At 27.2% G+C, this 115,343-nt stretch carries 102 protein-coding genes, 2 other RNA genes, 1 riboswitch and 1 other annotated feature (1 of these 106 running past the window's edge); of the genes, 85 read left to right on the top strand and 19 right to left on the bottom strand.

Annotated elements, in window-relative coordinates:
- The 4 genes from yjeM to ytvI form a co-directional block, all read right to left on the bottom strand.
- On the bottom strand, positions 1 to 1,089 hold the 5' portion of the coding sequence (yjeM, locus tag BUA90_RS02685; RefSeq protein ID WP_072965855.1) for a glutamate/gamma-aminobutyrate family transporter YjeM. 441 nt of this gene lie to the left of the window's left edge; the window shows 1,089 of its 1,530 coding nt (coding positions 1-1,089); it begins with the start codon at positions 1,087 to 1,089; its stop codon lies beyond the left edge, outside the window.
- Between the two features lie 256 nt (positions 1,090 to 1,345).
- A riboswitch (cobalamin riboswitch) is annotated at positions 1,346 to 1,530 on the top strand.
- A gap of 199 nt (positions 1,531 to 1,729) precedes the next feature.
- A complete protein-coding gene (locus tag BUA90_RS02680) occupies positions 1,730 to 2,599 on the bottom strand; it encodes a mechanosensitive ion channel family protein (protein ID WP_072965854.1) in 870 nt (289 codons plus the stop codon).
- Between the two features lie 152 nt (positions 2,600 to 2,751).
- Positions 2,752 to 4,662: a type I glutamate--ammonia ligase gene (locus BUA90_RS02675; RefSeq protein ID WP_072965853.1), complete on the bottom strand. Its 1,911-nt coding sequence runs from the start codon at positions 4,660 to 4,662 to the stop codon at positions 2,752 to 2,754.
- 216 nt (positions 4,663 to 4,878) lie between these two features.
- Positions 4,879 to 5,955: a sporulation integral membrane protein YtvI gene (ytvI, locus tag BUA90_RS02670; RefSeq protein ID WP_072965852.1), complete on the bottom strand. Its 1,077-nt coding sequence runs from the start codon at positions 5,953 to 5,955 to the stop codon at positions 4,879 to 4,881.
- 175 nt (positions 5,956 to 6,130) lie between these two features.
- Between ytvI and ltaE the strand changes: the two genes are divergently transcribed.
- Positions 6,131 to 7,159, top strand: a complete 1,029-nt coding sequence (ltaE, locus tag BUA90_RS02665; protein ID WP_072965851.1) for a low-specificity L-threonine aldolase — start codon at positions 6,131 to 6,133, stop codon at positions 7,157 to 7,159.
- 83 nt (positions 7,160 to 7,242) lie between these two features.
- On the top strand, positions 7,243 to 8,016 hold the full coding sequence (fabI, locus tag BUA90_RS02660; protein WP_072965850.1) for an enoyl-ACP reductase FabI: 774 nt from the start codon (positions 7,243 to 7,245) through the stop codon (positions 8,014 to 8,016).
- 63 nt (positions 8,017 to 8,079) lie between these two features.
- On the opposite strand, the gene BUA90_RS02655 is transcribed toward fabI, so the two are convergent.
- Positions 8,080 to 9,216 (bottom strand): MGDG synthase family glycosyltransferase, encoded by a 1,137-nt coding sequence (locus tag BUA90_RS02655; protein WP_072965849.1) that lies wholly within the window; start codon positions 9,214 to 9,216, stop codon positions 8,080 to 8,082.
- A gap of 82 nt (positions 9,217 to 9,298) precedes the next feature.
- Entirely contained in the window at positions 9,299 to 9,802 is a 504-nt protein-coding gene (locus BUA90_RS02650; RefSeq protein ID WP_072965848.1) for a D-glycero-alpha-D-manno-heptose-1,7-bisphosphate 7-phosphatase, read from the bottom strand.
- Between the two features lie 382 nt (positions 9,803 to 10,184).
- Between BUA90_RS02650 and BUA90_RS02645 the strand changes: the two genes are divergently transcribed.
- A complete protein-coding gene (locus tag BUA90_RS02645) occupies positions 10,185 to 10,757 on the top strand; it encodes a hypothetical protein (RefSeq protein WP_072965847.1) in 573 nt (190 codons plus the stop codon).
- A gap of 50 nt (positions 10,758 to 10,807) precedes the next feature.
- On the opposite strand, the gene BUA90_RS02640 is transcribed toward BUA90_RS02645, so the two are convergent.
- A complete protein-coding gene (locus tag BUA90_RS02640) occupies positions 10,808 to 11,617 on the bottom strand; it encodes an NAD(+)/NADH kinase (RefSeq protein WP_072965846.1) in 810 nt (269 codons plus the stop codon).
- A 102-nt stretch (positions 11,618 to 11,719) separates the two neighbouring features.
- On the opposite strand from BUA90_RS02640, the gene BUA90_RS02635 reads away from it, so the two are divergent.
- Positions 11,720 to 12,634, top strand: coding sequence for an RluA family pseudouridine synthase (locus BUA90_RS02635; RefSeq protein ID WP_072965845.1), 915 nt, complete (start codon positions 11,720 to 11,722; stop codon positions 12,632 to 12,634).
- Between the two features lie 13 nt (positions 12,635 to 12,647).
- Here BUA90_RS02635 and BUA90_RS02630 read toward each other — a convergent pair whose 3' ends face one another.
- A complete protein-coding gene (locus BUA90_RS02630) occupies positions 12,648 to 13,103 on the bottom strand; it encodes a YaaR family protein (RefSeq protein ID WP_072965844.1) in 456 nt (151 codons plus the stop codon).
- Between the two features lie 115 nt (positions 13,104 to 13,218).
- On the opposite strand from BUA90_RS02630, the gene BUA90_RS02625 reads away from it, so the two are divergent.
- Positions 13,219 to 14,256 (top strand): nucleoid-associated protein, encoded by a 1,038-nt coding sequence (locus BUA90_RS02625; protein WP_072965843.1) that lies wholly within the window; start codon positions 13,219 to 13,221, stop codon positions 14,254 to 14,256.
- 42 nt (positions 14,257 to 14,298) lie between these two features.
- Positions 14,299 to 14,486: non-coding RNA, 6S RNA (gene ssrS, locus BUA90_RS02620), on the top strand.
- 16 nt (positions 14,487 to 14,502) lie between these two features.
- On the opposite strand, the gene BUA90_RS02615 is transcribed toward ssrS, so the two are convergent.
- The gene (locus tag BUA90_RS02615; protein WP_072965842.1) at positions 14,503 to 16,047 is read right to left on the bottom strand and encodes a putative polysaccharide biosynthesis protein; all 1,545 of its coding nucleotides are present in this window, start codon (positions 16,045 to 16,047) and stop codon (positions 14,503 to 14,505) included.
- A 202-nt stretch (positions 16,048 to 16,249) separates the two neighbouring features.
- On the opposite strand from BUA90_RS02615, the gene BUA90_RS02610 reads away from it, so the two are divergent.
- The 3 genes from BUA90_RS02610 (at position 16,250) to pdxR (ending at position 20,360) form a co-directional block, all read left to right on the top strand.
- The gene (locus BUA90_RS02610; protein WP_094756694.1) at positions 16,250 to 17,974 is read left to right on the top strand and encodes a sensor histidine kinase; all 1,725 of its coding nucleotides are present in this window, start codon (positions 16,250 to 16,252) and stop codon (positions 17,972 to 17,974) included.
- Positions 17,971 to 18,738 (top strand): LytR/AlgR family response regulator transcription factor, encoded by a 768-nt coding sequence (locus BUA90_RS02605; RefSeq protein ID WP_072965841.1) that lies wholly within the window; start codon positions 17,971 to 17,973, stop codon positions 18,736 to 18,738. Before BUA90_RS02610 ends, BUA90_RS02605 begins: the two co-directional genes overlap by 4 nt.
- Positions 18,739 to 18,857: 119 nt before the next feature.
- Positions 18,858 to 20,360, top strand: a complete 1,503-nt coding sequence (pdxR, locus tag BUA90_RS02600) for a MocR-like pyridoxine biosynthesis transcription factor PdxR (RefSeq protein WP_072965840.1) — start codon at positions 18,858 to 18,860, stop codon at positions 20,358 to 20,360.
- Between the two features lie 90 nt (positions 20,361 to 20,450).
- On the opposite strand, the gene BUA90_RS02595 is transcribed toward pdxR, so the two are convergent.
- On the bottom strand, positions 20,451 to 20,846 hold the full coding sequence (locus BUA90_RS02595) for a bactofilin family protein (RefSeq protein WP_072965839.1): 396 nt from the start codon (positions 20,844 to 20,846) through the stop codon (positions 20,451 to 20,453).
- An 18-nt stretch (positions 20,847 to 20,864) separates the two neighbouring features.
- Complete coding sequence (locus BUA90_RS02590) at positions 20,865 to 21,803, bottom strand: M23 family metallopeptidase (protein WP_072965838.1); 939 nt, start codon at positions 21,801 to 21,803, stop codon at positions 20,865 to 20,867.
- A gap of 345 nt (positions 21,804 to 22,148) precedes the next feature.
- Here BUA90_RS02590 and BUA90_RS02585 point away from each other — a divergent pair, with 345 nt between their 5' ends.
- From BUA90_RS02585 to BUA90_RS02545, 9 genes are all read left to right on the top strand, one after another.
- On the top strand, positions 22,149 to 23,156 hold the full coding sequence (locus BUA90_RS02585; RefSeq protein WP_072965837.1) for a LacI family DNA-binding transcriptional regulator: 1,008 nt from the start codon (positions 22,149 to 22,151) through the stop codon (positions 23,154 to 23,156).
- A 63-nt stretch (positions 23,157 to 23,219) separates the two neighbouring features.
- Complete coding sequence (locus BUA90_RS02580) at positions 23,220 to 23,465, top strand: YkuS family protein (protein WP_278301796.1); 246 nt, start codon at positions 23,220 to 23,222, stop codon at positions 23,463 to 23,465.
- A gap of 185 nt (positions 23,466 to 23,650) precedes the next feature.
- A complete protein-coding gene (locus BUA90_RS02575) occupies positions 23,651 to 25,531 on the top strand; it encodes a YgiQ family radical SAM protein (RefSeq protein ID WP_072965836.1) in 1,881 nt (626 codons plus the stop codon).
- Positions 25,532 to 25,695: 164 nt separating this feature from the next.
- Positions 25,696 to 27,222 (top strand): histidine ammonia-lyase, encoded by a 1,527-nt coding sequence (gene hutH / locus BUA90_RS02570; RefSeq protein ID WP_072965835.1) that lies wholly within the window; start codon positions 25,696 to 25,698, stop codon positions 27,220 to 27,222.
- A gap of 67 nt (positions 27,223 to 27,289) precedes the next feature.
- Positions 27,290 to 27,463 carry a DUF896 domain-containing protein gene (locus BUA90_RS02565; RefSeq protein ID WP_072965834.1) on the top strand — a complete coding sequence of 58 codons (174 nt, stop codon included), beginning with the start codon at positions 27,290 to 27,292 and terminating at the stop codon, positions 27,461 to 27,463.
- 23 nt (positions 27,464 to 27,486) lie between these two features.
- Positions 27,487 to 27,939 carry a chemotaxis protein CheW gene (locus BUA90_RS02560; protein WP_072965833.1) on the top strand — a complete coding sequence of 151 codons (453 nt, stop codon included), beginning with the start codon at positions 27,487 to 27,489 and terminating at the stop codon, positions 27,937 to 27,939.
- A gap of 113 nt (positions 27,940 to 28,052) precedes the next feature.
- Complete coding sequence (locus BUA90_RS02555; protein ID WP_072965832.1) at positions 28,053 to 28,550, top strand: hypothetical protein; 498 nt, start codon at positions 28,053 to 28,055, stop codon at positions 28,548 to 28,550.
- A gap of 214 nt (positions 28,551 to 28,764) precedes the next feature.
- Positions 28,765 to 29,922, top strand: coding sequence for a sensor histidine kinase (locus BUA90_RS02550; protein ID WP_072965831.1), 1,158 nt, complete (start codon positions 28,765 to 28,767; stop codon positions 29,920 to 29,922).
- A gap of 3 nt (positions 29,923 to 29,925) precedes the next feature.
- On the top strand, positions 29,926 to 30,594 hold the full coding sequence (locus BUA90_RS02545) for a response regulator (RefSeq protein WP_072965830.1): 669 nt from the start codon (positions 29,926 to 29,928) through the stop codon (positions 30,592 to 30,594).
- A 35-nt stretch (positions 30,595 to 30,629) separates the two neighbouring features.
- Here the strand turns inward: BUA90_RS02545 and BUA90_RS02540 are convergent, their stop codons facing one another.
- Positions 30,630 to 31,514, bottom strand: a complete 885-nt coding sequence (locus tag BUA90_RS02540; RefSeq protein WP_072965829.1) for a selenium metabolism-associated LysR family transcriptional regulator — start codon at positions 31,512 to 31,514, stop codon at positions 30,630 to 30,632.
- A 126-nt stretch (positions 31,515 to 31,640) separates the two neighbouring features.
- Between BUA90_RS02540 and BUA90_RS02535 the strand changes: the two genes are divergently transcribed.
- On the top strand, positions 31,641 to 32,831 hold the full coding sequence (locus tag BUA90_RS02535) for an AlbA family DNA-binding domain-containing protein (protein ID WP_072965828.1): 1,191 nt from the start codon (positions 31,641 to 31,643) through the stop codon (positions 32,829 to 32,831).
- A 17-nt stretch (positions 32,832 to 32,848) separates the two neighbouring features.
- On the opposite strand, the gene BUA90_RS02530 is transcribed toward BUA90_RS02535, so the two are convergent.
- Positions 32,849 to 33,343, bottom strand: a complete 495-nt coding sequence (locus tag BUA90_RS02530) for a hypothetical protein (protein WP_072965827.1) — start codon at positions 33,341 to 33,343, stop codon at positions 32,849 to 32,851.
- 224 nt (positions 33,344 to 33,567) lie between these two features.
- On the opposite strand from BUA90_RS02530, the gene BUA90_RS02525 reads away from it, so the two are divergent.
- On the top strand, positions 33,568 to 33,852 hold the full coding sequence (locus BUA90_RS02525; protein WP_072965826.1) for a putative Se/S carrier protein: 285 nt from the start codon (positions 33,568 to 33,570) through the stop codon (positions 33,850 to 33,852).
- Positions 33,853 to 33,893: 41 nt separating this feature from the next.
- Here BUA90_RS02525 and BUA90_RS02520 read toward each other — a convergent pair whose 3' ends face one another.
- Positions 33,894 to 34,946, bottom strand: coding sequence for a hypothetical protein (locus tag BUA90_RS02520; RefSeq protein ID WP_072965825.1), 1,053 nt, complete (start codon positions 34,944 to 34,946; stop codon positions 33,894 to 33,896).
- Between the two features lie 189 nt (positions 34,947 to 35,135).
- Between BUA90_RS02520 and BUA90_RS02515 the strand changes: the two genes are divergently transcribed.
- A complete protein-coding gene (locus tag BUA90_RS02515; protein WP_072965824.1) occupies positions 35,136 to 36,002 on the top strand; it encodes a hypothetical protein in 867 nt (288 codons plus the stop codon).
- Positions 36,003 to 36,024: 22 nt separating this feature from the next.
- Here the strand turns inward: BUA90_RS02515 and BUA90_RS02510 are convergent, their stop codons facing one another.
- On the bottom strand, positions 36,025 to 36,912 hold the full coding sequence (locus tag BUA90_RS02510; protein WP_072965823.1) for a CAP domain-containing protein: 888 nt from the start codon (positions 36,910 to 36,912) through the stop codon (positions 36,025 to 36,027).
- Between the two features lie 218 nt (positions 36,913 to 37,130).
- Between BUA90_RS02510 and BUA90_RS02505 the strand changes: the two genes are divergently transcribed.
- A complete protein-coding gene (locus BUA90_RS02505) occupies positions 37,131 to 38,645 on the top strand; it encodes a hypothetical protein (RefSeq protein ID WP_072965822.1) in 1,515 nt (504 codons plus the stop codon).
- Positions 38,646 to 38,658: 13 nt separating this feature from the next.
- Here the strand turns inward: BUA90_RS02505 and BUA90_RS02500 are convergent, their stop codons facing one another.
- The gene (locus BUA90_RS02500) at positions 38,659 to 39,390 is read right to left on the bottom strand and encodes a glycosyltransferase (protein ID WP_072965821.1); all 732 of its coding nucleotides are present in this window, start codon (positions 39,388 to 39,390) and stop codon (positions 38,659 to 38,661) included.
- A gap of 166 nt (positions 39,391 to 39,556) precedes the next feature.
- On the opposite strand from BUA90_RS02500, the gene BUA90_RS02495 reads away from it, so the two are divergent.
- The 12 genes from BUA90_RS02495 to holA all read left to right on the top strand — a co-directional run bounded on the left by BUA90_RS02495 (position 39,557) and on the right by holA (position 53,406).
- Positions 39,557 to 40,717, top strand: coding sequence for a hypothetical protein (locus BUA90_RS02495; protein ID WP_072965820.1), 1,161 nt, complete (start codon positions 39,557 to 39,559; stop codon positions 40,715 to 40,717).
- A 186-nt stretch (positions 40,718 to 40,903) separates the two neighbouring features.
- Positions 40,904 to 41,473, top strand: coding sequence for a hypothetical protein (locus BUA90_RS02490; RefSeq protein WP_072965819.1), 570 nt, complete (start codon positions 40,904 to 40,906; stop codon positions 41,471 to 41,473).
- Between the two features lie 76 nt (positions 41,474 to 41,549).
- Positions 41,550 to 42,506, top strand: a complete 957-nt coding sequence (locus BUA90_RS02485; RefSeq protein ID WP_072965818.1) for a hypothetical protein — start codon at positions 41,550 to 41,552, stop codon at positions 42,504 to 42,506.
- 46 nt (positions 42,507 to 42,552) lie between these two features.
- Positions 42,553 to 42,738, top strand: a complete 186-nt coding sequence (locus BUA90_RS02480; protein ID WP_072965817.1) for a DUF4177 domain-containing protein — start codon at positions 42,553 to 42,555, stop codon at positions 42,736 to 42,738.
- An 89-nt stretch (positions 42,739 to 42,827) separates the two neighbouring features.
- Positions 42,828 to 43,265, top strand: coding sequence for a hypothetical protein (locus tag BUA90_RS02475; RefSeq protein ID WP_072965816.1), 438 nt, complete (start codon positions 42,828 to 42,830; stop codon positions 43,263 to 43,265).
- 98 nt (positions 43,266 to 43,363) lie between these two features.
- On the top strand, positions 43,364 to 45,595 hold the full coding sequence (locus BUA90_RS02470; RefSeq protein ID WP_072965815.1) for an Eco57I restriction-modification methylase domain-containing protein: 2,232 nt from the start codon (positions 43,364 to 43,366) through the stop codon (positions 45,593 to 45,595).
- A gap of 34 nt (positions 45,596 to 45,629) precedes the next feature.
- The gene (locus BUA90_RS02465) at positions 45,630 to 47,105 is read left to right on the top strand and encodes a hypothetical protein (protein ID WP_072965814.1); all 1,476 of its coding nucleotides are present in this window, start codon (positions 45,630 to 45,632) and stop codon (positions 47,103 to 47,105) included.
- Positions 47,106 to 47,235: 130 nt separating this feature from the next.
- Positions 47,236 to 47,757: an ECF transporter S component gene (locus tag BUA90_RS02460; RefSeq protein ID WP_072965813.1), complete on the top strand. Its 522-nt coding sequence runs from the start codon at positions 47,236 to 47,238 to the stop codon at positions 47,755 to 47,757.
- Positions 47,758 to 47,886: 129 nt separating this feature from the next.
- Positions 47,887 to 48,624: an MBL fold metallo-hydrolase gene (locus BUA90_RS02455; RefSeq protein WP_072965812.1), complete on the top strand. Its 738-nt coding sequence runs from the start codon at positions 47,887 to 47,889 to the stop codon at positions 48,622 to 48,624.
- Positions 48,625 to 48,823: 199 nt separating this feature from the next.
- A complete protein-coding gene (locus BUA90_RS02450) occupies positions 48,824 to 49,909 on the top strand; it encodes a YibE/F family protein (protein WP_072965811.1) in 1,086 nt (361 codons plus the stop codon).
- Between the two features lie 116 nt (positions 49,910 to 50,025).
- Positions 50,026 to 52,359 carry a DNA internalization-related competence protein ComEC/Rec2 gene (locus BUA90_RS02445; protein ID WP_072965810.1) on the top strand — a complete coding sequence of 778 codons (2,334 nt, stop codon included), beginning with the start codon at positions 50,026 to 50,028 and terminating at the stop codon, positions 52,357 to 52,359.
- A gap of 12 nt (positions 52,360 to 52,371) precedes the next feature.
- Entirely contained in the window at positions 52,372 to 53,406 is a 1,035-nt protein-coding gene (gene holA, locus BUA90_RS02440) for a DNA polymerase III subunit delta (protein ID WP_072965809.1), read from the top strand.
- Between the two features lie 95 nt (positions 53,407 to 53,501).
- Here the strand turns inward: holA and rpsT are convergent, their stop codons facing one another.
- Positions 53,502 to 53,777, bottom strand: coding sequence for a 30S ribosomal protein S20 (gene rpsT, locus BUA90_RS02435; RefSeq protein ID WP_072965808.1), 276 nt, complete (start codon positions 53,775 to 53,777; stop codon positions 53,502 to 53,504).
- Positions 53,778 to 53,961: 184 nt separating this feature from the next.
- On the opposite strand from rpsT, the gene gpr reads away from it, so the two are divergent.
- From gpr to rpoD, 41 genes are all read left to right on the top strand, one after another.
- Positions 53,962 to 54,939, top strand: coding sequence for a GPR endopeptidase (gpr, locus tag BUA90_RS02430; protein ID WP_072965807.1), 978 nt, complete (start codon positions 53,962 to 53,964; stop codon positions 54,937 to 54,939).
- Positions 54,940 to 55,016: 77 nt separating this feature from the next.
- Positions 55,017 to 56,324 carry a stage II sporulation protein P gene (spoIIP, locus tag BUA90_RS02425; protein ID WP_072965806.1) on the top strand — a complete coding sequence of 436 codons (1,308 nt, stop codon included), beginning with the start codon at positions 55,017 to 55,019 and terminating at the stop codon, positions 56,322 to 56,324.
- 18 nt (positions 56,325 to 56,342) lie between these two features.
- Entirely contained in the window at positions 56,343 to 56,684 is a 342-nt protein-coding gene (locus BUA90_RS02420; RefSeq protein ID WP_072965805.1) for a hypothetical protein, read from the top strand.
- 98 nt (positions 56,685 to 56,782) lie between these two features.
- Positions 56,783 to 58,594, top strand: coding sequence for a translation elongation factor 4 (gene lepA / locus BUA90_RS02415; protein WP_072965804.1), 1,812 nt, complete (start codon positions 56,783 to 56,785; stop codon positions 58,592 to 58,594).
- 47 nt (positions 58,595 to 58,641) lie between these two features.
- Positions 58,642 to 59,778 carry a radical SAM family heme chaperone HemW gene (gene hemW / locus BUA90_RS02410; protein WP_094756691.1) on the top strand — a complete coding sequence of 379 codons (1,137 nt, stop codon included), beginning with the start codon at positions 58,642 to 58,644 and terminating at the stop codon, positions 59,776 to 59,778.
- Between the two features lie 156 nt (positions 59,779 to 59,934).
- Positions 59,935 to 62,646 (top strand): sigma-54-dependent transcriptional regulator, encoded by a 2,712-nt coding sequence (locus tag BUA90_RS02405; protein ID WP_072965802.1) that lies wholly within the window; start codon positions 59,935 to 59,937, stop codon positions 62,644 to 62,646.
- 466 nt (positions 62,647 to 63,112) lie between these two features.
- Positions 63,113 to 63,415 carry a PTS sugar transporter subunit IIB gene (locus BUA90_RS02400; RefSeq protein WP_072965801.1) on the top strand — a complete coding sequence of 101 codons (303 nt, stop codon included), beginning with the start codon at positions 63,113 to 63,115 and terminating at the stop codon, positions 63,413 to 63,415.
- 70 nt (positions 63,416 to 63,485) lie between these two features.
- Positions 63,486 to 64,772, top strand: a complete 1,287-nt coding sequence (locus tag BUA90_RS02395) for a PTS sugar transporter subunit IIC (protein WP_072965800.1) — start codon at positions 63,486 to 63,488, stop codon at positions 64,770 to 64,772.
- A 120-nt stretch (positions 64,773 to 64,892) separates the two neighbouring features.
- Positions 64,893 to 66,203: a 6-phospho-beta-glucosidase gene (locus BUA90_RS02390; RefSeq protein ID WP_200793468.1), complete on the top strand. Its 1,311-nt coding sequence runs from the start codon at positions 64,893 to 64,895 to the stop codon at positions 66,201 to 66,203.
- Positions 66,204 to 66,223: 20 nt separating this feature from the next.
- Complete coding sequence (locus BUA90_RS02385; protein ID WP_072965798.1) at positions 66,224 to 66,535, top strand: PTS sugar transporter subunit IIA; 312 nt, start codon at positions 66,224 to 66,226, stop codon at positions 66,533 to 66,535.
- 33 nt (positions 66,536 to 66,568) lie between these two features.
- Positions 66,569 to 67,660, top strand: coding sequence for a DUF871 domain-containing protein (locus BUA90_RS02380; protein WP_072965797.1), 1,092 nt, complete (start codon positions 66,569 to 66,571; stop codon positions 67,658 to 67,660).
- Between the two features lie 181 nt (positions 67,661 to 67,841).
- A complete protein-coding gene (hrcA, locus tag BUA90_RS02375; RefSeq protein WP_242945021.1) occupies positions 67,842 to 68,882 on the top strand; it encodes a heat-inducible transcriptional repressor HrcA in 1,041 nt (346 codons plus the stop codon).
- Between the two features lie 75 nt (positions 68,883 to 68,957).
- Positions 68,958 to 69,575, top strand: a complete 618-nt coding sequence (gene grpE / locus BUA90_RS02370) for a nucleotide exchange factor GrpE (RefSeq protein WP_200793467.1) — start codon at positions 68,958 to 68,960, stop codon at positions 69,573 to 69,575.
- Between the two features lie 99 nt (positions 69,576 to 69,674).
- Positions 69,675 to 71,519 (top strand): molecular chaperone DnaK, encoded by a 1,845-nt coding sequence (gene dnaK / locus BUA90_RS02365; protein ID WP_072965796.1) that lies wholly within the window; start codon positions 69,675 to 69,677, stop codon positions 71,517 to 71,519.
- A 77-nt stretch (positions 71,520 to 71,596) separates the two neighbouring features.
- A complete protein-coding gene (gene dnaJ / locus BUA90_RS02360) occupies positions 71,597 to 72,745 on the top strand; it encodes a molecular chaperone DnaJ (protein ID WP_072965795.1) in 1,149 nt (382 codons plus the stop codon).
- A gap of 156 nt (positions 72,746 to 72,901) precedes the next feature.
- Positions 72,902 to 73,858 carry a 50S ribosomal protein L11 methyltransferase gene (gene prmA, locus BUA90_RS02355; protein ID WP_072965794.1) on the top strand — a complete coding sequence of 319 codons (957 nt, stop codon included), beginning with the start codon at positions 72,902 to 72,904 and terminating at the stop codon, positions 73,856 to 73,858.
- Positions 73,851 to 74,609, top strand: coding sequence for a 16S rRNA (uracil(1498)-N(3))-methyltransferase (locus BUA90_RS02350; protein ID WP_072965909.1), 759 nt, complete (start codon positions 73,851 to 73,853; stop codon positions 74,607 to 74,609). Before prmA ends, BUA90_RS02350 begins: the two co-directional genes overlap by 8 nt.
- Entirely contained in the window at positions 74,610 to 75,914 is a 1,305-nt protein-coding gene (gene mtaB, locus BUA90_RS02345; protein ID WP_072965793.1) for a tRNA (N(6)-L-threonylcarbamoyladenosine(37)-C(2))-methylthiotransferase MtaB, read from the top strand.
- Between the two features lie 59 nt (positions 75,915 to 75,973).
- Positions 75,974 to 76,318, top strand: a complete 345-nt coding sequence (locus BUA90_RS02340) for a histidine triad nucleotide-binding protein (protein ID WP_072965792.1) — start codon at positions 75,974 to 75,976, stop codon at positions 76,316 to 76,318.
- A gap of 131 nt (positions 76,319 to 76,449) precedes the next feature.
- Positions 76,450 to 76,629, top strand: coding sequence for a 30S ribosomal protein S21 (gene rpsU / locus BUA90_RS02335; protein WP_072965791.1), 180 nt, complete (start codon positions 76,450 to 76,452; stop codon positions 76,627 to 76,629).
- Positions 76,630 to 76,647: 18 nt separating this feature from the next.
- Entirely contained in the window at positions 76,648 to 77,091 is a 444-nt protein-coding gene (locus BUA90_RS02330; protein ID WP_072965790.1) for a GatB/YqeY domain-containing protein, read from the top strand.
- Positions 77,092 to 77,242: 151 nt separating this feature from the next.
- A complete protein-coding gene (locus tag BUA90_RS02325; protein WP_072965789.1) occupies positions 77,243 to 78,355 on the top strand; it encodes an amidase domain-containing protein in 1,113 nt (370 codons plus the stop codon).
- 94 nt (positions 78,356 to 78,449) lie between these two features.
- On the top strand, positions 78,450 to 78,737 hold the full coding sequence (yqfC, locus tag BUA90_RS02320; RefSeq protein ID WP_072965788.1) for a sporulation protein YqfC: 288 nt from the start codon (positions 78,450 to 78,452) through the stop codon (positions 78,735 to 78,737).
- 1 nt (position 78,738) lies between these two features.
- Positions 78,739 to 79,935, top strand: a complete 1,197-nt coding sequence (gene yqfD, locus BUA90_RS02315; protein WP_072965787.1) for a sporulation protein YqfD — start codon at positions 78,739 to 78,741, stop codon at positions 79,933 to 79,935.
- Positions 79,935 to 80,909 carry a PhoH family protein gene (locus tag BUA90_RS02310; RefSeq protein ID WP_072965786.1) on the top strand — a complete coding sequence of 325 codons (975 nt, stop codon included), beginning with the start codon at positions 79,935 to 79,937 and terminating at the stop codon, positions 80,907 to 80,909. Before yqfD ends, BUA90_RS02310 begins: the two co-directional genes overlap by 1 nt.
- 147 nt (positions 80,910 to 81,056) lie before the next feature.
- Positions 81,057 to 81,518: an rRNA maturation RNase YbeY gene (ybeY, locus tag BUA90_RS02305; RefSeq protein WP_072965785.1), complete on the top strand. Its 462-nt coding sequence runs from the start codon at positions 81,057 to 81,059 to the stop codon at positions 81,516 to 81,518.
- A 15-nt stretch (positions 81,519 to 81,533) separates the two neighbouring features.
- Entirely contained in the window at positions 81,534 to 81,920 is a 387-nt protein-coding gene (locus tag BUA90_RS02300) for a diacylglycerol kinase (protein WP_072965784.1), read from the top strand.
- Between the two features lie 149 nt (positions 81,921 to 82,069).
- Entirely contained in the window at positions 82,070 to 83,344 is a 1,275-nt protein-coding gene (locus tag BUA90_RS02295) for a hemolysin family protein (RefSeq protein WP_072965783.1), read from the top strand.
- Positions 83,344 to 84,426 carry a DUF3048 domain-containing protein gene (locus tag BUA90_RS02290; protein WP_072965782.1) on the top strand — a complete coding sequence of 361 codons (1,083 nt, stop codon included), beginning with the start codon at positions 83,344 to 83,346 and terminating at the stop codon, positions 84,424 to 84,426. The genes BUA90_RS02295 and BUA90_RS02290 overlap by 1 nt, the downstream gene beginning before the upstream one ends.
- 26 nt (positions 84,427 to 84,452) lie before the next feature.
- On the top strand, positions 84,453 to 85,343 hold the full coding sequence (era, locus tag BUA90_RS02285) for a GTPase Era (RefSeq protein ID WP_072965781.1): 891 nt from the start codon (positions 84,453 to 84,455) through the stop codon (positions 85,341 to 85,343).
- A 68-nt stretch (positions 85,344 to 85,411) separates the two neighbouring features.
- Positions 85,412 to 86,794: a magnesium transporter gene (gene mgtE, locus BUA90_RS02280; RefSeq protein ID WP_072965780.1), complete on the top strand. Its 1,383-nt coding sequence runs from the start codon at positions 85,412 to 85,414 to the stop codon at positions 86,792 to 86,794.
- Positions 86,795 to 86,883: 89 nt separating this feature from the next.
- On the top strand, positions 86,884 to 87,039 hold the full coding sequence (locus BUA90_RS12125; RefSeq protein ID WP_094756688.1) for a YqzL family protein: 156 nt from the start codon (positions 86,884 to 86,886) through the stop codon (positions 87,037 to 87,039).
- A 4-nt stretch (positions 87,040 to 87,043) separates the two neighbouring features.
- Positions 87,044 to 87,793 (top strand): DNA repair protein RecO, encoded by a 750-nt coding sequence (recO, locus tag BUA90_RS02270; RefSeq protein ID WP_072965779.1) that lies wholly within the window; start codon positions 87,044 to 87,046, stop codon positions 87,791 to 87,793.
- 17 nt (positions 87,794 to 87,810) lie between these two features.
- A complete protein-coding gene (locus BUA90_RS02265; RefSeq protein WP_072965778.1) occupies positions 87,811 to 88,296 on the top strand; it encodes a DUF4342 domain-containing protein in 486 nt (161 codons plus the stop codon).
- 47 nt (positions 88,297 to 88,343) lie between these two features.
- Positions 88,344 to 88,518, top strand: a binding site (T-box leader).
- 46 nt (positions 88,519 to 88,564) lie between these two features.
- Positions 88,565 to 89,953 (top strand): glycine--tRNA ligase, encoded by a 1,389-nt coding sequence (locus tag BUA90_RS02260; protein ID WP_072965777.1) that lies wholly within the window; start codon positions 88,565 to 88,567, stop codon positions 89,951 to 89,953.
- 115 nt (positions 89,954 to 90,068) lie between these two features.
- Entirely contained in the window at positions 90,069 to 90,707 is a 639-nt protein-coding gene (locus BUA90_RS02255; protein ID WP_072965776.1) for a transcriptional regulator CcpN, read from the top strand.
- Positions 90,708 to 90,740: 33 nt separating this feature from the next.
- Positions 90,741 to 91,556 carry a pyruvate, water dikinase regulatory protein gene (locus BUA90_RS02250; RefSeq protein ID WP_072965775.1) on the top strand — a complete coding sequence of 272 codons (816 nt, stop codon included), beginning with the start codon at positions 90,741 to 90,743 and terminating at the stop codon, positions 91,554 to 91,556.
- A gap of 26 nt (positions 91,557 to 91,582) precedes the next feature.
- Positions 91,583 to 94,210, top strand: a complete 2,628-nt coding sequence (gene ppdK, locus BUA90_RS02245) for a pyruvate, phosphate dikinase (RefSeq protein WP_072965908.1) — start codon at positions 91,583 to 91,585, stop codon at positions 94,208 to 94,210.
- Between the two features lie 128 nt (positions 94,211 to 94,338).
- The gene (locus BUA90_RS02240) at positions 94,339 to 95,349 is read left to right on the top strand and encodes a deoxyguanosinetriphosphate triphosphohydrolase (RefSeq protein ID WP_072965774.1); all 1,011 of its coding nucleotides are present in this window, start codon (positions 94,339 to 94,341) and stop codon (positions 95,347 to 95,349) included.
- A gap of 201 nt (positions 95,350 to 95,550) precedes the next feature.
- Positions 95,551 to 97,386, top strand: a complete 1,836-nt coding sequence (gene dnaG / locus BUA90_RS02235) for a DNA primase (protein ID WP_072965773.1) — start codon at positions 95,551 to 95,553, stop codon at positions 97,384 to 97,386.
- A gap of 33 nt (positions 97,387 to 97,419) precedes the next feature.
- Positions 97,420 to 98,523: an RNA polymerase sigma factor RpoD gene (gene rpoD / locus BUA90_RS02230; RefSeq protein WP_072965772.1), complete on the top strand. Its 1,104-nt coding sequence runs from the start codon at positions 97,420 to 97,422 to the stop codon at positions 98,521 to 98,523.
- A 35-nt stretch (positions 98,524 to 98,558) separates the two neighbouring features.
- Here the strand turns inward: rpoD and BUA90_RS02225 are convergent, their stop codons facing one another.
- Entirely contained in the window at positions 98,559 to 98,789 is a 231-nt protein-coding gene (locus BUA90_RS02225; RefSeq protein WP_072965771.1) for a hypothetical protein, read from the bottom strand.
- 67 nt (positions 98,790 to 98,856) lie between these two features.
- On the opposite strand from BUA90_RS02225, the gene BUA90_RS02220 reads away from it, so the two are divergent.
- The 9 genes from BUA90_RS02220 to brxL all read left to right on the top strand — a co-directional run bounded on the left by BUA90_RS02220 (position 98,857) and on the right by brxL (position 114,480).
- A complete protein-coding gene (locus BUA90_RS02220) occupies positions 98,857 to 99,546 on the top strand; it encodes a tRNA (adenine(22)-N(1))-methyltransferase (protein WP_072965770.1) in 690 nt (229 codons plus the stop codon).
- Positions 99,537 to 100,655 (top strand): Nif3-like dinuclear metal center hexameric protein, encoded by a 1,119-nt coding sequence (locus BUA90_RS02215; RefSeq protein WP_072965769.1) that lies wholly within the window; start codon positions 99,537 to 99,539, stop codon positions 100,653 to 100,655. The genes BUA90_RS02220 and BUA90_RS02215 overlap by 10 nt, the downstream gene beginning before the upstream one ends.
- A 75-nt stretch (positions 100,656 to 100,730) precedes the next feature.
- Positions 100,731 to 101,076: RNase P RNA component class A (gene rnpB / locus BUA90_RS02210), an RNA gene on the top strand.
- Between the two features lie 268 nt (positions 101,077 to 101,344).
- Positions 101,345 to 101,941: a DUF1819 family protein gene (locus tag BUA90_RS02205; RefSeq protein ID WP_072965768.1), complete on the top strand. Its 597-nt coding sequence runs from the start codon at positions 101,345 to 101,347 to the stop codon at positions 101,939 to 101,941.
- Positions 101,942 to 102,523 (top strand): DUF1788 domain-containing protein, encoded by a 582-nt coding sequence (locus tag BUA90_RS02200; RefSeq protein WP_072965767.1) that lies wholly within the window; start codon positions 101,942 to 101,944, stop codon positions 102,521 to 102,523. It begins immediately after the preceding gene.
- Positions 102,524 to 102,542: 19 nt separating this feature from the next.
- On the top strand, positions 102,543 to 106,106 hold the full coding sequence (brxC, locus tag BUA90_RS02195; RefSeq protein WP_072965766.1) for a BREX system P-loop protein BrxC: 3,564 nt from the start codon (positions 102,543 to 102,545) through the stop codon (positions 106,104 to 106,106).
- Positions 106,107 to 106,126: 20 nt separating this feature from the next.
- Positions 106,127 to 109,753, top strand: coding sequence for a BREX-1 system adenine-specific DNA-methyltransferase PglX (gene pglX / locus BUA90_RS02190; RefSeq protein WP_072965765.1), 3,627 nt, complete (start codon positions 106,127 to 106,129; stop codon positions 109,751 to 109,753).
- Positions 109,754 to 109,850: 97 nt separating this feature from the next.
- A complete protein-coding gene (gene pglZ, locus BUA90_RS02185; protein ID WP_072965764.1) occupies positions 109,851 to 112,406 on the top strand; it encodes a BREX-1 system phosphatase PglZ type A in 2,556 nt (851 codons plus the stop codon).
- A 25-nt stretch (positions 112,407 to 112,431) separates the two neighbouring features.
- Positions 112,432 to 114,480 (top strand): protease Lon-related BREX system protein BrxL, encoded by a 2,049-nt coding sequence (gene brxL, locus BUA90_RS02180; RefSeq protein WP_072965763.1) that lies wholly within the window; start codon positions 112,432 to 112,434, stop codon positions 114,478 to 114,480.
- A gap of 194 nt (positions 114,481 to 114,674) precedes the next feature.
- Here brxL and BUA90_RS02175 read toward each other — a convergent pair whose 3' ends face one another.
- Positions 114,675 to 114,959, bottom strand: coding sequence for a hypothetical protein (locus BUA90_RS02175; RefSeq protein ID WP_072965762.1), 285 nt, complete (start codon positions 114,957 to 114,959; stop codon positions 114,675 to 114,677).
- A 124-nt stretch (positions 114,960 to 115,083) separates the two neighbouring features.
- Here BUA90_RS02175 and BUA90_RS02170 point away from each other — a divergent pair.
- The coding region (locus tag BUA90_RS02170) for a transposase (protein WP_143146258.1) at positions 115,084 to 115,343 on the top strand (260 nt) is incomplete at its 3' end.

Raw genomic sequence — 115,343 nt, 5'->3', positions numbered from 1 at the left:
TTTTATTTCACCCATTTTTCCGGGCCATATTTCTTTTGGCGTACCATTTATAATTTGTTTTAAAGGAGAATAAGTTAATGTGAAAAATGCACCTGTTAAAGCTAGTAGCATTGATATACCAACATATCTTCCTATCCAATTACCAATAGAAATTGAAGCAGCTTCACTTAATCCAAAAGCTTGTCCTAATTGATAACCTAGATTATTCATGATTATATAAGCTACATTACCCATATTTACACTTTCACTATTTAAAACTTCACTAAAATTAGTAAAAATTCCTATAAAGAATATACCTATAGCATATCCAACTGAAATAACAATTGCAGCAATAGTTATACCTTTAGGGAAAGTTTTTTCTGGATTTTCAGTTTGATCAACTAAACCTCCAGTAACTTCAGTTCCGCCATATGCAAATATAGCAAACACTAAAAAGCCTAGTATTGCAATGATATTTTGAAAATCGGGATTAGGTGAATTAGTAAAAGATTTAATAGAATTAATTGGCTGTGCCAATTGTCCACCGTTGCCTACTAATACAGCAATTGCACCTAATAATAAAACTATATTTAACAATGCTACTGCTGTACCACCTATAGAAGTTATTTTTTTAATTTTTTCCAATCCTTTAGTTGATATATATGTTACTAATAATATCCACATAACACCTAAAATTCCTAATGTTTGAGTAGAACTTAAACCAAATATTGACCAACTTGAAGTTGTATCTGTTCCAAATATTGCAGTAGAAAATACAATCCATATAGATGAACCAACGTTTACCATCCAAATTATATAAGAAGCATACCACATAAAAGTACCTATAAAAGCATATTTAGGACCTACTGATTTTGACATCCACGAATAAATTCCACCTGTCTCATTTTTAAAAGCTGCACCGTATTCAGCCATCATAAATGCAAAAGGAACAAAGAAAGTTAGAGCAGATAAAACATACCAAGGAATAGCAGCATAGCCCATTAGATAAAAAGCTCTTGGCATATTAGCAAAACCAAATACAGAAGTAAAAATCATTAGTACTAATGAAACTAAAGTTAATTTGTTTTTAGATTTTACATTTGTTGACATCGTTTTCCTCCTTCTCCTCTTATTAAATTGTGTTACTAAATTAACGATAATAATTATACATTGTTTTACGATAAAATCAATACATTTACTATAAGTAGTAATATTTAAATATTTTCTTAAAATCAAAAAAGTAAATAACAAATTATTTAGAAAATATAGAAATTATCAAATTAAAAAATAAAACTTAATATTTTATTAGAAATAAATATTTAAGTAGTTGTTTTTTCATGGAAAAAATGGTACAATCTTTTTAGGACAACAAAATAAGAACGTAGGTGCCTCATGAGAGGGTAAAAGGGAAGACGGTGAGAATCCGTCACAGCCCCCGCTACTGTGAACATGGATGAAACCTCATAATGCCACCATATTATTATAGTATGGGAAGGCGAGGGAGTAAGGTGAAGTGTGAGTCAGGAAACCTGCCTATGTTCAGCAAGACAGTAAACCTTCGGAGGGAAGGGGTGTCATGGATTTATCTAAAATTGCAAAGTATAAATCTAACCCCCTATAGGTTAGATTTTTCTATTTTGCAGTGGCTTTAGATAGTTGTCCATAAAACCAAGTTTTTTATAGTCATTGAAGTATTTACTTTGTCAAAATAGGACCTACTTTGTCTTATTTTGTTGTCCTATTTTTGCAGTTATTTACTGTTTTCATAAAGCCAAAATTTTGGATAGCCTATCTTAATTTTCCTTTCATTTAAAGTTTGTAAAATCATTTCATATGTACGATTTCTCATAAACCATTGATGATGAGGTAAAACTACACCGGTTATGACGTATTTTGCACCTCCATATTTTCCATCTAAAGATGTAATGCCGAGTAGATTAAATTCAGAATAATTGGTATTGCCAATTTTATACAATTTGTCGCTGTATTTTTCATTTATTATAGAACAGACATCAATTAGAGCTTTTTTTACTTCATCATGATTTTCTTCAAATGGAATAATTACTTCTACGATTACTCTAGCTTTGTCTTTATAAAAGTTTTTTAAAGTTTTTATTTCTCCATTAGGAATATATATTTTTCTGAGTGTCCACTCTCTTATGGCTGTAGCTCTAAGGCCAATTTCTTCAACAGTTCCATAGTAACTTTCATTTATTCCTACAAAATCTCCAACTTTCATTTGTCTTTCGAATAATATAAAAAATCCATTTATTACATCTTTTATGAGATTTTGAGCTCCAAAACCAGCAATTAAAGTTAAAATACCTGCTCCAGTAAGTACAGTTGCTTTTTTTATTAATCCAAATTCACTTAATATTGTCAATACGGCAAATGTGAGAATGAAATATGCAGCAACAGAGTCTATAATGCTTTTAATTGTCTTTTCTCTTTGTTCATTGAATTTAGTTATATTAATTATTTTTTGAGTTATTATCATAACTAATTTAATTAAAATTACAGAAACTATTAGAATAATAAGAGATGAAATAAAAGGTTTAAGACCTAAATTAATATTGTTTACAGAAAAATTTTTTATTTCTTCTATGTTTAGAAAATTCATTTTATCACCTCAAGGAAGAGTGATATATTAATTTTTAAAAATATTTTATCCAGCATATAGTGTAATATTCTAATAAAAATTTATAAGCATATTTTGCCAAAAAATAACTAAAAGTTTCTTCATTTTAAAGAAACTTTTAGTAAAATATCTTATTATTCTATTATTTCAAAAAGGTTTTTCTTATATTGGAGGTATAATTCTTTTAATAATTGTATTTTATTATTCATTTCTAATTGAAGAGATGATACTAAATCATACTGTTTATTATCTATCGCTTCTCTTATTTTAGTAAATAATGATTTTTTATTTAAACTGTCCTTCATTAGTTCATATCTGATTTCATTTATTTTTTCCCAATTTACGACATCTAGGTCAGTAGCAGTATTGCTGTCGTGAAGTTTTTTACAGCTTCTAACTAATTCCATATTACTTGGAATAATTCTGTTTTTAAGTTCGGTAGTCCATTGAATTAAGATACTTGTTTTAAAAGATTCAATAATATTTTTTGTAAATACATTACCATCATTTAAGATTTTTACCTTATCTTTGTATACATCTAAATTTTTTATATTTTCCCAGACAGTTGCAGGAGGAATTCCAAATAATTTATTTCTTTCTTCTTCAGTATAATGTTCAAATACATCTTCTTCACTTCTATAAGCTCTATCTTTTTCAAGATAAAAACCTTCTTCACCGACACTTTTAGAAAATTCTTTTAAAAGTTCTTCATTTGTCTTATTTGCTGAAATTATATTTTTTATTCCATCTAGCATAGCTTGATAGATAGCAGCAGTAGCTAAATAAGTATTAGTAGTAGGATTTGGTGATCTAATTTCAAATCTAGTAGCTAGAGGATTATTATGGTCTCTAATTAATCCAGCTAAAACGGTGCGGTTTCTAGATGGTATTTCTACTTTATGTCCTATTGATGAAACTATACAGACAGGAGCTTCAAATCCTGGTTTTAATCTGTTAAGTGCATCATTTGAAGAAGTAATAAAAGGATTTACTACTTCATAATTTTTGAGAAGTCCCATTAAAGCACCCCAACCGATAGAACTTAAATAATACTTATTCATGTCAGAAGGGGTAAATAGATTTATGATTTTACCATCTTTTAATTTAACTGCTACACCAACGTGAGTGTGTTCTCCACTTCCTGCAACACCTTCGATTGGTTTTGCCAAAAAAGTAACATCAAGACCATGTCTAACAAAAATATCTTTAATTATATTTTTAGCCATTAATTCATTATCAGCAGTTTGCATGGCAGTACTATATTTCCAGTCAATTTCTAATTGTTCCATTATATGTGTAAAACGACCATCTTTATTTAAAGAAGAAGGAATACCACCTACTTCTTTATGACCCATTTCTGCTTCAAAGTCATATTTATTTAGCAGTTCTAAGGATTTTTCAAGAGCAGTGCGAACTGGACCTATTGTGCGTTTCCAGTACTGTTCTTTAAGGATTTGAGATGTAGATAGGTTTTCAATATCTGCTTTATCACCCGGAGTTTGTACCCAAAATTCAAGTTCTGTTGCAGTAGTTAATATAACGTCTTCGATATTATCAGTAGAGTTGATGCCAAATTCCTTTAAAAGATGAGAATTTGTTTTAAATAGATTAATCATTTGACTTTTAAAGTTAGATATGGCAGATTTTAGTACTGAACGAGAACCTACATATTTTTCATCATGTACTAAATATGAAGGTATGATTAATGTACCGATAGGTAAATTTGTATCAGGGTCAATATTGTCATGGTTGTAATCAATAAACCATTTTACATTTAAATCTGGAATTATATCTACTTTTGCATTATTAAGTTCTGCAATTTTAGGTAGAAAAACACTTGAACCGTCAGTTTGTACACCGCTGTTCAAGAAATTTTCTATATCTTTTTTAAAGATTTCAATTGGGATTTTTTCATCAGTATGATTATTACCTAAGTCAACTGCAACAAGAGATACAAATTTAATTTCAGGATGACTGTTGAGAAGTAATATTAAGTCATCACTGTTATGTTTTTCTGGTGGGATAAAATAGAGTAAATTGTTCATGTCTTCACCCCTTAATATATTTTCGCTATTTTGAATAATTATATCATATGTGACAAAAATGTAAATAAAACATCGTAAAAAAGAAACGTTTGCACGAAAAAAATTCGGAATAATACATAAGATTATCTTTTATAAATTAAAAAATATTTGGGATTAGGCATAATAATTTTTATAAATTTAGACTTAAAAAAAGCATCATCAAAGATGCTTTTTTCATTAATTATTATTGAAATCTTTAAATTTTGGTATCAATCCTGCTTTTTGAAAAGCTATGAATATAATTACGATAAATGGACCTAAGAATATTCCCATAAAACCGAAAACTTTTAATCCAATGTATATAGCCATAAGGGTTACGAGTGGATATAAGCCTATTTGAGTACTTAATATTTTAGGTTCTAAAGTTTGTCTAACGAGTGTAATTATTAAGTACAGAGCGATTAAGAAAATTGCTTCTTTAAAATTTTCTGACAGTAAGCTGAATATTGCCCAAGGTATATATACTGCACCTGAACCAAAAAATGGAAGAACATCTATAACAGAAACTATTAAAGCAATTAATATGGAATAATCTATACCGAGAATAGTTAAACCTATAACACTTTCTACAAAAGTAAATATCATAAGAATAAACTGAGCTTTTATATATCCAAATATTGCAAATAGCAAATCTTCTTTTATTACTTTTATTACTTTTACAATTTTGCTTTTATGTAGGTTAGATGGTAGTTGTCTTTTTAAAAAATTGTATATTTTATCTTTATCTTTTGAAAAAAAGAATGCAGAAATTAGGCTGACTAAAATAAATAGCAGTATATTTGGTATAATGCTAATAAAATTGATAGTTGATGAAGCTACAATTCCAACTACAGAAGAAAAATTATTTAATATAGTACCTAATGATTTATTAATATAGTTTATTATGTTAGGCGGTATATTTATGAAAAAGGAATGAGATTTATTTATGATTATATATGCATAATTATTCAGTTGTTCTTTTATAAAAGGTAAACTATCTGATAAATTAGTTATTTCAGAAATTATTAAACCGCCTATAAAAGCTATAAAAAGTCCTGCAGTAAATATAAATAAAATTAAAGAAATGAAAGAGGATATACCTCTATAAAGTTTTAACTTTTTATTCATAAAATTTACTAAAGGTTCTATCAAGATGGAAATTAGCCAGCCAAAAATAAATGGCAGTAGTAAAACAAACGACTTGATGAACAGAATATAAATTATTGTGATTATTGCTATTATTGATAATAATTTGAAGACTATAATGCTGTTCATGCTTATAAAGCCTCCTGCTTATAATTTTGATAAATACTATATTTATTATATATTTTAAATATTAATATACCAATATTTTTAATTAATAAAACTTAAACAAACATAAAATTTTTGAAATATATATTGATTTGTTTTAAAATAAAAGAAATATACTAAAGCAAATGGAGGAATTACTATGAAAAAAATGATTGATTTAAGAAGTGATACTGTTACCATGCCTACTGATGAGATGAGACAAGCTATGGCAAGTGCACCTGTTGGTGATGATGGATATGGAGATGACCCAACAGTAAAAAAACTTGAAGAAAAAGCAGCTGATATAGTTGGAAAAGAAGATGCTTTATTTGTACCAAGTGGTATATTTGGCAATCAGCTGGCAATTTTGACACATACTAATAGAGGAGATGAAATTATAGTTGAAGCAAATTCTCATATAGTAATGCATGAAGTAGGAGCAGCTGCTGTAATTGCCGGAGTACAGCTTAGAAATATTGAAGGTAGAAATGGAAGAATGTCTATAAAAGATGTAGAAAGAGCTATAAGGGAAGAAAATATACATTTTCCAAGGACTGGACTAATTTGTATTGAAAATGCACATTCTTGTGGTACAGTTATTGGTTTAGATAATATGTCTGAAATTAGTGAAATAGCTAAGAAAAATAATATACCAGTTCATTTAGATGGTGCAAGAGTTTTTAATGCAGCAAAAGCACTTAATGTTGATGTTAAAGAGATAACAAAGTATGCAGATAGTGTAATGTTCTGTCTTTCAAAAGGACTTTGTGCACCAGTAGGTTCAATTTTAGCAGGAAGTAAAGAATTTATTGAGAAAGCTAGAAAAAATAGAAAACTGATGGGTGGAGGATTAAGACAGGCAGGTATAATAGCAGCTGCTGGTATTGTAGCTCTTGATACTATGATAGATAGATTGGAAGAAGACCATAAAAATGCAAAATATTTGGCTGAAAAACTTTCTGAAATAGATAAAATAGAAGTAAGATTTGATAAAAACGACATAAATATGGTATTTTTTAAGATATCAGATGATATTATTGAAGAAAAGAATTTTATAAATAAATTGCTTGAAAAAAATATAAAGATTAATGGAAAAGAAAATGGAGAATATAGATTTGTTACAAATAATGATGTCAGTAGAGATGATATTGATTATGTAGTTCAGCAGATAAAAAATATATTGGATTAAGATTAAATAAAAAATAAGGAATATTGTTTTTTGTTTTATATATAGTATAATTTATTTGTGTCTATGAGAGGAGGATTTTGATAATGGGAAATTTACTTAAAGATAAAAATATTTTAATTATGGGTGTAGCAAATAAGTGGAGTATAGCATGGGGAATTGCTCAAAAATTTCATAAGGAAGGGGCAAATCTTGCTTTTACATATTATGGTGATAAAAGCAAGGAAAGTTTATTGAAATTATTGGAAGAAGAAGGAATTGATAATCATTTGCTTATTTCATGTGATGTAACTAAAGATGAAGATATAGAAAATGCTTTTTTGAATTTAAAGGAAAAATTTGGAGTTTTACATGGAGTGGTTCATAGCATAGCTCATGCTAAAAAAGAAGAATTACAAGGTAATTATTATAATACTTCTAGAGAAGGATATCATATGGCACAGGATATTAGTGCATATTCATTAGTTGCAGTAGCTAGAAATGCAAAGCCTCTTATGACTGAAGGTGGGAGCATAGTAACTCTTACATATTTAGGTTCAGAGAGAGCAGTAAAGAATTATAACGTAATGGGAGTTGCAAAAGCTGCACTTGAAGCAAGTGTTAGATATTTAGCAGTTGATTTAGGACCTGAAAATATTACGGTAAATTCTATTTCTGCTGGACCTATAAAAACTCTTGCTGCTAAAGGAGTAAAAGGGTTTAATCAAATGTTAAAAGAATTTGAAAATGTATCTCCAATGAAGAGAACTGTTAAAACAGAAGAAATAGCTAATACTGCATTATTCCTTTGCAGTGATTTGGGAACAGGTATAACTGGTGAAAATATTCATGTTGATTGTGGATATCATATTTTAGGATAGTTAATCTATGATTAAGGCAGCAAAGGTTATTTTCTTTTGCTGCTTTATTTTTTATGAATTATATCAAGATGTTGAGGTCATATTTTCTTTACTTAAAATAAAATTTACAATGTCTTTAGTTGCATTTGGCTTTTTTAGTTTTGACATATTGTATTTTATAAAATTATATTTTTCTCTATTGTCTTTTAATATATTTATACTTGAAATTAGAGTGTTTGGATTTGTAGCTAACATTCCTATTCCATTATTTAAAATAAATTCAGTATTTCTTTCTTCTTGTCCCGGTAAGTTAGAGGTTATAATTATAGGCAGTTCCTTTATCAAGGCTTCTGTAATAGTTATACCACCCGGTTTTGTAATAATTATATCTGAAACACTCATAATTTCATCAATGTTTGATACGAAGCCAAAAACTCTTAAGTTTTTGTATTTACTATTTTTTACATACTTTTCATTTAGCTTTTTATAGAGTTCTTGATTTTTGCCAGTAATAACTATTATTTGTATGTCTATTTTGTAGTTGAGTAAATAATCCAGAGTTTGTATGATGTTGCCTAATCCTAGACCACCGCCCATTAAGAGAGCAGTAAATATATTTTTTATATTAAATTTGCTGCAGAGTTTTTCTCTGTCTAATTTCAAATAAAAACGTTCCCTTACAGGTATTCCGAAAAATTTTGCCTTACTTGGATTAATATTCCAAAAATCTAGTTCATACTTAAATACTTCAGATGAAATAATATAATAATCAATTTCTTTATTTATCCATATTGGATGCAGTGTATAATCAGTTAATGTGGTTATTATTGGTACAGATATAGAATTTTTGCGCTTTAAAACTGAAAGAGCTTCAGCAGGAAAGGGATGAGTACAAACTATGATGTCAGGTTTAAAATCAGATAAAAGTTTAGATAATTTTCGTGAGATAAATATTTTATTGATTAATTCTCCAAAATCGTGTAGGGAGCTATCTATTTCTTCAGTTTTTTTATAAAAATAACCATAAAGTTCAGGTATATATTTGATAGAACGTATGTAACTTTTCATTAAAAATTTATGTAAATTTGAATTTATATAATTAAAAGTATCAATTATTTTGACATTATGATTTTTACCTGTCTTATAAATTGCTTCTGATAAAGTCTTAGCTACCTGATTATGACCTTCTCCAGCAGAAACGGTGAAAAATAATATATTCATTATAATTCCTCCATTTATATGACTGCAAAATTTAACATATTAATAAATTTTTTATTTTAGTTTTAAATGGCATGTTTTATATTTATTTTTTTAGTATAATATTAACTGCTTCTAAAAGATTTTTAGCAGTATAGTCAGCTCTTTTATAATTTTCTCCAATTTTTATTGTTTTACACCCTGCATTAATACCAGCTTCAATATCTACATCTCTATCACCTATCATGTATGATTGACTTAATTTGATATTATATTTTTTAGCTAATTTAATTATCATACCAGAAGAAGGCTTTCTACATTCGCATTTAGTTTTAAAATGCGGACAATATTCTATATCGTCTATAATACCTCCACCAAGATTTATTTCTTTAATCATTTTATTGTGAATATTTTTTAAATCGTTTTCAGTAAAATATCCCATCTCTATTCCACCTTGATTAGTAATAACAAAGACATAATAACCTGCTTTATTTAACTTTGATATGGCCTCTGAAGTCCAAGGATAAATTTTTAAATCTTCAGGTTTATTTACAGGAATAGAATTATCATTAATCACACCATCTCTATCTAAAAAAACAGCCTTTTTCATAAATAGTCTTTTAACTCCTTTCCGTAAATTTTTTAATGTGTATATTGCATTTTTCTACAAATAGTTTTTTTATGATAAAATATATTTTAACATTTTATTTGGGACTTTTATATTATATATATTTGATTTATAGAATTACTTTTCTCTGCTATAATGATAGTAAAATAGTAAAATAAATACGGAATATATTTATTTTAACGTATTTTTTCATATATTATATTTTTTATTTATAGACGAAATTATGCTAATTTTACATTTTTTATTTTAATTTATGATTTACATGTAAATATAAAAAATAGATTTATTTTAATTTAAATATTTGTTAACATCTTATATTTAAAAAAGTAGATACTTTAGGTGTTAATTAGTGGAGGGAAAATTGATGGAGCAAGAGGTTTATGCTTTAAAAAGAGCTTTAATAGAATTTGAAAAAAATATTCATTGCAGTGATAGAAGCAGAGCAATTGAAAGTGTTGATGAGATGATATTTATTTTAAAAAGATTAAAGAAAAATTTATTAGATAGTTCTATAAAAGAAAAAACTAACTTTATAAAAATTGATTGTAAAATAATAAATAGAATAGATTTTATGTATAAGCCTGTAAAGAAAAAAAATTATTATGAAGGTGATTATTTATTAGAATTTAGCAAAGAAAGAACTAATGAGTTAAAGGAGGCAGGTATTTTAGATATACATAATAAATTTTGGACAGAACATAAAACTATTAAGGGAAATGTCTTTGGTTCAGTTCCAAAAGAATTAATAAGTAAAAAAGCAGAAAAATCTTTGATTAGAAATGGATGGATAGAGGTTTCGGTTAATATTTTAGATATAAAAAGTAGAAATGTAGATGTAAAGGAAATAATAGAATTTTGTGATTTGAATTTTAAACATTACATATTGATAAAAGAAGAAGCAACAAGTACATTTTTAATATTAGAGTATGAAATATAATTAGTAAAGGCATTAACCTAAAGTAGTAAAAGTTAATGCCTTTATTTTTGTTATAAAAATTTTTCTTTTACTCTATTCCAAAAGTTATATTCTTTTAATCTCATAAGTTGTATTTCTAATTCTGATAATTTAATTTGTATTTCTACAATAGAACTATATCTGTATTCCATACCATCACTGATAATTAAAATAGAATTTTCATATCTATATTCTGGATGAATTTTAATTGTAGAATATTTAGGAACAACAATACTTGATGTAAAGGACCTATAGGCTGTAGTATTAATTGGAGCTATAGGTGTAATTTGCATGAGGTTTAGTCTTGGGTCTACAATGCTTCCGCCCAAGGAATAATTATAAGCAGTACTGCCTGTAGGTGTAGAAATAAGTATACCATCTCCACTAAATTTTTCTAAAAAACTTTTATCTAAAGATAAATTTAAGTGGATGGTAGTAGATTTATCTCCTTTAATTACTATTTCGTTAATTCCAAGTATTTCAATACAGCTTTTTCTTGTACAAATAATTCCTTCAACGGGATTTATCTTATCAATAAAATATTCGCCTCTTTTGTATTTATAGATAAATTCATCTAATTCATAGGGAGATAATTCCTGAAAAAAACCTAAATGACCGGTATTAATACCTACGATGGGTATGTTTGGAAAACCATATTTATGAACGGTTCTGAGAAAAGAGCCGTCTCCCCCTATACAAATAATTAATTCTGCATTATAATCGAATACATCGGGTACAATGAAGTCGTTTTTTTCTAATTTGTATTTAAGAATTCTAGCTGTTTCAAGTGAAAGAGGTTTGTTGTTTGATACTATGTTGATTGCTCTATAATTTTGCTCCATATTTATACTCCTTTTTCAAGAATAATTATTTATCTTTAGTATTATTCTGGAATAATTAAAAAATTCCTTCAAAATTTATAAAAATGATTGGAGAGTGATAATATGAATAATATAGAAGATAGCAGTACTTTAATATATAAAGTCAATACTGAAGAAAGTGGAATGACATTGAGAGATATACTGTATAAAAAAATGAAATTATCGGGTAGATTAACTAGAAAAGCTAAAAGAAATAAAAAAATATTTGTAAATGATAATAATATATCTTTAGATAGCAGACTAAGAGAAGGTGATGTAGTAAAAGTAATCATGGAAGATGAAAAAAATAAATTTGAGCCTCAAAATATTCCAATAGATGTAGTATATGAAGATGTTGATTTGTTAATTATTAATAAACAACCCTATATAGTTGTTCATCCTACTAAGAGCCATCCAGATAATACAATTGCAAATGGTATAGCAAATCTGCTTTTAAATAGAAAAGAAACATTTAAAATCAGATTTATTAATAGACTTGACAGGGATACATCTGGACTTTTAATGATAGCTAAAAATCCTTTTGCACAGCAGATTTTATCTAAACAAATGCAAAATAATATAGTCGAGAAGAGTTATATTGCAGTTGTAAGAGGAGTAATTGAAAAAGATTTTGGAACTATAGATGAAAAAATTGGATTAAGTGGTGATGAACCCATGATTAGAAAAGTTATTGAAAGTGGACAGAGGTCAATTACTCATTATGAAGTAATTGAAAGATTTAAAAATGCTACTTTAGTAAGATTAAAATTAGAAACGGGAAGAACACATCAAATAAGAGTACATATGAAACATATAGGACATCCACTTGTTGGAGATAAATTGTATGGTGATACAGATAGTAATAATTTAATTAGCAGACAAGCTTTACATGCCGAAAGCTTAAAATTTTTGCAACCTAGAACTCAAAAAGAAATTTTTGTAAGAGCTGAAATTCCAGTAGATATAAAACAGTTATTACAAAAGTTGAGGGGGGAATGAATTCTCCCCTATATTACATAAATATGTCTATTAACAATCCACGTATTTCATCTAACTTTTTTAAAATGCTTAAATTGGATTTTTCTTTTTGTAAAAATTTTTTTGTAAGGTCTTCTAGTTCGTTGTCTACTTTTTTTATTAAAGACATGACTCTGTGTCTGCCACGTCTGTCTAAAAAACTTTCTTTAGAGAATTTATGAGAATTATTTACTGCAATATTTAAAAATTCTTTTACTAATTTTTTGTATTTTAAAACTTCACTTAATTCAAATTTTTTTTCTATTTTACTAGCCTGACTGTCAATTTGAGTTAAGAGATTTTGTAACTTTTCTTGAATAGAATCTCCATATAATTTATTAAAAGTCAATGAAAAGTTGTTATTAGTATTTTTTGCAATTTTTGTATTTTCTTTAGTTACTATGGAATTAAATCTATTTTTATTATTAATATCAGAAATTTTTAAAGGCATTTTTTCACCTCATTATTTTAAAAGTAGAATAATATATTCTTTTCCTATATAATATATTTCGGAAAAAAATCTTATTTCATTATATCATATTAAGTATTTTGAGAGGAGTAATTCTATGCAGGATATAGAATCTATTATAGTTGAAAGAGCAATCGTTCACATTTTAGATAATAATAGCGATACTCCAATTTTAGGTGAAATTGAACAAGAAATAGATGAAGAAATACATGAATTTTTAGTAAAGCATATAATTAAATCTTTAAGAGATGATGACAATAGAAAGGCAAAATTTAGATTAGGAAAGAATAGTGTAATGGAGGCTTGTAAAGAGATATTTGATAATGAAGAAAATTTTATTGAAGCATCAAAAAAGATAGCAAATCGAATGTTTAGAATAATGAAGACAAATAATAACATATCTTCATGTGATTTAGTTGTATGTATATTTTCTTCAAATGATTCAAAATATATAGGTATATTAAAATTAGATTACCAAAAATCATTTGTGCATGAAATAGAATATATTGAAAATTATTTTAAAGTATCTATAATTCCCCAAGATATAGGACTACCGGGTTTAAATCAAAAACTGCAAAAATGTGCTTTTATAAGAAATTTAAATGATGAAAATGATTATGATATGATTGTATTAGATAAGCAAAATTATTCACAAGATAGTGAAATAGCAAGATTTTTTATAGATGAATTTTTAAATAGTGAAATAATTATTGACAATAAATATAAAACCAAAATGTTAAAAAAAGCCGTTGAAAAGTGGACTAGAAAAAATTTAAAAGAAGATTTGGAAAAAGCACTTGAAGTTAGAGAAGAAGTTAATAATGTTTTAAAGAATGATATAGAAGTTGATATACAGAAGATATCTGAAAATATTTTTAAAGATGATGAAAGTATAAGAGAAAAATTTATTTTAAATTTTGAAGAGCAAGGGATAGACCCGGCTCAACCATTTGAAATCGATAAGAGTTGGGTTAATAAAAAGATGAATAAGAAAGTGATAAAAACGGATACCGGTTTTGAAATTAAAGGTATATTTGAAGATTTTGATGATATGATGAAATTTAATATAAAGAGAAATGGTGATGGGACAGTAGATATTATAGTTAAGAATGTACGCAGCATAGTTGAGAAATAGGACTTTTATTTTCAATGGATTTGAGTTATAATATATTTAGTAAAGAGCCTGAGATGTTCGTGATTCCTTGAAATTCAACCACCAGCAAACATCCGGGAGTTCGGGTTTCTATGTGTATGACAGGCCACAAACAATTAAAATAATAAGTGGAAGTCAAAAGCATAGAATAGGACACCCACCTAGGTGATACCGGGTGTGAATTTACAAGGATACGGCATCTTGGGTTAATTATTTTTGCATATATTTTTATTTGCCAAAAATTACAAAATTAATAGTTTTGATTTTTATACATTTTGTTATTAAAATTAAGGTTAAGTAGATTATACTGCCTATTAGGGTAGTTATAATTATAGTAATTTTTATTGGTATTAGTTTTTTTAATAATATAATATAACATAATTTCATTGATATAGTCATTATACAAGAAGCCAAAACAGGTTTTATGATATGATTAAATAAGTTTAGCTTTAAAGGAATATATTTTTTAAGAAAAAGAAGATTTAAAATAAATGTAATAAAAGTTGAAAAGAAAAAACCTATATGAAAGCCTATAATTCCTATTTTAGAATCAGGTATCAAAAAATATATACATGTAAAGTGAACTGACATACCAATTAAATGAGTAATAGTAGTAATTACTTGTTTTCCCATTCCATGAAGTATTCCAGATATAATGTGCTGAAGACTTAAAAAAACAACTGTAAAAGATAGATATTTAAGATATATGTCGATATTTGGTTTATCATATAAAAAGGTACATATTGGTCTGGAAAAAAAGAAGAAGACAAATCCTATTGGTACAGCTATAAGTATTGCAATTCTTACAGCTAATATTGATTTTATATTAATATTATTCCATTTCTTATGTATTTTTTCTTCTGAAATGTTAGGAATAATATTAACTACAATAGCTGAAGTTACGATAAAAGGAAGAAATAATAGAGGCAGGGTCATACCTACTACTTCTCCAAAAGTTGCAACTGACTGATTGAGGTTATATCCTGCCATTTGAAGTCTTTGAGGGACAATAAACATGTTAATTGATTGCATTAAAACAGATATAAATCTTGCAATTGTAATGGGAAAAGAAATAATTACTATATTAGAAAAAATAGATATACTTTGAAGTTTAGAGTATTTTTTTTGATAAATTTCGTAATTTTCATGTCTTTCAAATTTGGAGATTAAGTATAAAAGACCTCCAAACTCTCCTATAAAAATACCCAATGTGGCAATAGTTACAGAATATTTTATATTTATAATTTTTGAAAAGTGCAAAATTCCTATTACGAATATAATTCTTATAACTTGTTCTAAAATTTGAGATACTGCTACAGGTTTTACATTTTTTATACCATAGTAATAGCTTCTTAAAATTGATGATAAAGTTACTATTATTATAGCAGGTAGTAAAGATAGTAGACTTTCATATAATTTATTATTTTGCAAGAGATATTTTATAATAAAATTTGTATTTTTAATGAGCAATATAGAAATCAAAAAAGAGAGAAAAATACCTAAAGACATACTTATAAATAATGTATCTTGGCATCCTTTAAAATCTTTTGAAGATTTTTTTTGTGCTACAATTTTAGATACTGCTATAGGTATACCAGAAGTAGTTATAGTAATAAAAATTAAAAAAGTGTGAAAGAGTAGATGATATAATCCTATACCTTTAGAGCCTAGATACCTTGAAAGAAAAATTCTGTATGTAAAACCAAGAAAACGAACACAGAAATTGGCAATTACTAAGATTATTGTACTATATATAAATGAATTTCTATTCAAATCAATATTTCCCCTTTACAATAACAATTAGACATTTTTATAATTATTCAAATTTTAGTTAAATATGACTTTATATTATATTGAATATATTCTTTTTAATTTAGTGATTGATAAATTAAGAATAGCTTAAATTATAAAATAACTTTTGCAAATTGTGGTATAATTAGGGTGTCAATGAAAAAATTAATAGGAGATGTAAATTGTGATATTGCAATTGCTTCAAAATTTGACGAGCAGGTCTGGGATAATAATAATTTTAGCTTTTTTATTATCAAAAAATAAAACGTTTAAGAGATTAGTTACAAAAAAAGACCTTTCATTAGTTGATAAAATTTCAATGTCTATTTTATTTGGAGTATTTGGCATAATTGGTACATATTCTGGGATTAAAATTGGTGTGGCACCCGGAAGTGATGCTATCGCAAACTCTAGAGTCATAGGAGTATTTGTTGCTGGGTGGCTTGGAGGACCTTTTGTTGGCATTTTAAGTGGTATTATAGCTGGACTACATAGATGGGTAATAGATATTGGTGGATTTACTTCATTAGCTTGTGGATTATCTACAGTTGTTGAAGGACTGATTGCTGGGTATAGCAGTAGAAAATTTAATAATGTAAAAACTGATTGGATTTGGGCTTTAATTATGGGGGCATTTTCAGAGATAGTTCAAATGATGATTATTTTAGTTATTGCTAAACCTTTTAATCAGGCATTGAGCTTAGTAAAAATTATATGGTTTCCAATGATATTTGTAAATTCAATAGGAATAGCTGTATTTATAGGAATAACTCAACAAATTTTTTTAGAAAAGGAACAGGTGGCAGCAGAAAAAGCAGAGTTAATTTTAAAAATTGCCAATAAGACACTACCGCATCTTAGAAAGGGATTTAATACTGAAACTGCAAAATTAACTGCTCAAATAATCTATGATATGACAGATATAGATGCAGTTGCAATAACAGATGATGAAAAAATTTTAGCTCATGTAGGGGAAGGTAGCGACCATCATAAAAGTGGAAGCATACCTATGACTGATTTAACATATAAAGTAATAAAATCAGGAAAATATGAAGTAGCCAAGAATAAAGAAGAAATAGGATGTAAATATGAAAAATGCAGTTTATTATCTGCAGTTATTTTTCCTTTAAAAGAAAGAGATAAGGTAATAGGTACTTTGAAATTATATAAATCTCAAAAACCGGGTATTACAAGTTTAGATTTGAAATTGGCTCAAGGGCTTGCTAAACTTTTTTCAACTCAAATTGAACTCAGTAAAATAGATTATCAGAGAAAGCTTCTCGTTCAGACTGAATTAAAAATACTTCAGGCTCAAATAAATCCTCATTTTTTATTTAACTCACTAAACACAATAGCTTCTTTTATAAGGACTAAGCCAGATAAAGCAAGACAGCTTATAATACATCTTGGAGATTATTTAAGGCAGAATATGACAGTAAATCAAGATGAAATAGACATATATAAAGAGATTTTTCATATAAAATCTTATTTGGCAATAGTCCATGCCAGATTTGGAGATAAAATAAAAATAGATTTTGATATAGAAGAAGGACTTAAAATAAAAATTCCTCCGTTGATACTACAACCAATTGTAGAGAATGCAGTGAAGCATGGACTTAAAAATATAAATGATGGTATTGAAATAAAAATAATAGCTAAGGATGAAGGGGAATATGTAAAATTATCCGTAATTGATAATGGAGTTGGAATTGAAAAAAGCATTTTAGAAAAATTATTTTTAGAAACTGATAATGATAGCTGTATAGGTCTAAGAAATGTTGATAAGAGATTAAAGTATAAATACGGTTCGGCTTATGGTTTAGAGATAAAAAGTGAACTTGGAAAGGGAACGACTATTAATATCAAAATACCTAAATTAAAAGCTAATACAAAGGGAGGAATTGTATGAAATGTATTGTTGTAGATGATGAAATGCCTGCTAGAGATGAAATAATATATCTTCTTAATGATATAGGTGGATTAGATATAATTGGAGAGGCTTCTGATGGAGAAAGTGCATTGAAGTTGATAAAAAGCAGGAAACCTGATGTAGTCTTTTTAGATATAAATATGACAGGTATGGACGGATTTGATTTAGTAAATGAGATTTTAAAATTTGAACACATTCCATTAATAGTTTTTGTAACTGCATATGATCAGTATGCTATAAAAGCTTTTGAAGTTAATGCAATAGATTATATTTTAAAACCTATCAATAAGGAAAGATTAAAAAAGACTGTAAGAAAATTGAAACTTTTATTTTCAAATGAAAATATTAATTTTGATATAGAAAAGAGATTAAATAAACTTATAAGTAAGTTAAATCAGCCAAATGAAAAGATAGATAGGATTTGTGTATATGAAAATGGCAAATATATTCCTTTAAATCCAAAAGAAATACTGTATTTGACAACTGTAGGTAGAAATACAATAATAAAAACTAAAAATGGGCAATTTACAACTAATTATACATTAAGTGAAATGGAAGAAAAATTATCAAAATATAATTTTTTTAGAAGTCATAGAAGTTTTTTAGTAAATTTAGATGAAGTTAAAGAAATTCACAACTGGTTTAATGGTACATTTCAAATAGTTTTAAATGGTGCAGAAAATGTTAAAATATCAGTAAGTAGAAATAAAGCTGGAGAATTTAAAGAAATAATGAATATTTAATTAGTCTGAAGGAATATCCTTCAGATTTTAATTTACAAATTTAGTAGAAATATTTATATTTTATTTTATAATTAAAAGGGAAAGACTAATCAATATAAGAAAGAACAAGGTGATTACAGATGATAAATAAATATAGCAATATAAAGCTTTCAAGAGATGCAAAAGAACATATGTATATACAACTTTTCTATGCAATAAAAGAAATGATTGAAAAAGAAATTTTAAAGAGTAATGAAAAACTTCCTCCTATAAGGAAATTAGCAGATTTATTAGATGTTAACAATGTAACAGTTGTAAAAGCTTATGATTTATTAGAAAAAAATAAATACGTTTATAAAAGAGTTGGCAGCGGAACTTTTGTACTACCTCAGCAAAATTTTGATAGAGAAATTGAGAATTTTGAAAAATTTGAGGATGAAATTTATGAGGATTTAAGATTAATGGACAGGGGACAGATACAAATAAGCGATGATATGATAAATTTTGCAAGTGCGACCCCTACACCACAGCTTTTTCCAATTGATGATTTTAAAAATGTATTAAATGAAGTTCTTGATAGAGATAAAGGATTTGCATTTGGGTATCAAGATAGTAAGGGATTTTATCCACTTAGAGAAAGTATAGTTGAATATTTAAAGTTTTATAAAATAACTACTTCTACTGATAATATTCAGATTATTTCAGGAGCACAACAGGGGATAGATGTAGTTGCAAAAGTATTACTTAATTATGGTGATACTATAATAGTTGAAAGTCCTACGTACACAGGAGCTATTGCCAGTTTTAAGACGAGAGGTACTAAAATAGTAGAAGTGCCAATTAAAAAGGATGGAATAGATTTAGAAAAATTAGAATTATATATAAAAGAATATAAACCTAAGGCAATATATACAATGCCAAATTTTCAAAATCCTACAGGATATTCTCATAGTTTAATTAAAAAGAAAAAATTATTAGAAATAGCTAAAAAAAATAATTTAATTATCATTGAAGATGATTATTTAAGTGATTTAAATTTTTATACTGATGATAATTTTACTTTAAAAAGTATGGATAATGATGAAAATGTAATTTATATTAAGAGTTTTTCAAAAATATTTATGCCGGGTTTGAGGTTGGGATTTCTTGTTGTACCTTTAAGATTTAAAAATGAAATAATTGCAGCTAAACATACATCAGATATTTCAACTTCAAGTCTAATTCAGAGAGCTTTTGATTTGTATCTTAGAAAAGGTATTTGGAAAAAGCATATAAAGTACATGAAGAAGGTTTATAAGGAAAGATTTGATGTGATGATAGAAAAGCTTGAAGAATTGCCAAATGAAATTTCTTACGAAAAACCAAAAGGTGGAATTAATTTTTGGATTGATTTACCTAATAAAATTTCAGTAAATGAATTTTATCGAGATGCTATTAAAGAAAAAATAGTTTTTGTTCCGGGGAGTATATTTTATCCTTCTAAAACAAATAGTAATTCTTTAAGACTTAGTATAGCTTCTGTATATCCTGAAGAAATAAAGAGAGGTATGGATATATTTAATAACTTGCTGAAAAAATATTTAGATATTGATAAGAAAAAGTATTATTTTGAAAATAGGGAGTTTTATAGACCTATATTATAAGATGTGTGATTTTAAATTTTGATTTTATTAATTTTATAATTTAGTAGTAGTATAATTTTTATTGGATTATGAGGCGTGTTTAAAACACGCCTAAATAGCTTTAATTTTTTTTGAATCTTCAGTTTTTAATTTTAAAACTTCATTTTTCATTTTGCATTTACCATCAAATAATCCTTTTTCTTCTACTACAAAGCTTCCAACTTCAATATCTCCAATGAGTTTACCAGTTGAACATATTTTTAATCTTTCACTGCAAAATACATTTCCTTCAACAGTTCCTGAAATTTCAATATTAACAGCTTTTGCATTGCCGATGATTATTCCATCTTGACCAATTATAATATCACCATTAACATCTATATCACCTTCAAATTTACCATCTATTCTCAATAAGCCAGTAGATTTAAAAGTGCCTTGAAAAGTTGCATTTTTACCAATGAGGGTATCGAAATTTTGTGCTGAAATATCATTTTTTTTCTTTAACATAGTTATTCCTCCTAAATATTAATTATTATGATTTAAAATTTTAAGTGGGTCAATTTGAATACCGTTGTAATGTATTTCAAAATGCAGATGAGGACCAGTGCTCCTGCCCGTATTGCCAAGCTTGGCAATAACTTGTCCTTTTTTTACTTTTTCTCCTACTTTAACTAGATTAATTTTATTATGAGCATAGACGCTTTTATATCCATATCCATGGGATATAACTATAACATTGCCATAACTTCCATTATAGCCTGAATAAGTTACTATACCACTTCCCGCAGCTAATATATTAGTACCTTCTTTATTAGCTATATCTAGGCCTTTATGAAAATCTCTTCTTTTTGAAAAAGGGTGTATTCTATAGCCGAATTTAGAAGTGATTTTTCCTTTAACTGGCCATAAATTTGGTTTGCAGTTTAAATATTTAAGCTGCTTGTCAATATCTTTGATGAGTTTATCATAATTATTTTTTTCAGTATCTATAATAGAAGCAATTGTATTTATAGATTCTTTATTAGTTAAGTCTTTATTTAAAAGAATAGTTCTATTAAAAGAACGAGATGTGGGTTTGATTTTATCATTTTCTTTTGAATTTTTAAGTCCTAGCATATTTCTAACTTTATTTTCAAGAGCATGTAATTGGGATAATTTATCAAATACTATTTTAGAAGTATTCTTTAATTTATCTAATTCTGCTTGCTGTTCTTTATTAATAGTATTTAAATTTTTTATTGTATCATCTTTTATTTTTATGTTTTTATGTAGATATATATTTTGGGTATATAGATAAAATGATGAGCTAATGGAAAATATAGAAGAAAAGAGAAAAATTATGACTACTAATAATGTAAATCCTTTATTTAAACTAATTTGTTTCATTTTTTTGCTGTCGTGAGGAATTATGACAAATGTAAAATTTTGACTGAATAATTCGATAATTTTTCTTATATAGTTCATTGTTTTTTCCTCCAGATGAAGAATGTTTTTTAATATCAAATATTAAAAGTATATTAAAAAATAATTACAATCTTATTATAATATAAATTTAACACAAAAAGGTAAAATCTTTTAAAATATTGAAATTGAAATAAAAAATTTGTATTATTAAAAAATTTGATTTAATACAATTAAAATTTTGGACAATAAAGTAATTATTTAGTATTATAGATGTAAAAGTTTATTTTATGTCTTTTAAAGGATAAATAGAAAAATGATTAAAAATATGATAATATTTATCATAAATTGTCTTTGAATTTGAAAATCTATTAATAATATATATTATTTTGTTTCGAGGTGATTTTTATGGCAGTAACTATAAAAGATGTAGCTAGAAAAGCTAATGTATCTATATCAACTGTTTCAAGAGTAATTAATGATTCTAAACCTGTTAGTGATGAAATAAGACAGAGAGTTTTGAAGGTAATCGAAGAATTAGGATATACTCCTAATCCTGTAGCTAGAAGTCTAGTTATGAAAAAGAGTCAGTTAATAGGTGTTATAGTACCTAATATTTCAAATTATTTTATTGGAGAAATGTTAAATGGTGTAGAAGAAATTGGCAAAATGTATAATTATGATATACTTTTGTGTAATTCTTATGGAGAGTTAGAGCAGGAATTAAAATATTTAAGTCTATTAAAATCTAAACAAGTTGAAGGAATAATATTTATGACTTGGAATTTGAAAAAAGAACACAAAGAATTTTTAGAAAAGATAGATATTCCTGTAGTAATGATAAATAGAAATACTTCAGATATAAATATACCTTCCGTATGTATAGACCATTTTGGTGCAGCATATGAAATGACAAATTATTTAATAAATAAAGGACATAAGAAAATAGCTCTTATAAGAACAGGAATAGGAAATGATGCTTTTGGGGTAGATCAATATAAAGGTTATACAAAAGCATTGAAGGAACATAATATTGAAATAGATGAAAGTCTTATTAAAAATGGAGATTTTAAATTAGAAAAGGCATATGATAGTGTTGTAGAAATGATTAAAAATAATAATCTTCCTACGGCTATATTTGCAACTTCTGATTATATGGCTATTGGAGCAATGAATGCTTTGATTGACAACGGTTTTAAAGTACCTGATGATGTATCTGTTGTAGGATTTAATGATATTAAACTTGCTTCAATGTACAGACCAAAATTAACTACAATAAAACAGCCTATTTATGATATAGGGGCGGTTGCTATAAGAATTATCATTAAAAAGATAAAAGGGGAAGAAGAAGATAAGACATTATTTGTTCTTCCGCATGAATTAATAGAGAGAGATAGCTGTCGAAGTCTTGTTTAATGGAGAATATTTTTACTCCTACTGACTAATAATAAGTTTAGATTTAAGTAGGAGGTGAAAATATTGAAGAGAATAGCTGTTGAGAATTCATTGACAAATGTTAAGAGTTATTTAGAAACACAAGGATATACAGTTGAATCTTTAGAAAGCAATAAAGATAACTTGAAATCTTTTGATGCTATTGTCGTATCAGGACAAAATAGCAACTTTTTAGGTATGCACAATACTGAAACAAAAGGTAGTATAATTTCAGCAAAGGGATTAACACCTGAAGATGTACATAAGGAAATTCAAAACAGAATAGAATGATTAGACCTCCAATACGGAGGTCATTTTGATGTATGCTGTTTATTTCGATTGAATAAATTTATTGTAAACCACATAAAACTCTGATAATATTACTTTATAACGATTTTTGGAAATCTAATTTGTTTGAAAAAATTTATAGTATTAATTTTTATAGTTATAAAATTATAATATGATAGGTGGTAAAAATGGATAAAAAAGATTTTCTGCCAATTAATAAAGAAGATATGGAAAGAAGAGGTTGGAATCAACTTGATTTTATAATTGTAAGTGGAGATGCTTATGTGGATCATCCGAGTTTTGGAACAGCAATTATTTCAAGACTATTAGAAGATATAGGTTTTAAAGTAGGTATAATACCTCAGCCTGATTGGACAAATTTAAATGATATAAAAAAATTAGGCAGACCTAAATATGCATTTTTAGTTACGGCAGGTAATTTAGATTCAATGGTTAATCATTATACAGTCAGTAAGAGGCTTAGGGAAAAAGATTTATATTCTCCTGGAGGTAAAATGGGTTTAAGACCAGATAGAGCTACTATAGTTTATTGTAATCTAATAAGAAGGGCTTATAAAAAGATGCCAATAATTATAGGTGGAATAGAAGCAAGTTTAAGGAGATTTGCTCATTATGATTATTGGAGTGATAAAGTAAGAAGGTCAATTTTAGTAGATAGTACTGCCGATTTATTAGTTTATGGAATGGGTGAAAGTCAGATAATAGAAATAGCAATGAATTTAAAAAGTGGATTAGATATTAAGTATATAAGACATATACCGGGCACTTGTTATATAGTCGAAGATTTAGAAAATATATATGATTATAAAGAAATACCTTCTTTTGAAGAAATAGAGAAAGATAAAATAAAATATGCACAGGCTTTTAAAATACAGTATGAAGAGCAGGACCCAATTACTGGTAAAGTGTTAGTACAGCGTCATAAAGACAAATACTTAGTGCAAAATCCTCCTGCTATGCCACTAAGTAGAGAAGAATTTGATAGAGTTTATTCATTGCCGTATGTGAGAGATTATCATCCAGTCTATAAAAAATATGGAGGAGTTCCTGCAGTAGAAGAAGTAAAATACAGCATTATAAGCGAAAGAGGATGTTTTGGAAATTGTTCTTTTTGTTCTTTAGCATTTCATCAGGGAAGAATAGTAACTAGTCGAAGTCATCAATCTATTATTGAAGAAGCAAAAAAAATAATAAAGGATAAAGATTTTAAAGGATATATTCATGATGTAGGAGGACCTACTGCAAATTTTAGAAAAGCTGCATGTGAAAAACAATTAAAAAAAGGTGTTTGTAAAAATAAGCAGTGTTTATTCCCAGAGCCTTGTACTAATTTGCAAGTAGACCATAAAGATTTGATTGAACTCTTAAGAAAACTGAGAAATCTTCCAAATGTTAAAAAAGTTTTTATAAGGTCTGGACTTAGATATGATTATATTTTAGCAGATAAAGATGATGAATTTTTAAGAGAGTTGTGTAAATATCATGTAAGTGGACAGTTAAAAGTAGCACCAGAACATGTAAGTAAAGAAGTTTTAAAATTAATGGGGAAACCGGAGAAAAAAGTATATGATAAATTTGTTAAAAAGTTTTATAAAATTAATAAAGAAATAGGAAAAAAACAGTATATAGTACCATATTTAATGTCTAGTCATCCGGGAAGCACAATAAAGTCGGCAATTGAATTAGCTGAGTATTTGAGAGATATAGATTATTATCCAAAGCAGGTTCAGGATTTTTACCCTACTCCCGGTACACTTTCAACTTGTATGTACTATACAGAACTTGATCCAAGGACTATGAAACCCGTATATGTTGCAAAAAGCAGAATGGAAAAAGCTATGCAGAGAGCTTTATTACAATATAAAAATCCTAAAAATTATGATTTAGTAAAAAAAGCATTAATACTAGCTAAAAGAGAAGATTTAATAGGTTATAGTCCAAAGTGTTTAATAAAACCACCAATAGAAAAATCTTTTAATAATAAGAGATATAGAAAAAATAAAAAAGTACAGTTAGGCAAAAAAAGAAAAAGTAGAAGAACATGGTAAAATTTCTTCTGCTTTTTTTATTGCTTTAATACAATAAAACTATAAACAACTAACAAATTTTTATATATTACAATTTTTTTGTAAATTTAGAAGGGAAAAAGAATTTTACGAAGAATAAATATTGTAATAATAATAAAAATTTTCGAATAAAGGGGAGAGAAAAAATGTCAATAGTTTATATCAACGGAGAAAATTTAACAATAAAAGACATAGTTAATGTTGCTAGAAAAAATTATGAAGTAAAACTTACTGATGAGGCAGTTGAAAAAGTAAAAAAGGCGAGAAGGATAGTTGATGAATTTGTAGAAAATGAAAAAGTAGTATACGGTATAACTACTGGATTTGGAAAATTTAGCGATATAGCTATATCTAAGGAAGAAACTAAACAGTTACAGAGGAATTTAATAATAAGCCATTCATGTGGAGTAGGAAAACCTTTTGATGAAGATATAGTAAGAGCTATAATGCTCCTCAGAGCTAATGCACTTGTGAAAGGATATTCTGGTATAAGACTTTCAACTTTAAGTACTCTTGTTGAGATGATAAATAAAGGAGTTCACCCTATTATTCCGCAAAAAGGTTCTTTAGGTTCAAGTGGAGACCTTGCACCACTTGCACATATGGTGCTTGTGATGTTAGGAGAAGGAGAAGCTATATATAAAGGAGAAAGATTGCCTGGAAAAATAGCTATGGAAAGAGCAGGTATAGATACAATTGAATTGACATCTAAAGAGGGATTGGCACTAATTAATGGTACACAGGTAATGACAGCAGTAGGAGCATTAACTGTATATGATGCTATAAAAGTTATGAAAATGGCTGATATTAGTGCAGCTATGACTTTGGAAGCTTTAAATGGTATTACTGATGCATTTGACGAGAGAATTAATATGGTAAGACCGCATAAAGGACAAAGAGATAGTGCTAAAAACCTTTTAAAACTTACTAAAGGAAGTAAACTCACAACAAGACAGGGAGAAATAAGAGTTCAAGACCCATATACATTAAGATGTATACCTCAAATACATGGTGGAAGTAGAGATGCTATAAATTATGTTGAAGAAAAAGTAAAGATAGAAATAAATTCTGCTACTGATAATCCTTTAATTTTTGCTAATGAAAAAGATGTACTATCAGGTGGAAATTTTCATGGACAGCCAATGGCATTAGCTTTTGACTTTTTAGGAATAGCTTTGTCAGAACTTGCTAATGTATCTGAAAGAAGAATAGAAAGATTAGTAAATCCTCAGCTTAGCGGTTTGCCAGCATTTTTGACAGAAAAAGGAGGACTTAATTCTGGATTTATGATAGCACAATATGCAGCAGCGGCATTAGTGTCAGAAAATAAAGTATTATCACATCCAGCAAGTGTCGATTCAATACCATCTTCAGCTAATCAAGAGGACCATGTAAGTATGGGAACAATAGCTGCGAGAAAGGCTAAAGAAATATTAGATAATGTTATAAATGTATTAGCTATAGAAATTTTAGCTGCTGCTCAAGCGATAGATTTTAAAAATAGTGATGATTTAGGTGAAGGTACAAAGATTGCATATGATATAATTAGAAATGAAGTACCTACTTTACATGAGGATAGAATAATGAATATTGATATTAATAAATGTGCATTTCTTATAAAAAATCATAAAATAGTTGATGAAATAGAAAATAGATTAGGAGAGCTGAATTAATATTTGATTGACATATGAAGCTAGAAAATGGTAATATATAATCAAAAAATATTTGGAGTTGGTTGTATTGCTTTCTAAAGAAAAAATAGACAGAATAAACTATTTAGCAAAAAAATCTAAACAAATTGGACTAACGCATGAAGAAAAAATGGAACAGCAAAAACTCAGAGAAGAATATATAAAGGCCTTTAGAAAAAATTTTAGACAGCAATTGGAGTCGATTAAAATAGTGAGAAAGTAATATAAAACCAGAGGGGGAAAAAGATGGCTGAAAATCAATATGTTATTTTTAAATTGGGAAATGAAGAATATGGTGTAGATATTATGAAAGTAAAAGAGATTTCTGAATTTAAAGAGAGTATTAAAGTACCAAATGCACCATATTTTGTTGATGGTATCATTAATTTAAGAGGAGAGATTATCCCAATAATCAATTTAAAGAAAAGATTTAATATAGAAAGTCAAGGTATAAACTCAGATACTAGAATAATAGTAATCAACATAAGAAATAAAAATGTAGGATTTGTTGTTGATGAGGCTTCACAAGTTTTAAGAATAGATGAAAAAGATATTGAATCGGCTCCTGATATAATTGTAGGCGTTGACAGGCAGTATATAACAGGGGTTGGAAAGATTGACGATAAGATAGTAATACTTTTAGATTTAGAAAAGATTTTATCTGATGAGGAAAAAGAAAAATTAGAAGAAATGCAGTAAATTAGTAGAAAATGTTGATAAAAAATTTAGCTTTGACAACAGTATAAGTCATGTTTCGCACGAGTTATAGTATATAATGTTTTCCATAATACTATATATGGGGGATGCGAGACATGAAAAGAGTACTGTTGTTTTTTCTTTTATTAGTTTCTATATTAATTAATCAGCAATTTATTTTTGCATCGGAAAATTTGAATGTAAATTTAAATAAGCAAAATATTGATGCAATTAAAGCTGATGAATTTAAAGAAATTATAAATGATTTATTTAAAGAGAGAGCAAAACTGTGGAATAGTATGTTTTCAGATGAAACTGATTTGGAAAATGTTAAAAAAGATTTAAAAAATATAGTTGCTAAACCATTATTAGAGTATGATATAGAGAGCTTTAGCAAGTTGAAAGAAGAATGTACAGATATGGATAAAATTGTAGATGTAGATGTTGTTAGTATAGAAAATATAAATATCAAAGGGCAAAAAGCAACTGCAGATATTGAGGTAAAATGGCTAATGGAAAATTTAAGACAAACATACAGTGAAAAAATAGCTTATAAAATAGAATTAATTAAAGAATGTGATAGATGGAAGATAAAGGATTATAATTTAAATTAAATATTTTTATATTAAAAAGAAACAATATAGAATGTGAAATTTTTCGCATTCTATTTATTTTTGCTTGTATTAGTATAAGGTATTAATATATAGAAATAGATACCTATTTAATACTTTAAAAAACTTTTATATAATAGATATATGGACAAATATAGACAAATTTTTTAATATGTATTTTTAAAAGCATGTTTAAAATAATATTTGAGGTGTTTAAATGGCTAAATATGTAGATATTAAGGCATTAAATGAAGTTGTAAAAAAGACTATAGGTGCTATAGAATCGGGAAAAAAAGAAATATTTGAAATTGCAGAAAAAGCAAGGAATGACTGCAGAGAAATAGAAGAAGAATTGATGCAATTAAATGAAAAGTTGAAATCAGTTATTTATGAAGTAGATAAGCTGACGATATTAGAAAAAAATAGTAGGAGAAAATTGTTAACTGTAAGTAGGAATTTTGATAAATACAGTGAGGAAGATATAAAAAAAGCTTATGAAATGGCTAAAGATTTACAAGTAAATCTTTCTTTAAAAAGACATGAAGAACAGGAACTGGTAAAACAGAGAACTAGCCTTGAATTGCGACTAAAAAAAACAAAAGAGGTTGTAGAAAAAGCAGAAGCACTTGCTTCTAAAGTTGGAGTTGCTCTTGGATATTTAAGTGGAGATTTGCAAGATGTATTTGAACAGCTTGAAGATATTCAGCAAAGACAGTTAATGGGCATAAAGATTATTAAAGCACAAGAAAGAGAAAGGCAAAGAGTGTCAAGAGAAATACATGATGGACCTGCTCAAATTATGGCTAATGTGGTTTTAAAAGCAGAGCTGTGTGAACGGTTAATTGATATAGATATTTTAAAAGCAAAGCAACAGCTTAATCTGTTAAAAAGTATAGTTAGAGATAGTTTGAAAGACATCAGAAGGATAATTTATGATTTAATGCCAATGTCATTAGATGATCTTGGGCTTATTCCAACTATTCAAAGACTTATATTAAATTTTCAAAGAGAAAGCGGAATTAATGTTGATTTTTCATTTGATGAAAAAGGAGAAATAAAGGAAAATATTATACAATTGACAATTTTTAGAATTATACAAGAAGCTTTAAATAATATTAAAAAACATTCAAAAGCAACTAATGTAATTATAAAATTGGATATAGGACTAGAAAATATATACATAAAAATAATAGATAATGGAATAGGTTTTGATGTGAATGATAAAGTAGATTCGATAAATAATCAAAATGGATTTGGGCTGTATAGTATAAAAGAGAGAGTAGACCTTTTAAGAGGTAAGATAGAAATAGACAGTAAACTTGGAAGAGGTACAAAAATCAGCGTAATTATACCGATCTGTGAGGAGGAAAAATAAATTATGTCATATGATAAAAAAAAGATAAGAATATTAATTGTAGATGACCATGCTTTGATGAGACAAGGATTAAAACAGATATTAGAGATTGAAGATGATATTGAAGTAGTTGGTTTAGCTATTGATGGAGAAGATGCTTTAAAAAAAGCTATAAAATTAAAGCCTGATGTGATACTTATGGATATAAATATGCCTAATATGAATGGTATTCAGGCCTTAAGAAGAATTAAGGATATGGGATTAGATATAAAAATAATTATGCTTACAATACATGATGATAGAGAATATTTATTTGAAACAATAAATATTGGAGCTGAAGGATATGTGTTAAAAGATGCTGAAGCTAGTAGTTTAGTAAAAGCAATAAGAGATGTATATTTTGGAGAATCTTATATTCATCCTAGTTTAGCTTCTGAATTTGTAAGAGAATACAAACAGCGTGGAAAGATTTCTTTGAAAAAAGATAAAAAAAATGAAAAACTTACTAGAAGAGAATATGAAGTAATAACTTTGATAGCTGAAGGACTGAATAATAAAGAGATTGCAGAGCGACTATTTATCAGTGAAAAAACGGTAAAAAATCATGTTTCAAATATTTTTAAGAAAATAGGTGTTAATGATAGAACACAAGCTGCGATATATGCTTTTAAACATAATATAAAAAAGATTTAGGCATTGTATTTAGGAAATGCCTAAATCTTTTTTGATTACTTTAAAACAAAGTTTTTAAATGTTTCGGCTAATGGTGAAAGAGCTCTATTTTTGTGATATACAAAGAAAAATTTTCGTTTTAGAGTTAGATTTTCAACATGAATTTTTTTTATAAGATTATTATGCAGTTCAGAAGAAACGGCTTTTTCAGAAATAAAAGTTATACCAAGCCCATTTTTTACACATTCTTTGATAGTTTCAGTATTTTCTATACAAGCGACGATATTTAAATTTTCTATGTAAATGTTGTGTTTAGCTAATTCTTCTTCAACAATTTTTCTTGTGCCAGATGTATTTTCTCTTAATATAATAGGGTATTTACATAAATCATTAATTTTAATAGAATGTAGATTTTTATAAATTCCGCATTTAGGAGCAATTATTATCAGATTATCATCCATTATTTCTATATATTCAAGTTGAGAAATTTCTTTTTTAGCTCCTACTATACCAAAATCAATTTCTCCATTCAAAATTTTTTCAATAACTTCTCCAGTTGAATATTTATTAAGATTATATTTTACATCAGGATAGATTTTGTTGAATTTACACAGTATACTTGGTAAAAAATATTGACTAGGGATTGTGCTTGCAGAAATTTCCAAAACACCTTCTATTTTTCCTTTAAATTCATTTAAACAAAAAAGAGCTGTTTCTCTTTGATTTAAAATATTAACTGCATATTTATATAAAATTTTTCCTGCTTTAGTTAAAGTTATATTTTTATTAGTTCTATTAACAAGTATTGTTTTTAATTCTTTTTCAAGATTTTGAATATGGTTGCTTATAGTAGGTTGAGTTAAATAGAGTTTTTCAGCCGCTTTTGAAAAACTTTTTAATTTTGCAAGAGTAACAAATGTTTCAAGTTGTTTAAAATCCATAGTAAACACCTCTATGTTTTTATCATAAAATAATATTAACATTTATAATTTTTGATTTCAATTAATTATTGAAAATATAGTATAATTTTGTATAAATAGATAATTTTTTCGAAAGAAGGTAGTCAAATGGATAAAAATAAATTGCGAACTTTGTTAAAACAAGGGGAAGGTCCTAAACTTGATTATAAGGAAACAATAAATATAAATCAAGAATCTGGAAAAAAAGAATTAGTAAAAGATATTATAGCAATAGCTAACAGTCAAGGCGGAAGAGGACATTTGATAATAGGTGTTAAGGATAAGACTAGAGAAATAGTAGGGATAAAACCTGAAAATATAAATGAAGAGAGAATACAGCAAATTATCAGTAATAGATGTGACCCGCCTATAAATATAAGAGTAGAATACATAGATATAGATAATAAAACAGTAGCTGTAATTACAATATTTAGAAGTTATAAAAGACCTCATCAAATGAGGCAAACAGGAGCTTTTTATATAAGGAGAGGTTCTACAACTGATGTTGCTAGAAGAGATGAAATAGCTAATATGCTTCAAAATGCTGGAATAATATATAATGAACAATTGCCAGTTTATAATGTAGCTATTGATGTTTTAGATAAAAAATTAATTCAAAATTATCTTAGTAAAATGAATATAAATGCTGGTGTTGATGATAAAATTTTATTAAATAATCTTGGAATTATTCATTATGATAGAGATACTGAAGAATATTTTCCTACAATAGGTGGACTGCTTTTATTTTGTAATAATCCTCAAATTTATCTGCCGCATACGGGAATAAAAGTTATATTTTTTGAAAATGGCATAAGAAAAGTTAAGTATTTTACAGGAGATTTGGTAAGTCTATTAGATAAATCAATAGCATTTATAAAAAATATTTTATCAGATATCTGCTATCCATTTGAGCCAATTGTAGAAAGTTTATCTAATGCGGTTGTTCACAGAGATTATTTTGATTATTCGAGAGAAATAGTTGTATATGTTGGAAAAAACAAATTGGAAATAAGCAATCCCGGAACTATTTCATACAAAGATAGAATAAATAATATTATTTATGAACAAAATCCTTTTAGAAGAAATAAATGGCTTTATGAACGATTATTAGTACTAGATACTAAAAATAGATTTATGAAAACAGGATTGGGATTAAAAAAGATAAAAAATTCATTTAAAGGTATTAAAAAAGTATATTTTTTAAATTTAAGAAAAAGAAATTTATTTAAAGTGATACTACCGGGGACAAAGGACTTTTTAATAGATAAAAATAAAAAGTGTAAAGCTCAAGAAAAGTAAATCTTGAGCCTTATATTTTATATGATAAATTCATTTCTTAAATATTTTATTTTCTGAAGAATTTCTTTACATAATAAAATATTTTTTGCTTCAATTGCCTCATTTAATTTATCATGTAAATTTTTGATTTCATTTCTTTTTTCTTCAATAGTATAAGGAATATGTCTTGAAAAATTTTTGATATAATCTTCAATATTTTGTATCTTTGAAAGCTGTCTAAATACAGATATTTCTAAGTAAGAGCTATTTTTATCTATAATGGGTTTTAATTTTATAAAATCTCCATTGTAAATTTCTCCTTCTACTACTTTTTGAAGAATTTTTTCACTTACTCTATCCATTAAATATTTATAAAAAAAACTGAATGAAGCATTTGGGATTTTGTTTAAGTCTATATTAATATTAAATGTATCAAATACGTTTAAATTTTTGCTTATTTCATTGACCCTAATTAAACTTATTCCTATAGGACTAATATTGAGCATAAATATTTTATCATTAATATCATTCACATTCAAAAACTCCTCTCTTAACAGAAAAATAAGTATCATGAATGTATTATTAGTTTGAGTAAAAAGGTGATATTTTAAAATGAATAAAAAATTCCATATATGTTATTGTTTTTTGAAAAACATATTTATTAAATAATTGAAATTTAATTTTTTAGTAAGAGTAAAGCAACTTAAAAGCAAACATAGAATATAATGATATAAAAATTATTAAAGGAATGATTTTGATGATAGCAGGCCAAAATGCAAAATATTATTTAATAGTATTTAATTCGAAAAATCATGCCTATTATTTAGAAAGTATTTTGAAAAAGTCTGGTTATAATCCAAAGCTGATAAATGTTCCTAAATATTTGAGTAAACATTGTAGTTTAGGATTAATAATTTATGATGAAAATATAGTGAAATTTTCTATAGAAAAGATAGAAGAAAAGAAATTGGACATATATAAAGTATATAAATATTGTTTTAAAAACAGAAAAAAAATTTATGAAGTAATATATAAAAGTTAGATGATTTTCATCTAACTTTTTATATATACAAATGAAAGATGTTATTCCTTAGAATTTTTTAATTTTAAATTTTTAAAACCGATAAAAGAAATTTTAGGGTAATATGTTCCAAATATAGAGTGAACTTTAAAGTTTTGCAAATCGTCTTTAAAATTTGTATCAAATTTATATTTAATAAAATTATATTTACTGCTGTCTGTATAAACATTTGAGTCACTCCAGTTTTTACCATTATCAAAGGAATAACAGCTTACAACTTTGTCCATTTCAACCCAAATGGCCCATAGAGCAGTTTGAGTTTTTATAAAGGTTGGAAATGAACAGTTTGAAGGTTTTGATAGTGCAATAATTTTTGATGAAGTAATTTCTTCTTTTTTCAAAGAACAATTCATATATTTTATAACTAAATTGTCATCTACAAATTCACTCCAAATTATATTGTGAGAATACAAATCATTGTTTAGAACATTTAAGTATAATTTTTTTTTGCTATTATTAGTTAGTTGAATTGCTTCACTCCAAGTTTTAGATGTACTTTCAAAGGAATTTACAAAGACTTCTTCAGCATTTTTTATTTTATTAAAATAAAAAATATTTAAAATATTAGAATTATATGAGATTATAAATGGGTTTATGATTGGAAAAACTTTGATAATATTTATGTTGTTTTTTATCCATTTATTACCATCATAGTAATGATGTATTATTCCAAATAAATTTTTATAGTTTTTGTCTAGAAGGTAATATAGTATATGTAATGTGGAATTAATTTTTTGTATAACAGGATATTTTAATAGATATTTATTAATATTAAAATTAAAAAGATTATTATATTTTATATTGTTACTACTATCAGTATATATATATAGTACTTTTCCATTATCAGTACATATAATTCCATATATTTTATCGTTATTGTCAATTTTAATGTCTAAATTACTACTAGAAATATTGGAAATTATTTCAATATGTTTTTCCCAACCTTTATTATTTTTAAATTTTCTGAGAAAAAGAGTTTTATTAATTATATAAAAGTTTAATATATCTCCATTAGATTTTCTTAAAATTGTCTGTGTTGAGTTGATGAAAGGCATTTTTATACCTCCTCGTTTTTTAAAAAATATATTCAAAAAAAAATATGTTATGAGTATGTAACGATTAATAAAAGTATTTCATATACTAAAGTAGACATAGATTATATGTAAATATTTATTTTTAAAAGAAAACGGTGGAAAAATTTATACTCATAAAGTTATAAAAATCTAAAGGAGGTAAAATTTAATATGGCTGAAAATGTTTATACTGGGTCAGGTTTGGTAAAACAGCAGGATGATAATTGCTGTGGTGCTAATACGGGGTGTATAGTTCCAAGAATATATGATCCGGAAAAGATAAAAGCTGAATGTATTTTTGTGGAGAAAGTTTATGATTCAGTAGTGCTTAAAGATGAATTTGATCAAGTAGCAACTTTTACTTTAAAAAGAAAAGTTAAACCAAACTTTAAAATTAAAAGTGTAACAGTAACTTGTACGACAAAACCTAAAGGAGATTCATCAGGAACTACTATTACTATTTTAACAAATAGTATCAATGGAATGCCTGTTCCAACTCCAACTCCTACAGGTCCAGGTGGAGTAGAACAGATACCATTAGATTTTATTGATACTTCAGAATGTGATGCACTAGATAGGGGAACTCCTATAATACTTGATGAAACGCTTATAATTACAGGAGAAGTTTTGATAACAATAACATTGACTTTAATTAGACCAAATGGAAAAGAACTTGTTATTACTGAGAGTGTAGCAGTAACTATTGATGATATTGAAAAGAGAAAATTTGCTAAATTATGTATGCCATCGACTTGTGCAGCTATGAAACCATCTTTAGCAGAATTTTGCGGAATTCTTTGTGATTTTATATTACCTTTAGGATTAAACAGTATTACAATTGATGAACAAGGTAATATAACTGTAAACGGAATAGTAGTATTATGTGTAACTTGTGAAAAGAAAGTTAAAGTTCCAGTACAGCTTTGTGTATTATCAACTGGATTCTGCGAATATCCTGAGCAGGGTGGATTGTGCGTAGAATATCCAAATTTATTCCCAGACCAAGTTAATGTTCAAATTATAGAGAAAGATTCATAAAAAAGTAGAGGGCTGAAAATTTTTAAAGCCCTCTATTTTTTTCTATAAACATTACTGAGATTTTATACATATTGCTGTTTTGAGGTTTATCTATACCTATTCCAATATGTGTAAAGTTTGGGGAAAGTATAGCTTTTCTATGTATCCATGAATTCATAAAATTTATATGAGCACTTTTAATACTGTAAGCTTTTGCTATATTTTCTCCGGCACTGTAATAATTTATGTCAGCATTTTTAATCATTGAATAAACACTACCATATGTTGGAGAAGTGTGTGATAAATAATTATTTTCAGCCATATCTTTAGCTTTTAGCTGAGCAACAGAAGTGAGTTTTTCATCTAATATAAGAGGTTTTAATCCATTGTTTTTTCTTTCTGTATTAATTAAATCTAACATTTCATATACTAATGATTTGATTTGGTAATCTGTAAGTGTACTACTTGAACTTGTTGTTATTTTAGTTTGTAAGCTGTCATTTGTTAAATTTAATGAATTATTATCTATATTATTATTTGAAGGAGTATCATTTTTAGAAAGATTTTTATCATATGTATTATTTGAATTGCTAGTTGTGCCATATACTCTTATTATTTTACTGCCTTGTATGTATATTTTTTCATTTTTATTGATAGAATCATTAGTTTTTGTCAATATTTTTGAAGTAGAAGTATTTTTATTATATGTTTCATTATTAGAAATATATTCTTTAGAATTAGTATAAGAATAGGTGTTGTATGTATTTACAGAGCTGAAATTATTTGAAGAAGATGTATATGTACGTACTATTTGATTTCCTTTTCTGTATATACTTTCATAGGCATATGTATCTAATAGAGCAAATGAAAAAATTGAAGTAGAAAATATAGTTCCAAGAGTAATTTTAGATATTAATTTTTTGTACTTCATTTTATCCCTCCAATATTTTTTATTATTAATAGTTTTAACTATATATAAATGATATCAAAAATTTCTTGAATTTTCGACAAAATACGACATGTAATTTTTGGTAAAAATCATAAATATGTAATTATTAAATATAAAACTAATAAAATGTTTTTTTTTACATAGATATTAAAAAAGATAATATCTTAATTTTAAAAATATTTGCATTGGAGGGATTGGAAATGGCATTACATAAGATACAAAAGTATTTATTCAAGTTTAATCTTAATAGTTATTATTTCTATTTATCAAATAATTTATTATATTCTGAAATCAATAGAAATGAAAAAAAGATTAAAAGTATTATTTCAAACAATATTTTAAATTTTTCTGTTTATATAGATGATTTTGAAACTTGTCATATAATTTGTGTTGATTTTTCAGGGAATTTGATTTATTTTTCTAATAAATATAATTTATGGAATAAGAAAGTTATAACTAGTTTAAATATAAATTTGTATGATTTTACAAATTTAAAAATATATGTTGTAAAAGAAGATATTCATATACTGTTGTTAAAAACAGAAAAATCTAATTCTGATAATAAGTATTCAAGTATTATTTATTATTCAATTAGAAATTTATCATGGAAAAATTATGAGATAGCTAAAATAGTTGCTGATAAATATAGGCCTTCATTTAAATCAGATATTGATAATTACGGAAATATCCATTTGATTTATAAGTCGGTTAATAAAAAAATTAATCAGATTTTTTACAGAATGTTTGATAATAAATACAAAAAGTGGAATATGATTGAAAAACTTAGTGGTGAATATAATAATGTTATCAATTTTAATATTTTATGTGATACTTATAATACTGTTCATATAGTCTATTCTCATATTTTCAAAAAAAATATTAGAATTGTTTATTTAAAAAAAGAAATGCAAATGAAACTAACTTCAAAATGGACAAATATTGAAAAATTTCCATTTGAAAATATTGCAGCAACTCATCTTATTTTAGTTCAAGACAATAATTTTATAAAAGCAATCTGGAAACAAAATAATATATTTTATTTTGCACAATATAACATTATGAATAATATATGGCAAGATATAGAAAAAATTAATATTAATATAGATAGAAATAAATTGATTTCTATTACTTTTTTTGAAAAAAATTCAGACAACTTTAGAATAATTAAAGCACCTATAGCTTATGGATATGATATTAATAAACCTTTTATAATTGGTATTGATGAGAGCAGTAAATTTAAAAATAATGATATTTTTAAAGAAAAATTTATTGACATTAATACAATAAATGATTTAGAAAATGATAATATGTTAAAATTCAGCATATCAAATTATTTTAAAACTATAAATGAGTATTTTGAAAATAGTTCTATAACTAAGCATTTATTTTCTAGAAAAGAGGAAGAAATAGAAAATGAAACAAATGAATTACAAAAAATAAAAAATATAAGTATGTTAGATATTGCAGATAAATTTATATATATATATCGTGAACTTGAAGCTTTAAAAAATAGAGAATTGCTTATATTGAATTCATTATTTGAAATAAAAAATAACTATTCTGAGATATATGAAAAATTTGAAGAAGCTTTAAAAATTTATAAAAATATAGATAAGCAGGATGATAAATTAAAGTCGAAAAAGACGTTTAATAAAATTATAAACATGTTCAATGATTATAATTATACAAGTTTAAAACAAAAAAATAGAAAATAAGGTGTATATAGTTTTACATATTTATTTTATAACCGCCTTGATTTTCATAGAATTTTTTAATATTATTTCTAATTTTTTTTGTATAATTTAATTTTTCTATACAGCTCAGACTTTTACAGAGATTGTTGTCATGACTTCTAGTTTTGACTAGTGGTTTGTGTACACAAAAAAATTCATAATATTTTCCCAACCTCATCCAAAGGTCAAAGTCTTCACCATACTTATAATTTTCATTGAATAAACCTACTTTGAATAGATATTCTTTTACGGTCATTACAGTAGAAGTATTTATATAGTTTTCATACCATAAATGTTGTAGTGCATTTTTATGACAGCTGAAGTTTTTACATCTATAATGATAATAAGTTGATGACAAGTTGTTTTTTACATATAAAAAATTAGTATATACTAACCCAATATTTTTATTTTTATCTAAGATGTCGACTTGAATTTCTAATTTTTCAGGCATAAATGCATCATCAGCATCTAAAAAACATATATAATCACCTTTAGCCTTTTTTATACCTAAATTTCTTGCAGCAGCAGGTCCTCTATTTTCTTTATAAAAGTATGATATTTTTTCATTATTATATTTTTTTATTATTTCCGCAGTATTATCTGTTGAACCGTCATCAACTATGATAATTTCATAGTCTTTAAATGTTTGATTTAAAATGCTATCTATTGCATTATGAATGAATTTTTCATAATTATAAGTAGGTATTATAACACTGACTTTAGTCATAAAGCCCTCCTTTTGAAATAAATATTAATTTATTTTTCTAATAATTTTATAATATTCTTTAAAATTGTTATTGTTACTTTTTTATAAAAACTTTTAATAATTAGTAGTTATGGCTAATTTAAATACATATACATGTAGTAGTATTCTTTTGTTGAGGAGGGATAATATGGACGATATACTTAAAACTAGATATTTGATAAAACACAGACAGTCTAGTGAAATATGGAATTTTTTTCTTGAAAATCAATGTCTTTATTATAAAGTCGTTAATAAAAATTTGCCAGAAGAAAAGTTAATTGAAAATGTATTGGCTTATGATATTTGTTTAGATTCAAAAGATGTAATTCATTTAGTTTGTATAACTACCAAAGGAAAAATGTATTATTTTAATTATTCAAATAATACATGGAATAAGATGGATTTTAAAAAGATTATAAACTCATTTAATAAAATAGACTATATAAAAATTGCTGAAACTGATGGAATAATACATGTTTTTTACGGTTTTAATAATGCAATTAATAAAAATTTTTATAGAATAATATATATATATTATGATGGATTGAAATGGAAATATAGTAATATTGATTCAAATTTACCAACAAAAAATTCTATTCCATTTTTTATAGATTATGATAAAAAAGGTGATTTGTATTTTGCATTTAAAAATGTAAAAGCAAAAAAAATTACTTTCAATATTCAAGTTTTTTCAAGTTGGAATAAACATTGGACAAATTTATCGACAATTAATTTAAATGAAGAAATAAAAGATGTTAAATCATTTTTAGTAGATTCAAATTTAAATTTTCATATTTTATATACGTATAATAATAAAGCAGGTCTTTTTCATTCTTTTTTAAGCGAAGAAAGTCTTTTTAAATTTTCTAGTTTGATTTTTATGGAAGAAAATGAGAAGCAGAAATATAAATTTTTTCAAATAGAAAACAAATTATGGATTGTATGGAAATTTAATGGTACAATTTATTATACATATTCTGATGACTTTGGAGTGAATTGGTATAGAGAAGCTTTTTTATTAGAAAATGATTTTTATGATATTAATTATATAGGTCAAAAATATAAAAATACTGATATTTTAAAAAAAATTTCTACTTTTGGATATGTAAATATGACAGATACAACTTTATTGGGCATTGATAATATTGAAAAATTTTTATCTGGAAATGATTTAAAAGCTAAATCAAATTTAACAGAGTATTTTAGTGAAAAAGAGGATACAAATAAAAATGTAGAAAAAGAAGTGGAGAAAAATCAAAAAAATAAACCTTTTATTGAAAAAATAATTGATTTTTTAATTAATAAGTAGACAGTAAATAAGCCATTTACAAAATTATAAAATAAATGGCTTATTTTTATTTTGCAATCAATTTGATAAAAATTTCTAAAATATCAAATTAGTTTTTTATAAAGCAGAGAAGTGTTATAACATTTACATTTATTAAGAAATATTATGTATTAGAGGACTAGTTTAATATACAAAGGAGGTGAACATTTGAACAAAATAGATTATATAACTGCTGTGCTTGAAAAATTTATTAAAACTTTTATAATAAAGTATGAATATTACAATATTGGAATAATAAAAAAGATTAGAATTGATAGTAGAAAAAATCTTGAATATGATGAAAAAAAGTGGTGTGATTATTTTTTGAAAAAATCTTGTCTAAATTATTGTGCTAAGTTTATGTTTTTAAGATTGTATGAAGATAAGGGATTTATAACAAGTAAATTAAATAGAAAAGGATTAGTTGTCTGGGAGAGTTTTGTTAAAAATATTAAAGAAAGATATGATATACTTTATAATTTAGCTGTTACTGATATAATTAATAATGATGAAGTAGAAGATATTTTTAGAGAAACTGATTATGATATGTATAAGATAGACAATGAGCTAGCACATATTATTATAAATGGCTTTTTAGATGTTGATTTTAGTAGAATTGAAGATGAAGATTTAAAAGAAGTATTTAGAAATATATATCCTCTTGATGAAAGAGAAGAAAAAAATTTTAGTGAGTTTTATTTAAGTGCTCCAGCGTTTGATTATATATTGAGTTTATAGTGATGGGTGATTCTATAAGAATCACCATCAATTAATTTTATTTGGAGTTAAATCTAAATATTTAAGGAGTGGAGATATGGATATAGCATATGAAGAAATAAAAATGTTTGAAGAAAAACTTATTAATAAAGTATTATATTTTGCATTAGAAGGTGATTATAAAAAGCAGATAGAAATTGCAAAGGAAATATTTAAAAAAAATTATACTTCAAGAGAAATTTCAATTAATGAAAGCTGTTTTGTTCCGTGGCTTTTATGGAGTTATAGATTACAAAATGGTAATAATTTTTTAGAGGAATATATTGAAGTTAAATCTTCAGATGAAAATGATGAAAGTTTAAACTTATTAAAAAGTATTTCAAATGCTAAACTTTCCATATATGAAATTTTAGAAAAAAATAGTGATAATTTAAAATTGAATGATATTTTGCTAAATAAACAAGTGACAGTAAAAAATACATTGGAGTTTAATGATATAGAAATTGGGACACTAATACTTGCGAGAATATACAATTATGAAAATCAAAATTTTTTTATTAATGATTATATTATAATAGATAAGACATTTAAGAGCGTTATTGAGAGAAGTTTTTATGAAAAGTATATGGAGTATCAAGAAAAGTATGGATTTGTAAGTAAAGAAGATTTTATTAAGTATAATTCTATATTGATATATGATTTTGCTAATATTATAGATGAGCTGATAAGTAAAAGTTTAAAAGATTTAGAAAGCCAAGATAGGTATTCTGTTTATCAAAGTACATATTTAGTTTTAGATTTTCAGAAAGTCAAAGACAAATTTTTAAATTATGAGAATGCGGAATTAGATTATGAAGAAAATGGAAATTTTTATTTTCATATATACAGTAGTAAAAAAATTTTATGCGAAATAGTATTAAATAAGTTTAAATTAGAAATAGAATGTGTTTCTAAAACTGATAGGATAAAAGCTAAAAAATTGATAGAAAATATGATAAAAGAACATATAAAACATGTTAAAGATGAAATGCTTATGTTAGATGATATATTATAATATAATGAAAATTAACTAAATAAGATTAAAAGGCAAGGTGAAAAAAATGAAAAAATGGGAATATAAAATTTTAAATTTAAAAACTAAAGGAGTTTCTAATTTAATATTGAGTAAAGAAGATGAGGAAAGGTTAAATAAATTAGGTAAAGAAGGATGGGAATTAACTACAGCAACACCAACTGTAAATGGAAGAAATATATGCTGTATATTAAAAAGAGAAGTTGTAGAATAATTATTATAAGTTTTACAATTTGACAGTAATATTGAATGATAGTAAAATAAAGTTAAAATATTAATTTTGAAAGGGGTAAAAAAATCTTTATGGATACGGCTACTTCAGATTTAGCAGAGCCCTTTGAGGGGAAAAATAATTGTTTCTGTGCAGATAAAAAGCAAATTACTACTTTGATTCATGATATTAGAACATTATTAGATAAGTATAATAATCCTAAAAAAGAATTGAATGAATATTTGAAAAAAGTAGAGGAAGATATGATTATAAATGGTAATGAAAATAATGAAATTATAGATAGGGAAAAAATTAAAAAGTATATAGAAAAGCACCCTTATTTTAAAAATCCTTGTAATTATCATATACGTTTGTTGACTATAATGAAATATTTAAAGAAGAAAGGTTTTAATATTAATATAAAAGATATGGATTTGATAGTTGATGAAATAATACAAGAAATAGATGGAGTTAAAAAGGTCGGAGAAGGAAGATATATAAGAGTAATTAAAGGTAGAGGAAAGTCTTAACGCAGTAAGTGTTAAGGCTTTTTTTTTATTTTCTATTTTATTAATATATTATATAATTATTTAAGAAGTATTTGGATACTGAATAAAGGATGGGGAATATGGAAGAAGATGTAGTTAGAGTATTAAATAAACTTATAAGACAGTTAAAAATAAAAAATGCAAATAAAGAAAACATTTTCATAAAAATTTTAAGAAAAGTTTTTTTAGATAAACATTATATCGATGTTGATTTTTATTATAAACTGATAAGTGAAAAATTGAAAAACATAAATTTAGACGATTTAGAAATTGAAATAACAGATGAAATTTGTGAAAAAATTAAAAGTGTCAATCCTCTTTTTTTGTGCAGTATGTTTGAAAATTTTATTGGAGATGGGAAGCGTGAAACTACGGGGAGTTACTATACTCCTTTGTATATAGTAGATTTTATTGTGAATAATTCTTTGAAAACTTATTTAGAAAAGAATTCTAAATTAAAAAGTGATTTGATTGAAAAATTAGTACTAGATAATATATTAAAAGATATAGATGATGAAGAATTATACTGCATATTAAAGTTATTGGATAATATAAAGATAATTGATATTGCTTGTGGTACAGGATTATTTTTGATTTCTATGATTCAAAAATTATTTAAAATAAAGTCTGCAATATATAAAGATTTAAATATATATTATGATGAATTTGATGAATTAAAAAAAATAATGGAAGAAAATATCTTTGGAATAGATATTCAAAGTTTACCTTTAGAAGTTTTTTACTTAGCATGTATTGACGTTTTGGGAAAGTATAAAAAAATTGAAATTGATGATTTTCATATAAATGTCTATCAAGAAAATAGTATATTGGGAAGCAAAATTTATGATATTCCTAAATTAAAAGAAATAATTAAAAGAGGTGGTTTTGATATAGTTATAGGTAATCCACCTTATATAGGGGAAAAGGGAAATAAGGATAAATTTAAAGAGTTAAAAAAGTATGATTTCGGTAAAAGATATTATGAAGGAAAAATGGATTATTTCTATTTTTTTGTATATAGAGGCATTGAGATTTTAAAATATAGTGGAGTGTTGAGCTTTATTACTACAAATTATTTTATATCAGCAGATGGAGCAACTAAATTGAGAAAATTTTTGAAAGAAAATGTTAGTATAAAAACTATTATTAATTTTAATGACTGTAAAATTTTTAAAAATGCTAAAGGGCAGCATAATTTGATTTTTACTTTAATAAAAGGTTTTTCTAGTGAAGAAGATATAATGATTATATATTTTAATAATAAAGATTATAAAGCTGAAAATATTAAAGAAATAATTTTTAATAACAGTAAATTTAGAAGATATGAAGGAGCATCAGTTTATAAATTAAGTAGACAAGAAAATATATATGGAGATAATGGCAATTTACTTGTATTTTATGATAAAGAATATTTAAACATAATAAAAAAGATTATAAAAAAGAGCAATAAAAAATTAAAAGATATATGCTATATAAATCAAGGTATAGTGAGTGGAGCTGATAGGGTAACAAGTAACATGATAAACAAAAAATTGTCTGAAGATTTAGTAAAAAGTTTAAATATCAAATTAGATGATGGCATATTTGTATTAGATAGAAAAAACTTGGAAAATATAAACATATCAAATTGTAAATTAATAAAACCTTTTTATAAAAATAGTGATGTAAGAAAATATTATACTAAAAATAAAGTAGATAAGTACATTATATATTTAACAGATAAAAATATAGAATATGAACATCTTTGTCCCATAATTAATAATCATTTAATAAGGTTTAGAGAAGTTTTAGATAAAAGAAGAGAAGTACTCAAAGGTGTACGCAAATGGTATTCTCTACAATGGGCAAGAGAGGAAAAAATATTTCAAGGACCTAAAATAGTTGTTCCTCAAAGGTCAACATTAAATAGTTTTGGATATAATGAAAGCGATTGGTATGCTAGTGCCGATGTTTATTTTATTACTCCAAGAGTAGAGGATATAGACCTTAAAATTTTATTGGGAATTTTAAATTCTAAAATAATTTATTTTTGGCTGTATAATATGGGAAAGAGAAAAGGAAATTATTTAGAGTTATATACTACTCCTTTATCAGAAATACCTATTAATTTAAAGTTAGATGACAAACTGCTAAGAGATATAAAAATAAATAGTGAAAAAATTTTAAAATTGCTAAAAGATGGTTATAATCCAAAAATAGTAAATGACTTTCAAGGAGTTATAGATGAGAGGCTGTATAAATTTTATGATTTTACTGAAGACGAAATAAAAATTATAGAAGAATTATACAATAAAGCACAAGGCTATGTATAAAAAGTATATAAAACTAAGAAGGAGATGAATATAATTGTTTAAAAAATATACGGTGTTAAGTGTTATTTTTATAGTAGTTTTTATGTATTTGGTAGGTACAGTTTTATTTGACAGCGATATTGAAGTTGTAAGTATAGATAATCATGATAGCTTAAAAAATAATATTAAAATAAAAGAAGACAATCATTATATAGAGTTTGTATCTGATATAGAAAAATTAAGTGAAGTGAGATGGATAGAAGATAAAAGCATTGTATTTTCAGAACAAAACGATAAAGAAAATACAAATAATTATAAATTTGATTATTTAAATAAAAAAATAATCAAAATAAACAGTTTTGATGGTGCAGAGCTTTGTAAAAATTTAAATGGAGATATAAAATTCTTAAAAAAGATAGATGATAAGCAAATGTTTGTTTATTTGAAAAGTAAAGTAAATAATGGTTTATTTATATTAAAAAATAATAAAGAGCTTGTAAAAATATTAGGAGATATGATATATAATGATAAATTGTTGTTTAAAATATCATCTAATAATAAAAAAATTGCATTTTTTGATAGAAAAGAAAATGCTATAAAAGTTCTTAATTTAAATAATAAAAAAATTATAAAATTAGATTATGAAGCAGACAAAAATTTATTAGAAAATTTTACTAAGTCATTGCAGTTTTCATATGATGCAGGTTATTTAATCGTTTCATATATAGATGTGAAAAATATCAGCAAGAGTACATTTTCAGTATTTGGGGCAGATTCAGGGAAATTATATGCTGATGAGATTATGGGATTAAGTCCTGTATGGGCAAATAAAAATCTTTTGATAGCTTTTATTTATGCTGATAATAATGCAAAATTATATAAAAAAGATGATACATATAAAGTCATGGGAAACAGAGTAGGAATATTTAATTTAAAAACGAGAAAAATAAAATACCTAGATAGTATAAAAAGAGAGGAAATAATAGCACCTTTTTCATGGGCAAAAGATGATAAGTTTTTATATTATTTAGTAAGAAATGTTTTTACAAAAGAAGGTTTTTATAAATTATTTTGTTATGATAGATTTAATAAACAGGTATACATATATGGAGATTACTTTAAAGGAGAAAATTTAGAATGTTTTCCAGATATGAATATAATTAATAATAACTTGGTAGTAAAAGGAAAAGTAAAAGGAGAAAATTATTTAAAAATTATTAATCTACAGAATAGAAAATTTGAAAATATTTATGAAGTACAGGAATTTTTGACTGATTGTATTAAAAATTATTCTCATATTAAATCAATATATAAATCTTTAAATGATGGAACACTTTTTTATGTAAAAAATAATTTGCTTTATTTATATGATGACAATTTAAAATATTTAATATATCGTTCAAGAGGATTTATTACTCATATAATAGAATCACCTAGTAAAGAAGAAATACTTGTCATTTCAAAAGTAAATGATAAATATGAGTTTGCTGTATTAAATTTAAAAGACTGTAAAAAATATTTGAAAATATAATTAATCATTGAATAAAAAGCTACTGATTGTATCGATACAATTAGCAGCTTTTTATATTTACAATAGATACAATTTGTAATATAATATAATTAAGAATATTGTGTAAAAAATTTATAAGGGGGATTTTACTATGCCTAACGTTAAAACAAGAGATTTGACAATTTTAGGGCTTTTAATAGCTTTAGTTGCAGTTTCTACAATGGCAATACAAATTCCAGTGCCAGCAACAGAAGGATATATACATCTTGGCGACAGTATGATATTTTTAGCAGCGGTGTTTTTTGGTTCAAGATATGGTATGATTGCAGGCGGGATAGGTTCATCTATTGCAGATATATTGACCGGTTATACACATTGGGCAATTCCTACATTGATTATAAAAGGGTTAATGGGATATATAGTAGGGAAAATTGCAGATAATGAAAGATATGATTTAATAAATTTAAGAAATATTATTTCATTGATAATAGGTGCCTTATGGATGGTTATAGGTTATTATTTTGGTGGTGCAGTACTGAAAGGAAGTTTTCTAGTACCATTAGCTAGTATTCCATCTAATTTAATACAAGGATTTGGAGGAGCTGTACTCTTTTTGCCAATTGGAATAGCTTTAAAAAAGACGGATATTTTTAAAAAATATGCTCATAAATAATATTGATGAGAAGGTCATATCAGTAGATATGACTTTTTATTTTAGCAAAAGTATATTATCATGTAAGTATAGAGAATTAATGTCGATTAAAAATTTTAAATAATTTTAATTTATAAGGAGGAATGATGCATGAAGATAACTATATTGGGTAATTGCGGACCATATCCTTCGGCAGGTGGAGCATGCTCTGGATATTTACTTGAAGATGGAGAAAATAAAATTTTGATAGATTGTGGAAATGGAGTTTTGAGTAGACTATTAGAAAAAATTAATAATTTAGATGAGATTACTGCTGTAATTTTAACTCATTTGCACAGCGATCATATTTCTGATGCAATGGTTTTAAGGTATGCGGTTGGTATTAATAAAGAAAAAGGTATGTTAAATAAGAGTATTCCTCTTTTTGCACCTGCAAAGCCGACAGAAATTTTTGAAAGCTTACAGTTTAAAGATGCTTTTGTATTAAATACTATAGATGAGTCTACTGTTCTTAATTTTGGAGATATGCAGATTAGTTTTAAGCTTATGGTGCATCCAGTTGAAACTTATGGAGTTGTAGTTCAAAAAGGTTTGAAGAAATTTGTTTATTCAAGTGATACAAAATACTGCAATGCAGTAGAAGAAATTGCTAAAGATGCTGATTTATTTTTATGTGAGTGCAATGTAATGGAAATAGATAAAACTGAAGATACATATCATTTATCTGGTAAAGATGTAGGACAAATTGCCAACATTTCAAAAGTAAAAAGGGTTTTAATAACTCATTTATGGCCTGAATATAATTTTAATGATGTTTTAAACGAAGTAAAATCTATTTTCGATGGGGATGTTGAAATAGCAGAAGAATTTAAAACTTATGAAGTGTAGTATAAGTATTAAGTCAGCAATTTTTACTACACATAATAATACTAGAATTATTGAAGGAGTAGAAAAATTGCTGAATAAAGCCTCTGCTATTAGGTATTTATTTTTAAATATCTGATGGCAGAGGTTTTATATGTTTTTGCTTTTAAAGTAAGATAAATGTATAATGTTAATATATATTTTGTTTAGGAGGAAGAAAGATATGATGAAAAAAATATGCATATTTGTGGCAATGTTTATTTTAACTCTTTTTTCTGTTTATGCTGAAGATGAATATAAAGTTTATGATGCAAAGGGAATAGTTTTAGATGTAATTAATGAAGAAGATATGAATAATGAAAGTATTAATACAGTTCAGAACGTAAAGCTAAAAATATTAACAGGTAAATATAAAGGTGAGATTTTTCATATTAAGAATGTTCAATCTGGAAATCCTGTATATGATATACCTGTCCAAAAGGGTGATAAAGTAATAGTTATGCTAGAAGAGCTTGCTGATGGAAATGTAGAAGTAAATATTGCAGACTATGTAAGGGATGAATACATATTTTATTTAATAGGTATTTTTACATTAATTTTACTTTTTATTGGAAAATTTAAAGGATTAAAAACATTAATTACATTGATAATTACTATGATTGGTATATTTAAAATCTTATTACCTCTTATGTTGAAGGGATATAATCCTATCATTTTGACTGTACTGATTTCGACATTTATAACTGTTATTTCAATTTTTATAATATCTGGCATTGGAAGGAAGAGTATTTCAGCAATATTGGGAACAATATCTGGAGTTGTTATAGCAGGTATTCTTGCTTTTATTATAGGTGGCAGAGTGAAATTAACCGGATTATCAGCAGAAGAAGCTGCTATGCTGTTGTATATTCCTCAAAATGTAAAATTTAATTTTCAATATTTACTATTTTCGGGAATACTTTTAGGGGCTCTTGGAGCGGTAATGGATGTAAGTATGTCTATAGCATCATCTATTGAAGAAATAAATAAAATTAATAGGAATATGACAGTAAAAGAGCTTTTTTTGAGTGGAATGAATATTGGAAAAGATATCATGGGAACTATGGCAAATACATTGATATTAGCATATACAGGAAGTTCTATTCCGCTAATACTATTATTTATGGCATACGATACATCTTTGTTGAAAATCATTAATTTAGATATAGTTGCAACAGAGATAATACGTTCTCTATCAGGTAGTATAGGGTTGATTTCTACTATTCCAATAACTGCAATAACAGCAGCATTTTTAATGAAAAAGAACTAGACGCATCATTTTGATGCGTTTTTTCTATTGACTGAAATTTTTATTAAATTTTAAAAGGTAATTTGAAATTTAAATAGAAAGAATATAAAAATGTAAAATAATAGGATGTGCGATATATGCCATTAAATAGAAGACCTTTGGTTATACTTACTATTTCATATATTGTCGGAATAATAGCTGAGTATTATATTTCATTTCCAATATTTATTTTAGTGGTTATTTTGCTTTTGAGCTTTATAGTACTATTAATATTTGTTTTTACATGTAGTAAAAATGCATATGCAATATTAATATTTTGTTTTTTTATTTTAGGTACATTAAATATGAATTTAAATTATACTTATAATGGAAAATTACAAATATTTAACAATAAAGAAGTCAAAGTAATAGGTAATATTGTATTTTTAAACCAAAATACATTAGATAAATATATACTTTATACAGAGAAGATTATTTATAAAAATAAATTCTACAAAATAAACGAAAAAGTTATTCTTAAAATATTCAATCACAAAAAAGTAAATTTAAACAATAAAAAAGTTTTAATTAAGGGAAGGTTTCAAGCTTTTAAAGGACCTAGAAATCCTAAAATGTTTGATTATAGACTGTATTTGAAATCTCAAAAAGTTTATAAGATAATGTATGTGAAAGACTTTGATATAAAAATTATTGGAAAGGCTGATTTGTCAAGTTTAAAAACAATAAAGCAAAATATAAAATATATTTTATATAAGAAAGTATTAAAAATTTTAGGTGGGAATGAAGGAAAAGTTGCTTTAAGTTTAATTTTTGGAGATAAGAAGATAATAGATGAAAGTTTATATGATACATTTAAAAATGCAGGAATTGCTCATATATTAGCTATATCAGGACTACATTTTGGCATATTATATTTATTTATCGAGCAAATTTTAAAAATTTTCAAAATAAAGAATAATATAAGGGTAGTTGTTATATTGATTTTTATTTGGTTTTTTGCATTTTTAATTGGGTTTAAACCTTCTGTATTTAGAGCTGTAAGTTTACTTACCCTTTATTTAATATCTAATAATATCGATAGAAGATATGATTTATATGCATCATTATCGTTTATTTGTTTTACAGCTCTTTTAATAAATCCACTTATATTATTTAATGTAGGATTTCAGCTATCTTTTGTTGCTGTATTATCGCTAGGGATGTTTTATAATAAAATTTATAGCAAATTGAAGTATTTACCTGATTTTTTTGCAAAGTTATTAGCTTCTTCTATTGCAGTAGAAATAGGGATATGGCCAATTATTGCTTATCACTTCAATATATTTTCACTTTGGGCAGTATTTTTCAATATACCGGTGATTTTTATTATAGGGTATATTTTGCCTATAACTTTATTATTTTTTGTAAGCACTTTTATTAATCAAACGGTTGCATATTTTATTGGGTATATAGATGAAGTTTTAATAAAGAGTTTGATAAATATATCTAAATTATCTAGTTATGTACCATTTAGTAAAATAGATGTAATTTCTCCGAATATGTATTTTATTGTGTTTTATTATTTATCTCTGATTATATTGTTTAATATGAAAGAAATTGCTGCTAAATATAAGATTAATAAAAAAAGTATTGTTTTTATAATATTGTGTTTTTTAGTTTTAATGATAAATTTTAAAATAAAAAATGAATTAACTATGGTATTTTTTGATGTTGGACAAGGGGATTGTATTTTGATTAAAACTCCAATGGGTAAAAAAATATTAATAGATGGTGGGAAGAGTAGGGATAACAATTTTTTACCTCATTTACTTCTTAAAAATCAAATAAACAAAATTGATATGATAATTTTAACTCACGTTCACAGTGACCATATTGGAGGAGTTATTGACGTTCTTAAAATGCTTAATGTTAAACAAATAATTATTGGTTCAGATGATTTTTTAACAGATGAATTTTTAGAGCTTAAAAGAATAATCGATAAAAAGAAAGTAAAATTAATAAAGGTAAATATGGGAGAAGTTATTACTTTTGAAAAAGATTTAAAAATAAAAATCATTCATCCGCCATTAAATATTATGAAAAATACGAGTGATGATATAAATAACAATTCTCTTGTTAATTTATTACAGTTTAAAGATATAAAGCTTTTGTTTACAGGTGATATACATTATGAAGCAGAAAGATATATAATATCTCATATGGATTCAGTTGATATAGATATATTAAAAGTAGCACACCATGGAAGTGATACATCTACAAGTGAACAATTTTTAGATTTTTTTACTCCGGACATTGCAATAATACAAGTCGGTAAAAATGTATTTGGACATCCGAGTGAAAAAGTTTTGAAATTGTTAAAGGAGAATAAAGTAAAAGTTTATAGAAATGATATTTGTGGAGCTGTTATAATAAAAACTAATGGGAAAAATATAAAAGTATACGAATTTATGAATAGTTATCTAAGGAGGTAAATTAAGTAAATAATGGATTATAAAGTATTTTTAAACGATATACAAAATAAAGAATTGGCAAGATTATATTTATTATATGGAAATGAAAAATATTTATTAGATAAAGCCCTACATAATCTTAAAAAGACATATATTAATTCTGTCAATGAAAATTTTAATTATGTATATTATGAAGAATTTAAAGATGGTATAGATGAGCTTATAGATTCGTGTGAAACACTGCCTTTTATGGGAGAAAAGAGGATAATTATAGTTAATAATGAAGATTTTTTTAGCAGTAAGAAGAATGTTTTGGGTGGTGAAGAGGAAAAATTAATTAGTTATTTTAATAATATGCCGGAAACAACATGTTTAATATTTATAAGTGGAAGTAATGTTGATAAAAGAAAAAAGTTATTTAAAGAAGTAAAAAAAGTAGGTAAGATTTTAGAGTTTGCTAGATTAAAGAGACAAGATTTAGCAAAATGGATAAGTAGATACATTAAAGAAAAGAAAAAAAGCATTGAAATTAATGATTTACAAGTATTAATAGATTTATTGGGCTATTTAGATAGTAATTCAAATAAAACATTATATGATGTTGAAAATGAATTAAAAAAATTGTGTAATTTTACTGTCGAAAAGACAAAAATTGAAATAGATGATATTGAAAAGATTATTAGCAGACCAGTTGAAAATAATATTTTTGAATTAGTTGATGCGGTAGGAGAAAAAAATGGCAGTAGAGCACTTAAAATTTTTAATAATATGTTAGTAGCAGGAGAACCCGAAGGAAGAATTCTCTATATGATAATTAGACAATTTAAAATATTGAATTTAGTTAAGTTGATGGTTGATAAGGGTTATACGACAATAGCAATTGCACCAAGGTTATCACTACCTCAATATATCGTTAAAAAATATTTAAGACAAGCAAATAGTTTTTCGCAAAAAGATTTGATTAATATCTTAAATAACGGACTAAAGGCAGATAAGGATATAAAGAATGGTAAAATGCCTCCAAAATTGGCTATAGAGATATTGATAGCAGAAAGTTGTAAAATATAATAATAATGTTAAAAAGCGTACAATCAGTTGATTGTACGCTTTTATTATTTGCAGCGGGGATAACGATGGGGTTTTGAGGGTAAACATTTTAAAAATTACTGAGCTGCCTTTTGAAGCTCATTTAATTTTTTAGCTAATCTTGATATTTTTCTAGCAGCTTTATTCTTATGAATAGTATTTTTTGCAGCTACTTGATTAATTTTCTTTTGAGCATATCTAAATCTTTCTGTAGCTAAAGCTAAGTCTCCAGCTGCAAGAGCTTCTTCAAATCTTCTTATAGCTGTTTTTATGATAGATTTTCTTCTCTTATTTATAGCTGTTCTCTTAGCTATAACTTTAATTCTCTTTTTAGCTGACTTAATATTTGCCAATCTATTCACCCCCTCGTATCCTGTTTAACATGTGTAATTTTATCATGTTTGAAATTAAAAAGCAAGAAAAATAATGGATTATATTATTTTATTTCCAAAAAAATTTATTAATATTCTTTTTTGAATATATTTAGACCATTAAAGAAAAAATAATATTGATTTTTAATATATTTGGAGGTGCACTATGTTTCAAATAAGAACAGATTTGGCATTAGAAGCTCGTGAATTATATAGAGAAGGAAAAAGTGGAGAAGTTCCCGGAGTTGAAGTAGAAAAGTCTGAAATAGATGAAGAAGTAGAAGTTACAAGAGTAAAAATAATTGACGAACAGGGCAGTAGTATAATGGGCAAGCCAAAGGGAAGTTATATAACTATAGAATGTAGAAAATTAAAAAGTGCTGATGCTGATTTAAAAGATAAAGTCAGTAAGATATTGGCTAAAGAGATTTCAAAACTTCTTCCTAAGAAAGAAAATATGAGTACATTAGTTGTAGGACTTGGAAATTGGAATGTTACACCTGATGCACTGGGACCACAGGTTGTATCAAAAATATTGGTAACTAGACATTTATTCAAAATGTATAACAAAACACAAGACCCGGGTATGACATCTGTTAGTGCAATATCGCCGGGAGTAATGGGCATAACTGGAATAGAAACTGGAGATGTAATAAAAGGAATAGTAGAAAAATCTACACCGGATTTAGTTATTGCTATTGATGCTTTAGCTTCAAGAAAGATGGAAAGAGTTAGCAGTACTATACAAATAGCAACTACTGGAATAAGTCCCGGTTCTGGAGTGGGAAATTCAAGAAAAGAGTTAAGTCAAAAGACATTGGGAGTTCCCGTAATTGCAATAGGTGTACCTACAGTTGTAGATGCTGCAACTATGACGAATGATACTATAAAAATGGTAATTAAAGCCTTACAGCAACAGGCAGATAGAGAAAGTGGATTTTTTAAAATGCTGAGCGAATTAAAAGATGAAGATAAATATATGCTTATACGAGAAGTTTTAGAGCCATATGGTGCAAATGTAATAGTTACAACAAAAGAAATAGATAAAATCATTACAGACATATCTCAAATAATTGCTAATGCAATTAATATTGCACTTCATCCGGGAATAGATTTAAAAGATGTAAATCGTTATCTTAATTAATGCATATATAAATTACTTATTTCATATAATTTTATAGTACAACCTTTTATACATAAAAAGGAAATGGGGGACAACAAATGAAAATACTAAAAAAATATGATATTATCAAATGTCTTATGATTTTAATAACTTTTACAATGATAATTACAGGATTGAATGTAATACTAATAAATGAAAAAGTGTGTATTGCTAAAGCTGATGATAAAAAAATACAATCTTTTAATCAAGATAGTGAAACTTTTAAGAAAAATATATTCATTCATATATTTAATAAATCTTTAGCAGTCCTTGAATTAGATTATAAAGAGAAGATAGGAAATAATTCTGACAGTTTTGTAAAATATGCTTTTAATAAAATAATAAATTTTGATTATAAAAATCCAAAATCTTATCTTAAAGCACAAATTTCTTTATTAAAAGGAGTAGAAGATGAAATTAAAATAGCATCAAAAGATAGTGAAGAAATTAATAGTGAAGATTATGATACGAGTGATATATATATACCTGAAGAATATTCAAATCAAAAGGCGGTAGTAGATGATGAAGATTATTATAAAGAACCAGAAAAAAATACAACTTTTGAAGCAAATAGTTTTCAAATAGAAAAATCAAATCAAACTAAACAGGATAAAAAGAGTATAGAAAATATTTCAAGCTCTTCACCTAAAAATCTCAAAATTATTAGCACACCAGTTCCGCCGCCAGAAAAAATTGAACATGATAAAAATAAACCCCTTATTTTAATTTATCATACACATGGTACTGAGGCATATTATCCGGAAAAAATTGGAAACTATCATTCTTTAAACAGTAAGTATACAGTTATAAGAGTTGGAGATATTCTGACAAAATATTTGCTTGATAAAGGTTATAAAGTAATTCATGATACTACAATTCATGATTATCCATCATATCAAGGTTCTTATAAACGTTCACTTCAGACTATGAAAAAATATATAAAAGACAATCCGGATTTAAAAATATTTATTGATATACATAGAGACGGAATTGATAAAATTGCCGAGATAGAAAAAAATCAGAAAAAAAAATATGATGAAATGCGAAAAAACAGTTATATAAGAATAAATGGTGAAAAAGTCAGCAGATTTGCACTTGTAGTTGGTGGAGGAAATAAAAATGTAGATAAACTAAAGAGATTTGCCTATTATATTAAAGCTGTAAGTGATGAATTATATCCAGGGTTATCTAGACCGGTTATATTAAAAAATAGAAGATATAACAGATATAATCAGTTTATGTCAAATTATTGTGTTTTATTTGAGGTAGGAAGCAATTTAAATACAATAGATGAGTCAGTAAGAGCTGCAAAATATATAGGAGAAGTATTAGATAAATCGCTAAAGGGATTTGTTAAATTAAATTAAAATTTATATGGTGATGTGATGAGTAGAATAGAGAGAAAAAAATTAAAACAGATGCAAAAGAAAAGAAAAATAAAAAACATAATAAAAATGACGACATCTTTTATATTTATAATTTTTCTTTTAATTTTAGGAGTTTTAACGGTTGATAGAAATAATAGGAATATGTTTTTGCATAAAGAATCAAAACTATTTAATTGCAAAAAGATGGATGATAACAATTATAAAATAGTTTTTTGTGGAGAAGTATATGATTTTGATAAAGAAAAAATAGCGGTATATATTTCAAAAAGTAAAAATACTATAAAAAAAGAAATTGATTTTATAAGAAAATTTGTGAAAGAGAAAAATACAGCCGAGTGAAATACTCGGTTTTTATTTTAAATTTCTGTACGAAATACAATTTGTTGTGTTATAATTTATAGAGATTAGCTGAGTAGTAGAGGGAGGAAATAGTATATATGGCTAAGAGTCGACAGGAAAATATACGAAATTTTTGTATAATAGCTCATATTGACCATGGCAAATCGACACTTGCAGATAGACTTATAGAAAAAACTGGTTTATTAACGGAAAGAGAAATGAAAGACCAGATTTTAGATAGTATGGATTTGGAAAGAGAGAGAGGAATAACTATAAAACTGCAGGCAACTAGATTGATTTATAAAGAAGATGGAGAAGAGTATATATTAAATTTAATAGATACACCCGGTCATGTGGATTTTACATATGAAGTTTCAAGAAGTTTAGCAGCATGTGAAGGAGCTATTTTAGTTGTAGACGCAAGTCAAGGAGTGGAAGCACAAACACTTGCTAATGTTTATCTTGCAGTTGAACAAGATCTTGAAATAGTGCCTGTAATAAATAAAATTGACTTACCTAGTGCAAGACCAGAAGAAGTTAAAAAAGAGATAGAGGAAGTTATAGGCATTGAAGCTGAAAATGCACCTCTTATTTCCGCAAAAGAAGGAATAAACATAGAAGAAGTTTTAAAAGCAATAGTAAAATATATTCCACATCCACAAGGAGATGAAAAAGCTCCTTTAAAAGCTTTAATATTTGATTCTTATTATGATAGTTATAAAGGTGCAGTAGCATATGTAAGGATAAAAGAGGGTACAGTTAAACCGGGAGATAAAATAATGATGATGTCTTCTGGTAAGACATTTGAAGTAAATGAAGTAGGTATTTTTGCACCGGGACCAAGACCAATTGAAGAATTAAGAGCCGGTGATGTTGGTTATATAACTGCAAGCATAAAAAATGTAAAAAACTGCAGAGTTGGAGATACAATAACCCATGCTGATAATCCTTGTGATAAGCCACTTCCGGGTTATAAAAAAGCTACACCTATGGTTTATTGTGGTATTTATCCTGCTGAAGGTGAAAAATACGAAAATATAAGAGATGCTTTAGAGAAACTTCAACTTAATGATGCAGCTCTTGAATTTGAACCTGAAACATCTGTTGCACTAGGCTTTGGATTTAGATGTGGTTTTTTAGGATTACTTCACATGGAAATAATTCAGCAGAGATTGGAAAGAGAATTTGATTTGGATATTATAACTACTTCACCGAGTGTTATATATAAAGTTGTAAAATCAAATGGAGAAGAAATTATGATTCAAAATCCTACGAATTTACCTCCACAAAGTGAAATAGCTTATATGGAAGAACCGATAGTCGAAGCAAGCATAATTATACCTAATGAATATGTAGGAAATGTGATGGAACTCTGTCAGGATAGAAGAGGAACACTATTAAATATGGAATATTTAGATCAGAGAAGAGTAGTACTTCACTATGAACTTCCATTAAATGAAGTGATTTATGACTTTTTTGACGCACTTAAATCAAAGACGAAAGGCTACGGTTCATTTGACTATGAATTTAAAGAATACAGAAAGTCTAAGTTAGTTAAATTGGATATACTGTTAAACAAAGAAGTAATAGATGCATTTTCTTTAATAGTACATGAAAGTAAAGCTTACTCAAGAGGAAGAATAATATGCGAGAAATTAAAAGAAGTTATTCCTAGACATATGTTTGCAATACCTATTCAGGCAGCTATAGGTTCAAAAGTAATAGCTAGAGAAACTATTAAAGCACTTAGAAAAGATGTTTTAGCAAAATGTTATGGAGGAGATATTTCACGTAAGAGGAAACTTTTAGAAAAACAAAAAGAAGGAAAGAAAAAGATGAGACAACTTGGTAGTGTAGAAGTTCCTCAAGAAGCTTTTCTATCAGTATTAAAATATGATGATAAAAATTAGTCACCACATGGTGGCTAATTTTATTAATAAAATAAGGAAGTGATATTTTGAAGCAAATAGGACTTTATATACATATTCCATTTTGCTTAAAAAAGTGTAATTATTGTGATTTTGTATCTTTTGATTATAAAGAAGAAAATGCAAATTTATATTTTAAAGCGTTAAATAAAGAAATAAATCTTTATAAGGATTTACTATCTAAGTATTCTATAAAAACGATATTTTTTGGTGGAGGAACTCCTTCAATTATAAATATTAAAGATTTATGTAATATCATTGATAACATTTATAAAAATTTTTCAGTACTTTCTGATATAGAATTTACAATTGAATGTAATCCGGGAACTATTGATGAAGAAAAATTAAAGAAATATAAAAGTTTTGGAATAAATAGATTGAGTATAGGACTGCAGTCGTTTAATAATGAAATCTTAAAATTTATTGGAAGAATTCATACAAAGGAAATTTTTGAAAGAAATTATTTACTTGCAAGGAATATTGGATTTGACAATATAAATATAGATTTAATATATGGTCTGCCAAATCAGAGTTTAAGTGATTGGAAAAATACATTGAAAAAAGTAGTTAATTTGAAACCTGAGCATATTTCAGCTTATTCTCTTAAAATAGAAGAGGGAACTAGATTTTACGATTTATACAAAGATGGAAATTTAAATTTACCAGAAGAAGAAATTGACAGACAGATGTACCATTATGCAATAGATTATTTAAAAGAAAATAATATATATCAATATGAAATTTCAAATTTTGCTAAGAGAGGATATGAGTGCAGACATAATATAATTTATTGGCAGAATGAGGAATATGTTGGATTAGGATTATCTGCTCATTCATATATTAATTCAATAAGATATGGTAATACAAGCGATTTAAAATCGTACTATAATTTTTTAAATAACAGTAAATTACCAATAGATTTTAAAGAGTTGAAAAAGCGAGATGATAAAATAGTTGAAACTATGTTTTTAGGTTTGCGTATGAATGATGGAGTAGGTATTCAAAAATTTAAAGAGAAATTTAATGCTACGCCATTTGATGTTTACGGTAAAAAGCTTTATAAATTGCAAGAAATGGGTTTAATAGATATAGACGATAAAAATATAAAATTGACTAAATATGGAATGGATGTATCTAATAGAGTTTTTGTAGAATTATTATTATAGATATAGTTTTAGGTTAACAGTAGGAAAGGTATTTGCAGCAATACTTGAAAATTAGCGACAAGAAGATGGAAATGTAGTTATACAGTAGTAAATTGTATTAAGCTAAGCTGTAAATGGTAATTAACTCAATAAGAGAGTTAATCCGGAGGGATTGTTATGAATAAGATAGATCAGGTTTATGAGATTTTGGTTGAACTAGAAGAAAAAAAAAGAAGAGGAATTTCTGCAAGCGAAATAAGTAAAGTTTTAGGTGCCGATAGAGCTAACATTAGTAGATATTTAAATAAGTTATATAAAAAGCATAGAGTAGAGAAAATTAATGGAAGACCTGTGCTTTATAGAGCTATAAAGTCAGAATCAATCTATAAAAGAACTGTTGAAAGCAAAAATAGTCTAGATAAAATTATTGGAGCTCAGCAAAGTCTTCGAACTCCTATTCAGCAGGCTAAGGCAGCAATTTTATATCCTCCAAATGGACTTCATACATTGATTTTAGGAGAAACAGGAGTAGGTAAGTCTATGTTTGCAGAATTAATGTATCAATTTGCAAAAGAAGCGAAAGTAATTCCAGAAGATGCTCCTTTTATTCGTTTTAATTGTGCAGATTATGCTGAAAACCCTCAATTAATTATGGCTCAAATTTTCGGAGTGAAAAAGGGAGCATATACTGGAGCTGACAAAGATAAAGAAGGTTTACTTAAAAAGGCTGATTCTGGAATATTATTTCTTGACGAGGTACATCGTTTATCGCCTCAGGGACAAGAAATGTTATTTACATATATTGACAAAGGTTTTTTTAGACCATTAGGAGAAACGGAAAAAGTTATTTATGTAAATGTACGTATTATTGCTGCTACAACTGAAGACCCCCAATCATATTTACTTAAGACATTTACAAGAAGAATACCTATGACTATTGTTCTTCCTTCACTAAAGGATAAGGGAATAATGGAGAGATATAATTTAATTGAAAGTTTTATTAAAGAGGAATCAAAACGAATAGGGAAGAGTATTTATATTAATAAAAATTCTTTAATTTCATTGCTTTTATATGATTGTCCTAATAATATTGGTCAACTTAAGAGTGATATACAATTGGCATGTGCTAAAGCATTTGTAAATTATAAATCAAGGCAAGAAGAATACATACTAATAACTCAATCAGATCTTCCTCAACATGTGAAAAGAGGTCTATTGAAGATTAAACAAAACAGAGAAGATATTGACTGTATTTTTAAAGGAAAAGGGGATATTTTAAGATTCTATTATAAGGATGATAAAGAATATGAAATAAATTATCAATATAATGATAATGAAGGTTTCTATGATATAATCGAAAAAAAACTTGAAGATTTGAAAAATACAGGAGTAAAAGATGAAGAGGTAAGCAATATTATTAACTTAGCTATTGAAAGTCATTTTCAAAAATACATTAAAAATTTTTCATTGAATATAAAAAAGAAAGAAATACTAGAAATAGTTAACATAGAGATTTTGGAAGTAGTTGAAGAAATATTAAGTTTTGCTAGTAAAAGGCTTGAAAAAGAATATGATGAAAAAATATATTTTGGATTAGCTCTCCATCTTCATGGATGTATAGAAAGACTTAAAAATGGTAATGAAATTTATCATCCTAAATTAAATATGATTAGAGTTGATTATCCTGATGAATTTTTAGTTGCAATGGAAATAGCTAAAATTATCGATGATAAGTTTAATATTGAAACACCTCTTGATGAAATAGGTTATTTAGCTATGTTTTTAGCATCTAATACTCTGGACAGTGAAGATGAAGAAGAAGATAAAGTAGGAATTTTAGTAATTATGCATGGAAAATCTACTGCAAGTAGTATGGTTGAGGTAGCTAATACATTGGTGGGGATACAGCATGCAAAAGCTTTGGATATGCCTCTTAGTATGAAACCTCAAGATATGTATGAAATTGTAAAACAGCATGTAAAAGAAATGCATAAAGGAAAAGGTATAATATTAATGGTTGATATGGGTTCTCTTACTAACTTTGGAGATATGATTTACGAAGAAACAGGTATAATTGTAAAAACTGTAGATATGGTCAGCACACCTATGGTTATAGATGCATGTAGGAAAGCAGTTTTGGGTCGTGAGATTGATGAAATATATACAAGTTGTAGAGAAATGAATTTTTATAATAAATCTATTGAAAGAACAAATGATATAACAAATGATATAAATAGAAAAAATATAATAATCACTGCATGTTTTACGGGAGAAGGTGCTTCTGAAAGATTAAAGAGAATTATACAGGAAAAATTATATAAAAAGGATAGTATAGAAATTATTCCACTGAATATTTTGGATAGAAAAGAGTTTTTGTGCAAAATTAAACAATATAAAGAAAAACATAAGATATTAGCTATTATAAGTACTATAGATATTCATTTAGATGGAATACAATTTATATCAGCAGCTGAAGTGTTAAATGGAGAAGGAATAAAGAAAATTGTGGATATAGTAAAGGAAGAGGAAATGTATTTAAATATTGGTAAATCATTAAAAGAACATATGATATATATTGACGGTAGAAAAATTATAGATCATTTAAGATATGTTATAGATGATATTCAGAGAAAATTAAATGTACAAGTAGTAGACGAAGTAAAAATAGGAATTATATTACATTTAAGCTTTTTAATTGATAAATTGTGTGGTGGTGGAAAAGAGGTAAAGTTTTATAATTTAGAGGAATATAAAAATCAGTATAGCAGGGAACTTATTCTTATAAAAGATTGTTTAAAACCATTAGAGAAAAACTATAATATTGAAATTGATGAAAATGAATTAGCGTATATTTGTAAAATGTTTCTATTAAATAGAGAGGATATATAAAATAAGATATTGTGTAAAGTGTGCAAATAGTGTGTAGGTTTATTACACACTATTTTTATTTATAAAAATAAATACAAAAATTTTTCAAAAAAATTTCAAAAAATATTTTGTTTTGGAAACCGGCTTAAAATCTAATTTTTTATAAAATTTAAAATTAATTGAAAGAGAAATTAAAAAAATAATTACTTTGGCATTATTTATGCTTATATAAAGAGTGTATGAAAAATGAAAGGAGGGAAACAGTTTTAAAATCAGTTAGTTATAGTTTTAAATAAAAATATAGATTACATGTAAGACCAAAGGATATAAATTAGAAATTATTAAGAAAGGATGTGATGAAGTTTTATTAAGCGGATAAAGAAAACGTATTCAACATTTTATATTTGTTTACTTAGGGAAAATGCTACTATGAGAGTATTTATTTCGATAATAGAAATAAAAACAATAATTGTGAGGAGGTTTATTTATGAAAAAAATTATGCTTGTCTGTTCTGCAGGTATGTCAACTAGCCTAATGGTTACAAAAATGAAGGAAGCGGCACAAAATAGAAATATTGAAGTTGAAATTTTTGCAATACCTGAGGCTGAAATAAAAAATCATAGTGATGTAGATGTTATTCTTTTAGGACCGCAGGTTAGATTTTTATTAAATAAGTTGAAAACGATGATGGAACCAAAAGGCATTCCAGTTGCTGTTATTGATAGTGTTAAATATGGAACAATGAATGGTGAGGCAGTTCTTGAAGATGCATTAAGATTAATAAATTAATTGAGCAGTTGATCTAGTATGTTTATAACTTATTAAATAAAGTTATAAAAATATAAGAAGGGAGATTCATATGAAAAGGTTTTTTGATTTTATGGAAAAACATTTTGTGCCAGTAGCTGCTAGGATAGGGTCTCAAAGACATCTAGTAGCTATTCGTGATGGTTTTGTTGGTATTATGCCTTTAATTCTAGCAGGTTCTTTTGCAGTATTATTAAATCAAACTGTTTTCAAATGGATACCTGTACTTGACATACTTTCTGCGATTAATGGAAATGTTTGGTGGGGAACATTTGCAGTAATGAGTTTATTAATAGCTTTTTCAGTTGGATATAATTTAGCTAAAAGTTATGGTTCTGATGCACTTGCAGCAGGATTAATTTCTGCAGGAGCTTTTTTAGCTGTAACTCCACAAGTTCATGGAGATGCTGGTTGGGGTTATATTTATTGGGAATATTTGAATGCTACAGGTTTATTTACTGCTATAATAGTAGCTATTATAACTACAGAAATATTTGTTAGGCTTATGAAAAAGAATATCGTTATAAAAATGCCTGATAATGTTCCACCAGCAGTTGGAAGAGCATTTGCAGCAATAATTCCAGGTTTGATTGCTGTATATGCGCTTGGGATTTTAGCATTTTTAATAGATAAGTTAGGTGGGAATAGTTTATATGATTTAGTTTTAAATTTAATTCAAAAGCCTTTACAAGGATTTAGCCAAGGTATATTTTCTGTTATGTTTTTTGCTATGCTTATAAATCTTTTCTGGTTCTTTGGGTTACATGGAGCCAATATAATGGATCCAATAATGAATGCATTGTATTTACCTGCTTTAGAAGCAAATGCAAGTGCTATACAGCAGGGATTACAAGCACCTAATATAGTTACAAGAGTTTTTTTCGATGCTTATATACATTTAGGTGGTTCTGGTGCTACATTAGCACTTATTTTAGCAATATTCATTGCTTCTAAAAGGAGAAAAGATTATAAAACAGTTGCAAAATTAGCTGCTCCAGCAGGAATTTTTCAAATTAACGAGCCTATAATATTTGGATTACCTATAGTTCTTAATCCGATTTTATTTATTCCTTTTATTATCGTTCCAGGAGTTTTAACACTTATCGCTTATATTGCGACTGCTAGTGGACTGGTACCTCCAACATATGTTGTAATGCCATGGACAACTCCTGTTGGTATTGGTGGTTTTTTAGCGACAGGGGGAAGTATAGCTGGAGGATTATTAGCATTAGTGAACTTTGCAGTAGCTGTAATGATATATTTACCGTTTGTAATCTTAGCAGATAAAATGGCAAGAGGAGAAACTAATATTAAAAAAGAGGAGAGTACTGCTAAATAAAACCGAGAAGATTTTATGTCTTTTCGGTTTGGATTTTTCAAAAAAAGAAGGATAATAAAGTATTAAAAATATCATGTAAAGTATTTACTTATGAAATTTGTTTTGTGAGGTGTGATGATGATGAATGAAGGCTTAAAAGTTGCAGTAATAGGTGGAGGAAGTAGTTATACCCCAGAATTAATAGAAGGATTTATTATTAGAGCTAAGGAACTTCCAGTAGATGATATATATTTAGTTGATATAGAAGAAGGCAAAGAGAAACTTAGTATAGTTGGAGAATTAGCAAGACGAATGTTTTTAAAAGCAGGACTAAAAACTAGAGTGCATATAACTTTGGATCGTAGAGAAGCAATTAAAGATGCTGACTTTGTAATAACACAGATAAGAGTAGGTGGACTAAATGCAAGAGCAAGTGATGAAATAATTCCTTTAAGATATAATGTTATTGGACAAGAAACAACAGGAGCAGGAGGTTTTGCTAAGGCAATTCGTACAATACCAGTTATTTTAGATATATGCAGAGATATTGAGGAATTATCTCCAAATGCATGGTTGATAAATTTTACAAATCCAGCTGGAATTATTACTGAAGCAGTTTTGAAATATACAAAAGTAAAAGCTATAGGTTTGTGTAATGTACCTATTGGAATAGTAAATAATGTTGCAAAGATACTTAATGTTAACAGTAAGCGTGTAAGAATAGAATTTGTTGGTCTTAACCATATGGTTTATGGTAAAGAAATATATTTAGATGGGCAAAATATAACTTCTACCGTTTTAGAAAAATTAAGTGATACTGCATCTATAAATATGAATAACATTCCTGATCTTAACTGGGATAAGGATTTTATATATGCATTAGGAATGCTTCCATGTCCTTATCATAGATATTTTTATATGACAGAAGAGATTTTAGAACAAGAGATTGAAGATTTAAAGAGTGGTAAAGGTACTAGAGCACAGCAAGTAATGAAAATTGAAAAAGACCTGTTTGAAAAGTATAAAAATCCAAGTCTTGATGAAAAGCCAAAAGAACTTGAAAAAAGAGGAGGAGCATATTATTCTGATGCAGCAGTTTCTTTGATAAATGCAATATATAATGATAAAGAAGAAATTCATACAGTTAACGTTCGAAATAATGGAGCTATTTCAAATTTACCTAATGATGTAGTAGTAGAGATTAATTCGGTGATTAGCAAAGCAGGAGCTAAACCAATTGTTTTTGGAAAACTACCTATAAAAATAAATGGATTAATTCAACAAGTTAAAACATATGAGCTTTTAACAGTAGAAGCTGGTGTAACAGGAGATTATTATACTGCTTTGATGGCATTAACAGCAAATCCTCTAATTCCTTCAGTTAAAATTGCAAAAAAAATATTGAATGATATACTTGTTCAAAACAAAGATTATTTACCACAGTTCAAATAAAAGATGAGGAGCGATAAATTATGGTTTCTGAGATGACAATACTTTCAATAATAACTTATAGTGGAGATGCTAGAAGTTCAAGTATGGAGGCAATTGTCTATGCTAAAAATGGAGATTTTGATAAAGCAAAAAGTTGTATTGAAGAAGCATCGAAAAAGCTTAAATTAGCACATAGGGAGCAAACAAATCTAATACATGCTGAAGCACAAGGTCAAAAACATGATATATCACTATTACTTATTCATGCTCAAGATCATTTGATGAATGCAATGGTTGTTAAAGATCTTGCAAATGAGTTTATAGATATGTATATGAAAATGAGTAACAAATAATTTTATTATCAAAATATAATTTAGGAGGAAAAAATGAGAAGATTAGGTGTTTCTATATATCCAGAGAATGCAAGTGTAGAACAAAACAAATCATATTTGTATTTGGCAGCAAAATACGGATTTACAAGAGTTTTTACATGCCTTATATCAGCTAAAGGGGATATAGATAAGATTATTAGAGATTTTAAAGAAGTTGTTACTTATGCAAAGAGTTTAGGTATGGAGGTTATAGCTGATGTAAGTCCAGAGGTATTTAAACGATTTAATATTAGCTTCAAAAACTTAAAATTTTTTTATGAATTGAATTTGGCAGGAATAAGATTAGATATTGGTTTTTCAGGAATTGAAGAGAGTTTGATGACTTTTAATGAACATAAACTAAAAATCGAAATTAATATAAGTAATGGAACTAAATATCTTGATAATATTCTCACTTATCTTCCAAATAAAGAAAATTTAATTGGATGCCATAATTTTTATCCCCACAGATATACAGGGCTTTCGAGAGAGCATTTTATAAAATGTTCTAAACAGTTTAAAGAATATGGCATAAGAACTGCTGCATTTATTTCTTCAAGTAATGCAACATTTGGACCGTGGCATGTGAATGAAGGATTATGTACTCTTGAAGAACATAGAAATAAACCTATTGAAGTTCAGGCGAAAGATTTATTCAATACAGATTTAATAGATGATGTCATAATAGCCAATTGTTTTGCATCAGAAGAAGAATTAAAAATTCTTGGTAATTTGGATAGAAATATACTTGAACTAACAGTCGAGTTTAATGATAACGTTCCAGAATTAGAAAAGAAAATTGTTTTGGAAGAATTACACTTTAATAGAGGAGATGTTTCTGAGTATATGATACGCTCTACACAAAGTAGAATAAAATATAAAGGGCACAAATTTGAATTGTTTAATCCAAAACCTATAAAAAGAGGTGATATTTTAATCGAAAGTTCTCTTTATGATAGATATGCTGGAGAGCTTCAAATTGCATTAAAGGATATGGAGAATAGCGGAAAGACAAATGTTGTTGGGAAGATTGTAGATGAAGAATTGTTTTTGATTGATTATATTAAACCATGGCAAAAGTTTAAGTTTAAAAAGGCTATGCACTAATTATTTAGTGCACAGCCTTTTTAAATATTTCAAGTTAGATATATGTATTTTAAACTATGATAAATTTAATTTTATAATGAATTAAATTAAAGAAAATAAAAAAAATATATTGACAAAATTAAAATTAAGTGTTAATTTAAAAACAGAAAAGTTTAGCACTCATCAACGGAGAGTGCTAACAATGGAGAGTGGTAATATGACTCTAGTTGATAGAAAACTTAAAATTTTACAAGCTATAATAGATGATTTTATAACTACTGCTCAGCCGGTTGGGTCAAGGACTATTGCCAAGAAATATAATTTAGGTATCAGTTCGGCAACTATAAGGAATGAAATGTCAGATTTAGAAGAACTAGGATATTTAGTTCAACCACATACTTCTGCTGGAAGAATACCATCTGATTTAGGTTATAGGTTATATGTTGATGTGCTTATGAAACATTATGAATTAGCTGCTAAACAAAAATTGATTATAAAGCAGCTTTTACTGGATGAAATAAATAAAATAGAAGATTTGGTACAACAGGCATCAAAAGTATTATCACATATAACTAATCTGACTTCTTTGAGTTTATCACCGCAGTTTAGAAAGAGTAAGCTAAAAAATATTAAGTTAGTTAAAGTTGATAGTGATAAAGTGTTATTAATACTCGTATCTAATACTGGTATAGTTAAAAATGTACTGTTGAGGATAAAAGAAGCTTCACAAGATGTTTTAGACAGAATTAGCAATTTATTGCAGCATCAATTGAAAGGTTTTAGTATAGATGAATTAAGTGATGATGTCATTTTAAATTTAAAAAATGAAATTGTAGAATACGGGAATACTATAGAGTCTTTGGTATTGACACTGAAAAATACGCTTAAAGAAATAGACGATAGAGAGATATATTTAGATGGTTTAGCTCATATATTTAATTTACCGGAGTATACAGATATAAATAAAGCTAAGCAATTTATATCTACTATTGAAAAGAAAGATTTATTATATGAGGCTTTGAAAGATAATTATGAAGAAGATATTACTATCAAAATAGGAAGAGAAAATAATTTAGAAGAAATTAAAGATTGCAGTTTAATAACTGCAACATATAAATTAAATGGAAAAGTGATAGGGAAAATAGGAGTTATAGGTCCAACTAGAATGAATTATGCTAGAATAATACCTGTTATGGAGTATATTACCAAAATTTTGACTGATATATTAAATAAGAATTATTAATCCTGCATCAGGTGTTTGTGCTGATGCAGGAGTTTATGCTTACTAGAAAATTTAATTTATTAGGTGGGTGGTTAAATGAGTTTAGATAAAGAAAAAGATATATTGGAAAATTTAGATGAAGAAAATAAGGAAAATCAAAAAAATAATATTGATAGTGAAGCAGATGAAAAAGAAACAGAAAAAGTAAAAAATGAAGATGGCAATTGTATAGGATGTCAAGAGAGAGAAGATAATAAAGATGAATCAGAAGAAATAGAAAAATATAAAAAAGAAATTGAAGAATATAAAAATAAATATTTGAGAATAACAGCAGATTTTCAAAATTTTAAAAGAAGAGTTGAAAAAGAAAAAAGTGATTTATATAAATATGGAAGTGAAAAAATTATTGTAGATATTTTACCGATACTTGACAATTTGGAAAGAGCGTTGCAGTCAGCGGAAGATGCTGAAGATAATAAAGGATTGAGAGATGGAATAGAAATGGTATATAAACAGTTTAAAGATGTTTTACAAAAGCATGGATTAGAGGAAATTGACTGCCTTGGAAAAGAGTTTGATCCAAATTGTCATCATGCTATAATGCAGGAAGAATGTGAAGATAAACAATCTAATTCAATCATAGAAGTATTTCAAAAGGGTTATAAACTTCATTCAAAAGTTATTAGACCTAGTTTGGTAAAAGTTGCAAAATAGAAAAATAGATTTGATTATATATTACATATTATTTATTAAGTTGATGAGCAAATTAAAATTTAGAAGTATACTAAAATAAACTGTTAAGGAGGATGGAAAATGGGTAAAGTAATAGGAATTGACTTAGGAACTACTAACTCATGTGTTGCTGTACTTGAAGGTGGAGAACCAGTTGTTATTCCTAATGCAGAAGGTAATAGAACTACACCATCAGTTGTGGCTTTTGCAAAAAATGGAGAGAGATTAGTTGGTGAAACTGCAAAAAGACAGGCAATTACAAATCCTGATAGAACAATAATTTCTATAAAAAGACATATGGGTACTGATTATAAAGTTAAAATAGATGATAAAGAATATACACCTCAAGAAATATCAGCTATGATACTTCAAAAACTTAAAGCTGATGCAGAAGCATATTTAGGAGAAAAAGTAACAGATGCAGTTATAACAGTTCCAGCTTATTTTACAGACAGTCAAAGACAGGCTACTAAAGATGCTGGAAAAATTGCAGGTTTGAATGTAAGAAGAATTATAAATGAGCCTACGGCAGCTTCATTGGCTTATGGTTTAGATAAATTAGAAGAAAATCAAAAAATACTTGTTTTTGACCTTGGTGGAGGTACATTTGACGTTTCAATATTGGAACTTGGCGATGGGGTATTTGAAGTAGTTGCAACAAGCGGTAATAATCATCTTGGTGGAGATGATTTTGACCAAGCAATTATTGATTATATAGCAGAAGAATTTAAAAAAGAACATGGAATAGATTTGCGTCAAGATAATATGTCATTGCAAAGATTAAAAGATGCAGCAGAAAAGGCTAAAAAAGAATTATCAACAGTTCAAACTACGAATATAAATCTTCCTTTTATTACTGCATCAGCATCAGGACCACTTCATCTAAATATGGATTTAACCAGAGCAAAATTTGAGCAGTTAACAGCACATCTAGTTGAAGCTACTTTAGAACCTACTAAAAGAGCATTAGAAGATGCTAACTTAACACCAGCAGATATTGATAAAGTTATATTAGTGGGCGGTTCAACAAGAATACCTGCTGTGCAGAGAGCTATTAAAAACTTAATTAATAAAGAACCATACAAAGGAATTAACCCAGATGAATGTGTAGCTTTAGGGGCAGCTATTCAAGCAGGAGTTTTAACTGGTGAAGTTAAGGACTTATTATTACTTGATGTAACACCACTTTCATTGGGTATAGAAACACTTGGAGGAGTATTTACAAAGTTAATTGAAAGAAATACAACTATACCAACTAAAAAGAGTCAGATATTCTCTACTGCTGCAGATAATCAAACAGCTGTAGATATTCATGTGTTGCAAGGTGAAAGACCTATGGCAGCAGATAATACGACTCTTGGAAGATTTCAACTTACTGGTATACCTCCAGCTCCTAGAGGAGTACCTCAAATAGAAGTTACTTTTGATATAGATGCTAATGGTATAGTTCATGTATCAGCTAAAGATTTAGGAACAGGTAAGGAACAAAAAATAACTATTACAGCTTCTACTAATTTGAGTGAGGAAGAAATACAACGTAAAATAAAAGAAGCTGAAAAATATGCAGAAGAAGATAGAAAGAGAAAAGAAGCGATAGAGGCAAAAAATAAAGCAGATACTCTTGTATATGAAACAGAAAAAGCTTTAAAAGAATTTGGAGATAAAGTATCTGCTGATGAAAAGAAAAATATAGAAGATAAGTTGTCAGCTCTTAAAAAAGCTTTAGAAGAAAATGATACTGAAAAAATTAAAAAAGGTACTGAAGAATTAACAAATGCCTTCCATGTTTTATCACAAAAAATATATCAGCAGACAGCTCAACAATCTGCACAAGCAAATGCTACTGAGGAAAATAATGCAGATAGTTCAAAAAAAGATGAAAATGTAGTAGACGCTGATTATGAAGTAGTAGATGATGACAAGTAATTATGAGGCACCCGAGCGGGTGCCTTATGGTTGTGTGAAAGATACTCACAAACCTAAAAAAGAAAGGCGGTAAAAATGTGAGTAAAAGAGATTATTATGAAATTTTAGGAGTAGATAGAAATGCAGACGAAAAGGAAATAAAGAGGGCTTTTAGAAAATTAGCTATGAAGTATCATCCAGATAGAAATCCGGGTGATAAGGAAGCAGAACAAAAGTTTAAAGAAATAAATGAAGCTTATGAGGTTTTGAGTGATAAAGAAAAAAGAGCTATGTATGACAAATTTGGTCATGCAGGAGTAAATGGCAACGCTCAAGGTGGCTTTGGTGGAGGATTTAATGGAGGTTTTTCAGGCTTTGGGGGCTTTGAAGATATTTTTGGAGATATATTTGATATGTTTGGTGGAGGTTTTTCTTCTTCCAGAAAAAGAAATAGGCCTCAAAAAGGTCGAGATATAAAAACTCATGTACGTTTGACATTTGAAGAAGCTGCATTTGGAGTAGACAAAGAAATTGAAATTTATAGATATGAACAGTGTAAAACATGTGGTGGCACAGGAGCAAAACCGGGAACTTCATCTAAAACGTGTCCAAAATGTAATGGTACAGGGGAAATAAGATTTTCTCAAAGGACACCTTTCGGACAGTTTGTTAATGTAAAAACTTGTGATATGTGTCATGGTGAAGGTAAAGTTATAGAAAAACCTTGTACAGATTGTAATGGACAAGGTAAAGTTAGAAGAAAGAGAAAGATAAATGTAAAAATACCGGGTGGAGTAGATGAAGGTTCAGTAATTACCTTAAGAGGTGAAGGAGAACCCGGTGTAAATGGAGGACCTAGGGGTGATTTATATATCGTTGTAGATGTTATTCCTCATCAAATATTCAAGAGAGATGGATATGATGTAATTTGCGAAATACCAATAACTTTTGTTCAAGCAGCACTTGGAGATGAAATAATTGTTCCAACATTAGATGGTAGAGTAAAATATAAAATACCAGAGGGTACTCAAAGTGGCACTGTTTTCAGATTAAAAGGTAAAGGTGTTCAAATATTAAATGGTTATGGTAGAGGAGACCAATATGTAAAAGTAATCGTAGAAGTTCCTAAAAAACTTAATGAAAAACAAAAACAATTATTAAGGAAATTTGCAGAAGAAATGGGCGAAGATGTTCATGAGCAGAGAAAGACATTTTTCGATAAAGTAAAAGATGTATTTGGTATTTAGTCACCTAGTTTATGACTAGGTGACTTCTGCTTATATAGATATTTGCTTATAAGAGTTTTTATTTTAAAACTAAGTATATAATGAGCAAAATATTTTGTAATAAATAAATAGTTGGGTTATAATAAAATCTATAATCATAACCTTGGAGGGAAAAAAATGAAATGGCATGAAATAAAAATAAAGACTGTTTCAGAACATGTTGAAATAGTGGCAAATATACTATATGATGCAGGTGTTGGTGGTGTAGTTATAGAGGATCCAAATGATATAAATTTATTTGACAGAGATGAATCGAGTTGGGATTATTTTGATGAAGAAATTTTAAATTTTGAATATGAAGGTGTTATAGTAAAAGGCTATTTGCCTGATAGTGAAGATTTGCACGATAAAATAAAATTTATAAAAGAATCTGTACATAAATTAGCTGATGATTTGCAAAATAAAGAAGATGAAATAGTAACTGTAGCAGATGTGTATGAAGAGGACTGGGCAAATGCTTGGAAACAGTATTATAAACCTAAAAAAATTGGCGAAAAGATTGTTGTGAAACCTACTTGGGAAGAATATGAAGCTAAAGAAGGTGAAAAAGTAATAGAGTTAGATCCCGGTATGGCATTTGGAACAGGAACTCATGAAACGACTATGATGTGTATAAAAGCATTAGAAAAGTATGTTAAAAATGACAGTACAGTATATGATATTGGCTGTGGAAGTGGTATTCTTTCAATAGCTGCAGCAAAGCTTGGTGCTAAAAAAGTAATAGGTGTAGATTTAGATGAAGTAGCAGTTAAGGTTTCAAAAGAAAATGTTTATGTAAACTCTGTGGAAAATGTAGTTGATATTAGGCATGGTAATCTAATGGAAGTTGTAGAAGGAAGAGCAGATATAATTGTAGCTAATATAATAGCAGAGGTAATAAAAATATTAGTAAAAGATATAAAAAAATTTATGAAAGAAGATTCAGTATTTATTGCATCTGGTATTATACTCGACAAGATAGATGAAGTAAAAAGAGAGTTAGAAGCTAATGGATTAGAGATTATTTCCATAGAAAGACAAGGAGAATGGGCCGCTATTTTATCAAAAGCTAAAGTTGGCGATAAAAATGAATAGATTTTTTGTCAGAAAAGAAAATATATTAGAGGATGAAAAAAAGCTATTTATAAATAATAGAGATGACATAAAACATATTAGTAAAGTTTTAAGGCTTAACAAAGGAGATATTTTGGAAATATGTAATGGAGAGAAAAGAGAATATTTGGCGGAGATAAGAGAAATAAATAAAGATGAAATTGAATGTAAAATTTTAAACAGTATGGTATCAAAAAGTGAACCGGAAATAAGTATTACACTTTTTCAGTCTATACCTAAAGGAAGTAAGATGGAATTAATCATACAAAAATGTGTAGAAATAGGAGTTAAAGATATAATTCCTGTTATATCTAAAAGATGCGTTGCAAAGATAAAAGATGTAAAATCCGAAGATAAAAAGTTAGAAAGATGGAATAAAATTTCGCTAGAAGCTGCAAAACAGTCTAAAAGAGGTATAATACCTAAGGTAGGTAGAGTGATAAAATATTCTGATATTGAAAAAATTGCTTCTAATTATGATTTGATTATAATACCTTATGAATTAGAAAACAGCGTTGGAATTAAAAAAGTGTTAAAAAAAAGTGGAAAATTTAAAAATATAGCAGTTATAATAGGTTCAGAAGGTGGATTTGAAGAAGAAGAGATTTTAGAAGCTGTTAATTGGGGAGCAAAACCTGTAACATTAGGACCTAGAATATTGAGAACAGAAACTGCAGGTTTAGTTGCATTGAGTGTGATATTATATGAATTAGGCGATTTGGGAGGTAACTAAGTGAAAACAGTAGCTTTTTATACTTTAGGTTGTAAAGTAAATCAATATGATACTGAAGCAATGGCTGAATTGTTTGAAAAAAGAGGTTATAAGGTCGTAGATAGTCATGAATTTGCAGATATTTATGTTATAAATACGTGTACAGTTACTAATTTAAGTGATAGAAAATCCAGACAATTCATAAGGAGAGCTAAAAAGAAAAATCCTAAAGCTAAAATAGTTGTAGCAGGTTGTTATGCTCAAACTGCTTCTGAAGAAGTTTTAAAAATAGAAGGTGTAAATTTAATTATAGGTACAAATAAGCGAAATGAAATAGTAGAGCTTATAGAAGCAATTGATATCGATGAAAAAGCAAATCATGTGGATAATATAATGAAAATTGATGAGTTTGAAGAACTTTCAATAGAAAAAATAAAAGGCAAGACGAGAGCATTTCTTAAAATACAAGAAGGATGCAATCAATTTTGTTCATATTGTATTATACCTTATGCAAGAGGACCAGTAAGAAGCAGGAAATTTGAAAATATTATATCAGAAGTAAAGAGATTATCAAAAAATGGATTTAAAGAAATTGTACTTACTGGGATACATATTGCATCATATGGAAAAGATTTAAAAGATAAAAATTTAATTGATGTAATTAAAGCTGTTCATGGTGTAGAAGGAATAGAGAGAATAAGACTAAGTTCTGTAGAACCAAATTTAATAACAGAAAAATTTATTGAAGAAATAAAGTTACTGCCCAAGTTTTGTAATCATTTACATCTTTCACTTCAAAGTGGATGCGATGAGACTTTAAAGAGAATGAACAGAAAATATACTACAGAAGAATATAGAAATATAGTTTTAAACTTAAGAAAGGCTATACCAGATATAGCAATTACTACAGATATTATTGTAGGTTTTCCGGGTGAAACTGATGAAGAATTTAATACTACTTGTAAATTTGTCAAAGAGATTAATTTTAGTCAAATCCACGTTTTTAAATATTCGCCGCGTAAAGGTACACCGGCTGCTAAATTTAAAAATCAAGTTCATCCTAACATTAAAAATTTAAGAAGCGAAAAAATGATAAAAATAGCAGATGACTTAATGCTAAAATATAGAAAAAGATTTATAGATAAAACTTTAGATGTACTGTTTGAAGACAGATTAAATAATGATAAAAATATTATTACTGGGCTAACTACAAATTATATAAATGTTGCGGTTGAGGGAAATGAAGATTTTGTAGGGAAAATAATACCAGTAAAACTCAAAAAAATTAAAAAAGATGTAATAATTGGAGAAATAATAAATAAATAGAAGGATTTTAATAATATTTGTTGAATAATAATACTTAGGAAAAGGAGGTGTTTATAATAATGTCTGAGTGTGTTTTTTGTAAAATTGTAAATAAGGAAATACCTTCTGAAATTGTATATGAAGATGATAAAATAATTGCATTTAAAGATATAAATCCTATAGCACCAGTTCATGTGCTTTTTATACCTAAAAATCATATAGCTTCGTTAAACGATATAGATAATGAAAATGCAGATGTAATATCTCACATTTTTATTAAGATAAGAGAAATGGTTAAAGAGCTTGGTATTTCAGATGAGGGATACAGAGTAGTTAGTAATTGTGGTGCTTTAGGAGGACAAACAGTAGATCATATTCACTTCCATTTAATAGGTGGCAGACAATTTCAATGGCCTCCAGGCTAAAATATATTGCAAAGTTTGCAAGTTTAATGTATAATAGCAAGGTAATAATTACTCCTCTGTGATTTATAGCAATAGATTGCTATAGACACAGCAATGTAGCAATATTTAACCAGAGGAGGGGGGGAAGTTTTATGTCACAGGTTAGAATTAGAGAAAATGAATCATTAGATCATGCTCTTAGAAGGTTTAAAAGAGAATGTTCTAAAGCTGGAGTTATGTCTGAAGTTAAAAAGAGAAGACATTACGAAAAGCCAAGTGTAAGACGCAAAAAAAAGGCAGAAGCTGCAAAGAGAAAAAGAAGAAGTTATTAAATTAAAGAGGTGAAAAATATGTCCCTCAAGGATGTATTGATGCAGGATTTAAAAACTGCAATGAAAGAAAAAGATGCAATTAAAAAATCAACTATAACTATGATAAGAGCAGCTATAAAGCAATATGAAGTTGACAATAGAAAAGAAGTTGATGATGAAATAGTTATCGACATAATTGCAAAACAGCTAAAGCAAAAAAGAGATGCCATAGAAGAATTTAAAAAAGGTGGCAGAGAAGATTTAGTAAAGGAAGCTCAAACTGAAATAGAAATTTTACTTAACTATTTGCCTAAGCAGCTTTCTGAAGATGAAATCAAAGAGATAGTTAAGGAAATTATTGATAAAGTAGGTGCTAAAGGTCCTAAAGATATGGGAAAAGTTATGGGAGCTTTGATGCCTAAAGTAAAAGGTAGAGCTGATGGAAAACTTGTTTCAAAAATAGTAAAAGAAATCTTATCATAGTATATAAATATTAAGAAAAACTGTCTATATCTAAGTTTACTTATTAGATATTAGGCAGTTTTTTTAATTTTTTGAAATTTAACATTATATGATATTCTAAAATTTTTAATTTATACATATAATTTCATAAGTAGCAATTGGAGGGACTGAGATGATAGTAATTCTTTCTAAAAAAAAGTTGTTAATTATTATAGTTGCTATTTTTATCATAATAGGATTATTTTTTATTTTTAAAAATAATTTTGATTTATTGACTTTAACAATATTTAACAATGATGAAAATGTTTCGAGTATAATTCAAAATATATTTAATATGAGAAATGAAGCTATTTTAAAAAAAGATATAGCTATTTTGAAGAGGTTATACGATATTAAAATTAGGTATGGAATATGGGCTTATGAACATGAATTAAAAAAGATGAAATATTTACATGAATGGTCAGAAAAACAAGGGATTGTATTTCAAAAAATAAGAGCTTTAGCGAAAGTAAGATGGGTGAATAAAACTAAAAAAGGATATAAAGTAAATCTTATAGTTTCTACAAAGTATAAATATTACTATAAAGATAAACCGGGAGAGGTTAATGAATTTAGAATAGGTACGTATCATTCAATAGATATTGAAAGAAAAGGAGAAAATTGGGTAATTACAAGGGAATGGTATACAGACCCGTTTGCAGATTCACTTCATATAGATAGTTTGAAAAGTAGTGAAATCACACAATTTATAATGAATCAAAATAAAAGAGATTTTAGTAATATAAGTAATAGAAGAAAAAGAGCAGTTAAGTATGCTGATAGATATTGTGGTGCAGCTGCAGATGAAAAATATGGATTTAAATATAATAAAAAGTATAAAAATTATAATCCATTGGGCGGGGATTGTGCCAATTTTGCTTCACAGATTCTCTATGAAGGAGGAAAATTTAAACAAAATAATGTATGGAAATATCATAAAGGTGGAAGTAAAGCATGGGTAAATGCACATGCTTTTAAGAACTATATGATATATAGCAAAAGGGCTTCAAAAATAGCTTACGGCACATATGAACAGGTTTACAAATTATCATATAAATTACTTCCGGGGGATTTTATAGCTTATGAAAAAAAGGGCAGAGTAATTCATATTTCAGTAGTAACAGGTGCAGATTCAAGAGGGTATGCATATGTTCACAGCCATAATACTGACAGATATAGAGTTCCGTGGGACCTTGGATGGAATGATAGGGGAATTAAATTTTGGTTAGTTCGTGTTCATTACTAAACCTTAAAAAAGAGGTTTATTTTTTGTGATTAATGTAGAGTAATAGCAAATAAAGATAAGGCATACAATTTATAGAAGGAGGAAAGTTTTTGCTATGGAAGAAAAAAAGGAGCGTATAAGAGAGAGTATTTCTGAAATATTAGAACTCCCAAAAGATATAGTACTGGATTTACCGAGAGTTATACTTGTTGGAAATATTGAGCTTAAAATTGAAAATCATAAGGGAATTATAGAGTATTCAAAAGAAGTGGTGAGAGTTAAAGTTAAAAATGGAATTATAAAAATAATAGGCAGCAATTTGCTGCTCAAGTCAATTATTTTAGAAGAAATCACAATTACTGGAAATATTTTTTCTGTTAATTATGATAATAGAGGTGTTTAATTTGCTAGTAGTAAAATTGTGGAATTATTTTAGAGGTTATGTAGTGTTTAGACTTGAGGGACTTAATCTTGAAAGAGTGATAAATTTAGCAATTTCAAGAGGAGTTTATTTTTGGGATATACATAGAATTGATTATACTACAATTGAAGCAAAAGTTGGAATTGAAGGGTATAAAGAGCTGAGAAATATTATTAAAAAGACGGGATGTAGGGCAAAAATAAGTATGAAGATAGGTTATCCTTTTGTAATTTCAAATTTAAAGAGAAGAAAAGTAATAATAATAGGTTGGATTTTATCTTTGATGATTTTGATTATTTCGAGTTCATTTATTTGGTCAATAGATGTAGTAGGAAATAAAAAAATAAATGATGAAGAAATTTTAAAGACATTAAGAAATTTAGGACTTAATCAAGGAATATTTAAATATAAAGTAAATATTGACAATATAAAGAACAATTTATTGATTAAATATGATACAATATCATGGGTGGGTATTGAAATAAAGGGAACTAAAGCTATAGTAAAAATTATAGAAAGAGATGATAATCTAAATAAAATAGAAAGCAATATTCCATGTGATATTGTAGCTGATAAGAGAGGTATAATTGAAAAAGTAATAGCAAAAAATGGAGATGCTGTGGTAAAAAGAGGGGATATCGTAAAGCCAAATCAAGTTTTAATTAGTGGTAAAATAGTAAGAGAAGGTATGGATGTTAGATATGTTCATTCGTTGGGAGAAGTTTATGCTAGAACATTTTATGAAAAGGTGGAAAAAAGACCTATTTATAATATAATTAAAGTTAAAACTGGAAAGAAATATACTAGGAGAATAATTAGAATAGGAAATATGGAGTTTACGATATCAAAAGGCAATGTTCCATTTAAAAAATATGTAGTTGAGAAGAAAAATAAAAGTTTTTCAAAATGGAGGAAAATTAATATACCTATAGAAATTTTAATAGAGAATTACTATCAAATAGTTGAAAAAAAACAAAGAATAGATGAAAAAATTTTGAGAAAATCTCTTGAAAATTTTATGATAGTTAATATTATGAAAGAGATACCAAAAGAAGCAAAAATTTTAAATAAAACTTTCAAGTTTAAAAGAGAAAATAATATTTTCATTGCAAGACTTACAGTAGAATGTTTAGAATCTATAGGTGTTAAAAAAAGAATTAATATAGTTGAGGAGGATTAATGTTGCAGTCAAGATATGAAAGAAGAATTGAAGTAGGCAATATGCAAATTTTTTATGAGCTATTTGGAAGTTTAGATGAAAATATAAAGCTTATAGAAAATGCTTATAAAGTCAGTATTGTTTCAAGAGAAGGTGAGATAATTATTTTAGGTGATGAAGACAAAGTAAATATTGTTCAAAAAGTTTTAAAATCTTTGATTGATATTATTCATTCAGGTGAAAAATTAGATAAGCAAAAAATATTATATATTATCAGTTTGTATAATGAAGGTGAAGAAGAAAAAATAAGTGAACTTTTAGAAAATGTAGTATGCCTTACATCACGTGGAAAAATGATTAAACCTAAAACTTTAGGACAAAAAAAATATATTGAAGCTATAAAGAAAAATGATGTGATATTTGGAGTAGGACCTGCTGGAACAGGAAAAAGTTATTTGGCAGTTGCTATGGCGGTAACAGCTTTTAAAAACAAAGAAGTAAGCAGAATTATTTTAACTCGTCCAGCAGTTGAAGCAGGAGAAAGTTTGGGATTTTTACCTGGAGATTTGCAAATGAAAGTAGACCCTTATCTTAGACCTTTATATGATGCTTTATATGATATTTTAGGAGCAGAAACATATTTGAAGTATAAGGAAAGGGGAATGATTGAAGTAGCTCCACTAGCATATATGAGAGGGAGAACTCTTGATGATTCTTTTATCATATTAGATGAAGCACAAAATACGACAAAGGCTCAAATGAAAATGTTTTTAACTAGAATAGGTTTTGGTTCAAAGGCAGTAATAAATGGAGATATAACTCAAATAGATTTACCAAAGGGAAAACATTCAGGTTTAATACAAGCAATAGATATATTAAAGAATGTTGAAGGAATAGAATTTGTTCATTTAACTCAGAAAGATGTTGTAAGGCATAGTCTTGTTCAAAAGATAATTAAAGCTTATGATGATTATGAAAATAAAAAGAAGAAATAGGATATTTTTTAAAATTGGACAAGTTGTATAGCTATAATAATACAAAGTAAAAAAAGACCAGCTATTAAATGTCAAGTAGGAAAATTGAATAAAACATTATAATTAAACAACTAAAAATTGGCATGACAAAAAGAGGTGTATTAAAAAGTGGATGTAATTGTTGACAATAGGCAAAATAAAATTCAGTTAAATGATAAGCTAATTAATCTTGTAAAAAAAGTGGTAGAAAAATGTTTAAACGAAGAGGGAATAAAACAAGATGTTGAAATAAGTATTTCATTTGTAGATAATAATGAAATAAGAGAGCTTAATAAGAATTTTAGAGATAAAGATACTAAAACAGATGTATTATCATTTCCTCAATATGACAATATTGAAATGATAAAGTCTTTGGATACAAAGATAATACTAGGAGATATAGTAATCTCTTTAGAAAAAGCAAGAGAGCAGTCAGTTGAATATGGACATACCTTTGAAAGAGAAGTAGCTTTTCTTACAGCACACAGTATGTATCATCTATTTGGATTTGATCATGATACGGAAGAAAATACTAAAATAATGAGACAAAAAGAGGAAAAAGTATTAAAAGATTTGGGTATATTAAGATAATAATGGTGAATAAATATGAGGGCAAAAAATTTGTTAGAAAGTTTTAAGTATGCAATAGAAGGTATTATATATACTTTTAAAACTCAAAGAAATATGAGAATACATGTAGTAATAGCTTTTTTAGTAATATTTTTTTCTTTCTTTTTAAAATTAAGTAAAACAGAAATGATTTTAATGTTTTTTACTATTTCTTTAGTAATTGTTGCTGAGATGATAAATACTGCTATTGAAGCTACAATTGATTTAATTACAGATAAATATCATGAACTTGCAAAGATTGCAAAAAATGTAGCTGCAGGTGCAGTTTTAATATCGGCAGTTAATTCTATGGTAGTTGCTTATATTATCTTTTATGATAAAATATATAACATTTTATCTCGGTTAATATACAATAATAAATAATTTTCCAGCTTAAAGTTTTAAATTGTTTATTTTTTCTAAATAAAAATAAAAGCTAAAATACTTTTAACTCAGTGAAAAGATATATAATTTATGTAAATTTGAAATTAAATAGGGGGTGCAATATTTAGGAATAGCTTTGGAGGAATATTATGGATATTAATATATTTGTGCGATTAGTATTACTTATTGTACTATTGAGTTTGTCTGGAATTTTTTCTAGTGCTGAAACTTCTCTGTCTTCATTGAATATTGTTAATGTAAAGCGTCTTAAAAGAAAAGGTATAAGAGAAGCACAGATTTTAGAAAAATTATTAAAAAATTCTTCTAAAACTTTAGCCACAATTTTAATAGGAAATAATATAGCTAATATAGCAGCAACAGCAATTGCTACGGAGTTAACTCTAATGATTTTTACAGGTAGGGAAGCAACATTTATAGTTACAATTATAATGACTGTTTTAGTACTTGTATTTGGGGAAATAACTCCTAAAACGTATGCAGCATATAATCCAGAGAAAATGGCAGTCAAACTTGCAGGTTTAATAGATTTTCTTTCAATTGTTTTTACGCCTGTTTTGTTTGTCTTAAATAAAATAACGAAAGTGATTATTAGGATATTTGGTGGAAATGTGGCAAGCAATAGAACTGTTGTATCAGAAGAAGAAATAAAGACGCTTGTTGATGTAGGAGAAGAAATGGGAATTATAGAAAAACAGGAAAGAGAAATGATAAATAGCATTTTTGAAATAGGAGATATTTATGTTACAGATGTTATGGTTCCAAGAATAGATATGATTTATTTGGAAGAAAAAGCAACTATTAAAGATGCTATAAAATATGTATTAGAGCATGGATATTCAAGAATACCTGTTATAAGTGATTCTGTGGATAATATTATAGGAATTATTTATGCAAAAGATTTGCTTTCCTGTTATTTTGATGAGAAAAATATTGAAGATTTAACTATTAAGGATTTAATAAGACCTGCTTATTTTATTCCTCAAAGTAAAAAAGCAATAGACCTTTTAACTGAAATGCAGATTAAAAAGGTACATATTGCAATAGTGTTAGACGAATATGGAGGAACTATGGGATTAGTAACTATTGAAGATATTTTAGAAGAAATAGTTGGAGATATTTTAGATGAATATGATAAAGAAATTGACTTAATTGATTATGTAGATGAAAACACATTGATAGTAGATTCAAAAGTTTCTATTGAGGAAATAAATCGAATATTTAGTATAAATTTGCCGGATGATGAATTTGATTCTATTGGCGGGTTTGTCTTTAATTTAATAGGAAAAGTTCCAAATATAAATGACACAATAAGATATGAAGATATATCGTTTAAAGTTTTAGATATCCATAATAGAAGAATTAAAAAAGTACAGATAAAAAGAGTTGACAAGGGGGATAAATAATGAAAAAGTACATATTTTTAATTATGATTTTACTATTGTTTACTGGGTGCTCAAAAAGTGAACCGGCTTTAAAAGATGATAATTCAGTTGAGCAGTCAATTATAGAAGAAAGTAATAATAAGGTTGTTTCTGAAAATAATATAAAGGATAGTATTGACAATTCAGATAAAAAAGTTAATGATAGAGAAGGCAAGATAAAATCGCCTCTTACTGGATTATATATTGAAAAAGAACAGTTAAATCCAAGACCTATTGCAGTTATGATAGATAATTACTATAAAGCTAGACCACAGGCAGGATTAAGTGATGCAGATATTATATGTGAAATTTTAGCTGAAGGAAATATTACGAGATATATGGCTATAATCTATTCTTCTAAACCAAGTACAATTGGACCTGTGAGAAGTGCAAGACCTTATTTTATAAGTAAAGCATTAGAATATGACCCATTATATGTTCATGTAGGAGGAAGTCCTCAAGCTTTAAAAGATATAAGAGCATTGAAAATGGCTGATATAGATGCACTTTCTTGTGGCAAAAATACATTTTGGAGAAAAAGGCATAAGCCTATACCTAATAATATGTATACGAGCTATGAAGCTTTAATAAAAGAAGCTCATAGGAGAAAATATAAAGCAAACGGCAATTTTAAGACGCTTTCTTTTAATGAAGAAGATACGGATATTGAAGGACAGATTTTAAAAGATATAAAATTTCCTTATAGGAAAAATTATGTTTCAGAATTTAGATATAATGATGAAGAAAAACTTTATTATAGATATATTAATAATAAGCCTCATAGAGATGAAGTTACTAAAATTCATTTATCTGCAAAGAATATAATAGTTCAGTATACAAATACAAAAGTTATTGACAGTAAGGGAAGACTTGATGTAAATTTGATAGGTAAAGGAAAGGGATTTTACATTACAAATGGAAAGATAATGAAAATAATTTGGAAGAAAGGTAGCAGAAGAGATATTACGAGGTTTTATGATTTAAATGGAAATGAAATAAAATTAAATCCTGGAATTACATGGTATCAAATAGTACCGAGTAATTTAAAAATAATAATGAATTAATATTAAATATAATAGGTGGTGGTAAAATGTCGTTTAAATCAGGATTTGTAACAATTATAGGCAGACCTAATGTAGGAAAATCGACATTAATTAATAATTTAATAGGACAAAAAATTTTGATAATGTCTAATAAACCTCAAACTACGAGAAATAAGATAAGAACTATTTATAATGGTGAAAATATACAAATTATATTTTTAGATACTCCGGGAATTCATAAACCTAAAAATAAATTAGGAGAGCAAATGGTTAAATCGGCACAGGAAACTTTAAATGAAGTAGATGTTATTGTGTTTGTTGTAGATAATTCAAAGACTATCGGAGCTGGAGATAGATACATACTTGAAATACTTAAAAATGTAAAAACCCCTGTTATTTTAGCTATCAATAAGATAGATATAATTTCTCCAGAAGATTTTAAAAATATTTTTGATATGTATAGTAAATATGAATTTATAAGTGATATAATAGGTATATCTGCTATTAAAGGTACAAATACGGATAAGTTATTGGAAATCATAACTTCAAAATTACCAGAAGGTCCTATGTACTTCCCACATGATATGATAACTGATCAGCCTGAGAGATTTATCATATCTGAAATTATTAGAGAAAAACTACTTCATAACTTGCATGAAGAAGTTCCCCATGGTGTAGCAGTAGATTTGAATTTTGTAAAAAAGAGAGAGGATAAAGATATAATTGATATAGATGCAACAATCTTTTGTGAGAAAAACTCTCACAAATCAATAATTATTGGAAAAAATGGAAGAATGATAAAGAAAATAGGTAAAAGTGCTAGAGAAGAAATAGAAAGATTACTCGGTTCTAAAGTATATATGGAATTATGGGTAAAAGTAAAAAAGGATTGGAGAGATAATGAAAATATTTTAAGAAGTTTAGGATATAAAGAATAAATTTATATACTTAATTGGCTATTATAGATTAGAATTTTTTTGCAACTTTCCCTAAAGGGGGTGACAGCTTGACATTACAAAGTGAAAGAAAATTTGAAGACAGATTGCAAGTAGTTAAAGATTTACTAGCAAGAAATGAAGATGTAGCTTTGAATGAATATATTCAGCAGCTGCATCCTGCAGATGTTGCTGAAATACTACTTAAACTTGATTATGAGGATCAGGAAAAATTTTTCAGTATATTATCATGGGAACAAGCCAGTAGAGTGCTAGAAGAAGTAGATTCTGAAACTTTTACAAGTTTAATAGGTATTTTAAAGAAAGAGCAAAAAACACTTATATTAGATCAAATGTCTCAAGACGATATGGTTGACCTCTTAGCAGACCTTTCAGAAGAAAAGAGAAAAGAAATTATTTCTCTTTTGGATTTAGAAAATGCTCAAGAAGTTAGAGAGTTGCTAGTTTATCAGGAAGATACAGCTGGCGGAATAATGACAAAAGATTTTATTGCCGTCAGAAAAGATATTACAGTATATCAGGCTATTGAAGATTTAAGAGAATCAGCAGGAGATGCAGAAACTGTTTATTACGTTTATGTTGTAGATAATGAAGAACGTCTTGTTGGGGTTTTATCATTAAGAGAACTGATAGTAAGTAAACCAAATAAATTAATTGAAGACATAATGCATGAGCAGGTTATAAGTGTTAATCTCGATACAGACCAAGAAGAAGTTGCTAGACTTGTGGCAAAATACGATTTATTAGCTATACCTGTTGTTGATAAAGATAATAAATTAATGGGTATAATAACAGTAGATGATATTATAGATGTAATTGAAGAAGAAGCTACTGAAGATATTTATAAATTTGCAGGAACTTCTGAAATAGAATATACAGATGAGGATAAATTGTCATCAAGGATTTATGCATCTGTTAAATCGAGACTTCCATGGTTAATAATTACTATGTTTGGTGGATTACTTTCCGCTAAAGTAATTGGAAGTTATGAAGCTGCTTTAAATAAAAATACATCTATAGCTCTTTTTATGCCTCTTTTAGCTGGTATGGGTGGTAATGTAGGTACGCAATCATCTACTTTAACTGTTAGAGGTATAGCAATGGGAAATATAAAAGGGAAGGAAGTATTGAAAACTTTATTGCAAGAATTTTCTGTGGGATTTTTAGTTGGATTAGTTTGTAGCATAATAGCAGCACTTCTTTCATTAGTTGTACAAGGTGATATAGCTTTAAGTATAGTTGTAGGTATAGCCATGTGGGCAAATATGATAACTGCTGCAAGTATAGGGACTTTAGTTCCTCTAGTTTTTAAGAGGATAGGTGTAGACCCAGCAGTTGCATCAGCTCCGTTTATTTCTACTACGATTGATATTACAGGTTTATCAATATATTTTACTCTTACAACGATTTTATTAAATAAGTTTATATTGTAAAATTAAAGTATTACAAATTTTTCATTGTATATTAGTTTGCCCCCTATGCAGAAAATAAGTATATAAAATAAGAATGGGGGGTAGACTTTATGGAAAGAGAAACTTTATGGAAATTATTTAGTAAAACAGGCGATATAAATACTTATTTGCTTTTAAAGGAATATGAACAGTTAATAAATGACATTAAGACAAATAATATACATAATATGAATGATGAAGATTTTCAAAATATTAATTTGAGGTGATTAAATGTTATTTAAGACCGATGCAGTGGTCTTAAGAAAAAATAAAATATCTGATTCAGATGTTATTTTGACTCTTTTTACAAGAAAAAGCGGTAAAGTTAAGGCAGTGGCTAAGGGTGGAAGAAAACCCAAATCTAAGTTATCTCCAGCTTCCCACCCATTTATTTTTGGAGAATTTATCATAAATAAAGGCAGCAAATTGGATAGAATTTCATCTGTGGATATTAAAGAAAGTTTTTATAAAGTTAGAGAAGATTTAATTAGATTAGCATATGCTTCATATATAGCTGAACTTTGTGAATCAGTTATACTTGAAGGAGTTACTAATAATAGATTATTTGATACTTTACTTAAAAGTTTATATTTGATTACATATGATAATAATAATTTGGAATTTATAAAAGCTACATTTCAGATAAAATTATTGGATTATGTTGGTTTTAGACCAGAAGTAAACAGATGTGTCAGCTGTGGAAATGAAAGTTTTGAAAAATATAGATTTAGTATTCAGCATGGTGGATTAATTTGTGATTTATGTTCAAATCAGTATGAAAAACTAATTGTTATAAGTAATACAGTAAAGAAATTAATTGATTATATTTTAAGGACTGATATTATTACATTATCAAAATTAAAATTAAATCAAAATATAGTTAAAAATTTAAATAAGTTATTTGATAAGTATATTGAAATTCATTTGGAGAAAAATAATTTTAAAAGTCTTGAATTTTTAAAGACTTTAAATAAAATTTAAATTAAGGGGTGAAGAAAATGGGATTTGGTTTACCAGAAATTGATGAAATAAGGGGAAGAACAGGAGCTACGTATAAAGAGGCAAAAGAAGCATTAGAAGCAACTGATGGTGATATACTTGAAGCTATAATTTATATTGAAACAAAACAGCAAAAAAGTTTTGCAAATAATATGTCAGAAAAGGGCAATGAAATAATTGAAAAATTAAAAGAACTTATTAAGAAGGGAAATGTAACTAGAATTTTATTAAGGCGAGATGAAGAAATAGTTATAAATATTCCCGTTACAGCAGGAGCTGTTGGAGCTGTACTTTTTACTCCGGCAACTATCGCAGGAATACTTGTTGCATTAGCTACTGGTTGTAGATTAGAAATAGTTAAAGATAATGGAGAAATAATTGATGTAAAAGATATTACTGAAGATACTTTTTCAAATATAAAACAAAAAGTAGATGAAGCAAGGGAAAAAATTATAAGTAAGAAAAAAGATGATGATTTAAAATAAGAGGTTTACAAAACATATAAATTGTGGTAAAATCTCAAAAAAAATAGAGGGTAGCATTGAAGGAGAAGAGTAGCTAAGTTTACTATCATAGAGAGTCGGTGATGCTGGAAATCCGATATAGTAGCTTAGTGAAGGGAGCTCCTGAGCGATACCATTTTAAAGAGGATACAAATTTGTATCAATTAGGGTGGAACCGCGGAAGGACAGCCTTTCGTCCCTTTTTGGGATGAAGGGCTAAATTTATTTTTTGATGAGGAGGTTTATATATATGACAGAGAAAGTTACAATGGACAAAATAGTATCACTTGCAAAATCTAGAGGATTTATTTTCCCGGGTTCTGATATTTATGGTGGACTTGCTAATACATGGGATTATGGACCTTTAGGAGTAGAATTAAAAAATAATGTTAAAAAGGCTTGGTGGAAAAAATTTATTCAAGAATGTCCTTATAACGTTGGAGTAGATACAGCTATTTTGATGAATCCACAGGTTTGGGTTGCATCAGGACATGTAGGAGGTTTTAGCGACCCTCTTATAGATTGTAAAAAGTGTAAATCTAGGTTTAGAGCTGACAAATTGATAGAGGATTATGCTAAATCTAATAATGAAGAAATTATTGTAGATGGTTGGACAAATGAAGAAATGGAAAGTTATATAAAAGAAAAAGATATAAAATGTCCAGAATGTGGAGAAAAAGATTTTACTAGTATTAGACAATTTAATCTGATGTTTAAAACATATCAGGGGGTTGTAGAAGACAGTAAGTCTGAAATATATTTAAGACCAGAAACTGCTCAAGGTATTTTTGTAAACTTTAAAGCTGTACAGAGAGCTGCTAGAAAAAAAATTCCTTTTGGAATAGGTCAAATAGGAAAATCATTCAGAAATGAAATAACTCCGGGTAATTTTACTTTTAGAACGAGAGAATTTGAACAGATGGAATTAGAATTTTTCTGCAAACCTGGAGAAGATTTAGAGTGGTTTGAGTATTGGAAAAATTTCTGTAAAAATTGGCTTCTTAACTTAGGTATGAAAGAAGAAAATATTAGACTTAGGGACCATTCTAAAGAAGAGTTATCTCATTATAGTAATGCTACTACAGATATTGAATACAGATTCCCGTTTGGTTGGGGAGAACTTTGGGGGATTGCTGACAGAACTGATTTTGACCTAAAACAGCATATGGAGCATTCTGGAGTTGATTTGAGGTATCAAGACCCAACTACTAATGAAAAATACATACCATTTTGTATTGAACCTTCATTAGGTGCAGATAGAGTTACTTTGGCATTTTTAATAGATGCATATGAAGAAGAAAAATTAGAAGACGGAACGGAAAGAAAAGTATTAAGGTTACATCCAGCTTTAGCTCCATTTAAAGCAGCAGTATTTCCTCTTTCTAAAAAGTTAAGTGAAAAAGCTGAAGAAATATATGCATTACTTTCTAAAAAGTTTATGGTAGATTATGATGAATCTGGAAGTATAGGAAAGAGATATAGAAGACATGATGAAATAGGAACGCCATATTGTATAACAGTTGATTTTGATACATTAGAAGATAGTTGTGTAACAGTAAGGGATAGAGATACTATGGAGCAAGTAAGAATTAAAATTGATGAATTAGAAGAATATATTGCAAAAAGAGTCGAATTTTAAAAAGGATAGTCTAAAGACTATCCTTTTTAAATAAAAATCAAAAAAAATATAAACATTTTAGACAAAATAGTATATAATATATATATAATAGTATAACACATAAAATATAGTAGAGGTGATTGTCATAGAATTTTCAAGTCGTCAAAAGAAAATAATTCAAATTGTGCAGGAAAATGAACCTATTACAAGTGAACAAATTGCAAACATGCTAAATTTAACCAGAGCTACATTAAGACCAGACCTTGCAGTTTTAACAATGACGGGAATATTAGAAGCAAGGCCTAAAGTAGGATATTTTTATTCTGGAAATAAGGAAAGCATAGAGCTGCTTAATCGGATTTATGAAATAAAGGTAGGTGAAATAAAATCTGTACCGGTAGTAGTAGATGAAAAAACTTCTGTATACGATGCAATTGTATCCATGTTTTTAGAAGATGTTGGAACAGTTTTTGTCATCTCAGATGGATATTTAGCAGGAGTTGTGTCAAGAAAGGATTTTCTTAAAACGGCTATAGGTGGTACAGATATAAATAAAGTGCCGGTAGGTATTATAATGACGAGGATGCCTAATATTGTTACAGTAAAGCCTACTGAAACAGTTTTAGAAGCAGCTAAAAAAATTATTGAACATGAAGTAGATAGTTTACCTATAGTAGAGGAAAAAATTATTGATGATAAAGAGTATTTAAAGGTAGTTGGTAGAATATCTAAGACAAATATTACTAAATTATTTATAGAATTAGCAAATAAATAAAGCTTATATTGTAAATTTGGGAGGAATAATATAATGCAGGATAAATTATATGTGTATATTGTATCTGATTCGATAGGAGAAACAGCTGAACAAGTAGCAAAGGCGGCAATAAGTCAATTTGAAGATGTTAAATATATAATAAAAAGATTTTCATATATTTCTGATAGTGAACAAATATTTGATATAATTGAACAAGCAAAAAAATTTCGTTCTATAATTATATTTACCACAGTAATTGATGAATTAAAAGAGACATTGATAGATGAATGTGAAAAAAATAACATAGAATATGTAGATATTATGTCTTCAGTTATGAATTCTTTACATAGTGTTTTAGGAATAGAACCTATTAATGAACCCGGTGTTATAAGGAAATTAGATGAAAGGTATTTTAATAGAGTTGAAGCAATAGAATTTGCTGTAAAATACGATGATGGAAAGGATTCAAGAGGCATAAAGAAAGCCGACATAGTATTAATTGGTGTATCTAGAACATCTAAAACACCTTTAAGTATGTATTTAGCTCATAAAAATATAAAAGTTGCTAATGTACCGTTAGTACCTGAAGCTCCTGTACCAGATGAATTATTTGAAATATCTCCAAAGAAAATTATAGGATTAACTGCAAATCCAATAAAACTCAATGAAATTAGGCAGGAAAGATTAAAAGCTTTAGGATTAAATAATAATGCATCATATGCTAATCTCGATAGAATTTTAGAGGAACTTGATTATGCAGAAAAAGTTATGAAAAAGATAGGTTGTGCTATCATAGATGTTTCAAATAAAGCAGTAGAAGAAACAGCAGGTATTATTTTAGATATTATGAGGGAAAACGGTATTATATAAATTGAGATATATTGGAAGGAGTGGGAATTTTGAAAAAGTATGTATATTTTTTTAGTGAAGGAAATAAGGAGATGAAATCTTTATTAGGTGGTAAAGGAGCAAATCTAGCAGAAATGAACAAAATAGGATTACCTGTACCACCGGGTTTCACTATTACAACAAAGGCTTGTAATAGGTATTATGAATGTGATAGAGAAATTGATAAAGAAATAAAAGAACAGATATTTAACAATTTAAAAATACTTGAAAGGGAAACAGGTAAAGTTTTTGGTGATTCAGAAAATCCGCTGTTAGTATCAGTAAGGTCAGGAGCAGTAATATCAATGCCGGGTATGATGGATACAGTATTAAATCTTGGTCTTAACGATATAACTGTTAAAGGATTGAGTAAAAAGACAAATAATGAAAGATTTGCTTATGACAGTTATCGCAGATTTATTCAAATGTTTGGAGATGTAGTGCTAGGTATTCCTAAATATAAATTTGATAGTGTTTTGGAAAAAGTAAAAATGGAAAAAAGGGTAGAAAATGATACTGAACTTACTATTGATGATTTAAGAGAAATGATAAAAAAATACAAGGATTTAATAAAAAAAGAAGCAAGGATAGATTTTCCAGATAACCCCGAAGAGCAGTTGATGATGGCTGTAAAAGCAGTTTTTGATTCTTGGAATAATTCAAGAGCAATAGTATATAGGAAGATAAATGATATTCCTCATCATTTAGGAACAGCTGTTAATGTTCAGTCTATGGTATTTGGAAATATGGGAGAAAATTCTGGAACAGGAGTTGCATTTACAAGACATCCGTCTACTGGTAAAAAAGAAATTTTTGGTGAATTTTTATTAAATGCGCAAGGTGAAGATGTCGTTGCTGGTATAAGAACTCCAAAACCTATTTCAGAACTGAAAAATATAATGCCAAAAGTTTACGATGAATTTGTAAAAATTACTGAGATTTTAGAAAATCATTATAAAGATATGCAGGATATAGAATTTACAATAGAAGAAGGAAAGTTATATATTCTTCAAACTAGAAATGGTAAGAGAACGGCAAAGGCAGCTGTAAATATTGCAGTAGATATGGCAAATGAAGGGCTTATAGATAAAAAAACAGCTGTAATGAGAATTGATCCTCAGCAGATAGGACAACTTCTTTATCCAACTTTTAAGTCAGAAGAACTTAAAAAGGCTAAAAAAATAGCTGAGGGACTGCCTGCTTCACCGGGAGCAGCTACAGGTAAGATTTATTTTAATGCTGAAGATGCAGTTAAAGCAGCTGACAGTGGAGAAAAGGTTATACTTGTTAGAGTGGAAACTTCTCCTGAAGATATTGAAGGTATGGTAAAAGCTGAAGCAATATTAACTGCGAGAGGCGGAATGACTTCTCATGCAGCTGTGGTTGCAAGAGGAATGGGTAAATGCTGTGTTGCTGGCTGTGGCGAAATAAGAATAGAAGAACATAATAAGCTATTTAGAGCAGGTGATAAAGTTTATAGAGAAGGAGATTTTATTTCTATTGATGGTAATACGGGAAAAGTATATGAAGGAATTATAGAAACTAAAGATGCAGATTTGATTGGAAATTTTGGAGTGTTAATGGAATGGGCTGATGAGTTTAGAAGATTGAGAGTTAGGACTAATGCAGATACTCCAAGAGATTCAGAGATAGCAGTTAAATTTGGAGCAGAAGGAATTGGTCTATGTAGAACAGAGCATATGTTTTTTAAAGAAAATAGGATATTGGCAGTAAGAGAAATGATAATTTCAAAAACTGTTGAAGAAAGAAAAAAAGCTCTAGATAAATTACTTCCATTTCAAAAAGAAGATTTTATTGGTATTTTTAGAGCAATGGGCTGTAGACCTGTAACAATAAGACTTTTAGACCCGCCACTTCATGAATTTTTACCTAATAAAGACGAAGATATAAAAATACTTGCAAAAGAAATAGGAGTAGAATTTAATGCTTTGAAAGATAAAATTGAGGAACTTAAGGAATTTAATCCAATGCTTGGACATAGGGGATGTAGACTTGGAATTACCTATCCAGAAATATATGAAATGCAGGTAAAAGCGATAATATTAGCTGCAATTGAAGTAAAAGAAAAATTTGGCATAGAAATAAAACCTGAAATAATGATTCCATTAGTGGGAATAGAAAGGGAAATAGAAATTATTAAACAGCTTATAAATCAGACTGCAGAAAATATAATGTCAGAAAAAGGAATGAAAATTGCTTATAAGGTAGGAACAATGATTGAAGTGCCAAGAGCAGCTTTAATTGCAGATAAGATAGCTAAACATGCAGAATTTTTTTCCTTTGGAACAAATGATTTGACACAGATGACTTTTGGATTTTCAAGAGATGATTCTGGAAAATTCATAAATGAATATAGAGAAAAAGAAATATTTGAAAAAGATCCATTTGCAAGATTAGATCAAGTAGGTGTTGGAAAATTAGTGGAGATGGCAATTAATTTAGGAAGACAGACGAGAAAAGATATTAAGCTTGGAATATGTGGTGAACATGGAGGAGAGCCTCAATCAATAGATTTTTTCCATAGGATAGGTTTAGATTATGTATCATGTTCTCCTTATAGAGTACCAATAGCTAGACTTGCAGCTGCTCAGGCTGCCATAAGAAACAGCAACTAAAAGATGGGTGCAAAAATATGCACCTATTTTTTAGTTAAAAATTTAATTTTAAAGGAATTAAATAGGTCATTGTTGTATATATACAATATAAAGAAAATAAAAATTAATTTTCAAGAGGGGCTGACTAAATGTTTATTAGGGAGATAACTGAACAAATGGAACTTAATAATCTGTCAAAATTTGCAGTTAAGGCATGTGAAACAAAGGGGCGGAAATATGTTGAAGAAAAATGTGAAATTAGAACTGACTTTCAAAGGGATAGAGATAGAATTATACATTCAAAAGCTTTTAGAAGACTTAAACATAAAACACAAGTATTTCTTTCTCCGGAAGGTGATCATTATAGAACTAGATTGACACATACCCTTGAAGTTTCACAGATTTCAAGAACAATAGCCAGAGCTTTAAAATTAAATGAGGATTTGACAGAAGCAATTGCTTTAGGACATGATTTAGGACATACTCCCTTTGGACATTGTGGAGAAGTAGCTCTTAATAAAATTCACAGTAGAGGGTTTAAGCACAATGAGCAGAGTTTGCGTGTTGTAGATGTATTAGAAAAGAGGGAAAATGGAGAAAATGGATTAAATTTGACATATGAAGTTAGAGATGGGATATTAAATCATAGTGGCGACAATATGCCAAAGACTTTAGAAGGACAAATAGTAAAAATTAGTGACAGAATAGCATATATCAATCATGATATTGATGATGCTATTAGAGCTAAAGTTCTTGATTATAATATGTTGCCAAAAGATTGTATTAAAATACTAGGTAGAACGAATAGAGAAAGAATAAATACAATGATAGTTGATATAATTAAAAACAGTTATGGTAAAAATATTATTATGATGAGTGATGAAGTTTTATTTGCTACTAATAAATTGAGGAAATTTATGTTTGAAAATGTCTATTTAAATAAAGAAGCAAAAAGAGAAGAAGTAAAGGCACAAAATATTATTTATGAGCTTTATGATTATTTTATAAATAATCCTGATAAAATACCTAAAGATATGTATAATAAAATAGACTGTAAAGTAGATATTGAAGAAATTGTAAAGGATTATATTGCAGGAATGTCCGATAGATATGCTGTAAACAAATTTATGAGTATTTATGTTCCAAAATTTTGGGTATAAGACAATAATTTTTAAAACTATTCAGAAAATTCATTATTTTAGAATTTTAATTATTTAGAAGGAAATCAAGGAAAAATGTCGAATTATGGAGAGTCGATGTTCTTAATACTTTCAAAAAGGTCATTTTTTTTGTTGTTTTAAGAGGAAATTGACAATTTATAGAGAAAATATAATAATATATTTCATTTAGGTGTGAGTGATATGGCTGGAAGATATTCTGAAAGTTTGATAGATGAAGTTCTGCATAGTAATGACATCATTGATATTATATCTGAGTATGTAAATTTAAAAAGGACAGGTAGGAATTATAAAGGATTATGTCCTTTTCATACTGAAAAAACACCTTCATTTATGGTATCGCAAGATAAACAGCTCTATCACTGCTTTGGTTGTGGTGCAGCAGGAAATGTTATTAATTTCATTATGAATATAGAAAATTTGGATTTTATTGATGCGCTAGAATTTTTAGCAGAAAAAGCAGGAATAAATATAGAACAATATAAAGAAAATAATGGTAATCAAGAAATTTATATAAAAAAACAAAAACTTTACGAAATTAATAGACAAGCTGCCATATTTTTTTATAAAAATTTGACTAAAAATGACAATGAAGGCATAAGATATTTGAAAAAAAGGGGATTGAATATTGAAACAATCAAAAAATTTGGACTTGGATATGCAATAAATGATTGGGAAGCACTAAATAAGTATTTATTAGCGAAAGGATATTCTCAAAAACTTATTTATGAAGCAGGGCTTGTAATAAAAAGAGAAAAGTCGAGTGGGTATTATGATAGATTTAGAAATAGAGTGATATTTCCAATAATAAGTACTACAAAAAAGATATTAGGTTTTGGAGGAAGAGTGCTAGATGATTCAATCCCTAAGTATTTGAATTCTCCTGAAAGTTTGATATTTAATAAAAGAAATATACTTTATGGTTTAAATTTAGCTCGCAGTGAATTGGGAAAAGAAAGAAAATTAATTCTTGTTGAAGGATATATGGATGTTATTGCATTATATCAATATGGTATAAAAAATGTAATTGCTACATTAGGTACTGCTCTGACTGCAAACCATGGAGAATTACTCAAAAGATATTGTGATGAAGTAATAATTGCCTACGATTCAGATACTGCTGGAGAATCAGCTACTATTAGAGGTTTAGATGTTTTAAATGAAGTTGGTTGTAAGGTTAAGGTAATAAAACTTGATAGAAATATGGATCCAGATGAATATATTAGAAAAAATGGAAAAGATAGTTTTTTAGAGAAGATAAAAAATGCTTTGCCTCTTCTTGATTATAAAATAGAGTTAATAAAGAAAAAATATGATTTAAGCTTAAATGAAGGAAAAATACATTTTTTACAGGAGTCTATAGAAATTATCAAAAAACTAATAAAAAGTCCAGTGGAAAGAGAAATTTATGTAAAAAAACTTTCTAAGGAAACAGATGTTCCTGCAAATGTAATAAATTCGGAAATTTATGGCAATAATAAGTTTAAAAAAGATTATAAAAGTAAAAAAAATAATTATAATGATGTAAGAAGATTAGTTCATTTAAAACCAGTTAAGTCTGTATTGAAAGATGGTTTAGTTGAAATCGAAAAAAAAATTATAGCTCTTTGCATGATAAGCAAAACAGAATATGATAAAATAAAATCTCATATAACTGAAGAAGATTTTTCAAATTTATTACTTAGAAATATTTTTTCTGTTTTAGGTAAAAAATATGAAGAAGATAAAAAAATAGATATTAATTTATTTATAGATGAACTGGATATTGAAGAAGCTAAAATGCTTAGAGGTATAATTAAAAACTTACTTCCTTATGAAGATATTGATAAAACAATATGTGAACTTACACTATCGCTTAAAAGATTTAATATAGATAAAAAAATAAAATCGATTAAAAATGAAATAAAACTATTAGAAAAACAAGAAAATAAAAGAAAAGGAGATGTAGTTAGGATAAATGAGCTATGTGGAGAGTTGAGAAGATTAATAGAAATGGAGAAAAAATTAATGGAAGGTTAAATGTAAAGTTTGTATGGAAGGGAGGGAAGTCAAATGAGTAAAAAGAAAAATAATGATGATAAGATGAAATCAGTAAAAAAATTGATTGAACAGGGGAAGAAAAAGGGTACACTGACTTATACTGAAATAATGGATGCATTAGAAGATATAGACATAGATAAGGATCAAATAGAAGAAGTTTATGACTCATTGACTTCTATGGGAATTGAAATAATAGGTGATAAAGATGTTGTACTTGATATAAATGATAATGATGATATTTCTGATGGTGAAGAAGTTGCTATTGATTTATCAATGCCTAAAGGTATTAGTATAGATGACCCTGTAAGAATGTATTTAAAAGAAATTGGAAAAGTTCCTCTTTTATCAGCTGAAGAGGAAATAGAACTTGCCAAGAGAATGGAGCAAGGTGATGAAGAAGCGAAGAGAAGATTATGCGAGGCTAATTTGAGGTTAGTTGTTAGTATTGCAAAGAGATATGTTGGAAGAGGAATGTTGTTTTTAGATTTAATACAAGAAGGAAATTTAGGCTTGATTAAAGCTGTTGAAAAATTTGATTGGAGAAAAGGATATAAATTTAGTACTTATGCTACATGGTGGATAAGACAAGCTATAACTAGAGCAATAGCTGATCAAGCTAGAACTATAAGAATTCCTGTTCATATGGTTGAAACGATAAATAAACTCATAAGAGTTTCTAGGCAATTGCTTCAAGAATTAGGTAGAGAGCCTAGCCCTGAAGAAATTGCAAAAGAAATGGATATGACAGTTGAAAAAGTTAGAGAAATTTTAAAAATAGCACAGGAACCTGTTTCTTTAGAAACCCCGATTGGCGAAGAAGAAGACAGTCATTTAGGAGATTTTATTCCTGATAATGATGCACCAGCTCCAGCAGAAGCAGCTGCTTTTTCTATGCTGAAAGAGCAGTTAATAGAAGTTTTAGATACACTTACTCCTAGAGAACAAAAAGTTTTGAAATTGAGATTTGGTTTAGAAGATGGAAGAGCTAGGACATTAGAAGAAGTAGGCAAAAAGTTTGATGTTACTAGAGAAAGAATTAGACAGATAGAAGCTAAAGCATTAAGAAAATTAAAACATCCTAGCAGAAGTAAAAAATTAAAAGATTATTTAGAATAATAAAGATTCGCATTTTAGCGAATCTTTATAATTTATTATTTATCATAATCCAGCCAGTACTGTTTTTGGCTTGCATACTGTATTTTCTTTTCTTTTTCTATATCATCTTCTTTACTGTCGAGTTTATCTTGAAGATAATGCATTATTTGGTCAGCTTCTTCTTCCCATTCATGAGTAGTACCGCCCCAACTGAAATGTACTAACGTAGGTTCATGTTTTTCACTATTAGAAAAATTTTCTCTTTTACTGATTTTTATCACCTCCATAATATTATTTTTATAAATATATATTTAATTATTCAGTTAAATAATAAAAATAAAAAGAGGGATGTATATGAAATTATCGCCAAGATTGCAAACAATAGCGGATTTAGTTCCTAAAGATACGGTTGTTGGAGATATTGGAACTGACCACGGATACATACCTGTATATTTAGTACAAAACAAAATAACTAATAAAGTTATTGCTACTGATATAAATAAAGGACCTCTTGATAATGCAAAAAAAACGATTGAAATGTATAATTTAAGTGAATTTATAGAAACGAGATTAGGAAGTGGACTTAAACCTTTTAAATGTAATGAAATTCAAACTGCAATTATTGCAGGTATGGGAGGTTTACTTATAGGAAAAATATTGGAAGAAAGTTTTGATATTGCAAAAACAATAGATACATTGATATTACAACCTATGGTAGCTCAAGATGAACTTAGAAAATGGCTTATGGAAAATGGATTTAATATAACTTATGAAAAATTAGCTAGAGAAAATGAAAAGATGTATGAAATTTTAGTGGTAACTAAGGGAAAGATGAATATGGAAGATGAAATATATTTTGAAGTAGGAAAGAAATTAATAGAAAGTAAAGACCCTCTATTAAAAGATTTTATTGATATGAAGATAAAAAAATATAATCAAATTTTAAAAATGGTAGAAAAAGAAAATTCGATTAATGCTAAAAGTAAGATGGCAGAATGTAGAGAAAAAATAAAAAAATTCGAGGAGTTGAAAAGATGTCTGTGAAATGCAGTAAAGTTATAGAGATGATGGAAGAATTAGCTCCTTCATTTTTAGCAGAGCATTGGGATAATGTAGGCCTGCAGATAGGAAGTATATCAAAAGAAATAAAAAAGATAATGGTATGTCTCGAAGTTAATAATAAAGTAGTAGATGAAGCAATCGAAAAAAAAGCTGATATGATAATAACTCATCATCCATTGATATTTAAGCCAATAAAAAAAATAAATTATTCAGAACCTATAGGTAAAGTAATTAATAAATTGATAAAAAATGATATTAATTTGTTTTGTGCACATACAAATTTGGATATTGCAGTAGGTGGAACGAGTGATTATATTGCTAAATTATTGAATTTAGATGATTTAAAGCCTTTAAAGATTACGCATAAAACAAAATATTATAAATTAGCAGTATTTGTTCCAAAAGAAAATATTGATGATGTAAGAGAGGCTATTTCACTAGCTGGTGCTGGACATATTGGGAAATATAGTCATTGTACATTTAAAACACTTGGCATAGGTACTTTTAAGCCACTTGAAGGTTCAAATCCATTTATAGGAAGTTTAAACAATTTAGAAAAAGTAGAAGAGTACAAATTAGAAACTATTGTTCCATCAAATAATTTGTCTAAAGTAATAAATCAGATGCTAAAAGTTCATCCATATGAAGAAGTTGCATATGATATATTTCCACTGGAAAATGAATTTGAGGTTTTTGGATTTGGAAGAATAGGTCATTTGACAATACAAAAAACTTTAAAGGAATTAGCTGTTGAATTAAAAGAAAAATTAAAAGCAGATGCTATTAGATTAATAGGAAATAAACATAAAGTAATAAGAAAAGTAGCTATATGTACTGGAAGTGGAGCTGAATTCATAATTGATGCATATAGAAGTGGATGTGATTGTTATATAACAGGTGATATAAAATATCATGATGCACAGTATGCTTCTGAGTTAGGGCTTACTGTTATAGATGCTGGGCATTTTGAAACAGAAAATATCATTTGTGAGTTTTTGAAAGAGTATTTAATAACTAAATTAAAAAGTAAAAATTATGATTTAGAAATAATAAGTTCAAATTTAAATATTAATCCATTTACATATATATAAATAAGAAAAAATTTCCGTTTGACAATGATATTTGTTCATGTTAATATATATCTTGTCTTTAAAATTAAATATTTACGAGTAAGTCAGATAGCCGCGTCACTTTATATAAGTGATGAGGAAAGTCCGAGCTCCATAGGGCAGGGTGCTGGGTAATACCCAGTGGAGGCGACTCCAAGGATAGTGCAACAGAAATATACCGCCAGTTTTTACTGGTAAGGGTGGAAAGGTGAGGTAAGAGCTCACCAGAGGCTAGGCGACTAGTCTGCTATGTAAACCCCACCTGGAGCAAGACCAAGTAGGGACTAAAAAAGGTGGTTGCCCGCTGCCGTCCCGTTGGTAGGTCGCATGAGCCTGCTGGCAACAGTAGGCCTAGATAGATGGCTATCTAATACAGAACTCGGCTTATAGACTTGCTCGTATATTGATAACATCTGCATTACAGCAGATGTTATTTTGATTTTGCCACCATTTAGTTTAGATTTTGATAACATAGATTTACAAGTAAATGAACAATACCATTAATTTGAAAGATATGACCATGTTTTATGGTCTTTTTTTTATAGTTTTGATAAAAGGTCAATGAAAATTAAATATTTTCGTATAAAGAATTTGGCGATTATAAATGTATATGTGATATAATTAAAATCAAAGTGTAAAGTGGACCGAGAAAGAGGTGAGATTGTATAAAAATGTTAAAATATACATCTACATTAAAATCAATGCCTTTTTTATATTTAGAACTTAAAAAGGCTGCAACTCTTAAATTACAAGGTTTTAATGATATTGACATAAAAAGAAAAGCCATTGAGGATAATATATTTTTAGTTAATACAGATAGTAGAAAAAAAGAAATTGCTTCAAAGATACTAAAAAGACTTAAAGTTTTAGATGAATTTTTGTTGGATAAAATTGTTAATGGTAATTTAGAAACTAGTAAGCAGGTGGCATTATACAGCATATTAAAGACTGATAGATTATTTTTTGATTTTATGATTGAAGTATATAGAGAGAAATATTTATTAAAAGATTTTATTATAACAGATAAAGATTTTAGTATCTTTTTTCAAAGGAAAGCAGAGCAAAGTAAACAAATAGCGTCATGGAAAGATTATACTTTTTACAAATTAAAACAAGTTTATAAAAGGATTTTAAATGAAGCAGGATTTATTAAGAAACATAAAAAAGATATAGAAATAACACCACCAATAATGGAGAAAGAAATAATAGATTATTTAAAAGAAAAAGGTGAGCAAATTTATTTAGAGGCTATGATAGGAGAGATATAGATGAGTACAATTTATGAAAGATTAGATCAGATTTTACCTAAGTTATTAGAAAAAAGGTTTAGAGAGAATAAAGGATTAGGAAATGAAATCGGATATTATATATTCGATTATGATCCTAAAGATGAAATAATTGTAAGAAAGCATATAGAATTTTTAAAACAGAAAATTAATAATAATGATTCTGAAATTCAAATAAAGGAATTTGATTTATATGAAATTATATTAGAAATATTAGAAAGCAAAGGCTATTTAGACAAAGTTTTTGATATGGAAAAAAAGAAGGGAACTGAATATATAATCAATGCTATTAAAAAAACACTTAGATTAACACAAAAAAATGATTTAGTGGTTGATTATATAGGAAAAAGAGTTGGTAAAAATGACATTGTATTTTTAACAGGTGTTGGAAAGGCTTGGCCTATTATAAGATCACATACAGTTTTAAATACATTACATTCGGTTATAGATGAAGTTCCACTCATTTTGTTTTTCCCAGGAACTTATGATGGCTTAGAATTGCAATTATTTAATGAGATTAAAGATGATAACTATTATAGAGCATTTAAATTAATTGAGAGATAAACATCAGGGGGGATAAAAAATGCAACTTAGAAAAATGTTTTATAAAGACATCGAGAGGGATATAAAAGGAGTTATTAAAATTGGTCAAGAAGATGATATGAATGTGTATCAGGAATTAGAAGAATATGTAGTTACTAAAGAGCTTTCAAAACATTTTAGTGATTTCTTTGAAGCATATAAAAAAAGTATTAATAATTATACAGATAAAATGGGAGTTTGGATTAGTGGTTTCTTTGGAAGTGGTAAATCACACTTCTTAAAGATTTTATCTTATTTACTTGAAAATAGAGAGGCTAATGGCAAAAAAGCCGTAAGTTTTTTTGAGGATAAGATTAAAGACCCTTTAGTTTTAGCAGACATGAAAATAGCAGGAGATGTTAGTGCTGATATTATTTTATTTAACATAGATTCTAAGTCAGATTCTGATTCTAAAGCAAATAAAGATGCTATTGTAAAAGTATTCAATAAAGTTTTTAATGAAATGCAGGGATTTTGTGGTTCAATACCATGGGTTGCAGACTTAGAAAGACAAATGGTTAAGGATAGTACATATGAGGCCTTTAAAGCAAAATTTAAAGAACTTTCAGGGAATACATGGGAAGAAGCCAGAGAAGATTTTTACTTTGAAGAAGATAATATAGTAGAAGCTTTAGCAGCAACAACGAAAATGAGTATTGAAGCAGCAAAAAATTGGTTTAATAGAGCAGAAGAAAACTATTCTTTAAGTGTTGAAAAGTTTGCTAGTAGGGTAAGAGAATACATTGAATCAAAGGGTGGAAATCATCATGTAATTTTTTTAGTTGATGAAATTGGCCAGTATATAGGTGATGATGCTAAACTTATGCTAAACCTTCAGACAGTAGTTGAAGATTTAGGAACACAGTGTGGTGGAAGAGCATGGGTAATAGTAACATCACAGCAAGATATTGATTCGATAACAAAAGTAAAAGGAAATGACTTTTCAAAAATACAAGGAAGATTTAATACAAGAATTAATCTATCTAGTGCTAATGTAGATGAAGTAATAAAAAAGCGTATACTACTTAAGAATGATACAGCAAAAGAAACATTGAAACTTTTATATGTAGAGAAAGAAGCGATAATAAAAAATCTTATAACATTTTCAGCAGATACACCAGAAATGAAAACATATAAATCAGTAGATGATTTTATAGAAGTATATCCTTTTATACCATATCAGTTTAATTTGCTTCAGTCTGTATTTACTGGTATAAGGCTTCATGGTGCTAGTGGGAAGCATTTATCAGAAGGTGAGAGGTCTTTACTTAGTGCTTTTCAAGAAGCAGCTATTGCATATGCAGATTGTGAAGAAGGAGTACTTATTCCTTTTTCAGCATTTTATGAAACAATAGAGGCATTTTTAGATTCTAATATTAATGCAGTAATCTTACATGCTCAAGATAATGATAATTTAACCAAGCAAGATGTAGAAGTTTTGAAAGTCTTGTTTTTGATCAAATATGTAAAAGAAATGCCTTCAAACATTGAAAATATTGCAACTTTGATGGTTAAACATATAGATGATAATAAAATTGAACTTAAAAAACAGATAGAGAGTTCTTTAAAAAGATTACTAAAAGAAACATTAATTCAAAAAAACGGAAATGAATATATATTTCTTACTCATGCTGAACAAGATGTAAATAAAGAGATTCAACATATTCCTGTAGATATGGGAGAGGTAATTTTAAAAGCAGGAGAAGAAATATTTAATGGTATATATGACGAGAAAAAATATAGATATAATGCAAGATATTATTTTGATTTTAACAAAATCATTGATGATAGATTTTTATCACCTCAGAAAAGTGAAATAGGGCTAAAAATTATCACTCCATATTATGATACTGGAGTTGAACTTACAGAGAATGAATTAAGAATGATGTCAGCAAGAGAGAATAATTTAATAGTTAAACTGCCAGCAGATACATCTTTTTTAGAAGAAATAGATCAGATCCTAAGAATTCAAACATATCTACAAAGAAAAGGTGGAACAAAATCTATTCCTGAAATTGAAGAAATAAAAATTAGAAAATCAAGAGAAATAGCAGAAAGGAAAAAAAGAGTAACTACATTATTAATAGAAGCATTAAAAAATGCGGATATATATGCTAATTTACAGAAGTTAAATATTAAACCAAAGCATCCTGTTGAAAGGATTAATGAAGGTTTTAAATATCTGATAGATAGCATGTATAGTAAATTAAACTATATAACTAAATTTATAGACAGTACTAAAGATTTACATGATATTTTACTAGAAGATAATATGCAGATTAAGTTAATTGATGATATGCCGAATAAATTAGCGATAGAAGAAGTAAATAGTTATATAGAAAGAAATACTGAGAGAAATATACCAATTACATTAAAGACGCTAATTGATTTGTTTTCAAAAGCACCTTATGGCTGGAGAGAAGATGATATAAGAGGAATTGTATTAAAATTGTTTAAATCACAAGAAATAAAATTACAACTTGGCAGTGAATACCTTAATACTTCAGATAAAGATTTAATTAAGTATATAACAAAAAGAGATTACTTAGATAGATTAATTATTAAAAAGAGAACAAAGACACCTGCAAAATATATTTCTAATGTAAAATATCTTGCTAAAGAATTATTTAATCATACAGCAATGCCTTCGGATGAAGATGGATTAATAAATAGATTTAAAGAACTTTGCGATAATGAACTTTATAAAAGTCCTGATAGTATTATGAAATTATTATCTGAGTATAGAGATGGTACTAGATATCCAGGAAAACAAATATTGGAAAAAGGAAAAAGTTTATTTGAAGAAATTATTAAGATAAAAGATGCAAAAGAATTCTTTGAAAGAGTATATGAATTAAAAGATGACTTATTAGATTATGAAGAAGATGTTTATGATGTTAAGAAATTCTTTAAAAATCAGAAAGAAGTATTTGATAAAGCAGTTGAAAAATTAGAAATATATGAGAAAAATAAGACTTATGTTGTAGATGAAGAAGCAATAAAGATAATAAGTGAAATTGAAAAAATTATTAAATCAGAAAGACCTTACTCACAAATTCAAAAACTGCCAAAACTTATAGATGAATTTGTTAGAAGATTTATCGAATTATTAGAAAAAGAATGTGAACCTGTGAGACAAGTAATAGTAAGTGATTATGAGAAGGTAATGAGAGAACTTGAATTATATGATTTTAAAGATGATTTAAGTTCTAAGTTTAAATCTCAATTTGACGATTTGTTAAACCGATTAGATTCTGCTAATAATTTCTATGAAGCCATTGCTATGAAAGAAGAATCTGATAGACTTAAAATTAAATGTTTTAATGAAATAGAAAAAGAAAAGGAAAAGAGAAAACCAGAACTTGAAGAATATGGGCCTGAAATTGTAAACGATGATTATGAAGAAAGATATAGAACAAAAAAAGTTGTAAATATCAGTATAGCAAATATTCTTCATTGTGCAACAACCATTGAAACAAAAGAAGATATAGAGAAACTTTTAGATGACATTAGAAGAAAATTAGAAAGTGAATTAAAAGAAAACACAATACTTAAATTGATCTAGACAATTGGGAGGAAATGACCATGAACAAAAGTGCAATAAAGAGTTTTGCTGTAAGAGCAAGGAAGAAACTAATAGAAGATATAACTCAAAAGGCTTATGAGTTGGGTATAACCAAAGAAGAAATAATGGATATAGAAAAATTTGAAGGTGGATTTAAAATAAAAGGTAGAGAAAACAGTAGAATATATAAAGAATATGAAATCAAGCAGAGAGAAAGATTGATAGAAAAAATTAAAGAAAAAGGTTTTGAGCAAGTTATTGAGGAAGTAGCATATACTTGGTTCAATAGATTTATCGCTCTTAGATTTATGGAGGTAAATGATTATCTACCAATAGGGGTTAGAGTTCTTTCTTCTGTTGATAAGAATAAAAAAGAGCCAGATATTATTAAAGAAGCATTAAACTTAGTAGAAGAATTAGATTTAAACAGGGAAATTGTATATAGACTTCAAGAAAATAATGAGATAGAAGATTTATATAAATATTTACTTGTAAAACAATGCAATCAGTTAGGCAAAATTATGCCAACAGTATTTGAAAAGATAGCAGATTATACAGAATTATTGCTCCCAGATAATTTATTAGCAGAAGGTTCTGTAATTAGAGATTTAGTAGAATCTATAGATGAAGAAGATTATAAAGACCAAGTAGAGATAATAGGGTGGCTTTATCAATTTTATAATCAAGAAAAAAGGGATGCTATATTTGATAGTAGTATGAGTAACCGAAAAAAAATTAATAAATTTGACATACCTGCAGCAACCCAAATTTTTACTTCAAAATGGATAGTAAAATTTATAGTAGAAAATTCTTTAGGTAGACTTTGGTTAGAATCTCATCCTGATGAAGAATTAAAGTCGAAATGGAAATATTATTTAGAAGAAGCAGAGCAAAAGCCCGAAGTACAAAAAAAATTAGAAGAATTAAAGAATCCAAATTTGAGTCCAGAAGATATTAAAATATTAGACCCTGCAATGGGTAGTGGACACATTCTGGTGTATGCATTTGATGTACTATACGATATTTATTTAAAAGCAGGATACCCAGAAAGAGAAATACCAAGACTTATATTAGAGAAAAATCTTTATGGACTTGACATAGATGATAGAGCAGGACAACTAGCGACTTTTGCCCTTATGATGAAGGCTAGAAGTAAGAGTAGAAGGATATTTAGAAGGACTATACAGTTAAATGTTTGTTCTATTCAAGAAAGTAATGGTATACCGAAAGAAGCAATAGATTATTTTGTAAAGGAAGATGAAGCATTAAGAAGAAATGTAGAATATTTGATTGAAGTATTTAATGATGCAAAGGAATATGGTTCAATACTAGAAGTTAAAAAAATAGATTTTGATGTTATTAAGAGAAGATTGGAAGAAATTAGAGATAGTGAAACAGTAAATTTATTTGAACTTCAATATAAAGAAGTTATTTTAGAAAAGTTGCCTCCACTTATTAAACAAGCAAAGATTATGTCGAATAAATATCAAATTTTAGTTACTAATCCACCATATATGGGAAATGGTAGAATGGGGGAAAAACTAAAAGGTTATATTAAACAATACTATAATGGTATAAAAACTGATTTATTTGCTGTATTTATTAAAAAAAGTATAAAATGGATAGAGAAGACTGGATTTATTGGTCTTGTTACTCCATTTGTTTGGTGGTTTATAAAATCATATGAAGAATTAAGAGATTATATATTGAAGAACACTACAATAACTGCATTAGTTCAATTAGAATATAATGCTTTTGAAGGAGCCACTATACCTGTAGGAACTTTTGTATTAAGAAATAAACTACTAAATACGAAAGGACAGTTTATTAAACTTTCTGAGTTTAAGGGTATACATAATCAGCCAATAAAAACATTAGAAGCAATTAAAAATCCTAATGTAAATTATAGATATAGTTGTAATCAAAAAGGATTTGAAAAAATACCGGGTAAGCCATTTGCATATTGGGTAACTGATAGAGTCATTGAGGTTTTTGCAAATAGCAGTAAATTAGGAGATATTGCAGAAACAAGACTTGGTATGGCAACAGCAGATAATAATAGGTTTTTGAGATATTGGAGTGAGGTTGATTATAACAAAGTGGGTTTTGGGTTTAAGGATAGAGAACAAGCGAAAGAAAGTGGATTAAAGTGGTTTCCATATAATAAAGGTGGAGATTTTAGAAAGTGGTACGGGAACAATGAATATGTTGTTAACTGGGAAAATGATGGACAAGAAATCCGAAACTTCAAGGATGAAAAAACAGGACGAATAAAATCGCATAATTATAATTTAGATTATATATTCAAAAGTTGTATTACTTGGTCATTTATAAGTTCGACAAGTTTTGGAGTAAGATTTTGTGAAGAAGGCTTCCTTTTTGATGTCGGTGGTTCATCAATGTTCCTAAATAATAATTATATATTATATTTATGTGCATTTTTAAATTCAAAATTAACATTTGATTTTTTAAAAATACAAAATCCAACATTAAATTTTCAGCCAGGAAATTTAGCGAATTTACCTATAATAAATGATGTTAGCCAGAGTACGAAAGAAAGAATAGAACAATTAGCAAAAATTTGCATTGAAATAAGTAAGAATGATTGGGATTCATTTGAAACCTCATGGGATTTTAAGAAACATCCTCTATTAGCCCATAAAAATGATGCTACTACAATAGAAGAAGCTTTTAATAACTGGTTAGAATTTACAGAAAGACAGTTTAATAGGTTAAAGGCATATGAAGAAGAACTAAATAGAATATTCATTGAAATCTACGGATTACAAGACGAACTAACACCTGAAGTAGAAGATAAAGATATTACTATTAGAAAAGCCGATAGAGAAAGAGATATTAAATCATTCATATCCTATGCAGTAGGATGTATGTTTGGTCGCTATTCATTAGATGAAGAAGGATTAATTTATGCAGGTGGAGAGTTTAAAGATAAATTTAAAATTGAGAATGGACAACTTATGATTAATACAAAAGAAGGATTGAAAAAGTCATCTATAGATGTGACTATGGACAATGTTATACCAATTACGGATGATGATTACTTTGAGGATGATATTGTAAATAGATTTGTAGAATTTGTTAAAGTAGCCTTTGGAGAGAAGACATTAGAGGAAAATCTTGATTATATTGCAGAGACTTTAGGAAAGAAAACAAATGAAACCTCAAGGCAGACTATAAGAAGATATTTCTTAAAAGATTTTTATAAAGACCATGTAAAAACATATAAGAAAAGACCTATTTATTGGCTATTTGACAGTGGAAAAGAAAATGGATTTAAGGCTCTTATATATATGCATAGATATAATTCTTCAACAGTAGCGAGAGTTAGAACAGATTATCTTCATAAACTTCAAAAGAAATATGAAGCAGAAGTAAAGAGATTAGATATTTTAATTGAGTCTGATATATCAACAAAAGAAAAAACTGCTGCAAGGAGAAGAAAAGAGAAAATTAACAGACAAATAGTAGAATGTATGACTTATGACCAAGTCATTGCTTACATTGCAAATAAAAGGATTGAAATAGATTTAGATGATGGTGTAAAAGTAAATTATGCAAAGTTTCAAGATATAAAAATATCTCAATTAGAAGAAAAGAAACTACCGAATTTATTAGCTAAGATTTAAGATAGAAATTTTAAGGCAGGTTATGGGACAAGAGATTTATAGTTGGGCAATAGATATGGCTAATAAATATTAAAATGAGTTTCGAGGTGTTTAAATTATGAATCTAAAAGAAATAAAAAACATATTAGAACAAAATTTTGATAAAGAACTTTCGGATGGTAAAAATAGACATATAATTTTCTGGTATGATTCAGATGGTGAATTTGTAGAAGATATAGATGAATTAGAATTAAAAAATGCAAAGATATTAGAGTTAAAAGATAATAATAGTTTTTATATAAAATATTTATTAGAAAAATTGGATACGAATTCAAATTATTTAATATATTCTTCTGCTCCAAAGCCTTCTCCTAAGGAAAATTATCTTTTAGATATTTTAAAATACAGCAGTGAATTTTCTACTGATAAAGCAACTGTAATAATGAAAGATTTAGGGGTTAAAGATGATAGTTTAAGAAATACATTTAAAAAGTATTTAAAGTTTTTCGGGAATAAGGAAAGATATAAAAGGTTTGCATCATACAAATTAGAAAACTTTACTGAAGAGAAAATGCATATAGCAGTTTTGTCTACTATATGCAAATTATCAGTGGCAGATTTCGAATTAGTATTGAGAACTATACTAAAAGAAGAAATTAAAGAAGAAAATAAATATTTACAGGATATAAAAAGATTTGGAGACATAGATGTATTTTGGAAATTAGTAGAGAAAAAGTATGGATTCCATTTAGAAGATAAAAATCTTGAACATCTTATGATTATGTTTACTATTACTCATTTAAGTTATAATCTTGAAGAAAAATTACCTGATACTTGGGAAAAATTTATATCAAATAAGCAGTCTGATGCAATAGTGTTTTTAAGTCATTTTATAAATCATTCAGTTGATAGTGAAATTTACGATATTCTTGCTGATAGAATTGAAAAGAAAATTAATTTAAAAAAATATTTATCAAGGTGGAATATAGAAAATTATATTAATTGTGATACTTTTAGAGCATTTGATGAAGAAATAATATCCAAATTAATAAATAATTTGATAGAAAGAATTGGCGAATATGAGAAATATAGAAAAATTATAAATGGTAGAAGGACAAGTCATTGGTTTAACAAATATAAGTATGAGTATGAAGCAATATATTATGCTATGGAGATTTTAAGATTAGAAAATAAACTTCAAAAAACATTAAGAGGTTCGACAGCCTATGAAATGATAGAAAACTATGTAAAAGAATATTACTTATTTGATTATTTCTATAGAAAATTTTACATTTCGTATGATAAAATTCAAAACAAAGATAAATTTAGCAAATTGGTAGAATTAATAGAAAATACTTATACACATTGGTATTTAAATGAATTATCTATTAAATGGTCTGATATTATAGAAAGTGAATTGAAAGAAGATATTAGAATTAGTGGCATTACACAGCAAATAGATTTTTATGAGAATTATATAGCACCTCATATAAGAAATAATGAAAGAGTATTTGTTATTATTTCTGATGCTTTAAGATATGAGGCTGCTAAAGAATTTAGTGATATTTTAAATATACAAAGAAGAGGTAAGGCTGAAATAACTTTTATGCAGGGGGTTATACCTTCGTATACTAAACTTGGCATGGCAAGTTTACTCCCTCATAAAGAAATTATTATAAATGACAAGTCAGAAATTATAGTAGATGGAATTAATAGCCAAGGAACAGAAAATAGACAAAAGATATTGCTTAATTATTCAGATAATGCTGTAGCAATACAGTACAACGATATGAAAGATATGAGGAGAAAAGATTATAAGAAAATTTTTGAAGGCAAAAATTTGATTTATATATATCATAATGTTATCGATGCTGTAGGAGATAAGTCATTAACAGAAAGAGATATTTTTGAAGGTGTTGAAAAAACTTTTGACGATTTAAATAATCTTATAAGAAATCTAATAAACAATGTTAGTGCAACTAATATTTATATAACATCAGATCATGGATTTATATATAGAAGGTCAATATTACAAGAATTCGATAAAATACAGAAAACTGCTTTAAAATCATTAGATGAAAGTAGAAGATTTATTTTAACAGAAGATAATCCTGAAATAGAAGGAACGTTATCAATTCCATTAAATTATATATTTGGGAATAAAACTACTTTAAAAGCAATAGTACCGAAAGGTGTGGTAAGGTTTAAAGTACAGGGTGCAGGAGCAAATTATGTTCATGGAGGAGCATCTTTGCAAGAAATAGTTATACCAGTAATTAAATTCAAGAATATACGAAAGAATGAATTTAAATCTACAAAGGTAGAAGTGAAACTAACTAATATTTCAAGAAAGATTACTAACAGAATTACATATTTGGAGTTTTTCCAAACAGAAAAGGTGGAAGATAAAAAGATACCTATAAGATTAAAATTATATTTTGTAGATGAAGAAGGGAACAGAATTTCAAATGAGAATATTATTATTGCTGACAGTAGATCATCTAAACCAGAAGATCGTACATTTAGAGAGAAATTTACATTAAAAGACCAGCCTTATGATAAATCTAAGAAATATTATTTAATACTAGAAGATGAAGATGAAACAGTAGATAAAATCTATGAAAAGATACCATTTATCATTGACTTAGCAATTATAAATGATTTTGACTTTTAGTATATTAAAAAAGTAGGTGAAGAACATGGAAAGTTCTGATAAAACATTCAACCTTAATGAGAAATTAAATAAGTACTTTGCAGGTAGAGTAGTAAGAAAGGATTTAACTAAAAAGATTAAAGAAGGAGCCAATGTGCCTGTATATGTACTCGAATACTTGTTAGGAATGTATTGTGCTACTGATGATGAAGATAGTATAAATGAGGGTGTGGAGAGAGTTAAAAAGATTCTTTCTGACAATTTTGTTCGACCTGATGAAGCAGAGAAAGTCAAATCGAAAATTAGAGAATTAGGTCAGTATACGGTAATAGACAAAGTTACGGTAAAACTTAATGAAAAGAAAGATATATATGAAGCAGAGTTTTCTAATTTAGGACTTAAAGGAGTAGAGATAGCCCCTCATTATGTAAAAGAGTATGAAAAATTACTATCAGGTGGAATTTGGTGTATTTTAAAAATGAGTTATTATTACGATGAAGAAGTTAAAGAAATAAGTCCTTTTAATATATCAAAACTAACTCCAATTCAAATGCCTAATATGGATATTGAAGAAATATTTAATGGTAGAAGATATTTTACAAAAGATGAATGGATAGATGTGTTACTAAGATCTATTGGAATGGAGCCAACACAATTAAAAGAAAATGTTAAATGGCATTTGTTATGTCGTATGATACCTTTGGTTGAGAATAATTATAATCTTTGTGAACTAGGTCCGAGGGGAACAGGAAAATCGCATATTTATAAAGAAATTTCTCCTAATTCTATATTGATATCAGGTGGACAAACTACAGTTGCTAATCTTTTCTATAATATGGCGAGAAGAAAAATAGGACTTGTTGGTTTATGGGATGTAGTAGCATTTGATGAAGTAGCAGGTATAACTTTTAAAGACAAAGATGGAATTCAAATAATGAAAGACTACATGGCTTCAGGCTCATTTGCAAGAGGAAAAGAAGAAAAAAATGCTTCAGCATCAATGGTTTTTGTTGGAAATATAAATCAAAGTGTCGATGTATTATTAAAAACATCTCATTTATTTGATCCTTTCCCTGAAGCAATGGCATATGATACTGCTTTTTTTGATAGAATGCATTATTATATACCGGGATGGGAGATTCCTAAATTTAGGCCAGAATATTTTACAGATGAGTATGGTTTTATTACAGATTATTTAGCAGAATTTTTTAGGGAAATGAGGAAAAGATCTTACACAGATGCTTTTGATAAATACTTTAAATTAGGAAATAATTTAAACCAAAGAGATGTTATAGCAGTTAGAAAAACAGTTTCTGGACTTGTAAAACTCATATATCCTAATGGAGAATTTAAAAAAGAAGATATAGAGGAGATTCTAAGGTACGCTTTAGTTGGAAGAAGAAGGGTAAAAGAGCAATTGAAGAAAATTGGTGGCATGGAGTTTTATGATGTTCATTTTTCTTACATAGATAAAGAAAGTTTTAATGAAGAATTTGTAACTGTACCAGAGCAAGGTGGAGGCAAATTAATTCCAGAAGGAATAGGCAAACCTGGGCATGTATATACAGTTGGACATAGTCATTCTGGTATGATAGGAGTTTACAAAATTGAAACAGAAGTAGTAAATGGTTCTGGGAAATTTGAGAGAACTGGACTTGGCTCAAATAGAGATGCTAAAGAAAGTATTAATATTGCTTTTAATTATTTTAAAGCAAATAAAAAGAATATTAGTGGAACAATTTCGGTACAAAATAATGATTTTTTAATGCATATTCAAGATTTGCAAGGAATAGGAATAACATCTGAATTATCTTTAGCAGCATTTATTGCATTGTGTTCAGGAGCATTACGAAAACCTGTGCAAAGTCAGATGGTTATATTAGGTTCTATGAGTATTGGTGGAACAATAAATAAAGTTGAAGAACTTGCTAGTACATTACAAGTTTGTTTTGATGCTGGGGCTAAAAAAATATTGCTTCCTATGGCGTCAGCATCGGATATTAGTACTGTACCACCAGAACTTTTTGCAAAATTTCAGATAGCATTTTATCAAAGTCCTGAAGATGCGGTATTTAAAGCCTTAGGAGTGGAATAATGGTTTATAGCACAAATAGGCCATCATCATCTTTTTTAAAAAGATGTATGATGACCTTTTTAGTTTATTTTATTTAGTTTAAAAATTATTGTAATAAGGCCTTATTACTTAAGTAGTATTATTTAAGTTGGTTAGACTTAAATAATAACTATAAAATACTAATTAATTTTACACATGATATATATACTGCAACTTTATCCACCTTCTTCATAATAAAATGGTGCTGGTATATGATTATAAGTTATTTTAAAACCAAATAAATACCACATATTACCAAAAGAAGAATTTATGTCAAATGCTAATTCTTTTATAATTATTTTGATAACTTTTTCAATAAAATCATAAATTCCAATAGAGGCATAAAAAGTAAGGTTAATTTTATGAGCAACATTATTAGGCAAATAAACTTGATTTATATTTTTTGATTTTAATTCTCTTAAATAAGAATTGATTGTAGATTTTTTAAAATACTTTTCCACTTCTTCTAAGTTTTTTTCATTATATAACTCAATAAATTTTTTAATATTGTGGATAGGTTACACTTAATTAGACAGAAAAAACTCGGACATGATATAATAAATAAACTTAAATTGGAGGTTAATCATGTCTAATAGGTCAAAAAGATACAAAGAAGAATTTAAAAAACAGATAGTTAAATTAATCAAGGATGGTAAAAGTCCAAGTGAAATAGTAAAAGAATATAACATTGCTAGATCGACTGTAAATAAGTGGGTTAAAGACTATACAACATCAGGCTCATTTAAAGCAAAGGACAATAGAAGCCAAGAAGAAAATGAGCTAATAAGACTCAGAAAAGAAAATCAAAGATTAAAAATGGAGAATGATATTTTAAAGCAAGCGGC

The organism is Caminicella sporogenes DSM 14501 (assembly GCF_900142285.1).
GTDB classification, from domain to species: domain Bacteria; phylum Bacillota; class Clostridia; order Peptostreptococcales; family Caminicellaceae; genus Caminicella; species Caminicella sporogenes.
Note: the sequence above shows the minus strand (reverse complement) of the source record. Positions and strands in the feature narration are given on the sequence as shown.

Excerpts from the sequence above, each read along its gene's own strand:
- BUA90_RS02680 (WP_072965854.1), bottom strand. The coding sequence starts at position 2,599 with ATGAATTTTCTAAACATAGAAGAAATAAAAAATTTTTCTGTAAACAAT.
- BUA90_RS02675 (WP_072965853.1), bottom strand. The coding sequence starts at position 4,662 with ATGAACAATTTACTCTATTTTATCCCACCAGAAAAACATAACAGTGAT.
- ytvI (WP_072965852.1), bottom strand. The coding sequence starts at position 5,955 with ATGAACAGCATTATAGTCTTCAAATTATTATCAATAATAGCAATAATC.
- ltaE (WP_072965851.1), top strand. The coding sequence starts at position 6,131 with ATGAAAAAAATGATTGATTTAAGAAGTGATACTGTTACCATGCCTACT.
- fabI (WP_072965850.1), top strand. The coding sequence starts at position 7,243 with ATGGGAAATTTACTTAAAGATAAAAATATTTTAATTATGGGTGTAGCA.
- BUA90_RS02655 (WP_072965849.1), bottom strand. The coding sequence starts at position 9,216 with ATGAATATATTATTTTTCACCGTTTCTGCTGGAGAAGGTCATAATCAG.
- BUA90_RS02650 (WP_072965848.1), bottom strand. The coding sequence starts at position 9,802 with ATGAAAAAGGCTGTTTTTTTAGATAGAGATGGTGTGATTAATGATAAT.
- BUA90_RS02645 (WP_072965847.1), top strand. The coding sequence starts at position 10,185 with ATGGAGCAAGAGGTTTATGCTTTAAAAAGAGCTTTAATAGAATTTGAA.
- BUA90_RS02640 (WP_072965846.1), bottom strand. The coding sequence starts at position 11,617 with ATGGAGCAAAATTATAGAGCAATCAACATAGTATCAAACAACAAACCT.
- BUA90_RS02635 (WP_072965845.1), top strand. The coding sequence starts at position 11,720 with ATGAATAATATAGAAGATAGCAGTACTTTAATATATAAAGTCAATACT.
- BUA90_RS02630 (WP_072965844.1), bottom strand. The coding sequence starts at position 13,103 with ATGCCTTTAAAAATTTCTGATATTAATAATAAAAATAGATTTAATTCC.
- BUA90_RS02625 (WP_072965843.1), top strand. The coding sequence starts at position 13,219 with ATGCAGGATATAGAATCTATTATAGTTGAAAGAGCAATCGTTCACATT.
- BUA90_RS02605 (WP_072965841.1), top strand. The coding sequence starts at position 17,971 with ATGAAATGTATTGTTGTAGATGATGAAATGCCTGCTAGAGATGAAATA.
- pdxR (WP_072965840.1), top strand. The coding sequence starts at position 18,858 with ATGATAAATAAATATAGCAATATAAAGCTTTCAAGAGATGCAAAAGAA.
- BUA90_RS02595 (WP_072965839.1), bottom strand. The coding sequence starts at position 20,846 with ATGTTAAAGAAAAAAAATGATATTTCAGCACAAAATTTCGATACCCTC.
- BUA90_RS02590 (WP_072965838.1), bottom strand. The coding sequence starts at position 21,803 with ATGAACTATATAAGAAAAATTATCGAATTATTCAGTCAAAATTTTACA.
- BUA90_RS02585 (WP_072965837.1), top strand. The coding sequence starts at position 22,149 with ATGGCAGTAACTATAAAAGATGTAGCTAGAAAAGCTAATGTATCTATA.
- BUA90_RS02575 (WP_072965836.1), top strand. The coding sequence starts at position 23,651 with ATGGATAAAAAAGATTTTCTGCCAATTAATAAAGAAGATATGGAAAGA.
- hutH (WP_072965835.1), top strand. The coding sequence starts at position 25,696 with ATGTCAATAGTTTATATCAACGGAGAAAATTTAACAATAAAAGACATA.
- BUA90_RS02560 (WP_072965833.1), top strand. The coding sequence starts at position 27,487 with ATGGCTGAAAATCAATATGTTATTTTTAAATTGGGAAATGAAGAATAT.
- BUA90_RS02555 (WP_072965832.1), top strand. The coding sequence starts at position 28,053 with ATGAAAAGAGTACTGTTGTTTTTTCTTTTATTAGTTTCTATATTAATT.
- BUA90_RS02550 (WP_072965831.1), top strand. The coding sequence starts at position 28,765 with ATGGCTAAATATGTAGATATTAAGGCATTAAATGAAGTTGTAAAAAAG.
- BUA90_RS02545 (WP_072965830.1), top strand. The coding sequence starts at position 29,926 with ATGTCATATGATAAAAAAAAGATAAGAATATTAATTGTAGATGACCAT.
- BUA90_RS02540 (WP_072965829.1), bottom strand. The coding sequence starts at position 31,514 with ATGGATTTTAAACAACTTGAAACATTTGTTACTCTTGCAAAATTAAAA.
- BUA90_RS02535 (WP_072965828.1), top strand. The coding sequence starts at position 31,641 with ATGGATAAAAATAAATTGCGAACTTTGTTAAAACAAGGGGAAGGTCCT.
- BUA90_RS02525 (WP_072965826.1), top strand. The coding sequence starts at position 33,568 with ATGATAGCAGGCCAAAATGCAAAATATTATTTAATAGTATTTAATTCG.
- BUA90_RS02520 (WP_072965825.1), bottom strand. The coding sequence starts at position 34,946 with ATGCCTTTCATCAACTCAACACAGACAATTTTAAGAAAATCTAATGGA.
- BUA90_RS02515 (WP_072965824.1), top strand. The coding sequence starts at position 35,136 with ATGGCTGAAAATGTTTATACTGGGTCAGGTTTGGTAAAACAGCAGGAT.
- BUA90_RS02510 (WP_072965823.1), bottom strand. The coding sequence starts at position 36,912 with ATGAAGTACAAAAAATTAATATCTAAAATTACTCTTGGAACTATATTT.
- BUA90_RS02505 (WP_072965822.1), top strand. The coding sequence starts at position 37,131 with ATGGCATTACATAAGATACAAAAGTATTTATTCAAGTTTAATCTTAAT.
- BUA90_RS02500 (WP_072965821.1), bottom strand. The coding sequence starts at position 39,390 with ATGACTAAAGTCAGTGTTATAATACCTACTTATAATTATGAAAAATTC.
- BUA90_RS02495 (WP_072965820.1), top strand. The coding sequence starts at position 39,557 with ATGGACGATATACTTAAAACTAGATATTTGATAAAACACAGACAGTCT.
- BUA90_RS02485 (WP_072965818.1), top strand. The coding sequence starts at position 41,550 with ATGGATATAGCATATGAAGAAATAAAAATGTTTGAAGAAAAACTTATT.
- BUA90_RS02480 (WP_072965817.1), top strand. The coding sequence starts at position 42,553 with ATGAAAAAATGGGAATATAAAATTTTAAATTTAAAAACTAAAGGAGTT.
- BUA90_RS02475 (WP_072965816.1), top strand. The coding sequence starts at position 42,828 with ATGGATACGGCTACTTCAGATTTAGCAGAGCCCTTTGAGGGGAAAAAT.
- BUA90_RS02470 (WP_072965815.1), top strand. The coding sequence starts at position 43,364 with ATGGAAGAAGATGTAGTTAGAGTATTAAATAAACTTATAAGACAGTTA.
- BUA90_RS02460 (WP_072965813.1), top strand. The coding sequence starts at position 47,236 with ATGCCTAACGTTAAAACAAGAGATTTGACAATTTTAGGGCTTTTAATA.
- BUA90_RS02455 (WP_072965812.1), top strand. The coding sequence starts at position 47,887 with ATGAAGATAACTATATTGGGTAATTGCGGACCATATCCTTCGGCAGGT.
- BUA90_RS02450 (WP_072965811.1), top strand. The coding sequence starts at position 48,824 with ATGATGAAAAAAATATGCATATTTGTGGCAATGTTTATTTTAACTCTT.
- BUA90_RS02445 (WP_072965810.1), top strand. The coding sequence starts at position 50,026 with ATGCCATTAAATAGAAGACCTTTGGTTATACTTACTATTTCATATATT.
- holA (WP_072965809.1), top strand. The coding sequence starts at position 52,372 with ATGGATTATAAAGTATTTTTAAACGATATACAAAATAAAGAATTGGCA.
- gpr (WP_072965807.1), top strand. The coding sequence starts at position 53,962 with ATGTTTCAAATAAGAACAGATTTGGCATTAGAAGCTCGTGAATTATAT.
- spoIIP (WP_072965806.1), top strand. The coding sequence starts at position 55,017 with ATGAAAATACTAAAAAAATATGATATTATCAAATGTCTTATGATTTTA.
- BUA90_RS02420 (WP_072965805.1), top strand. The coding sequence starts at position 56,343 with ATGAGTAGAATAGAGAGAAAAAAATTAAAACAGATGCAAAAGAAAAGA.
- lepA (WP_072965804.1), top strand. The coding sequence starts at position 56,783 with ATGGCTAAGAGTCGACAGGAAAATATACGAAATTTTTGTATAATAGCT.
- BUA90_RS02405 (WP_072965802.1), top strand. The coding sequence starts at position 59,935 with ATGAATAAGATAGATCAGGTTTATGAGATTTTGGTTGAACTAGAAGAA.
- BUA90_RS02400 (WP_072965801.1), top strand. The coding sequence starts at position 63,113 with ATGAAAAAAATTATGCTTGTCTGTTCTGCAGGTATGTCAACTAGCCTA.
- BUA90_RS02395 (WP_072965800.1), top strand. The coding sequence starts at position 63,486 with ATGAAAAGGTTTTTTGATTTTATGGAAAAACATTTTGTGCCAGTAGCT.
- BUA90_RS02390 (WP_200793468.1), top strand. The coding sequence starts at position 64,893 with ATGAATGAAGGCTTAAAAGTTGCAGTAATAGGTGGAGGAAGTAGTTAT.
- BUA90_RS02385 (WP_072965798.1), top strand. The coding sequence starts at position 66,224 with ATGGTTTCTGAGATGACAATACTTTCAATAATAACTTATAGTGGAGAT.
- BUA90_RS02380 (WP_072965797.1), top strand. The coding sequence starts at position 66,569 with ATGAGAAGATTAGGTGTTTCTATATATCCAGAGAATGCAAGTGTAGAA.
- hrcA (WP_242945021.1), top strand. The coding sequence starts at position 67,842 with ATGGAGAGTGGTAATATGACTCTAGTTGATAGAAAACTTAAAATTTTA.
- grpE (WP_200793467.1), top strand. The coding sequence starts at position 68,958 with ATGAGTTTAGATAAAGAAAAAGATATATTGGAAAATTTAGATGAAGAA.
- dnaK (WP_072965796.1), top strand. The coding sequence starts at position 69,675 with ATGGGTAAAGTAATAGGAATTGACTTAGGAACTACTAACTCATGTGTT.
- prmA (WP_072965794.1), top strand. The coding sequence starts at position 72,902 with ATGAAATGGCATGAAATAAAAATAAAGACTGTTTCAGAACATGTTGAA.
- BUA90_RS02350 (WP_072965909.1), top strand. The coding sequence starts at position 73,851 with ATGAATAGATTTTTTGTCAGAAAAGAAAATATATTAGAGGATGAAAAA.
- BUA90_RS02340 (WP_072965792.1), top strand. The coding sequence starts at position 75,974 with ATGTCTGAGTGTGTTTTTTGTAAAATTGTAAATAAGGAAATACCTTCT.
- rpsU (WP_072965791.1), top strand. The coding sequence starts at position 76,450 with ATGTCACAGGTTAGAATTAGAGAAAATGAATCATTAGATCATGCTCTT.
- BUA90_RS02330 (WP_072965790.1), top strand. The coding sequence starts at position 76,648 with ATGTCCCTCAAGGATGTATTGATGCAGGATTTAAAAACTGCAATGAAA.
- BUA90_RS02325 (WP_072965789.1), top strand. The coding sequence starts at position 77,243 with ATGATAGTAATTCTTTCTAAAAAAAAGTTGTTAATTATTATAGTTGCT.
- yqfC (WP_072965788.1), top strand. The coding sequence starts at position 78,450 with ATGGAAGAAAAAAAGGAGCGTATAAGAGAGAGTATTTCTGAAATATTA.
- BUA90_RS02310 (WP_072965786.1), top strand. The coding sequence starts at position 79,935 with ATGTTGCAGTCAAGATATGAAAGAAGAATTGAAGTAGGCAATATGCAA.
- BUA90_RS02300 (WP_072965784.1), top strand. The coding sequence starts at position 81,534 with ATGAGGGCAAAAAATTTGTTAGAAAGTTTTAAGTATGCAATAGAAGGT.
- BUA90_RS02295 (WP_072965783.1), top strand. The coding sequence starts at position 82,070 with ATGGATATTAATATATTTGTGCGATTAGTATTACTTATTGTACTATTG.
- BUA90_RS02290 (WP_072965782.1), top strand. The coding sequence starts at position 83,344 with ATGAAAAAGTACATATTTTTAATTATGATTTTACTATTGTTTACTGGG.
- era (WP_072965781.1), top strand. The coding sequence starts at position 84,453 with ATGTCGTTTAAATCAGGATTTGTAACAATTATAGGCAGACCTAATGTA.
- BUA90_RS12125 (WP_094756688.1), top strand. The coding sequence starts at position 86,884 with ATGGAAAGAGAAACTTTATGGAAATTATTTAGTAAAACAGGCGATATA.
- recO (WP_072965779.1), top strand. The coding sequence starts at position 87,044 with ATGTTATTTAAGACCGATGCAGTGGTCTTAAGAAAAAATAAAATATCT.
- BUA90_RS02265 (WP_072965778.1), top strand. The coding sequence starts at position 87,811 with ATGGGATTTGGTTTACCAGAAATTGATGAAATAAGGGGAAGAACAGGA.
- BUA90_RS02260 (WP_072965777.1), top strand. The coding sequence starts at position 88,565 with ATGACAGAGAAAGTTACAATGGACAAAATAGTATCACTTGCAAAATCT.
- BUA90_RS02250 (WP_072965775.1), top strand. The coding sequence starts at position 90,741 with ATGCAGGATAAATTATATGTGTATATTGTATCTGATTCGATAGGAGAA.
- BUA90_RS02240 (WP_072965774.1), top strand. The coding sequence starts at position 94,339 with ATGTTTATTAGGGAGATAACTGAACAAATGGAACTTAATAATCTGTCA.
- dnaG (WP_072965773.1), top strand. The coding sequence starts at position 95,551 with ATGGCTGGAAGATATTCTGAAAGTTTGATAGATGAAGTTCTGCATAGT.
- rpoD (WP_072965772.1), top strand. The coding sequence starts at position 97,420 with ATGAGTAAAAAGAAAAATAATGATGATAAGATGAAATCAGTAAAAAAA.
- BUA90_RS02225 (WP_072965771.1), bottom strand. The coding sequence starts at position 98,789 with ATGGAGGTGATAAAAATCAGTAAAAGAGAAAATTTTTCTAATAGTGAA.
- BUA90_RS02220 (WP_072965770.1), top strand. The coding sequence starts at position 98,857 with ATGAAATTATCGCCAAGATTGCAAACAATAGCGGATTTAGTTCCTAAA.
- BUA90_RS02215 (WP_072965769.1), top strand. The coding sequence starts at position 99,537 with ATGTCTGTGAAATGCAGTAAAGTTATAGAGATGATGGAAGAATTAGCT.
- BUA90_RS02205 (WP_072965768.1), top strand. The coding sequence starts at position 101,345 with ATGTTAAAATATACATCTACATTAAAATCAATGCCTTTTTTATATTTA.
- BUA90_RS02200 (WP_072965767.1), top strand. The coding sequence starts at position 101,942 with ATGAGTACAATTTATGAAAGATTAGATCAGATTTTACCTAAGTTATTA.
- brxC (WP_072965766.1), top strand. The coding sequence starts at position 102,543 with ATGCAACTTAGAAAAATGTTTTATAAAGACATCGAGAGGGATATAAAA.
- pglX (WP_072965765.1), top strand. The coding sequence starts at position 106,127 with ATGAACAAAAGTGCAATAAAGAGTTTTGCTGTAAGAGCAAGGAAGAAA.
- pglZ (WP_072965764.1), top strand. The coding sequence starts at position 109,851 with ATGAATCTAAAAGAAATAAAAAACATATTAGAACAAAATTTTGATAAA.
- brxL (WP_072965763.1), top strand. The coding sequence starts at position 112,432 with ATGGAAAGTTCTGATAAAACATTCAACCTTAATGAGAAATTAAATAAG.